The sequence below is a fragment of the Marinicrinis lubricantis genome, assembly GCF_042658665.1.
In the GTDB taxonomy this organism is placed as follows: domain Bacteria; phylum Bacillota; class Bacilli; order Paenibacillales; family KCTC-33676; genus Marinicrinis; species Marinicrinis lubricantis.
This window is the reverse complement of record NZ_JBHSQV010000182.1, coordinates 1-93,364: the sequence shown is the minus strand read 5'-3', so window position 1 is coordinate 93,364 and position 93,364 is coordinate 1. Positions and strand designations below refer to the sequence as shown.

The 93,364-nt window shown below is 48.3% G+C and carries 89 protein-coding genes, 2 pseudogenes and 3 riboswitches; of the genes and pseudogenes, 30 read left to right on the top strand and 61 right to left on the bottom strand.

Annotated elements, in window-relative coordinates; genetic code table 11:
* Positions 1 to 226 precede the first annotated feature (226 nt).
* The 5 genes from ACFPXP_RS19495 to ACFPXP_RS19475 all read right to left on the bottom strand — a co-directional run bounded on the left by ACFPXP_RS19495 (position 227) and on the right by ACFPXP_RS19475 (position 4,556).
* Entirely contained in the window at positions 227 to 1,525 is a 1,299-nt protein-coding gene (locus tag ACFPXP_RS19495; protein WP_379896068.1) for an ABC transporter permease, read from the bottom strand.
* The gene (locus ACFPXP_RS19490; protein ID WP_379896067.1) at positions 1,518 to 2,423 is read right to left on the bottom strand and encodes an ABC transporter ATP-binding protein; all 906 of its coding nucleotides are present in this window, start codon (positions 2,421 to 2,423) and stop codon (positions 1,518 to 1,520) included. The genes ACFPXP_RS19495 and ACFPXP_RS19490 overlap by 8 nt, the downstream gene beginning before the upstream one ends.
* A gap of 21 nt (positions 2,424 to 2,444) precedes the next feature.
* A complete protein-coding gene (locus tag ACFPXP_RS19485) occupies positions 2,445 to 3,344 on the bottom strand; it encodes an ATP-binding cassette domain-containing protein (protein ID WP_379896066.1) in 900 nt (299 codons plus the stop codon).
* Between the two features lie 14 nt (positions 3,345 to 3,358).
* The gene (locus ACFPXP_RS19480) at positions 3,359 to 3,751 is read right to left on the bottom strand and encodes a GntR family transcriptional regulator (RefSeq protein WP_379896065.1); all 393 of its coding nucleotides are present in this window, start codon (positions 3,749 to 3,751) and stop codon (positions 3,359 to 3,361) included.
* A 79-nt stretch (positions 3,752 to 3,830) separates the two neighbouring features.
* Positions 3,831 to 4,556: a hypothetical protein gene (locus ACFPXP_RS19475; protein WP_379896063.1), complete on the bottom strand. Its 726-nt coding sequence runs from the start codon at positions 4,554 to 4,556 to the stop codon at positions 3,831 to 3,833.
* A gap of 284 nt (positions 4,557 to 4,840) precedes the next feature.
* Here ACFPXP_RS19475 and ACFPXP_RS19470 point away from each other — a divergent pair, with 284 nt between their 5' ends.
* Positions 4,841 to 5,569: a ThuA domain-containing protein gene (locus tag ACFPXP_RS19470; RefSeq protein WP_379896062.1), complete on the top strand. Its 729-nt coding sequence runs from the start codon at positions 4,841 to 4,843 to the stop codon at positions 5,567 to 5,569.
* 88 nt (positions 5,570 to 5,657) lie between these two features.
* Here the strand turns inward: ACFPXP_RS19470 and ACFPXP_RS19465 are convergent, their stop codons facing one another.
* On the bottom strand, positions 5,658 to 6,548 hold the full coding sequence (locus tag ACFPXP_RS19465) for a helix-turn-helix transcriptional regulator (protein ID WP_379896061.1): 891 nt from the start codon (positions 6,546 to 6,548) through the stop codon (positions 5,658 to 5,660).
* Positions 6,549 to 6,727: 179 nt separating this feature from the next.
* Here ACFPXP_RS19465 and ACFPXP_RS19460 point away from each other — a divergent pair, with 179 nt between their 5' ends.
* Both ACFPXP_RS19460 and ACFPXP_RS19455 read left to right on the top strand, forming a co-directional pair.
* Positions 6,728 to 7,891 carry a Gfo/Idh/MocA family protein gene (locus ACFPXP_RS19460; protein WP_379896060.1) on the top strand — a complete coding sequence of 388 codons (1,164 nt, stop codon included), beginning with the start codon at positions 6,728 to 6,730 and terminating at the stop codon, positions 7,889 to 7,891.
* Between the two features lie 33 nt (positions 7,892 to 7,924).
* The gene (locus tag ACFPXP_RS19455) at positions 7,925 to 9,001 is read left to right on the top strand and encodes a Gfo/Idh/MocA family protein (protein ID WP_379896075.1); all 1,077 of its coding nucleotides are present in this window, start codon (positions 7,925 to 7,927) and stop codon (positions 8,999 to 9,001) included.
* Positions 9,002 to 9,126: 125 nt separating this feature from the next.
* Here ACFPXP_RS19455 and ACFPXP_RS19450 read toward each other — a convergent pair whose 3' ends face one another.
* The 7 genes from ACFPXP_RS19450 to coxB all read right to left on the bottom strand — a co-directional run bounded on the left by ACFPXP_RS19450 (position 9,127) and on the right by coxB (position 15,602).
* On the bottom strand, positions 9,127 to 9,984 hold the full coding sequence (locus ACFPXP_RS19450; RefSeq protein WP_379896059.1) for a sugar phosphate isomerase/epimerase family protein: 858 nt from the start codon (positions 9,982 to 9,984) through the stop codon (positions 9,127 to 9,129).
* A 102-nt stretch (positions 9,985 to 10,086) separates the two neighbouring features.
* Entirely contained in the window at positions 10,087 to 10,542 is a 456-nt protein-coding gene (locus tag ACFPXP_RS19445) for a DUF420 domain-containing protein (protein ID WP_379896058.1), read from the bottom strand.
* 42 nt (positions 10,543 to 10,584) lie between these two features.
* Complete coding sequence (gene ctaG, locus ACFPXP_RS19440) at positions 10,585 to 11,481, bottom strand: cytochrome c oxidase assembly factor CtaG (protein ID WP_379896057.1); 897 nt, start codon at positions 11,479 to 11,481, stop codon at positions 10,585 to 10,587.
* A gap of 255 nt (positions 11,482 to 11,736) precedes the next feature.
* Positions 11,737 to 12,051 (bottom strand): cytochrome C oxidase subunit IV family protein, encoded by a 315-nt coding sequence (locus ACFPXP_RS19435; RefSeq protein WP_379896056.1) that lies wholly within the window; start codon positions 12,049 to 12,051, stop codon positions 11,737 to 11,739.
* Positions 12,052 to 12,055: 4 nt separating this feature from the next.
* The gene (locus ACFPXP_RS19430) at positions 12,056 to 12,673 is read right to left on the bottom strand and encodes a cytochrome (ubi)quinol oxidase subunit III (protein ID WP_379896055.1); all 618 of its coding nucleotides are present in this window, start codon (positions 12,671 to 12,673) and stop codon (positions 12,056 to 12,058) included.
* Positions 12,670 to 14,550, bottom strand: a complete 1,881-nt coding sequence (gene ctaD, locus ACFPXP_RS19425; protein WP_379896054.1) for a cytochrome c oxidase subunit I — start codon at positions 14,548 to 14,550, stop codon at positions 12,670 to 12,672. Before ctaD ends, ACFPXP_RS19430 begins: the two co-directional genes overlap by 4 nt.
* Before the next feature lie 29 nt (positions 14,551 to 14,579).
* On the bottom strand, positions 14,580 to 15,602 hold the full coding sequence (gene coxB, locus ACFPXP_RS19420; RefSeq protein WP_379896053.1) for a cytochrome c oxidase subunit II: 1,023 nt from the start codon (positions 15,600 to 15,602) through the stop codon (positions 14,580 to 14,582).
* A gap of 563 nt (positions 15,603 to 16,165) precedes the next feature.
* Between coxB and ACFPXP_RS19415 the strand changes: the two genes are divergently transcribed.
* Positions 16,166 to 16,867, top strand: a complete 702-nt coding sequence (locus tag ACFPXP_RS19415; protein WP_379896052.1) for a hypothetical protein — start codon at positions 16,166 to 16,168, stop codon at positions 16,865 to 16,867.
* A gap of 75 nt (positions 16,868 to 16,942) precedes the next feature.
* Here the strand turns inward: ACFPXP_RS19415 and ACFPXP_RS19410 are convergent, their stop codons facing one another.
* The gene (locus ACFPXP_RS19410) at positions 16,943 to 17,899 is read right to left on the bottom strand and encodes a DUF4097 family beta strand repeat-containing protein (protein WP_379896051.1); all 957 of its coding nucleotides are present in this window, start codon (positions 17,897 to 17,899) and stop codon (positions 16,943 to 16,945) included.
* Between the two features lie 160 nt (positions 17,900 to 18,059).
* Here ACFPXP_RS19410 and ACFPXP_RS19405 point away from each other — a divergent pair, with 160 nt between their 5' ends.
* A complete protein-coding gene (locus tag ACFPXP_RS19405; protein WP_379896074.1) occupies positions 18,060 to 18,278 on the top strand; it encodes a PLDc N-terminal domain-containing protein in 219 nt (72 codons plus the stop codon).
* A gap of 94 nt (positions 18,279 to 18,372) precedes the next feature.
* Here the strand turns inward: ACFPXP_RS19405 and ACFPXP_RS19400 are convergent, their stop codons facing one another.
* Positions 18,373 to 18,726: a carboxymuconolactone decarboxylase family protein gene (locus ACFPXP_RS19400; RefSeq protein ID WP_379896050.1), complete on the bottom strand. Its 354-nt coding sequence runs from the start codon at positions 18,724 to 18,726 to the stop codon at positions 18,373 to 18,375.
* A 194-nt stretch (positions 18,727 to 18,920) separates the two neighbouring features.
* On the opposite strand from ACFPXP_RS19400, the gene ACFPXP_RS19395 reads away from it, so the two are divergent.
* Complete coding sequence (locus ACFPXP_RS19395; protein WP_379896049.1) at positions 18,921 to 19,730, top strand: Cof-type HAD-IIB family hydrolase; 810 nt, start codon at positions 18,921 to 18,923, stop codon at positions 19,728 to 19,730.
* On the opposite strand, the gene ACFPXP_RS19390 is transcribed toward ACFPXP_RS19395, so the two are convergent.
* The 6 genes from ACFPXP_RS19390 to ACFPXP_RS19365 form a co-directional block, all read right to left on the bottom strand.
* Complete coding sequence (locus tag ACFPXP_RS19390; protein ID WP_379896048.1) at positions 19,702 to 20,751, bottom strand: serine hydrolase domain-containing protein; 1,050 nt, start codon at positions 20,749 to 20,751, stop codon at positions 19,702 to 19,704. The two genes, ACFPXP_RS19395 and ACFPXP_RS19390, sit on opposite strands and share 29 nt — an antisense overlap.
* Positions 20,752 to 20,938: 187 nt before the next feature.
* Positions 20,939 to 21,574: a sensor domain-containing protein gene (locus tag ACFPXP_RS19385; protein WP_379896047.1), complete on the bottom strand. Its 636-nt coding sequence runs from the start codon at positions 21,572 to 21,574 to the stop codon at positions 20,939 to 20,941.
* A 95-nt stretch (positions 21,575 to 21,669) separates the two neighbouring features.
* Positions 21,670 to 22,968 carry a TrkH family potassium uptake protein gene (locus ACFPXP_RS19380; RefSeq protein ID WP_379896073.1) on the bottom strand — a complete coding sequence of 433 codons (1,299 nt, stop codon included), beginning with the start codon at positions 22,966 to 22,968 and terminating at the stop codon, positions 21,670 to 21,672.
* Positions 22,969 to 23,095: 127 nt separating this feature from the next.
* Entirely contained in the window at positions 23,096 to 23,701 is a 606-nt protein-coding gene (locus tag ACFPXP_RS19375; RefSeq protein WP_379896046.1) for a trimeric intracellular cation channel family protein, read from the bottom strand.
* A 99-nt stretch (positions 23,702 to 23,800) separates the two neighbouring features.
* The gene (locus tag ACFPXP_RS19370) at positions 23,801 to 24,655 is read right to left on the bottom strand and encodes a TrkH family potassium uptake protein (protein ID WP_379896045.1); all 855 of its coding nucleotides are present in this window, start codon (positions 24,653 to 24,655) and stop codon (positions 23,801 to 23,803) included.
* The gene (locus tag ACFPXP_RS19365; protein WP_379896044.1) at positions 24,627 to 25,157 is read right to left on the bottom strand and encodes a potassium transporter TrkG; all 531 of its coding nucleotides are present in this window, start codon (positions 25,155 to 25,157) and stop codon (positions 24,627 to 24,629) included. Before ACFPXP_RS19365 ends, ACFPXP_RS19370 begins: the two co-directional genes overlap by 29 nt.
* Positions 25,158 to 25,349: 192 nt before the next feature.
* Between ACFPXP_RS19365 and ACFPXP_RS19360 the strand changes: the two genes are divergently transcribed.
* Positions 25,350 to 26,186 carry an alpha/beta hydrolase family protein gene (locus ACFPXP_RS19360; protein WP_379896043.1) on the top strand — a complete coding sequence of 279 codons (837 nt, stop codon included), beginning with the start codon at positions 25,350 to 25,352 and terminating at the stop codon, positions 26,184 to 26,186.
* A 91-nt stretch (positions 26,187 to 26,277) separates the two neighbouring features.
* On the opposite strand, the gene sugE is transcribed toward ACFPXP_RS19360, so the two are convergent.
* From sugE to ACFPXP_RS19345, 3 genes are all read right to left on the bottom strand, one after another.
* Complete coding sequence (gene sugE, locus ACFPXP_RS19355) at positions 26,278 to 26,592, bottom strand: quaternary ammonium compound efflux SMR transporter SugE (RefSeq protein WP_379896042.1); 315 nt, start codon at positions 26,590 to 26,592, stop codon at positions 26,278 to 26,280.
* Positions 26,593 to 26,691: 99 nt separating this feature from the next.
* Positions 26,692 to 26,804: riboswitch (guanidine-I (ykkC/yxkD leader) on the bottom strand.
* Complete coding sequence (locus tag ACFPXP_RS19350) at positions 26,803 to 27,510, bottom strand: lytic transglycosylase domain-containing protein (RefSeq protein WP_379896041.1); 708 nt, start codon at positions 27,508 to 27,510, stop codon at positions 26,803 to 26,805. (Overlaps the previous riboswitch by 2 nt.)
* A 127-nt stretch (positions 27,511 to 27,637) precedes the next feature.
* Positions 27,638 to 29,500 (bottom strand): heparinase II/III domain-containing protein, encoded by a 1,863-nt coding sequence (locus ACFPXP_RS19345; RefSeq protein WP_379896040.1) that lies wholly within the window; start codon positions 29,498 to 29,500, stop codon positions 27,638 to 27,640.
* Between the two features lie 261 nt (positions 29,501 to 29,761).
* On the opposite strand from ACFPXP_RS19345, the gene ACFPXP_RS19340 reads away from it, so the two are divergent.
* On the top strand, positions 29,762 to 30,448 hold the full coding sequence (locus ACFPXP_RS19340; RefSeq protein WP_379896039.1) for a stalk domain-containing protein: 687 nt from the start codon (positions 29,762 to 29,764) through the stop codon (positions 30,446 to 30,448).
* A 78-nt stretch (positions 30,449 to 30,526) separates the two neighbouring features.
* Here ACFPXP_RS19340 and ACFPXP_RS19335 read toward each other — a convergent pair whose 3' ends face one another.
* The 4 genes from ACFPXP_RS19335 to ACFPXP_RS19320 form a co-directional block, all read right to left on the bottom strand.
* Entirely contained in the window at positions 30,527 to 30,823 is a 297-nt protein-coding gene (locus ACFPXP_RS19335) for a hypothetical protein (RefSeq protein ID WP_379896038.1), read from the bottom strand.
* Positions 30,824 to 30,942: 119 nt separating this feature from the next.
* Complete coding sequence (gene copZ / locus ACFPXP_RS19330) at positions 30,943 to 31,146, bottom strand: copper chaperone CopZ (RefSeq protein ID WP_379896037.1); 204 nt, start codon at positions 31,144 to 31,146, stop codon at positions 30,943 to 30,945.
* A gap of 24 nt (positions 31,147 to 31,170) precedes the next feature.
* Positions 31,171 to 31,497 (bottom strand): metal-sensitive transcriptional regulator, encoded by a 327-nt coding sequence (locus ACFPXP_RS19325; RefSeq protein ID WP_379896036.1) that lies wholly within the window; start codon positions 31,495 to 31,497, stop codon positions 31,171 to 31,173.
* A gap of 61 nt (positions 31,498 to 31,558) precedes the next feature.
* Positions 31,559 to 33,964 carry a heavy metal translocating P-type ATPase gene (locus ACFPXP_RS19320; RefSeq protein WP_379896035.1) on the bottom strand — a complete coding sequence of 802 codons (2,406 nt, stop codon included), beginning with the start codon at positions 33,962 to 33,964 and terminating at the stop codon, positions 31,559 to 31,561.
* Positions 33,965 to 34,213: 249 nt separating this feature from the next.
* Here ACFPXP_RS19320 and ACFPXP_RS19315 point away from each other — a divergent pair, with 249 nt between their 5' ends.
* From ACFPXP_RS19315 to ACFPXP_RS19300, 4 genes are all read left to right on the top strand, one after another.
* Entirely contained in the window at positions 34,214 to 35,026 is an 813-nt protein-coding gene (locus ACFPXP_RS19315) for a sensor histidine kinase (protein WP_379896034.1), read from the top strand.
* Positions 35,023 to 35,691 carry a response regulator gene (locus ACFPXP_RS19310; protein ID WP_379896033.1) on the top strand — a complete coding sequence of 223 codons (669 nt, stop codon included), beginning with the start codon at positions 35,023 to 35,025 and terminating at the stop codon, positions 35,689 to 35,691. Before ACFPXP_RS19315 ends, ACFPXP_RS19310 begins: the two co-directional genes overlap by 4 nt.
* Positions 35,692 to 35,790: 99 nt before the next feature.
* Positions 35,791 to 37,374 (top strand): copper resistance CopC/CopD family protein, encoded by a 1,584-nt coding sequence (locus ACFPXP_RS19305; protein WP_379896032.1) that lies wholly within the window; start codon positions 35,791 to 35,793, stop codon positions 37,372 to 37,374.
* A 36-nt stretch (positions 37,375 to 37,410) separates the two neighbouring features.
* The gene (locus ACFPXP_RS19300; RefSeq protein WP_379896031.1) at positions 37,411 to 38,034 is read left to right on the top strand and encodes a YcnI family copper-binding membrane protein; all 624 of its coding nucleotides are present in this window, start codon (positions 37,411 to 37,413) and stop codon (positions 38,032 to 38,034) included.
* Between the two features lie 113 nt (positions 38,035 to 38,147).
* On the opposite strand, the gene ACFPXP_RS19295 is transcribed toward ACFPXP_RS19300, so the two are convergent.
* The 7 genes from ACFPXP_RS19295 to ACFPXP_RS19265 all read right to left on the bottom strand — a co-directional run bounded on the left by ACFPXP_RS19295 (position 38,148) and on the right by ACFPXP_RS19265 (position 44,275).
* On the bottom strand, positions 38,148 to 38,912 hold the full coding sequence (locus ACFPXP_RS19295; protein ID WP_379896030.1) for a pirin family protein: 765 nt from the start codon (positions 38,910 to 38,912) through the stop codon (positions 38,148 to 38,150).
* Positions 38,913 to 39,025: 113 nt separating this feature from the next.
* On the bottom strand, positions 39,026 to 39,478 hold the full coding sequence (locus tag ACFPXP_RS19290; protein ID WP_379896029.1) for a MarR family winged helix-turn-helix transcriptional regulator: 453 nt from the start codon (positions 39,476 to 39,478) through the stop codon (positions 39,026 to 39,028).
* A gap of 24 nt (positions 39,479 to 39,502) precedes the next feature.
* Positions 39,503 to 39,790: a hypothetical protein gene (locus ACFPXP_RS19285; RefSeq protein ID WP_379896028.1), complete on the bottom strand. Its 288-nt coding sequence runs from the start codon at positions 39,788 to 39,790 to the stop codon at positions 39,503 to 39,505.
* A gap of 36 nt (positions 39,791 to 39,826) precedes the next feature.
* The gene (locus ACFPXP_RS19280; protein ID WP_379896027.1) at positions 39,827 to 41,281 is read right to left on the bottom strand and encodes a sensor histidine kinase; all 1,455 of its coding nucleotides are present in this window, start codon (positions 41,279 to 41,281) and stop codon (positions 39,827 to 39,829) included.
* 38 nt (positions 41,282 to 41,319) lie between these two features.
* Positions 41,320 to 41,886 carry a hypothetical protein gene (locus ACFPXP_RS19275; protein WP_379896026.1) on the bottom strand — a complete coding sequence of 189 codons (567 nt, stop codon included), beginning with the start codon at positions 41,884 to 41,886 and terminating at the stop codon, positions 41,320 to 41,322.
* 380 nt (positions 41,887 to 42,266) lie between these two features.
* Positions 42,267 to 43,205, bottom strand: a complete 939-nt coding sequence (locus tag ACFPXP_RS19270) for an aldo/keto reductase family protein (RefSeq protein ID WP_379896025.1) — start codon at positions 43,203 to 43,205, stop codon at positions 42,267 to 42,269.
* Between the two features lie 86 nt (positions 43,206 to 43,291).
* Entirely contained in the window at positions 43,292 to 44,275 is a 984-nt protein-coding gene (locus tag ACFPXP_RS19265; RefSeq protein WP_379896024.1) for an aldo/keto reductase, read from the bottom strand.
* 220 nt (positions 44,276 to 44,495) lie between these two features.
* Here ACFPXP_RS19265 and ACFPXP_RS19260 point away from each other — a divergent pair, with 220 nt between their 5' ends.
* The 4 genes from ACFPXP_RS19260 (at position 44,496) to ACFPXP_RS19245 (ending at position 49,109) form a co-directional block, all read left to right on the top strand.
* Positions 44,496 to 44,954, top strand: coding sequence for a MarR family winged helix-turn-helix transcriptional regulator (locus ACFPXP_RS19260; RefSeq protein ID WP_379896023.1), 459 nt, complete (start codon positions 44,496 to 44,498; stop codon positions 44,952 to 44,954).
* A gap of 5 nt (positions 44,955 to 44,959) precedes the next feature.
* A complete protein-coding gene (locus tag ACFPXP_RS19255; RefSeq protein WP_379896022.1) occupies positions 44,960 to 46,696 on the top strand; it encodes an ABC transporter ATP-binding protein in 1,737 nt (578 codons plus the stop codon).
* Positions 46,689 to 48,527: an ABC transporter ATP-binding protein gene (locus ACFPXP_RS19250; RefSeq protein WP_379896021.1), complete on the top strand. Its 1,839-nt coding sequence runs from the start codon at positions 46,689 to 46,691 to the stop codon at positions 48,525 to 48,527. Before ACFPXP_RS19255 ends, ACFPXP_RS19250 begins: the two co-directional genes overlap by 8 nt.
* A gap of 423 nt (positions 48,528 to 48,950) precedes the next feature.
* The gene (locus ACFPXP_RS19245) at positions 48,951 to 49,109 is read left to right on the top strand and encodes a hypothetical protein (RefSeq protein ID WP_379896020.1); all 159 of its coding nucleotides are present in this window, start codon (positions 48,951 to 48,953) and stop codon (positions 49,107 to 49,109) included.
* A 133-nt stretch (positions 49,110 to 49,242) separates the two neighbouring features.
* Here the strand turns inward: ACFPXP_RS19245 and ACFPXP_RS19240 are convergent, their stop codons facing one another.
* Genes ACFPXP_RS19240 through ACFPXP_RS19220 form a run of 5 tightly spaced genes read right to left on the bottom strand, consistent with a single transcriptional unit; the run spans position 49,243 to position 54,231 of the window.
* Complete coding sequence (locus ACFPXP_RS19240; RefSeq protein ID WP_379896019.1) at positions 49,243 to 50,103, bottom strand: EamA family transporter; 861 nt, start codon at positions 50,101 to 50,103, stop codon at positions 49,243 to 49,245.
* 51 nt (positions 50,104 to 50,154) lie between these two features.
* The gene (locus ACFPXP_RS19235; RefSeq protein WP_379896018.1) at positions 50,155 to 50,799 is read right to left on the bottom strand and encodes a ThuA domain-containing protein; all 645 of its coding nucleotides are present in this window, start codon (positions 50,797 to 50,799) and stop codon (positions 50,155 to 50,157) included.
* A gap of 32 nt (positions 50,800 to 50,831) precedes the next feature.
* A complete protein-coding gene (locus tag ACFPXP_RS19230; protein WP_379896017.1) occupies positions 50,832 to 51,551 on the bottom strand; it encodes an SDR family oxidoreductase in 720 nt (239 codons plus the stop codon).
* 32 nt (positions 51,552 to 51,583) lie between these two features.
* Positions 51,584 to 53,416, bottom strand: a complete 1,833-nt coding sequence (locus ACFPXP_RS19225; RefSeq protein ID WP_379896016.1) for an ATP-binding cassette domain-containing protein — start codon at positions 53,414 to 53,416, stop codon at positions 51,584 to 51,586.
* On the bottom strand, positions 53,401 to 54,231 hold the full coding sequence (locus tag ACFPXP_RS19220; RefSeq protein ID WP_379896015.1) for an energy-coupling factor ABC transporter ATP-binding protein: 831 nt from the start codon (positions 54,229 to 54,231) through the stop codon (positions 53,401 to 53,403). Before ACFPXP_RS19220 ends, ACFPXP_RS19225 begins: the two co-directional genes overlap by 16 nt.
* Before the next feature lie 131 nt (positions 54,232 to 54,362).
* Here ACFPXP_RS19220 and ACFPXP_RS19215 point away from each other — a divergent pair, with 131 nt between their 5' ends.
* Both ACFPXP_RS19215 and serS read left to right on the top strand, forming a co-directional pair.
* Positions 54,363 to 54,989, top strand: coding sequence for a biotin transporter BioY (locus ACFPXP_RS19215; protein ID WP_379896014.1), 627 nt, complete (start codon positions 54,363 to 54,365; stop codon positions 54,987 to 54,989).
* Positions 54,990 to 55,373: 384 nt separating this feature from the next.
* Positions 55,374 to 56,662: pseudogene (serS, locus tag ACFPXP_RS19210) on the top strand (serine--tRNA ligase).
* A 205-nt stretch (positions 56,663 to 56,867) separates the two neighbouring features.
* On the opposite strand, the gene ACFPXP_RS19205 reads toward serS, so the two are convergent.
* The 5 genes from ACFPXP_RS19205 to nrdI all read right to left on the bottom strand — a co-directional run bounded on the left by ACFPXP_RS19205 (position 56,868) and on the right by nrdI (position 62,767).
* Complete coding sequence (locus tag ACFPXP_RS19205; RefSeq protein ID WP_379896013.1) at positions 56,868 to 57,362, bottom strand: hypothetical protein; 495 nt, start codon at positions 57,360 to 57,362, stop codon at positions 56,868 to 56,870.
* Positions 57,359 to 58,780: a sensor domain-containing diguanylate cyclase gene (locus ACFPXP_RS19200; RefSeq protein ID WP_379896012.1), complete on the bottom strand. Its 1,422-nt coding sequence runs from the start codon at positions 58,778 to 58,780 to the stop codon at positions 57,359 to 57,361. Before ACFPXP_RS19200 ends, ACFPXP_RS19205 begins: the two co-directional genes overlap by 4 nt.
* Before the next feature lie 554 nt (positions 58,781 to 59,334).
* Positions 59,335 to 60,285, bottom strand: a complete 951-nt coding sequence (nrdF, locus tag ACFPXP_RS19195; protein WP_379896011.1) for a class 1b ribonucleoside-diphosphate reductase subunit beta — start codon at positions 60,283 to 60,285, stop codon at positions 59,335 to 59,337.
* A gap of 51 nt (positions 60,286 to 60,336) precedes the next feature.
* A complete protein-coding gene (gene nrdE / locus ACFPXP_RS19190) occupies positions 60,337 to 62,421 on the bottom strand; it encodes a class 1b ribonucleoside-diphosphate reductase subunit alpha (protein ID WP_379896009.1) in 2,085 nt (694 codons plus the stop codon).
* A complete protein-coding gene (gene nrdI, locus ACFPXP_RS19185; protein ID WP_379896008.1) occupies positions 62,408 to 62,767 on the bottom strand; it encodes a class Ib ribonucleoside-diphosphate reductase assembly flavoprotein NrdI in 360 nt (119 codons plus the stop codon). The genes nrdE and nrdI overlap by 14 nt, the downstream gene beginning before the upstream one ends.
* A 191-nt stretch (positions 62,768 to 62,958) precedes the next feature.
* Positions 62,959 to 63,164, bottom strand: a riboswitch (cobalamin riboswitch).
* A gap of 223 nt (positions 63,165 to 63,387) precedes the next feature.
* On the opposite strand from nrdI, the gene ACFPXP_RS19180 reads away from it, so the two are divergent.
* Entirely contained in the window at positions 63,388 to 64,209 is an 822-nt protein-coding gene (locus ACFPXP_RS19180; protein WP_379896007.1) for a class I SAM-dependent methyltransferase, read from the top strand.
* 243 nt (positions 64,210 to 64,452) lie between these two features.
* On the opposite strand, the gene ACFPXP_RS19175 is transcribed toward ACFPXP_RS19180, so the two are convergent.
* From ACFPXP_RS19175 to ACFPXP_RS19140, 8 genes are all read right to left on the bottom strand, one after another.
* On the bottom strand, positions 64,453 to 64,878 hold the full coding sequence (locus ACFPXP_RS19175; protein WP_379896006.1) for a hypothetical protein: 426 nt from the start codon (positions 64,876 to 64,878) through the stop codon (positions 64,453 to 64,455).
* 277 nt (positions 64,879 to 65,155) lie between these two features.
* Positions 65,156 to 67,699, bottom strand: a complete 2,544-nt coding sequence (locus tag ACFPXP_RS19170; RefSeq protein WP_379896005.1) for a beta-mannosidase — start codon at positions 67,697 to 67,699, stop codon at positions 65,156 to 65,158.
* A gap of 86 nt (positions 67,700 to 67,785) precedes the next feature.
* On the bottom strand, positions 67,786 to 69,528 hold the full coding sequence (locus ACFPXP_RS19165) for a sensor histidine kinase (RefSeq protein WP_379896004.1): 1,743 nt from the start codon (positions 69,526 to 69,528) through the stop codon (positions 67,786 to 67,788).
* A gap of 47 nt (positions 69,529 to 69,575) precedes the next feature.
* Positions 69,576 to 71,147, bottom strand: a complete 1,572-nt coding sequence (locus ACFPXP_RS19160) for a response regulator (RefSeq protein ID WP_379896002.1) — start codon at positions 71,145 to 71,147, stop codon at positions 69,576 to 69,578.
* Between the two features lie 204 nt (positions 71,148 to 71,351).
* Positions 71,352 to 73,043 (bottom strand): extracellular solute-binding protein, encoded by a 1,692-nt coding sequence (locus tag ACFPXP_RS19155; protein ID WP_379896072.1) that lies wholly within the window; start codon positions 73,041 to 73,043, stop codon positions 71,352 to 71,354.
* A gap of 76 nt (positions 73,044 to 73,119) precedes the next feature.
* Positions 73,120 to 73,986, bottom strand: coding sequence for a carbohydrate ABC transporter permease (locus ACFPXP_RS19150; RefSeq protein WP_379896071.1), 867 nt, complete (start codon positions 73,984 to 73,986; stop codon positions 73,120 to 73,122).
* A gap of 85 nt (positions 73,987 to 74,071) precedes the next feature.
* Positions 74,072 to 75,010 (bottom strand): ABC transporter permease, encoded by a 939-nt coding sequence (locus ACFPXP_RS19145; protein ID WP_379896070.1) that lies wholly within the window; start codon positions 75,008 to 75,010, stop codon positions 74,072 to 74,074.
* Positions 75,011 to 75,264: 254 nt separating this feature from the next.
* Complete coding sequence (locus ACFPXP_RS19140) at positions 75,265 to 75,438, bottom strand: hypothetical protein (RefSeq protein ID WP_379896001.1); 174 nt, start codon at positions 75,436 to 75,438, stop codon at positions 75,265 to 75,267.
* A gap of 490 nt (positions 75,439 to 75,928) precedes the next feature.
* Here ACFPXP_RS19140 and ACFPXP_RS19135 point away from each other — a divergent pair, with 490 nt between their 5' ends.
* Both ACFPXP_RS19135 and ACFPXP_RS19130 read left to right on the top strand, forming a co-directional pair.
* The gene (locus tag ACFPXP_RS19135; protein ID WP_379896000.1) at positions 75,929 to 76,348 is read left to right on the top strand and encodes a DUF1641 domain-containing protein; all 420 of its coding nucleotides are present in this window, start codon (positions 75,929 to 75,931) and stop codon (positions 76,346 to 76,348) included.
* 33 nt (positions 76,349 to 76,381) lie between these two features.
* Positions 76,382 to 77,569, top strand: a complete 1,188-nt coding sequence (locus ACFPXP_RS19130) for an NAD(P)/FAD-dependent oxidoreductase (protein WP_379895999.1) — start codon at positions 76,382 to 76,384, stop codon at positions 77,567 to 77,569.
* 137 nt (positions 77,570 to 77,706) lie between these two features.
* A riboswitch (cyclic di-GMP riboswitch) is annotated at positions 77,707 to 77,791 on the top strand.
* Between the two features lie 512 nt (positions 77,792 to 78,303).
* Here ACFPXP_RS19130 and ACFPXP_RS19125 read toward each other — a convergent pair.
* Positions 78,304 to 78,510, bottom strand: a complete 207-nt coding sequence (locus ACFPXP_RS19125; protein ID WP_379895998.1) for a DUF1657 domain-containing protein — start codon at positions 78,508 to 78,510, stop codon at positions 78,304 to 78,306.
* A 234-nt stretch (positions 78,511 to 78,744) separates the two neighbouring features.
* Here ACFPXP_RS19125 and ACFPXP_RS19120 point away from each other — a divergent pair.
* From ACFPXP_RS19120 to ACFPXP_RS19100, 5 genes and pseudogenes are all read left to right on the top strand, one after another.
* Positions 78,745 to 79,603: pseudogene (locus ACFPXP_RS19120) on the top strand (DUF421 domain-containing protein).
* Positions 79,604 to 79,616: 13 nt separating this feature from the next.
* Positions 79,617 to 80,105, top strand: coding sequence for a stage V sporulation protein AC (gene spoVAC, locus ACFPXP_RS19115; protein ID WP_379895997.1), 489 nt, complete (start codon positions 79,617 to 79,619; stop codon positions 80,103 to 80,105).
* 1 nt (position 80,106) lies between these two features.
* Positions 80,107 to 81,126: a stage V sporulation protein AD gene (gene spoVAD, locus ACFPXP_RS19110; RefSeq protein ID WP_379895996.1), complete on the top strand. Its 1,020-nt coding sequence runs from the start codon at positions 80,107 to 80,109 to the stop codon at positions 81,124 to 81,126.
* Positions 81,123 to 81,473, top strand: coding sequence for a stage V sporulation protein AE (spoVAE, locus tag ACFPXP_RS19105; RefSeq protein ID WP_379895995.1), 351 nt, complete (start codon positions 81,123 to 81,125; stop codon positions 81,471 to 81,473). Before spoVAD ends, spoVAE begins: the two co-directional genes overlap by 4 nt.
* A 334-nt stretch (positions 81,474 to 81,807) precedes the next feature.
* Complete coding sequence (locus ACFPXP_RS19100) at positions 81,808 to 82,614, top strand: TerC family protein (protein ID WP_379895994.1); 807 nt, start codon at positions 81,808 to 81,810, stop codon at positions 82,612 to 82,614.
* 234 nt (positions 82,615 to 82,848) lie between these two features.
* On the opposite strand, the gene ACFPXP_RS19095 is transcribed toward ACFPXP_RS19100, so the two are convergent.
* The 3 genes from ACFPXP_RS19095 to ACFPXP_RS19085 all read right to left on the bottom strand — a co-directional run bounded on the left by ACFPXP_RS19095 (position 82,849) and on the right by ACFPXP_RS19085 (position 85,773).
* Positions 82,849 to 84,315 carry an alpha-amylase family glycosyl hydrolase gene (locus ACFPXP_RS19095; protein WP_379896069.1) on the bottom strand — a complete coding sequence of 489 codons (1,467 nt, stop codon included), beginning with the start codon at positions 84,313 to 84,315 and terminating at the stop codon, positions 82,849 to 82,851.
* A gap of 361 nt (positions 84,316 to 84,676) precedes the next feature.
* Positions 84,677 to 85,246, bottom strand: a complete 570-nt coding sequence (locus ACFPXP_RS19090) for a hypothetical protein (protein WP_379895993.1) — start codon at positions 85,244 to 85,246, stop codon at positions 84,677 to 84,679.
* Positions 85,243 to 85,773 (bottom strand): hypothetical protein, encoded by a 531-nt coding sequence (locus ACFPXP_RS19085; RefSeq protein WP_379895992.1) that lies wholly within the window; start codon positions 85,771 to 85,773, stop codon positions 85,243 to 85,245. The genes ACFPXP_RS19090 and ACFPXP_RS19085 overlap by 4 nt, the downstream gene beginning before the upstream one ends.
* Positions 85,774 to 85,993: 220 nt before the next feature.
* Here ACFPXP_RS19085 and ACFPXP_RS19080 point away from each other — a divergent pair, with 220 nt between their 5' ends.
* Positions 85,994 to 87,835: a sensor histidine kinase gene (locus ACFPXP_RS19080; protein WP_379895991.1), complete on the top strand. Its 1,842-nt coding sequence runs from the start codon at positions 85,994 to 85,996 to the stop codon at positions 87,833 to 87,835.
* On the opposite strand, the gene ACFPXP_RS19075 is transcribed toward ACFPXP_RS19080, so the two are convergent.
* Complete coding sequence (locus ACFPXP_RS19075) at positions 87,824 to 88,549, bottom strand: response regulator (protein WP_379895990.1); 726 nt, start codon at positions 88,547 to 88,549, stop codon at positions 87,824 to 87,826. The genes ACFPXP_RS19080 and ACFPXP_RS19075 overlap by 12 nt on opposite strands.
* A 235-nt stretch (positions 88,550 to 88,784) precedes the next feature.
* Here ACFPXP_RS19075 and ACFPXP_RS19070 point away from each other — a divergent pair, with 235 nt between their 5' ends.
* Positions 88,785 to 90,326 carry an MDR family MFS transporter gene (locus tag ACFPXP_RS19070; RefSeq protein WP_379895989.1) on the top strand — a complete coding sequence of 514 codons (1,542 nt, stop codon included), beginning with the start codon at positions 88,785 to 88,787 and terminating at the stop codon, positions 90,324 to 90,326.
* Between the two features lie 89 nt (positions 90,327 to 90,415).
* Here the strand turns inward: ACFPXP_RS19070 and ACFPXP_RS19065 are convergent, their stop codons facing one another.
* Positions 90,416 to 91,357 (bottom strand): helix-turn-helix transcriptional regulator, encoded by a 942-nt coding sequence (locus ACFPXP_RS19065; RefSeq protein WP_379895988.1) that lies wholly within the window; start codon positions 91,355 to 91,357, stop codon positions 90,416 to 90,418.
* A 111-nt stretch (positions 91,358 to 91,468) separates the two neighbouring features.
* Here ACFPXP_RS19065 and ACFPXP_RS19060 point away from each other — a divergent pair, with 111 nt between their 5' ends.
* Positions 91,469 to 92,050: a DUF6434 domain-containing protein gene (locus ACFPXP_RS19060; RefSeq protein ID WP_379895987.1), complete on the top strand. Its 582-nt coding sequence runs from the start codon at positions 91,469 to 91,471 to the stop codon at positions 92,048 to 92,050.
* A gap of 13 nt (positions 92,051 to 92,063) precedes the next feature.
* Here the strand turns inward: ACFPXP_RS19060 and ACFPXP_RS19055 are convergent, their stop codons facing one another.
* Complete coding sequence (locus ACFPXP_RS19055) at positions 92,064 to 92,483, bottom strand: universal stress protein (RefSeq protein ID WP_379895986.1); 420 nt, start codon at positions 92,481 to 92,483, stop codon at positions 92,064 to 92,066.
* A 220-nt stretch (positions 92,484 to 92,703) separates the two neighbouring features.
* Between ACFPXP_RS19055 and ACFPXP_RS19050 the strand changes: the two genes are divergently transcribed.
* The gene (locus ACFPXP_RS19050; RefSeq protein WP_379895985.1) at positions 92,704 to 93,255 is read left to right on the top strand and encodes an MFS transporter; all 552 of its coding nucleotides are present in this window, start codon (positions 92,704 to 92,706) and stop codon (positions 93,253 to 93,255) included.
* Between the two features lies 1 nt (position 93,256).
* On the opposite strand, the gene ACFPXP_RS19045 is transcribed toward ACFPXP_RS19050, so the two are convergent.
* Positions 93,257 to 93,364 (bottom strand): IS3 family transposase (locus ACFPXP_RS19045; RefSeq protein ID WP_379893815.1); only part of this gene is annotated, 108 nt, incomplete at its 5' end.

Sequence of the window (93,364 nt, the reverse complement as noted above, 5' to 3'; positions counted from 1 at the left end):
GGAGTTCACCTCATCTCAATTGGTTGGTTTAGTCGCTTAACCTATTCGAGATTTGGGGAGGTACTCCTTTTTCTATGTCTAAAAAAGTCAGTCATATCAAGGCATGAGATTTATGAAATTGATTCACCTATTAACTTTTTTAAGAGAAGATAAGATTCCTGAGCTGGGTGCCACACCTGCTGACGGAATGGCACCACACTGTTACACCCATTTCTCCCTATAAATTTTAAAACTTGTAAGCCTTCATGGCTTTGCGAATTTCTTTCCAAGACGGACGCTTGCCGTACATCAACACACCTGTTCTATAAATCTTAGCTGACAACCAGCCCATCACATAAGTGGTAACCAGCAAAATCGCAATCGACAGCCATACTTCCCATACGGCAGGATCGGCAACGCCGATTCGCAGGAACATGATGAACGGCGCAAAGAAAGGAATAAACGACGTAACCTCGACTAATGTGCTGTTCGGTGCATTGATACCAAATATTCCGATATAAAAACCTGCCATCGAGATGAACGTAATCGGCATAACCGCCTGTCCCAGATCCTCTGTACGACTGACTATCGAACCTACAGCGGCGAACAAAGTCGCATATAAGAAGAATCCTACTAAATAGAACAACACCGCATAGATATACATGCTCACAGGTACTTGAGTTAAGTCAATATCAAAATCCTTCAGCAGTCCTTGGTTATGAGGCATAGACAAATTAATGATCGTGACGACGATAAATATAGAAATCTGTGAAATGGCAAGTAGGAACATGCCAAGAATTTTTCCGAACATCTGGGATAGCGGTGATACGCTTGTAATGAGAATCTCCATAACCCTTGAGCTTTTTTCCGACGTGATTTCGGTAGCAATCAATTGACCGGAAACCATAATACCCATGAACAGGACGATAATCATGACATAAACTAAGGCATAAGACATCGCTGACTCTGCTTCCGTCTTCCCTTCACCGACCGTACCTGCGCCTTGCTCTGCAGAAATTTGCATCGTGTCTAATTCAATCGGTTCATACAGCTGTGCCAACTGCTCATCACTGAGTCCAAGCTGGCCACCGACGATTTGCGTCTTCACAATTTGCAGTCCGGCTTCAAGCTGACTAGACTTGCCAAAATCCATATTGTCTTCAGACTTGTAGACAAATTTAGGGAATGCTGCAGACTCGCCGGATTCTGCTACGAGATATCCATCGATTTCGCCTTCACTGATTAATTCCTTCAGCATCTCTTCATTCGCTTCTTCGGAGGCCTGCGGCTTATACAGTTTAATTGAAATATCCGGTTCGCTTTGGGACGAATAATACTGCTGCAGCTGCATAGGAATTTGATCGCCATCCGCTTGGATGATTCCAATATTCGTCGGCTCATCCGAGCTGAACTTCGAAATAAAATAAGGGATGTTAATGACAATTGATAAAATAATAGCCATGATCAATGTGGTGACCATGAATGATTTGGTTCTTGCTTTGTTGCGAAACGTAAAGCCAATCACCTTGAATAAATCTTTATTCATGTCCCTCACCTCCTACCGTTTTGATGAAGATTTCGTTGAGTGTCGGTTCCTTTACTTCAAATCGTTGGATGGCAGCCTGCTCCATCGCGGTTCGCAATATTTGGTCTGCTGCCCTCTCCTCTGTGATTTTAACTTCAAGATAATTCTCATTTCGGATCACCTGCTGCACGCCAGGTATGCTTTCCAAGCCTTTAATTTCTTTATCCGCAGCCAAAATGACCTTTTCCTTCGGAAAACGTTTTTTAATTTCTTTTACGTTCCCCTGAAGTACGGTATTGGAACGATGAAGTATCGTAATGTTACGGCACAATTCCTCGACATGCTCCATGCGATGCGTAGAGAACAGAATCGAAGTGCCCTGATCGCGCAGTTCCTTGACGGTGCTCTTGAGCAATTCGACATTGACAGGATCCAATCCGCTGAACGCCTCGTCCATAATGATAATGTCCGGCTTATGGATAATGGCGGCGATGAATTGAATTTTTTGCTGATTTCCTTTGGAAAGCTCTTCTACTTTACGATTGTAATTCTCCGGAACGTCGAACCGATCCAGCCAATATTTCAACTGCCGATCTGCATCGCTCTTAGACATGCCCTTCAGCTGCGCTAGATAAATGACCTGATCCGCAACTTTCACCTTCGGATACAGCCCTCGCTCCTCCGGTAAATAGCCGAAGCGTCTTGTAATTTCCTTCTCGTACGGTTTACCGAAGTAGCTGATTTTGCCCCCATCCGGATAAATTAAGCCGAGCACCATGCGCATCGTAGTCGTTTTCCCTGCACCGTTGGCGCCGAGAAGCCCGTAAATTTCACCTTTTTCAACCTGCAGCGAAATGCCGTTCACCGCTGTTTTCTCCCCATACTGCTTTACAACCTGTTCTAATTTTAAAGGTTCCATCTTCCATTCCTTCCCCTTCCCTTAATAAACTCCATTAGGCATATGCCCTTCAATCCACAGCTCTAAAATTTCATCAAGCTCCAAGCTTCTCATCTTCAGAGGGATCCATCCCGAATCCTTCATAACCTGCTCCATACGCTGCGCATCCGAAGTAATGACCCGGACGGTCGATGGCGTCTCTTGATCCCACTGCAGAACATCCGGAAGCTCTTCAATTACAGAAGAATCTGCATTCAGCCATATTTCCTTCCAGCTGTCGATCAGGCTGTCCTTCTCCACCATGCCCAGCATCTGTCCCCGATGTATGAGCACAACGTAATCCGCCAGCCGTTTAATCTCATCGACTATATGCGTCGCCATGATGATCGTCGTCTGCCCTTCCTTCATTACTTCCCTCAGCTCACCAATCAGCTTCTTCCAAGAAAAAGGGTCGAAACCAGAGGAGGGTTCATCGAGAAGAAGCAGCCTCGGTCTCGCTGCGAGTGAAACCGCAATCTCATACTTTCTGCGTTCCCCTTTGGACATTTTTCGCAGCTTGCTGTCACGGGGAACTTCGAAGCGCTGCATCATTTCCTCATACCTCTCGGCATCCCAATTCGGATACCAATGAGCGCGAAATGCTGCCGCTTCATCCGGTGTTAGAAAGTATTCCTCTGTACTGGGCAATTCTGGAACGTATGCAATCTGCTGTCGTAACGACATTGGAATTTCCTGTTCAAAAGATTGACCGAACCACTCAATCGAGCCTTCATCCGGATAAATCGTCTGAATTAACATGTTCAGCAGCGTGCTTTTTCCCGAACCGTTCTGTCCCACAAGCGCGACAATGTATCCTTCTGGAATGTTCAAGTGAATCGGTCCAACATCCAGCCGTTTTCTATGTTTTTTTACATTACGGAAACGAACTGCCGAAAGTTCCATTATTTTCACCACCCTTACTTCGAATCATATTTCAGTTTCAAACGCGACATAAAAATTTGTCTCATCTCTTCCTCCGTAAACTGCACCGATTTACCAATATCTAAAGCTTCGTCCAATGCCTTCTCCACCGCTTGATGACGGAAGTTGGACTTCTCATGGTCACCCACCTTGGCCACAAATGTACCTGTCCCCTGTCTCGTACGAAGAAGTCCTTCATTCTCCAAATCTTGATACACTCTTCGGACCGTAATCACACTGCAGTTTAAGTCACCGGCTAATTCTCTAATGGATGGCAAAAGGGTCCCTTCTTCCAATTGACCGCTAATAATGAGTGAACGCAGCTGCATTTCGATTTGGCGATAAAGCGGCTCAGCACTATGTTCGTATATTTGAATCGGTATCCTCACCTTTCGCAACCCACCTTCTTTGTCCCTAGGTTTTCAACATCTATCACGTCGGACAAGCCCAAAACCATGCGTTCACATTTTATTGCAGATCACGCTTGCTTAGTTTTCGATAAGTTCCGATATTCATAAGCCACATGCCCAGCGAGCCTGCCGCCAGCATTGCCCACATGAGCGGAGAAGCGAGTCCCCAACGGATGGAGAAATCGATCGACCAATGCAGGAAGCTTCCATCCGAACGAGAAATCACAATTGCAGCAAGGATCATTAAAATAAAAATCCAAAGTGTTTTCCAAAAGTAGACTCTCCCGCTGCTCAGCATTTCAAAATAAATAAAAAAAGCCATAATCAAAATGCTGTAACCGACCCACGTCAAGGCAAATGCGATATAGGACAATCCATCGAAGCTTGCTCTGACGTCTTCCGAAAGCAAATAAATCGTTGCAAAGAAAATCGGCGAGTTAACGATCAAGGAAATACCTACTTGCAGCAGCCGGTAATATTTCAAGACCTTATTGGAAATGGGAAGTATCCTAAAATAGCTCAGCATTTGGGTATAGGAATCTTCCTGCAAATATTTAAATGCTCTTCTAGAGAAGTAAAAGCCAATCATTGGCACAATGAACATCGTCACACCATCGGCTATCATCCACCTTACCCAATGACGCTCTTCTACCAGCATTTCGTTAATAAATGTCGATGTAATCAGTGCCATATATGCAATAAATAAGACATTCCAAATAAAGTAGCGTTTATCCGACTTCATATCCTTGCGAACTATAAACCAAGCGTCTTTAAGCGACTGCATCTCATTCCTCCCTGCTGTATATGTACTGTGTAATCCCTCTTGCGCACAGTGTATACTGTATATATCGTTATACACACTATACACTGTATATACACACCATGTCAATCCCGATTTTGAAGTTTGTTTCCTGCCTATCCAAAATAGCAAAATCTGCAATGAAAAGAACTAAAGCATGCATGTTATTTCCTTATTTGGAGGGGTAAACTGTAATAGATCACTAGGGCAGCTTGGACAAGATCACATACAAATCATTTGGAATCATGCTTACATTGGAGGGATATGCTATGAGCAAAACATTAAATGTAACGATATGGAATGAATTCCGCCACGAGAAACAAAATGACAAGGTCAAGGAAATTTACCCGGAAGGATTGCACCGCGCCATCGGTGAAGGACTTCCAGAAGATTACCATATTACTTACGCTACCTTAGACGATCCTGAACATGGATTAACAGAAGAGGTGCTTGCCAAAACGGACGTGCTGATTTGGTGGGGACATGCATTTCACCATGAAGTAGACGATGCCATTGTCGATCGAGTACACCAGAGGGTGCTGCGGGGAATGGGACTTGTCGTATTGCATTCCGGGCACTTCTCCAAAATCTTCAAAAAACTGATGGGCACCTCTTGCGACTTGAAATGGCGTGAAGCTGGCGAGAAGGAGCGGCTTTGGGTCGTTTCTCCAGGACACCCGATTGCAGAAGGCATCGGAGAATATTTCGAACTGCCGCATGAAGAAATGTACGGTGAGCACTTTGATATTCCGCAGCCGGATGAGCTTGTATTCACGAGTTGGTTTGAGGGCGGGGAAGTGTTCCGCAGCGGCTGCTGCTTCTACCGCGGCAATGGCAAGATCTTCTACTTCCGTCCAGGACATGAGACGTATCCGACTTATTTTGACACGAACGTTCGAAAAGTCATCAGCAACGGCGTGAAGTGGGCCGCTCCAACGGATCGCGGATATCCGACGTACGGCAATGCGAAGCCATTGGAAAATATCAAATCGTCTTAATTTGCAGCTTCGATTCAATCTCGATTTACACAAATATGTTTTACACTTAAACAGGCAGCCGGATAGGCTGCCTGTTCTCCATTTCCCCCTAATTCACCTTACGACTCGGTCTTTGGGCCTGAAGCTGCATTTGCTTTCGGAACTGCTCCGGAGTGCAGCCTACGTGATTTTTGAACACACGGCTGAAGTGGGCCGGATGCTTGAAACCCACTTGATAGCTGATATCCGTAATTTTCATGCGCTCTTCCAAGTAAAGCAGGATTCTTGATTCATTAATGCGCCTTTCATACAGATAAGTGAAAATCGTCACGCCCGTCACTTCCTTGAAGATTTTAGACATATAATGCTTATCCAGGTGTAAAGCGCTTTCTAAATCCTCCAAATGAATATCGTTCATATATTGATCTTCAAGATAAGTGATAATTTTCTGTACATTTTTTATTTTTTCACTGCCTTCCATCTGAGGTCCATCCACCATCTGAAGCTCGAATACTTGATGAATGAACAGCATTAAATCATAAAATGCAATATGAAATCTGGCATCCGCCATCACCGCTTCATTATGACGAAACTTGTCCATACGGCGAAGCAATTCGGCCATCTCTATCTGCTGTTGAGGTGCGAGTGTGAATCGAGCGTTCTTAAGCTGCTGAAACGGCTTCAGTACTTGCGCAGTGCAGGGAAGCTGAAACCACTCCTGAATATAAGACGGGTCAAAATGAATGATCGATCGGACATAGGGCCGCTTTGGATCCGTCTTCGCGCGATGCAGCGTCATCCCATCCATAATGATCAAGTCTCCCGGCTGCAGCTCATATATTTTATCCCCGATCAAATAATTGCAGAATCCTTCATGAAAATAATATATTTCATAATGCGGGTGCGAGTGAAATTCCACATTGATGGCACCGGTGCTGCGATAATTCAGATCTATACCTATACCGCTGCCGAGCAGACGAACAAATCGCATTCTCTCCATCGATTCACACTCCCAGTCATTAGCTCTTACCTCCATCTTAACGCATGTCAAAACAAAATAGAATGACAATGACAGTTAAAACGGTGCGTCATTCCGACAATTCCAGTTCAGTACACTTACACAGCCTTTGTTACAATGACCTTGCATAAAGGACTTATCCTTGACTGGGGGTACTTCATATGGATCAAGTACGCATTGGCATTGTTGGGCTCGGAAGTATGGGCACACAGCATGGAAAATATCTCGCAGGCGGCGAAATTCGAGGAGCTATTATTGCAGCGGTTTGCGACATGCGTGAGGAACGTTTGCAGTGGGCAAAGCAAAGCTGGGGAGAGCATATCCATACCTTTACTACTTTAGAAGCGATGATTGACTCAGGGGAAGTGGACGCGGTTTTCGTTGCTACGCCGCACTATGACCACCCGGATGCAGCGATTCGTTCTCTGCAAAAGGGGATGCACGTTCTCATTGAGAAACCTGCAGGAGTATATACCAAGCAAGTGCGCCTCATGAACGAAGCGGCGAAGAAATCGGGAAAAGTATTCAGCATTATGTATAACCAGCGGACGAATCCGCTCTATCAAAAGCTGAAGGAATTAATCTCATCAGGTGAATTGGGCGAAGTGCGCCGGACCAATTGGATCATTACGAACTGGTATCGTTCCCAAAGCTATTACGATTCCGCCGGTTGGAGAGCCACTTGGGCAGGTGAAGGCGGCGGTGTGCTGATCAATCAAGATCCGCACCAACTGGACCTATGGCAGTGGACGATCGGCATGATGCCTGCAAGAATTCGAGCTTTCTGTTACTTCGGCAAGCACCGCAACATCGAAGTCGAGGATGAAGTAACAGCTTATGTGGAATACCCGAATGGGGCAACCGGCCTGTTCGTCACGACGACAGGTGAAGCTCCGGGAACCAATCGTTTCGAAATTGCAGGAGACCGCGGAAAAATTGTAATTGAAGATGATCAGCTGACATTTTGGAGACTTAGGGTACCGGAGTCGGAATTCAACCGTACATACACCGGGGGATTCGGGTCGCCGGAATGCTGGAAATGTGAAATTCCTATTCATGGAAACCATCCAGGGCACCGGGGAATTACACAAAACTTCGTCGATGCCATCTTGAAGGGCACAGAACTCATTGCTCCTGGCGAAGAAGGCATTCTCGGATTGACCTTGTCGAATGCCATGCTGCTCTCCACATGGACCGACAGCTGGATCGATCTCCCTCTCGATGAGGATTTATTTTATGAGCAGCTGCAGGATCGGATTCGTGGATCCCGATTCACCAAACAAGCAGCACCGGATCAATTGCTGAACACGGAAGGAACACATTAACCTTTTTAGGAAGGAAGCGTGAAGCGGAACATGATACAAAAATCGGACGGAATGAATTATGCACCGCAGGGTAAACCGGCGCCTGTCGTTAAGCCGGGTGAATTCGTCTTCGCGGCTGCTGCGCTGGACCACGGACATATCTACGGCATGTGCAACGGACTGATCGAGGCTGGGGCCACACTGAAGTGGGTTTATGACCCAGATCCGTTAAAAGTCGAGACGTTTCAAAAGCGATTTCCTCAAGTGCAGGCCGCTTCATCTTTGCAGCAAATTCTTCAGGATTCTGAGGTTCAGCTTGTTGCGGCCGCTGCCATACCAAGTGAGCGCGGACCATTGGGCGTGCAGGTGATGGAGCACGGGAAGGATTATTTCACGGACAAAACGCCATTTACCCGTTTGGATCAGCTGGAGCTGGCTCGTCAAGTGCACAGCAAGACGGGAAAGAAATATGCCGTATACTACAGTGAGAGGCTGCATGTGGAGAGCGCGGTATTTGCCGGACAGCTTATTGAGGACGGGGCAATCGGACGCGTGGTTCAGGTGACGGGATTCGGACCTCATCGCTTGAACGCACCGAGCCGACCAGATTGGTTCTTCCAGCTGGACAAATACGGCGGCATATTATGCGATATCGGCAGCCATCAAATCGAGCAGTTTCTATTCTATGCCGGCTGCCGCGATGCTAAAGTGCTGCACAGCAAGGTGGCGAACTATCACAATGCCGACGTCTATCCGGAGCTGCAGGACTACGGTGATGCAACGCTGGTCGGTGATAACGGAGCAACGAACTATTTTCGCGTCGACTGGCTGACACCTGACGGTCTGAGCACGTGGGGCGATGGACGGATGCTTATTCTCGGCACGAAAGGCTATATCGAGCTGCGCAAATACGTGGACATCGCCCGCGACAGGGCAGGCGATCAGCTGTACTTGGTCGATCAGCAGGGAGAGCACCATCTATCCCTTTCGGGTAAAGTCGGCTATCCTTACTTCGGTCAGCTCATTCTTGACTGCCTGAACCGTACGGAGAATGCAATGACGCAGGAACATGCGTTCAAGGCTGCAGAGCTCTGTCTCCTCGCCCAGCAGCAGGCAGTACGAATTGAGTAAAGTACGCAAGTGGCGATGAAGTATACAGAAATACTTCATCGCCATTATTTTTCTCCAGCATCTTCACATGCTTCGTTTTCTGTTTTGACTTAAATTAACTCACCTGATGATCACTTGGTTAATGATTACAGTCCTTCCCAAATCCCCCGAATATATTGGATATTCCTTTGCAACGCTTCCCTCGAATCATAGGCCCTGCTGAAATCCTCAAAGCCGATGGTTCCGTCATACCCCACTGCTTTCAGATCCGACAGTACTTGCTTCCAATCCACAACGCCTTGATGAACAGGCGCCCATTCCACGTTCCATGAGTTCGTGCCGTCTTCTTGTTCTACTCCCGGCACCCACCTTGCGTTTTTCACATGTACATGTGCCAAATAAGGGCCCAGAAGCTCTAATCCCATGCGGTAATTTTCATATCCCTCATGGACCATATTTCCAGGATCAAACAGAACGCCGATATGTTCAGGATCATAGCGGTGGACTAACCGATAAGCCAAAGACGCACTGGGTGCAATCGTCACATGATGTGTCTCAATGAGGCCTTTGATGCCATACTGCTTGCACAGCTGTACCGCTTCCGACAAGTACTGCTCTGCTTGATGATAGAGATCGTTGTAATTTTGCGTTCGATCATAACGGGGAACTCCTAATCGAATCGCTTTTGCTCCTAACTTCCTTGCGATGTGCAGCACTCGTTCCGTCGATGTTAAATCGCCGCACTGCAGGTATGGCGTTACACTTGTCACTTCCATGCCGGCATCCTGCGTCCAGCTCAGCCACTGCTCCAGCTCTTCGTCTGCAGCGTCAGGGGACAACGTGCAATGATGATTTCCCCAAAACGAAGGCTTCTCCTCCTTTCGCTCTTCGGGAATTCTCGTGCATCTCCACTCCACGCCATCATAACCATACTGCTTTAATGCTGTAATCAGTTCCTTCGGTTCCAAATCCGGAGTCATCACCGTAAAGACCGTAAATTTCAATCAAAACACCGCCTCTGCGAACAATTTCTCCTTCATCATAATGAAAAAAAGGTGCTTTAGCTTATATGTTGTTAGCTAAAACACCTTACAATTTAATTGTCATTAACCAAAGATCGCATCGAGCAAATTCGTCGTATGCTCCACTGGATATTGTATGTACAGCAAGTAATAGACGGTTGCACCTGTAATCGCAGTAATAAACCAAATGACGGCTGTCGGCTTGCCGATTCGTTTATGCTTCAAAAATACACCTTTATAAGCCAAGCGAAGTGTAACAAGTCCCATGACTGCAGAAACCGTCGCTAAGACAATGTGGAAAATAAGAAAAATGCGATAATAAACCGCCACATCATCCGGTCCGCCGAACGGCACATTCCCGAAAACGAACGTCTTGGTCAAGTAAATAATGAAAAATAGGACCGCGAAGATCGCCCCCCAAACCATGACAGTCTGGTGGGCCTGCCTTTTGCCTTTTGCAATCAAAATCCAGCCAACGGCTACTAAAATGGCACTCAATACAATAAACGTCGTACTAATAAACGGTAGCAGTTTTGCCAAAGTCGATTCCCCTGCCTATCCTACAGTTTCTTCATCCCAACATTACGACGGATCCATAATCGGATTCAAATCCTCTTCCTCTGGATTCTCTTTTTTATACCACTCTCTAAATACGTACCCCAACAATAAGCCGTACGTAATTTCCTGAAGCAGCTTCATGATGACTCCGCCTAGCTGCTGATCTTCTCGTGAAGAAACCAAGCTAAAAAACTGTGGACCTGCGAACTCATCCAGCACCCAGTTCTGTCCATTCGGTACACAGTACCCCATCGCTCTTGCCCATGTATTCGCATCATTGAAAACGGCGTACATCGCATGATCCGAAAAAATAATGAGCGCACAGGCCGGAGTGATCAGCACACCATTAATAAATATATATCCCATTTTTTTAAGTCCGCTTAAAACCGTATATTCAGGTACCGGACAAATGACATGCCACCACATCATCACAGAAGTGATGAACAGCGCAATATAAAACAAGAGGTGAATGCCGTAATGCACCATCACATAATCATGTACGTCCGGCAGGTGATAAAAAGAAAACAGTGCATTAAAGAATACGACCGTTAACAGCGGATGCATCATAAAACGAAGTGGTCTAAGCCATCTCAGTCGCTGCAGCAGAGGTTTGACCATCCATGCCGGTAGTCCAATCAGCAGCAGCGGCGGTGCAATTATATACGAAACCGCCATCCCCAGCATATGGGCACTAAACATCAAGTGGCTGAGCAAGCTGAGTGGTCCTGCCTGAGCTAAATAAAGTAGAAACAATCCGCTCAAAAAACTAATGATTTTATATACGGGAACACGTTCTGCCTCTTTAAAGCGATGGCTCCATGGACCGGTCAGCAGGAGATACACAATGCCAATGGCGATAAAAATCAACAATACGACAGGACTCCATAATGCCCGAAATCCGAAGTACTCCAAACCGAACAATGGGCTCTCCTCCTCTCAAGTCGGTATTCGTCAACATTATGGTCATTTTCCCAATCGGACAAACCAATGGTTAACCTTTTGTTTTCAATGCAATGTAAAACTCGTACCGCTTCTATTGTAATGAATTTATAGGTCATCTGACAAATGAAAGGTTGCCCAAATGGACGTAAAACAGCAAAAATCCACTATTTTGTCACACAAATGAAACAGGGGGCAGTCTCCCGCCCCCTGAAAATATACATTTATCTCATTTTATTACCACCACATGAGGTAAAGCCCCGCTGCTATGGCGGTTAAAGCGACTACAAATCCCATCGAAATTCCAATAATCGGATAGAAATGGCCTCGATCCTTCATGTGCATCCAATAAGCTAGCTGTACAATAACTTGCACAACCGCCATAACGACCAGCAAGAAAATAATAAAGCTGGTACTTAGCGCATTATTGGCTGCTGCCACGAATGCGATGAACGTAAGCACCATGGAAATGGCATACGTAATGAGGTGATTTCTAGGGCCTTCATGCACGTGCCCTCGTTTTACCTTTGAAACCGAATGCTGCTGTTCCATTTGCTTAACCCACCTTTCCCATTAAGTATACCAGGGAGAAGATAAACACCCATACAACGTCGATAAAGTGCCAGTACAACCCGGCTACATAAAACTTTGGTGCTGTAACGGTTGTAATTCCTTTTCTAAATGCTTGGTATATGAGAATGCTGATCCACATAATACCAAACGCTACGTGGGCTCCGTGGAATCCAACCAATGCATAGAACGAGGAGCCGAAGGCACTGCTCTGGAACGTATGTCCTTCATGGACATAATGATAAAACTCATAAATCTCTAACACGAGGAAGGCCAGACCTAAAAGAACGGTAATGATGAGCCAATTGATCATCGCCTTCTTATCATACCGGTGCATCGCTTGGATTGCGAATACACTGGTCAAGCTGCTTGTCAGCAAGATGAAGGTAGCCAAAGCAACGAGTGGAATTGAGAACAATTCACTTGCTGTTGGTCCATCTAGCGTTTGATTGCGGAGCGCGAGGAATGTCGCAAACAGCGTTCCGAATAATACCGTCTCTCCGCCTAAGAACAGCCAAAAGCCCAATACTTTATTTTTTCCTTCCAGGGTAGCTCTTTCAGGCTCATGAATCTGCTCGTTTTCATTTACATGTGCGTGACTCATGCCTTAACCCCCCCATCCTGCAGTTCATCCACTTCTATATGATATCCATGATCGTCAATAATCGATCTGAGGAACATGCATCCAAATGTAATCACCAAGCCAATAATCGCGACAGCGTAGCTTCCGAAGATCCCAGACATAAAGCTGTTATCAAATTCATAGTCCTGGAACATGAATCCAAAGCCTGCAATAAACAACCCGAGTGACATGAAGAACGGCAAGATCGATGGATTCGGCATATGTATCGGACCAAGCGGTTCCGCTGGCGTCATACTCGTATTTCCAGCCATCTTCTCTTTCCATAATGGATCCAAGCCACGAACAAGCGGCAGCTGTTTAAAGTTGTATTCTGGAGACGGCGAAGGAATTGCCCATTCGAGCGTACGTCCATCCCATGGATCGGCAGGAGCATCCGCCTTTTTGAACGATGTAATGAAGATGTTCAGCAAAGCGGCAATAGTACCTACACCCATCAGTAAAGCACCGATCGTAGATATAAAGTTCAACTCATCCCATCCGGTCTGACCTTCCAGGTAGGTAAATACCCGGCGAGGCATTCCGTCCAAACCTAATAAATGCTGGACAAAGAATGTCAGATGGAATCCGATGAAGAACGTCCAAAACGTCAGCTTGCCCAGCCCTTCATTCAGCATACGGCCGAACATTTTTGGCCACCAATAATGCACACCGGCGAATAATCCGAATACTACACCACCGACGATGACATAGTGGAAGTGAGCAACGACGAAATAAGTGTCGTGATATTGATAATCGGCAGCAGGGATCGAAAGCATTACCCCTGTGACCCCACCCATGACGAAGGTCGGCAAAAATCCAAGCGCGAACATATTGGCTGTCGTAAATCGGATTTGTCCGCCCCACATGGTGAGCAGCCAGTTAAATATCTTAATCCCGGTCGGCACCGCAATCAGCATCGTTGCAACGGAGAACAGTGCGTTGGCGATAGGCCCCATTCCTACAGTAAACATATGGTGAACCCATACCATGAAACCGAGGAAACCAATCAGCATGGTAGCAAACACCATGGAGCTGTAACCGAACAATCTTTTTCTTGAAAACGTACTGATCACTTCAGAAATAATACCGAACGCCGGCAAGATCAAAATATAAACCTCCGGATGTCCAAAGATCCAGAAGATATGCTGCCATAGAATGGAGTTACCTCCTGCGCTAATTTCAAAGAAGTTAGCGTCGAACAGCCGATCAAAGGTAAGTAAGATAATTCCGATCGCAAACGCTGGGAAAGCGAACAGAATCAACAGCGACATGATAAAGGTGCTCCAAGTGAACAGCGGCATACGCATGAAAGACATGCCAGGAGCTCTCATGTTGATAATCGTTGCCAGGAAGTTAATCCCCCCGACAAGCGTACCAATACCCGCAATTTGAAGACCAATCGTGTAGAAATCAATTCCCATTCCGGCGTATGCTTCAGTCGCCAACGGGGTGTAAGAAGTCCAACCTGCATCCGGTGCTCCTCCAACGAACCAGCTGATATTGATCAGCACGCCTCCGAAGAAGAACGTCCAGAATCCAAGCGAGTTCACGAACGGAAACGCTACGTCCCTTGCACCGATTTGGAGCGGTACGATGGCGTTCATGAGTCCGAACAACAGCGGCATGGCCGCAAGGAAAATCATAGTCGTTCCGTGCATGGTAAGCAGCTCGTTATATGTTTGAGCAGAAACCAAGTCATTCTCTGGGTACATCAATTGCAGACGGATTAGAATGGCTTCTAATCCACCAAGCAGAAAGAAGAATCCACCCGCTGCAAGGTATAGAATACCGATCTTCTTATGGTCAACTGTTGTTAGCCAATCCAGCAAACCCCTATATTTCTTAGCAGTGTGAGCCAATTTGTTTGAACCTCCCTTTACAGCGTGCGCTACTCAAGTTTTAAGCTTTGCAGATATTCTGTCAATGCATCCAGCTCATCATCCGTCAAATCGACGTTAGGCATCAGCGTACCCGGTTTGATGGATTGCGGATCATCGATCCATTTGCGAATCCATTCGGCATTGTTCTCTTTAATACCGGCAACCAGCTCGCGGTCTGCGAAGCCTTTCAGGTTCGGATATACACCAGGCTGCGTACCGTCAATCGCGTGACAGCTCATGCATTTTGCCTTAAAGATTTCTTGACCTTGAGCGAGAGCATCCTGCTCATTTACAGCTTGAGAAGGTTCTTTCATCGAAGCAACCCAAGCTTCATATTCTTCCTGTGTTACGACCTGAACTTTGAAGTCCATGAGCGCATGCGATGCTCCGCAAAGCTCAGCACATTTACCTTTATAAGTTCCGACTTCTTCAGCATCGAGGTAAAACTTATTCGTCATACCTGGATTCGTATCCATCTTACCGCCCAAGCCTGGAATCCAGAAAGAGTGAATGACGTCCGCAGAAGTCAGTTCAAAAGCGATTTTCGTGTTTACAGGAATCACTAAATCCTGAGCCGTGTAAATGCCATGCTCTGGATATTGGAACTCCCACCAAAATTGGTGTCCGATGACTTTCACTTGCTCTGCTTCTTCCGATTCGGAATAATCTTTCGCCAAAGCAAACGTCTGTGTCACCATGGGAACTGCTAAAATCAGCAGAAGAACGAGCGGGATAACGGTCCAAACGATCTCCAGCACATGAGATCCTTCCGTTTGCTTCGGAACGCCCGTTTGGTTTTTCCTTTTTCTGAATCGAATGACAACGTAACCGAATAATACAAAAACGATGACGAGTACACCTGTCATAACAAACAACGACAATTTAATAAGGAACAGCTGATCCTCACCCACAGAACCTTTAGGATTTAGCGGACTCGGATCATCGCCTAAGATACTGCTGCAGCCTGACAGGACAAGCGTGAACAGCAAGAACAGAGGCACTAATCGTTTAGCCAGTTTCCATGGTCTCACAATACATCAACCCCGCTTCTTCTTATGTTAATCTTGAGCCTAGACATAGATAAAGCGACCGCGGCATATCCGCGGCAGCTCCATCTTTAAACAGAAAAGTTACACCTTCTATGTATAGAAGTTGAAGCTCTTCTCATTCTTATAGGTTATCCCGCTGCGAATTGTCGTATGAAAATCGTTATGTCGTCAGCAGCGAAATGATGGAATGGAAGAGGAACTAAGAACCTTTTAGAAAGGTATTGCGCTTGCAAATGAGACGTCATCTACTCGGGCATGAATATGTCACTGTCCACCGCTGTCAAACGCCGGTAATAACACGAAATGACGCACCTTGTCAACAAATCCAATCACCATATTAACTATAAATTCGTTACAGTTTTTTGTCAATGAAATCGGGAGAGTTCACAAATTGTTCTCAAAAACGTACCATTTTATTTAAAATTTTCGGGTTGACCTTACGTCTGGCGGCTCCTTCCATGTATAAATCAGTTGCTTTCATCCACCTTAATACTATTGGTCTAAACCACTACGAAGGACACCATGAGAGTCAGGAGGACAACGCGATGTTGAAACTGCCGAATTGGATCAAAGACAGACGCTTATACTTGTTTATTCCCTTTATGGCACTTATTATTACCTCCGCATGCGGCGGTTATAAACAATTTGAAAAAAGTGACTATGATTTAGGCAGCCACCAAGGTCAAGAAGTGCCCAATCAAGAAAGCCGAGCATACGGTTTTATGGTGCAGGGCGAAGATTACAACCATCATAACAATGAGTATATGGCATTCAGTCAGGATGCGGCCAATGCCGTCATGAAAATTCCCGGTATCGCCCATGCTTATGTGGTCACCACGAATGTGAACGCCTATGTAGGCATCGTACTGAACGATACGGCTACCGGCTGGCAGAGCCATGGAGGCCGCGGCAAGAATACGACGAATGTCGGGAACTCTGAAGGCGTATATGATGTGAGGCACGGAGGTTCGTACTTAAGCCCGCGTAAATTGGTAAACGACAGCAACTCGTACTATACCCTGGAGAAGCCGGCAGATATTACACCGGAATTAAAACAAAAGATCGCCGTGGCGGTTCGAAACGAACAGCCTTATGTATGGGAAGTATTTATTTCTGCCAATCGAGACTTTGTAAATCAGCTCAACGTGCTTGCCCAGAAAAAATGGACGAACCAAAGCTTAGACGGAGAGGTTGCTTCATTTAACGCGCTAGTGAAGGAACATTTTAGAGAGACGGAAAATCAATGAGATGCATGATCACAATCGTTTAATGAAGAAAGAGATGGAATCAGCTCGTAACTGGTTCCATCCCTTCTTTATCCTTTAATGTGCCGTGACCTCTACATCACCGGAACTAGTCTTTGCATAAATCTCAATGCTGCCTGTTCCTTTCTGACCTTCGAAGCGGTTTTCCTTCTGATCCTTCTGATCAAGCTCTCCCACTCTCACATCCACATCTCCAGAACTGGTTCGCAGATCGAATCGAATGTCCTGCGGCTCTTCAGGCAGTTCGATTTCTATGTCGCCAGAGCTGCTGTTCGATGTAATATCACCGTAGCCTTCAGTCAGCGTTAGTTCGATATCCCCCGAGCTGCTTTTCAGATCCATTTGTCCTGTTCCTCTTTCAACCGATATATCGCCCGAAGTTGCGCGCAAGCTGCTTTGCTGACTCTGGACGTCCACCCATTCAATATCCCCGCTTGAAGCTTTCACATCGGCATTCACCGTTTTACTGTCGCTTAGTAATATGTCTCCGGAGGAGGTCTGAATGCTAAGCTGATTCGCTTCCGTATGCTTTATTGCGATATCTCCGCTAGAGGCATCAAAATCTCCATGATCGGTTCGAATGTCCCGAACGGCGATATCACCGGAGGAGGCATTCACGTTCATATGGTTCCATACCCGCTCAGGTACGGTGATGGAGAGCTTATGACTTTTTTGTTGTATACCAAACCAGGAGAAAGCCCCTTCCCTTTTGTATGTGATCGTCCCCTCCGAACCATCGAGTTCAGCTTTCAGTTTAAATTTTTTTGCAGTCTTCTCATAACCTATCACCTCGATGATCACTTCACCATCTTGGTCCCCTGCCTTTAATTCAATATCAGCATCCGAAGTTTCAATATTCAACGCCATGAGTTCTCCAGATACAGGATAGGCTTCACTCTCCAATACCTCCTGATCCCCCCAAGCGAAGATGGGTGTACCATTTCTTACAATATTTATAATGAAAAAAATGCCTACAATAATAAGTAAAATCCCAAGCAGATTTTTTAAGCTCATACGACTGATTAACCTCCCATCCTTATCGTCTCTTTCATCATACCCGATTAAAGTCACATCCTGTAGTGCCCTTGGTCATATGAATGTTCATGAAAATGTTGTGACCAAACCCGATTTCTTTCGTTTAAATATTGAAGGTATTTACCGAGGAGGTGTAATGATGGGAGCTCTAGGTATTGTCTCAGGGGTATTATTCCTCTTTGCCATGTTTGGGCTGCTTCTGTTGGTGTTAAATGTTGTGACTAGCATTTGGGCATACCATGACGCGCTTCGCAAAGGGAACAGCAAGGAATATGCCTTGATTGTGCTGGTTGGAACATTAATCTTCCCCGTCGTCGGACTCATTGTATATTTACTCATTCGGAGTGACCGCTACTAATCTTATGTGTACCGTCTATATAATGAAAAAAACCGTTCGGATGCCGTTCAAATGGGAACGATCACACCCGAGCGGTTTTTAGTTGGAATCAAAATCAATGAATCGAACCGGACTGGTCCAGCGCTTGTTGAACACGTGTAACACCCTGCGACATCGCATGCCCTCCGCCCAACGCGGCGGCGACAGCAACCGTCTCCAGCACTTGTTTTGGTGTAGCGCCGCTGGACAGCGCCTCTCTAACATGATTAAAAGTGCAGACCTCATTGTTGGAGGTTAAACTGATCCCTAAGGCGATGAGATGCTTATCTTTAAGACTCAGTTCTCCCTCTTGAAAGCACCTGCCTGTAAAATGGTGGTACGCTTCCACCAAGTCAGGCAATTGGTCTTTCATGTGTCCAACACCGATGCGGTACGCCATTACTTTTTCATCGGCCATGTGTTTATCCATAATTTCGCTCCTTCTGAATTGTTCCTTGGGAACACGATCCCTTTCGTAATGTGCCCAACATCACCGGCAACATTCACAGCAACAAAGCAGAGCCGCTTCTATGTTTACGAAAAATAAAGCCAATTGCACTTCGCCATTTGGCCCAGGTTCGATATAATAGCAGAAGCATGAGATATACAAAGGAGTGGATACGCATGTACAAATTGGTCACGATCGATATTGACGATACACTCATTACGGATGACAAGGTGGTCACGGATGGCACGAAAGAAGCGCTGGTACGGGCTTCCGAGAAAGACGTCATCCTCACGCTCGCCACAGGTCGGATGTTTGCCTCTGCGAAACAGCTCGCTAAGCAGCTCGGTTTAAATGTTCCTATTATTACTTATCAGGGGGCGCTTATCAAAACCTTAATCGACGAAAAACCTCTGTATGAACGTTTCGTGCCAGAACAAGCTGTCCGTAACATATTTGATTATGCGCAGGCCCATCAGCTTCACCTGCAGGCATATGTGAACGATCAATTGTTCGCTGCTGAAGAGAACCAAAAGCTGATCGACTACTGCAGTATTTCCAACGTGCCCTATACGATTGAACCGGACCTTGAAAAGCTGATTGCAAAGCCCATGCCTAAGCTCATCATGATCGACGAGCCTGAACTGCTCGATCGGATCATTCCAGAGATCAAAGCGCTGCTCGGAGATGCCGTTCACGTTACGAAATCGAAGCCGAACTTCCTGGAATTCGTTCATCCCGAAGGCACAAAAGGACACGCTGTGCAATTTTTGGCCGAGCATTTCGGATGTACACTGGACGAAGTCATTGCCATCGGAGACAGCTGGAACGATCGGGAAATGATCGAGATGGCTGGCTTAGGCGTCGCTATGGGCAACGCCATACCTGCACTTAAGGAATTGGCGGATTACGTTACCTTAACGAACAATGAAGAAGGCGTAAAGCATGTCATTGAGAAGTTTATTTTACATCCGGCACAGCAGGGATAATGACCTGCTCCAGCAGTGTGCGCGGATTTTTCCAACGACTGACCTTAGGATCGGAAGTCATAACGACGACCATGTCCTTGTCCGGAACGGCAAATATATACTGTCCTCCGTGTCCAAGCGCATAATGCACCATACTGCCGTTTAATTTCTTATTCCACCACTGAAAGCCGTAGGTTCCGTGAAAGTCGGTGCCTTCGGCTTGTTCTTTCCAACTGTCGTCCACCCATTGCTCAGCAAGCAGCTGTTCTCCGTCCCAGTAACCTTGATTTAGGTACAGCCATCCTAGCTTGGCCATATCCCGACTTCGCATGCTTAATCCAACGTGTCCCTGGCTGTGTCCTTGCGGATCGGAGAGCCATTCGTAATGCCTGATGCCAAGCTTGTGAAATAAATGCGGACCCGCCCATTCTGACGCCGATTTTCCCGTCAATCTGCTGATCAATACGGACAACAAATGAGAGTCTGTACTGCGGTATTGAAACTTCTCTCTCATCCCCGGATCAATCGGCCGCTGCAAAATATACCGAACCCAATGCGGACTGCGGTGCAGATGATGAATCCACTTCTCTCCGAACTTCTTACCCGTCTCCCACGAGAAGCCGGATGTCATCGTCAGTAAATGACGCAAAGTCGTCATTCGTTTCTCCCGCTCCTCTTGTGGATCGGGGTTACGGGCATAAATTTCCTTGAGCTCTGCATCAAGCCACGCTTCTAAAGGAAGCTCTACATCTGTAATGATCCCTCTTTGCTCCAATGTCCCGATGACTGCGGAAGTTACACTCTTCGTCGCCGAACGCATGTCCATCACATCGTCTGACGCCATGCCTCCCCAGTAGGATTCATAAATCAAATGGCCGCGGTGAACGATCAGCAGGGCATACATCTTGGGATATTGTTCGGGAATGCGTCCGTTCAGCTCCGAAGCAATTTCGAGCGGGATTTGGAAATCCGAGGGATCACCCTTGACCCATTCCTTCGTCGGCCAGTGGTCTCTCTTCGGCCGCAATATGACCTTCGCCAAGAATGCCACCTCCTTCTTCTCTATTATGAACGCAAGGGGCTTTTAATAATTGAATCATACTTCAAATCGGACCGTTCTTCACCTACCGGACTTATCCCATTCATATCCTTCATGCAAAAAGCCCCGCAGCTGGAGCCTCGGGGCTTTATGAAACATGGGCGAATCGTTTGAATGGCGAGCTCTTCATCTATTTTCCGGCGAATTGAACCGTCACTCTTGCCAGCGATACGGCTGCAGCTTTCATCACATGGAGCGCGAATACAGAAAAAAAGATACCGATGATGAAGTAGAACACCGAAAGCTGCATCGGCTCGATGGAATCACCCATCAGCAGACTGATAAGATCCGTTCCGAACATTTGAATTCCAATGGTTTTTTCTATTACAAAATATACAAGAGGCGATGAAAGCAAAGCCAAGCTCGTGGCACACATAAAAACACCGATAATAAAGCCAGCGATAGAAATCGGAAACCTGAGCAGCGAATAAAGAATCGATGTTTTCCCCGGACCTCTCAGCTCCTCTGCAATTTTCCCGATGACTCCGTGACTTTGCTGCATTTCTACCCTTGGCAGCTCTCGATCCATAGCTAATAAATTGATGGTGAAGCGAAGATCCATCTCCATCATTTTGCGGCATAAGATCAGCAATGCCAAAAACAGGGGAAGCCCGATGAGAAACAAAGGGATGAGCCCAACCGATAAGCTGATGCCGACGATCGTAATGATGAACATAAGCAGGCCAATAGGAAAGCTGATCAATAAATAGGCTGCGGATGCATAAGCGGTCCGGTCCGTAACAATGCTAAAAAAAGATAGGCGCACAGCAAAGCGGCCCCCTTTCTTGGATTGACTCCAATATAACAAGGGGGCCCGCTTATTGAACAGTTACTGATGTCATATGACTGGTCACATCTCTCTTAACCGATAATGACTCTTTCTTCCGGATAGCGAATCTTCGCTTTTTTCTCCCTTCTAAAGAAGAGAAGCACGGACAATAGTCCGATACGGCCGATGAACATTAATATGATAAGCAATATTTTGCTGTCTGTTCCTAAATTGCTCGTAATTCCCATAGAGAGACCCGTCGTTCCGAATGCCGAGGACACTTCAAAGATGACGGAGTTCAGCGAATGCCTCTGCGCTTCAAATGCATCCAAACAAATGACACTGGATACAACCAGCAGCATTGCACTGGAAAAAACAACGAAGCTCTTCATCACATCATCCTGATGTATTCTCCTGTGAAATGCACGAACCTCCGTATTCCCCTTCGCATAGGCTAGAATCGTCAGCAGTACGATCGCAAACGTGGTCGTCCGAATACCTCCCCCGACGCTGGAAGGACTCGCCCCGATGACCATCATGGTAGACAGTAAAAATTGCGTTGGTGCAGTAAACTGCGCTATATCCATCGTTGAGAAACCACCGTTTCGGGCTGTCACTGAATTAAAAAACGAATACGACAGCTTCTCATGCCATGATTTGTCCGCTAAAAAATTGTTGTTTTCCAACAGGAACACACCGAGTGTACCAATGAGCAGTAAAATGATAAAGGTGGTCGTTGTAATTTTCGTAAATAAGGAAAAGCGGAACTTGCGATCCCGCCGCTTCACATATTCCCAAGTTTCGATGAGCACCGGAAAACCGATGGCACCCAGCACAAGTAAAATAATGATTACCGTTTGAATGAAATAATCGTGCTGAAAGTTGTACAGGGAATTTCCGAAAATATCAAACCCGGCATTCGTAAAAGCAGAGATGGAATGGAATGTCCCATAATAAAATGCATGTTTGAACGAATCAACATATCCGGCGAAATAGAGCCTGAGCGTAAGAAGCACGGCGCCTACCGATTCGATTAATAGCGTACATATAAAAACAAACTGCAGGATGCGTACGAGTCCAGACAGCTGATGTCGGTTTTGATCGATCATCATCAGCCTTCTTGCACTTAAGCCAATATTCCGTCCAATAACAACATAAATAAAGGTCCCGAGTGTCATGAGTCCGATTCCGCCGATTTGGATAATGATCGTTAATACTAACACACCGTACTGATTAAAGGTTTCCGCTGTGTTCACAACCGTCAAGCCGGTTACACTTAAAGCACTCACGGCAGTAAACAACGTGTCAATAAACGAAAGCTTTACACCCGGCTGATGAAAGAACGGCATCGACAATACCAATGAAGACACCATTGCTGTTACGAAATACATGAGAACGATCGCACGGACGGGGGTAATATCAAATCTAAATTTTTTCAAGTGTCATCCCTCTGTTACCAATAGGTTCTCGTGCCATCATACTGGTTATCGTCTGGGAATTCAAGTTCCAAGCTCTGGTTTAAGAGTTCAACTTTCGTTTCGGAAGCTTCCAGCCATACCTCACGGTCAGCATTCTCAGTACTACGATAAGCGAGGCCATGACGTACAGCTTCCATGGCGCGTCTCCCCAGCCAGCTGCAATCATTAATCCGCCAAGCATTGCCCACATGGCGTAAATTTCCTCGCGGAAAATGAGCGGTTTTCGCCCTGCCAATACATCACGAATAATACCGCCGCCGCTCCCTGTTAATACGGCAGCCACGAGTACCGCACTTAGCGGGAGATTCGCCTCTTTCGCATAGAGCGCTCCCTGAATAGCAAATGCAGCTAAGCCCAATGCATCGAAGAAGCTCCAATGCTTCAAAAATTTGAACCATAGGGCAGGAATGCAAAATACAATCGTCATCGTAATCATCGCAACGATAAACAATTCGCCTTGATTCCAAAGATTCGTGATCGGAACACCAATGAGCAAATTTCGGGTTGCCCCTCCGCCAAACGCGGTCACAAATCCTAAAATGTACACCCCTAAAATATCATAGTCCTCTTCCACTGCGACGATCACTCCACTGACGGCGAAAGCGATCGTTCCAATAATGTTTAATATGTCCCACGGTTCCCACATCAAAGCAGCTGATCCCTACCTGTCGAAAAATCCGAATATTTTTGTCCAATAGGTAGTATATCATTCGACTATAGGGTCATGGAACACTAAATTTTTTCCTTAACCGATCATAATTTTTTCTTCCGCGTAGCGCAGGCTTGTTTTGCTTCTTTTTTGAGCCAATGCAAATGCCAACGTCAACGGTCCCAAACGGCCAATAAACATTGTTATAATGATAATCATTTTACCGAGGAATGATAAATCAGCGGTAAGTCCCATGGAAAGCCCGACCGTACCGAAGGCCGACGTCGCTTCAAATAATATTTCCATAAAGTCCTTTTGTAAGGAATGCTCCGTGAGGGTAAGCAGAAATGTCACCAATACGACGACGCCAATCGAAATCATGATGACGGCGAGAGAACGAAGAATCAGCTCGGTGGCGATTCTCCTTTTGAACATATGAACATCCCGCTGTCCACGCACGGTGGAGATCATAGACAACAGCAGGACAGCAAACGTGTTCGTCTTGATTCCTCCCCCTGTCGATCCCGAGGAAGCTCCGATAAACATGAGAAATATGATAAACAACTGCGATGCGGCCATCATATCTCCAATATTGATGGAATTAAATCCTGCGGTACGAGGAACCACCCCTTGAAAGTATCCTGCCCAAAGCTTTTCCGTGAAGCTTAAATCTCCAAAGGTCTTCGGATTAAACCATTCCACCGCCGTGACCACCAAAACCCCTGCCACACATAAAATAGCGCTTCCTGCAAGTACAATTTTGGAATGCAGGCTGAGCCTAGACCAGCTGCGCTTCCTAAATATATCTATGATTACAAAAAAACCAATTCCGCCAATCAGGAATAAGGCTGTGATCACAATATTGACCACTGGATCTCCCACATACCTCATCAAACTATCCGGCCAGAGCGCAAATCCGGCATTATTGAATGATGAAATCGAATGAAACACGCCATAATAAGCTGCGGTCCACCAACCGTAATCGTCTGCCCAGCGGACGGACGGTTAATATAAGCGCGGCGGCACTTTCCACGATCAATGCGATTAGAAAAATCCTCAGCGAAAGCTTGACGACGCCGGACGGATTCATCGCATTCGTAGATTGCTGAATAATCATTCGCTCTTTGAATGAAATTTTCTTTCCTAAAATAATGTAAAGAAGGACGCCGAATGTCATAAACCCTAATCCGCCGAGCTGGATCAGCACCATAATGACCAATTCCCCGAAGACGGAAAACTGAGTCGGTGTATCTACGACAATGAGACCCGTAACACATACCGAAGAGGTTGATGTAAACAATGCATCCAAGAAATTCAAGCTTGTACCGTCAGCAGATGCAACGGGCAAACTGAGCAGTACGGCCCCGAATAGGATAATCAGCGCAAATCCGAATAAAATTACCCGAGCGGCAGATAGCTGTATATCGTTTTTAGAAATTCTTGATAATTTCACGCGAGTGGTCATCTCCCATATTCTTGAACCCTGAATATATTAAACTTGCCTTGATTATTGCCTAAATGGCTTGGAATTACAAGTTAGCGGGTTGAGCCATTCTACTCTTGACAACAAATAACGATATACGTATGATGTTGATTATTCATAGTAAACTTGTCGGAATTAACTTCGTACGGAGGGATCACTTCTATGTCTCAACAAGAACATTCCATTGCCATTTCACACGCTTCGCTGACATTAACCGCCTCACTCCATCTTCCTGAACCAGCACAAGGCAAAGAAGGGAGCGATTCTGGGTTTCCTTTGGTCGTCATTTGCCACGGCTTTATCGGCAGCCGCATCGGCGTGAACCGATTATTCGTCAGAGCAGCCAGGCAGATGGCGGAGAATGGGTATGCGGTACTCAGATTCGACTACGCCGGGTGCGGTGAAAGCACGGGGAGCTACGGTGCGGAGGGGCTTCGTTCGATGGTGCAGCAAACGAAGACGGTGCTTGATTACGCACGAACGATCCCTCAGGTGGACCCGAAGCGCATTTCCTTGCTCGGCCATAGTTTAGGAGGGGCTACGGCTGTACTGACCGCTTCAAAAGACCCTCGAATTCAAGAGCTGATTCTTTGGGCACCGGTCGCTCATCCTTATCAAGACATTGCGGACATCGTCGGCAAGCCGCTCGTCCAGCAAGCTCTGCAGCAGGGGACGGCAGACTATCTATCTTATACACTGCACGACATCTTTTTCACCTCGCTGCAGCAAGAGCAGCCGCTTTTTGCTTGTCAGCAGGTCGATGGCGATGTTCTGATTTTACACGGCTCTGCCGATGAGGTCATTTCCACTGATTATTGCTTTTTATACGATAAAATGATGAAGCAAAGACAGCGGGGAACGGTTGAAAAAGAAGTTATTTTCGGAGCGGATCATACGTTTTCTCAGCTTGCCCACCAAGACTTGCTTATTGAACGGACTAGCCAATGGTTAAAGGATCGGGTAAAGAAAGCAGCAGACTGGAATCATTGGACGATCTAAAGCCGAGTGTAAAGCACAGACTAGGTGTTTCATCAGGGACTGGCTTTTATCATGCATTCTCAGTCATGCCGATTTCTTCTCAAGATATCGATTACGCGGTTGCCTTCAGGCCAATCAACCCGATAATGACCATAGCCAAAAACAGCAGCCTGCCCGCATTAACAGGCTCATTCAGGAACATCATTCCGATGATGACCGTGCCTGCTGCACCGATACCCGTCCATATCGCGTAGGCCGTACCCATCGGCAGCGTTTTGATTGCCATCGATAAGAAATAAAAGCTGAGGATCATCCCTGCCACGGTAATGATCGAAGGAGTTAGCTTCGAAAAACCTTGTGTATATTTCAAACCCATTGCCCATACGATTTCCAATACGCCAGCAATCACCAAATAAATCCATGCCATTTTATCATTTCCCCTTTATATGAAAATCTTGTTCTTGATCATATTCTTCGCAGCCAGTTCCAAATAAAAAAACCCGGGAAGATATCCTTAATCGGATCATCCTCCCGGGTTTTTATCCCTCCGTGTACATGCCGCTTCACGCTGCGCACGCGTTTTCTCTCGGTCCAGTCCAGCGCTGCTGTGCATGCTGCGGAACCCTAGAAAACTTGCTTAAATATATAAATCCTTATATGCCGTAACCTTCCGAACGTAATTTTGCGTCTCGGCCGGCAGTAATCCCAATACGCTCATCAGCTGTTCGTCGTTGCTTACGCCCAGCCGATCCACTCTGCCCGGTCCCGCATTATAAGCGGCCAAAGCCAGTTTCTCATTTCCATTGTATTTACTCAATAAATTCGCTAAATAACGGCTGCCGCCCATAATATTTTCCGCAGGATTGAACGGATTGGCAACCCCCATATCCGAGGCCGTGCCGTCCATGAGCTGCATTAAGCCTTTAGCCCCCGCACTGGATACGGCATCGGTACGGAATCCAGATTCCGCATGGATCACCGCTTTGATCAGCGATTCGTCGATTCCATACCTTGCTGAAGCCTGCTTAATCCAAGCATCATACGAGGAAGAGCTTTCCGCCCGTGAGGCATCCGCCGCCACCGGGAAGCTTCCGCTGCTGCTCACCGCATAATCAGCAAGTGACTGCTGAAAAGCGAACGAACCCGATGCGGACTCAAGCATTTGCAAAGCCACTTCTGCTGGAATCACTCGTCCTGTGGATGCGGAGCTGCCCGAAGAAGCGTCGAGAAATTGCTGCAGCTGTTCCGAGAAGCCGCTCGCTTCTTTCTTATCGGTGGACACTGTGCCTGCCGTCTTATTTTGCAGTTCCTTTACCGTCATAGATTGAACGCCATCTATCGTCATTTCGTAACCCACACTTATCTCTAAGTTTATGTACTGCCTTTTTATTATATAAAAATTGAGGTGCGCTGTGAACCCTTAGCCGTTCACCAGAATTAGGGAGGGCTCTCACTTTGAACAAGCTTGTGTCTCAAATGCTTCGGTGGAATCGTTCATCTCGAACATCGTCCAATGGTTCCGCATGAAATTCCATCGTGATTCTGGCTTCTTTCCGAGGCGAAGATAACCTTAAATGAACAAGATACGCGGTTTGCACAATTCCCGCATGATCGCTGTATGACTCTTCATAGAGTGAATAGCTCAGGTCGACAGGATTGTACTGCATGGTTACGATTCCCCGCGAACCCGTCCATACCACCCTGCCGGCCTCAAATTCCGGTTTACACCTGCTGATCAACGCCTCAGTAACGATTCCCGGGCGGGCCCACTGCACTGTGTCTTCGATTCGCAGCAGCGGCTTCCCGCTGAATGAAGCCACCTTGCTCCACTCGAAGCTGCGAGTGAATGATTGCAGTGATTCATCCGCATAAGCATTAGACAGATCCAGCAGCAACAAAGCGGTTTTCTCGTCCTCATCCAGCCTCATCACGTTCGCGCGAAAGCGGCTCCCTTCCTGCTGCTCCATGCCGTTGATCAGCGGCACCGAATGTCCTCTAGATGCATTGTTCAAAATCTCGTAACGCGCTTCTCCGAAATAAGCCTTCGTATACATTCCCGCCCCAAGATCAGCCAGCACATTTTCGCCATTCACGTGCAGGATGAAATGACCGACATCATTATGGTTATGCGGCTCGCCGTTATGACCGCCTTTGGCGGAGAAGGCCAGTACAGCTCCGCGCTCCTGCTTTTTAGCTGTCAGCCACTGCAAATCCGGCAAATAATAAACCTGATTCTCCTGTTGCCGCTTCGCGCTCTCGTCTGGACCCCCTTGCCTAGGGGAAGACCATAGCAGATTTCGCGTGATATGCGCCCACCTGTAGCAGTGATCCTCATGCAGCGAGGGCGGCCGCAGCAGCGATAACGAGGCACCGCATCTGTCGGTTAGCCTGGACAGCATACCGGAATGCAAAACGACGCTCTCTGCCGCATCGGAATAATTCACATACGTATTTTCGCTAAGATGAATCGTTTGTGGAAAGGATGCAATTCTCCTCACTTTGTCCGAGGTCAGCAGATCCAACCTTCCCTCCGTAAAGTCTGCGAGCATCTCTGCGAAATAAACGTAGTAACCGAAGCCGTAAGTCCAATATGTAATTCCCTCGGCACAGCCTCCGTCCTCGCCATACCCTCGCAGAAAGCATTCCAATGCACTTATAACACGCTCGATCAGCGCAGACAGCGGTTCCGGTTCATGAATCAGCAGCAAGGCCGTCATGCCAGCAGATCCGGCGCATACCGCCGACCAGTTATGATCCGCTGATTCCCAGTGATAACGGGTGCTGCGGGACAGCAGCGGTTCGAGTACTCGGCTGCGGGCTTCTCTGCGCATCTGCCGGACAAGTCCCGGGTGCAGCACATCTTCCAGCCATACGGAGATTTCAGCCATGGCATGCGCAGTCTCTGCGGCGAATAAATCGATTTCTTGACGAGGCTGTGCTCCATCGCCTTCGTAAGCAAGATGGGCAGGCAGACACCAGGAATATTCGTTGCAAATTTCCCACATCACTTCCTGAAGGGTGGAGATCACTTCGGGTCGCGGGTCGTTCAACGCTGCACAAGCGCATACCGCCAATCTCTTGCGTCTGTCAAAGTATGATGTTTCATATGCAAGCCGATCTCCATGGTCCTCAAATTGTACAAAATCCCGAAAGCTCAATTGAGGAATCGCCTCTTGAACGATATTCCCCAATTCCTGATCCATCTCTTGCCACAAGCCTGCAAGCAGCGGATTTTGCCTGCTTCTTCGGATCATATCTCTAATTCTCTCAGCGTTATGCCATGTTGTCTCCTGGCCTGCAAGAACAGCCGTATGTATATCACGAAACGTGTACAATCCCTTCCCCTCCCCATCTTTGCCGTCCTCTTTCCCAGACAGCTAAGAAGTTGAATTCAATCCGTTTCTATGTATCCATTATACCTGTTATGAAGTGAATTTCCTGAACGTAAATTCCGACAATAACAGACACGTTTAGGCCATTTCGTCTGAGTCCTCATACTCTAAAATTTCCAAATTTAGTGAGAAGGCCTTATTGAGCCAGCTTCTGTCTTCTACTAAACTGATCAGTAATGTTTACATATTCGGGGAGGATACGACATGAAGAAAAAAGCAGTGATGTTCATTTCTGCGGCGGCGATGTCCGTAGGCTTAATCGCGGGCGCAACCGCGGCTCCAGTATTAGAGGATATTAAAGCTCAGCTGAACTGGTCGACCCAATTTAAAGTAGATGGTAAAGCATGGACGCCTGAGGATGCTGAGGGTAATAAGCTGGCTCCAATTGTCTATGACCACACGACCTATTTACCGGTTCGTGCGGTTTCAGAAGCATTGGATACTGCCGTAAAATGGGATCCGGAAACACAAACGGTCATTCTTGGGGAAGATACGAAACAAGTTCAGATTATGAACGAAAAATATAAACTAAACAACACGAGCGTCATGGCGACTAAGGATAAGCAGTATACCGTTCAAGACGGAACGGACTACGCATCGGGATTTGTTATTGAAAATATCGATTCTGTTCGAAAATCGGTCACCCTCCAGCCCAGTGGCCAATACCAAAAGGTAAACTTGACGATTTATTCACTGGATCAGCCGGAAAAGGAAGTCGATGTGAAAATCATCGATGATCAAGATGCGGTACTCAAGCATGTGAAGCTGAATTCAAGTGAACCATCCGCCACGTTCGAACTGGAAATCGGGGGAGCTCAAGAAATTACGGTTGAAGCGCATAGCTCGTTAACCGCCGAAGAACGAATTTTTGTGGCGGGATATTATCATTAATTTAGAAAAAGCCGGAAGAGCGGAACGATCCGCTGTCCGGCTTTTTCATCACGAAGCGTGATGGCGAAGCTTCGATCATCACTCCACTCCATCCGTAAAATGCTTGCTGTAGTTCTTATCTCCTTTGTGCTGTAAATCCTCAACCGTATATTCCAACGTTTGGAGCATCTGATTTCGAATATCTTGAATCGTCTGGTAGAACAGCTGCTCTTGCTCCCCTACCGGACTGGATCCGGATAAAGCCAGAGCGGCCGTAAACCGTCGGTGATGATTCTCAAAATCCTCCAGCGCCTTGAATACATGTTTCGCGTACATAATAATATCTTGATTTTTGTCCGGGATTTGTTCCGCCAACTGTTCGAGCCTAGTTTTCATGACTGATTCCTCCTCGTTAAACGAAGCCTGTTCATTCCGGCTCATCGTTCATAGTATACAAAACATCACAGGGCAGGCAGACGGCACATCCCCCGTCCTCAGTGAACCGAGCCATGACGTTATACGATCACGTCGTAGCCCTGCTCCTCAATCGCTTCCTTCAGCTGATCCAAGCTCAGCTTGTTATCATCGAACGAGACGTCGACCGTACCCGCCTCCAAATTCACAGTTCCTTGTGCTCCAATTTCCTTCAAAGCGCCTTCTACAGCCTTTACGCAATGTCCGCAGGACATGCCTTGCACCTTCAATGTTGTTTGTGTCATAGATCATCTCTCCTTATATGTTTATTATTTGAGTAATTTGTTCACGGTAATCAAAAGCTCGTCGATCACTTCGTGGTCACCCTCTTGAATCCGCTCGACAACGCAGGACTTCATATGGCCTTCCAGCAGCAGTCGGCCTACACTGTTCAGTGCGGATTGAATGGCTGCAATTTGATTCAAGACATCATCACAGTACGTATCCTTTTCAATAAGCCCCTTTACGCCTCGGATTTGACCTTCAATTCGATTCAGCCTTGTGATTAAATTGCTCTTCAGCTTATCGGAATGATGGCTTTTCCTCTCCGATTCATGGTGCTCACAATGATCCTCCTGTACTTGTTCTTTTGCCATAGCGGGATCTCCTCCTAACCACTGTACTTAGAATCATCATACTAAACCCCCGGGGGGTAAATCAAACGTTTACCCGCTGCAGCCGCAGCGCATTAATAACAACGGATACGGAGCTTAGTGCCATGGCGGCTCCTGCCAGCCAAGGCGCCAGCATGCCCGCAGCGGCGATAGGAATACCAATCGTATTGTAGGCGAGCGCCCAGAACAGATTTTGCTTAATGTTAGCCATCGTGCGCCGGCTCATCTCCATCGCTTGCGGGATGCTGTTCAAATCCCCGCGCATCAGTGTAACAGCGGCCGTCTCCATCGCCACATCGGTCCCTGTTCCCATGGCCATTCCGATATCGGCTGTAGCAAGTGCAGGCGCATCGTTAATGCCGTCGCCGACCATCGCAACCTTCCGTCCCTGCTGCTGAAGCTTCTTCACTTCTTCTGCTTTGCCTTCCGGCAGCACCTCGGCCAGCACTTCCTCTATTCCGGCCTGATGCGCTATTGCCTTGGCTGTTCTTTCATTATCCCCCGTCATCATAATGACACGCAGCCCCATGCGGCGCAGACGTTCAACGGCTTCCTTCGAGGTATCCTTAATGGTATCGGCCACAGCGACCATCCCGGCATATGAGCCGTCTACCGCCGCCAGCATGACCGTCTTGCCCTGCTCCTCCAGCTTCTCCATCCGGGAAAGAGCCTGCTGCATCTTGATGCTGTGCTTTGAAAGAAGCTTTCGAGTACCAACGAGTATGCGGCGTCCTGCAACCGTGGCCTCGATTCCATAACCGGGGATCGCGGCGAACTGCTCGGGTTCAGAAGGCTCCGCCCCTTCATCCTTAGCACCCTGCACGATAGCTTCCGCCAGCGGATGCTCGGACAGCCTCTCCGCCGAAGCGACGAGCTGCAGCAGCTCGCGCTCCGCCATCGCATCTGAGACGACATTGGTCAGCACCGGCTTGCCGTAGGTTACGGTACCGGTTTTATCCAGCACGATGGTGTCCAGTTTATGGACCGTCTCCAAATATTCTCCGCCCTTAAACAGAATTCCCATCTCTGCGGCACGGCCCGAACCGGCCATGATCGAGGTCGGTGTCGCAAGGCCGAGTGCACAAGGACATGCGATGACAAGGACGGCAATCGCTTTTTCCAAGGAAGCCGCGAAGTCTCCCGGTTCCAGCCATACAAACCAACCGATGAAGGTGATCAGCGCGATCCCGACAACGATCGGTACGAAAATGCCGGAGATGCGGTCCGCTACTCGCTGAATCGGAGCTTTCGAGCCCTGTGCTTCTTCTACAACCCGAATGATTTGGGCTAGGGCGGTATCTTTCCCTACTTTCGACGCTTCCACCTTCAAGGAACCGTTCTTATTTACCGTGGCTCCGATGACGGTGTCGCCTGCCCGCTTCTCCATCGGCATGCTTTCACCGGTTAACATCGATTCATCCACGGAAGAGCTTCCTTCCAGCACGACCCCGTCGACGGGGATTTTTTCGCCTGGTTTTACGATGACGACATCTCCCGTGACCACTTCTTCGACAGGAATGGTCACTTCCTGTCCATCCCTTATAATGACGGCCGTTTTGGCCTGCAGTCCCATGAGCGTCTTGATCGCTTCTGAAGTCCTGCCTTTGGCCAAGGCTTCGAACAGCTTGCCCAGAATGATCAAAGTGATGAGCACCGCACTCGTTTCAAAATACAGCTCCGGCATATGATGCGTATCTTTCATCGCCCATTCCAGCGTTAGAAATACACTGTAAAAGTATGCCGCAGAGGTTCCAAGTGAAACCAGCACATCCATATTGGCACTGCCACTGCGCAGCGCTTTGTAAGCAGCGATATAAAAGTGCCTGCCGATCCAAAACTGTACCGGTGTCGCCAGCAGCCACTGGAACCACGGATTCATGAACAGCTCCGGCACCCAGATAAACGATGTCCAGGAGAAGTGCCCCGCCATTGCCCAGAGCAGCGGAAGCGACAGCGCCGCCGAAATAAAAAACTTCAACCTCTGCTTTCGAATTTCAGCCACCCTATAGTCTTCCTGCTGCTCTTCCGTCTTCGGCCGGCCCTCATATCCCAATGTCTGGATTTTGCGCAGCAGGTCTTCGATCTGAATTTGGGCAGGATCATACTCGACGTGCGCGCTCTCCATCGCGAAGTTTACCGTTGCCCGGCTTACGCCCTCGAGCTTGTTCAAGCCTTTCTCAATTCGATTCGCGCAAGCCGCACAGGTCATTCCTTGAATAGCCAGCTCGGTCTTCTGCTTGACAACACCGTATCCCAAATCGGCTACCTTCTGCTCGAGGTCCTCCGTCCGCACCTTATCCGGATGATAAGTTACGGAAGCCTGTTCCGTCGCAAAATTGACATTCGCACCGGCGACACCATCCATTCGGCTTAAGCCTTTCTCAATTCGGTTCGCACAAGCCGCACAAGTCATCCCGCTGATTTGCAGCTTCAGCTGTTTCTCTTCCATAATATATACACCCCTATATCGAAACATTTCAACACAATTAACAACTGGAATAATCATAATATACTATACCCCCTTAGGGTATGTAAAGGGGTGATTTCATATTTTTATTATTTTATTTAAAAAAAGCACAAAAATCCAAGCTATTGACACCTCTTCCGCCAACGTTTTGATTGATTTTTCATTCTACAAAACATATGATTTGGTCAGTTGTTAGAGAAAGACTATCCATAAAGTATAGAGGTGATTCCGATGTCTATGCGCTGGCTGAAATGGATCTCGATTTTGCTGCCGCCTGTATTAATTGGTACGTTTGAATTCATACGTCACGAATTTTTGCTGGACGTCCTTTCTATGGAGACCGGCAATTACTATATTACCGCACTCAGTTTTATTCTATCCTTCGTCTTTTCCACTTGGATGTTTCGCAGAATCGGAAAAATGCAGCAGGCACTCATAAAGCAGCAGTCCAAGCATGCTGTATATGAAGAACGAGAGAGGCTAGCAAGAGAGCTCCATGACGGCATGGCACAAACCCTATTCTTTCTTAAAGTCAGTCTGAAGCAGGGCAACCTGAAGGATGCTGAAGCCGCCGTTTCGGAGATCGACAACGGACTAAGGCAGTCTATCTTTAATTTGAGAACAGCTACTGACAGCCATACGACGATCCATGAGCGAATATCCAGCTGGCTTAAGGAATGGCGCACTTTTACCGGGATTGAAGTTCACGAACAAATCGACATACCGCCATCGTATTTTCATACGTCTGAAGAGGTCCATCTTTTCGGCATTATCCAGGAAGCGTTCACTAATATTCGAAAGCACTCCCGAGCCGATCAAGCGAGCATTGCTTTTAGGCATCACGATTCAGATTGGCAGCTGATCATTAAGGACAACGGATGCGGCATGAGCGGCACTACAGAAACGGACGCCAGCCATACGAACAACTACGGCCTGACCCTCATGCAAAAACGCGCACACAGCCTTGGTGCTGTCTTAGAAATTCAGCAGCCTACCAGCGGAGGCACGGAAATCATCATATGCGGAGAAAGGAGACTCGCATGAATAAATACCGGGTACTCATTGTCGATGATCATACACTAGCTCGCAGAGCAATTCGCAGCATACTCGAAGCAGACGACACCTTTATCATTGTCGGAGAAGCGACCGGAGGACTTGAAGCTATTGAAATGTGCCATTCGTTAACACCTGATCTGGTATTAATGGATATTCATATGAAGGATATGAGCGGTTTAGAGGCAACCCGACAAATTCGAAACGCTTTCCCCATGATCAAAATCGTCATGCTGACAGTTTCCGATGCTGCCGCGGATTTATTCACCGCACTTCAATTTGGCGCCCAAGGCTACCTGCTCAAAAATATGGATCCCGAAGTGTGGACTTCTTACTTACGCTCCCTCATGAACGAGGAGCCCGATGCCTCCCGTAAAATAGCCGATCGGCTGCTGAATCAGTTTCAATCGATGTCGGAACATCCTCACTTACAGGACCTTCCCCTAACGGATAGAGAAAAACAGATTATCTCCTGCGTCGCAGGCGGAGCAACGAATCGGGAAGTGGCGGCACAGCTTCACATTGCCGAAAATACGGTCAAAAATCATATTAAAAACATTTTAGAAAAATTAAATTTAGACAACCGGGTGCAGCTCACCGCCTTCGCCGTTAAAAACGGCCTGTCACAGTTTGTTCAATCCGAAGAAGACAAATAGCCCGATTGAGTCATTATGAAACTCACAATCTTAGACTATACTTCTAATAGAATGAAAGTTGGCAGCATGGATTGATAAAAAGGAGTGTGGGACAAGCTGATGAACAAATGGTTTGGCTGCGCCTTAGCGGTGCTGCTCATGTTCATGATGACATCACACCAGGCGGCTGCCCACGCATCGCTCATCCAAGCGAAGCCCTCGCAAGGAGAACGGCTCGATCAAGCGCCGACCGAGATCAAGCTCATCTTCAATGAACGGCTTGAAAAGGCGTTGTTCTCCGTCACCGTCTTGGATCCTGAGGGCCGAAAAGTCACAAATCAAGATGCTGAAATGAGTCAGGACCAGCGAGAACTAAGTCTTCAGCTCCCTGAGCTGGAGCATGGCGTCTACACGGTTAGCTACCAGATCATGTCCGCAGACGGTCATCCGGTGCAAGGATCTTATGTGTTTGCCGTAGGAGAAGAGACACCGGCATCAGATCTAGGGAGCAAACTAGGTGCACAGCCCTCTCAAACAGGCAGCACCGACGTACTGCTGTACTTTGCCCGATGGCTTTATTTTGCGTTATTTTTGCTGTTGATCGGCTGGGTCATATGGCGAGGATTGGCTCCTGCGAGCCAGCAATGGTTCGGCAGACCGCCATTTGCTCTGCAAGCCTTATTTCTAGCATCTCTGCTGCTGCTGATCGTGATGCAGCTGATAGATTTGATGAACGGCTGGGATCAGGCGCAAATCAGCGCCATGGCTCAAACATCAGCAGGATGGTCTTGGTTGATCCAACTGCTTCTTTCCCTCATCGGCTTTCTTGTGCTTGGACGATCTAGATGGCTGGATGGATTATGGGCAGCTTCGATGATCATCGCAAAGAGCTTATATGGTCATGCAATGGCCATCGAACCTGTATACTTCACCCTTCCCTTGAATTGGATCCATCTGGCAGGCGCTGCTGTTTGGTCAGGGGGACTGCTGCTGATCGTGATGAATTGGAGACGAGCTAAGGAGGAAATGATCTCTTTTCTCCCCCGCTTTTCGGGCTGGGCACTCACCAGTATGATTGTGCTCACCTTGAGCGGGATCGGCTCTACCCTGCTGTATGTTCAAAGGCTGGAATATTTGCTGAAGACCGATTGGGGCAAATTGCTGCTGCTAAAGATCGGACTCGCAGCCGCCGTGGTCATCGTAGCCGGGATGCTTCGCTTCTTCATGCGGCGGGGTGCTCCTGCGAAATCCATCGGTCCTTTGCTCAAGGTCGATTTCGCTCTGGCTCTTATGATCGCCTGCATCGTCGGTATATTCACCTACCTTAATCCGATACCGCCCAATTCCCCGCTGTACTGGCATGAAATGGGTGAGGTCGTGCATACAACGGTGACCATATCGCCGAGCGAGCCGGGAGACAATCGGTTTGCTCTCCAAGTGTGGCTGACAGATGAAGAGCGATCGGTGAAGAACGCCCAGCTGCGTCTGCGCAGTCTGGAGCAGGAAGACTTCGCGCCGATCGATGTGCCGCTGCAGCTTAGGCCTGACGCTGAATTACCTCCGGATGCAGAGGGGTATCGTTTTTTCCAATATGAGAGCAGCGGTCCTTATTTGCCCTTTGCAGGCAAATGGGAAGTCGAAGTCCGAGTCATGGATTCATTAGACAATGAGCATGTGTATAAAACCGAAATGGAAATTTATTAAACTGCCATATCTTAAAAGAGAAAGGATGTTCACCGAATGATGAAAAAAAGTGTGGTATATACGGCTGTTTTCTTCATCATGATGCTTTTCGCATCGACCGCAAGCGCTCATGTCGTCGTATACCCGAAAGAGACGGTGCAGGGAACCTATGAGAAGTTTACCGTTCGCGTACCTAGTGAAGAAGAGGCCTCCCCTACGATAAAGGTTGAGATTGCCATACCAGCCGAAGTGAATATTACTCGCTTCGAGCCGAAGTCCGGCTGGAGCTATGAGATTACTAGAGATGATACGGATAAAATCACAAGTGTCGTATGGACCGCAGAAGAACAAGGCCTAAGCTATACCGAATTCGCCGACTTTAATATGCAGGGCAAGGTCGATGAAGAAGCGCAGGAAATCGTATGGAAAGCATACCAAACCTACGAGAACGGCACGACTGTTGAATGGATCGGCGCACCGGATGCAGACAAGCCCGCATCGGTCACGGCAGTCACACCAGGATCGCCGGAGTCCGACGGTCACGGTCATGGCCAAACAGCAGCCGATTCGGAGGATGAAAATGGCGAATCATCGAACGATCTGCCGTTATATGTGTCCATCGGCTCGGCTATCGTCAGCGTGGCCGCATTGATCATCGCTTTTACTCGGAAAAAGGCATAAGCGGCCGCAGACAACTTTTAACGCAGGCCCAAGCATACTAAAGGGGAGTGAGTACACAGGTACCCACTCCCCTATTCACGAGAACAACTATCTTTCCCCACTATTTTCGCCTCTCACTTCCGGTAAAGAGGATAGTCTACGGTGATCGGCACTTCAATCAGGACAAGACGAAGGCCTGCATCTTCATGAGCCTGGAAACGAACCTCCGCTTCCTCGTAAGCATTCAGCAGTATAAAATCCTTCACATGAAACTTCGCTTCTTTCCCACCGCTGCTTACGACTCCCCCTCCGCGTACCGCCAGCACCGCAAGAGCGCGATCTTTCGGAATCGTCTGCATATACGGCGTTCCCGCAGCGACCTCTACATCCCACATGCGCGCATCCGCCGTAATTGTAATCGGCGAGCCTTCCCCGAGCACCGTTTTCATCGAAAATCCCTTATTGCTGCGGGTCGGAAAAGACGCCTCCTCGTACGCAGCATACGCAGGATGTAATTTCATCGATTCCTTCAGGTAAGGCTCGAACCAAATTTGGAATCCTTCCATCCGAGGTCCGATCATATTCTCCTCGTGGGATACACCTGAGCCTGTCTGCATGACCTGCGCCCCGCCCGCCCCAACTGTGCTGTGCGTGCCAAGCGTGTCCTTATGCTCTGCCTTCCCATGAATGACATATGTCATAATTTCAAAGCCGGAATGGGGATGCAGCGGAATATGTCCTCGCTCCTCGGCATGAAACCAAGACCAATAAAAAAGGGGGCCTACTCTTTTCACGACACTTCGCTCATGAGGGAAAGCGACTGGTTTTTGTTCTTGAATCGCTCCCCCGTCAAATGCGCCAACCCCCTGCAAATGGGGCGGATAAATAAGCAGCTGCATACAATACTTCCTCCTTTGCGAAGGCCTCATCCCATTCCGTGCCCAAAGCTATACGGACCGAATGAGCGGCCTCTTCCTAAATATCTTAAATTTAAGAGTTGTTCCAAAAAAAATTAGCTGTTTTCTGCGTGCAGGCCCAGCTTTTTAATGAGCTCAATAGCCGTCTTCTTTTCTTCCTCATTCAAGCCCTTCATCACCTGCTGCATCATCTGTGCATGCTGAGGGAAAATACGATCGAGCAGAGCGGTGCCTTCCTCGGTCATTTCCGCAAAGGTCACTCGGCGGTCATTCGGACACGGAACTCGCTTTAAGTAGCCCTTTTCCTCCAGCTTATCGATGTTATATGTGATGCTCCCGCTCGTCACCAATATTTTTCCGCCGATCTGCTGCAGCGGAATGCGTCCCTTATGATACAGCAGCTCCAGTACCGCAAATTCGGTTTGCGACAGGCGATGCTGCTTGATGCTTTTGGCCGAATGGTCCATGATCACCTTATACGCCTTGGACAATACGACGAACAGCTTGAGCGACAATTCCCGATCTTCAGAGCCATGAACCGAATCCATCCCCACACCCCCCAAATTCATTACTTAAAATTTTGATATCTTTAATTTAAAATTAATATATCGTGTCCCTCCATGTTTGTCAACTACAAACCAACAGCTCAGATCATGCCATAATTTAAAATTATCTTGTCCTTTTGCTTCAATATAACGGGCAATCTGCTCCTTCGTAAACGTCTTTTGCGTACCTGTTAACCTGCGAGCCTCTGGATAGTACAGCATACTTGAATACAGATCTGTATCCGCTAAACTCAGCGGACGCAAATAAACACGCGCTCCCTTAAGAAATTGAATCACTTTCACCTGTTCACTCATGATGAAATATCCTCTCCGTTCAAAAGTTAAATGGCCCTACATGTCCTCCCAATAAATCGGCAGCCTGACATAAAAGGTTGAGCCTTTCGATAATGTGCTTTTTACTCCTACCTCCCCGCCGTGCCTAGTGGCAATTTCTTTCACAATAGCTAGGCCGAGACCGCTGCCTCCTACGGAAGTATTTCTTGTCTTGTCGCTTTTATAAAATCGGTCGAAAATTTTAGGCGCATCTTCCGGATCAATCCCCGGACCGTTATCCTCTACCGGAATTAACAGCATCCCTTCGGATCCGAACGGATCGGTAACCATTCGAAAAACGAGCCGGATGACCCCATCCGCTGAATCATTGTACTGTATCCCGTTATGTATCAGATTAGTGAACAGCTGATCCATCTTGTGAAGGTCTACCCTCACATATGCTTTATCTGTAAGTGAATTCGCCAGATCAAGCGGCCTTTGCACTTCGTAGCGCTTGCCGGCTCCTGTAACCTCCAGCTCGTATCGGTCCGAAAAATAGTCGATAAATTGCGATGCTGGCATCGAAATAAAATCAAAGGCGATTTGTCCCGCTTCCAGCTTGCTGAGCTCAAACAAATCTTTGATCAAGCGGTTCAATCCTTGAACCCGCGTCAAAATCACATTCAAATATTTCCGCTGCTGCTGCAGCTCCTCCACCATTCCCGCTGCCAAAGCTTCAACGTAGCCTTGGATTAACGTGATCGGTGTTTTCAAATCATGAGATACATCGCTCAGCAGCTGCCTTCTCGCATGCTCCATTTTGTTTAAATCCGCCGTACGCATCGCGACCTTTTGTTCTAATTCCACATTCAGCTGCTGCAGACGTTCGGTCATGACTTCCACATGGCGAAACGCTTTGGAAAATCTTCTCGCCAATATAAACGATTGACTGAATACACCAATCAGCAGGCCAAAGGAAGCAAAGTCCCCCTTGAATATCCATTCGTTATAATACAAGATGTCAATGATGACGGTAAACCCGTAGCATAATGCGCCGATGGCGATCATTGGCGCATCCTCTCGCTTTCGAACCACTGCCTTGAAGCTCACCGTGAACAAATAAACAGCCGTGATTACGGTAATCCATTGATATAACCAATTCATACGGCTCAGCTCGTAGGTTGGCGTTAGGATGGTCAACATACCAAACAGCAGTCCCAGTCCTTGACTGACACGAAGTGCTTTCTTTGACATGTCTTGCGGAAACAAATGATAAATAAATCCAGCGGCGATCGGCAAAGCCAAATAAAAGGTCTCATATTCCAACTTCAAGGTGAACGTCCAATCCATCTGCGGAAACAGCTGGAGCAAATAGCTCTGGCTGACAATGAGGGTTCTCATCGCCTGCAGCAAGCAAAACAGTCCAAAGTATAGGACCGACTTCTCCTGGCGTCTGTAAGCAAATAGACTCAAATGATAGAGTCCCATAATGAATAAACAGCCGAATAAGAACAAATCGATAGCCAGCCCCATCTTCTCATTCGTTGCAATTTGGCGGTCCGTACCGAGCTCTAAGGGCAGCCAGATGCCTCCTCGGACATGATCAAATTCGATACCTGCACGATGATGTCTATCGTTCCGGAAGTCGTCGTAAAATAGGCGACCTGCGGCAAATAGTGAGGAATCGCTTCGGAGGCATGACTTCCCACAGAACCGCTTGCAGCGAGCAGCTCGCCGTTCATCCAAAGCTTGTAAGCCGTGGCGATACGCGGGATTTTTAATGCGAGAATTTGATCCTGCTCGTCCAGCTTTACAACCAAACGATATGTACCATAGCCTCTTCCCTCGTTTTGGGTTTCCGATACATACGCATTCCATGAATTAGGAACCTCAATCGTGCTATGAATCGGCCAACCACGCTCATCTGCCTCGAATTGATCTGGTCCAATAAGTCGATCCCGATAAAACTCCCATTCACCGTTCAAAGGGAGGATCCCGTCCTTGTCAAACTTCCAGCCGGTCACATCCAGCACTCCGTCTTTGGCTTGCGGATGCTCATCGTTCGGTCTGGTGGTCGACACGAGGACGATGCCGATCGTGATGATTAAGAAAAAAAGGAAAATCCCAATTTTTTTCACAGCTTTTACCCATCCTATTCCTCTGCTCAAAAGTCTGGAGTCCCTTTCCATTATAATCGGATGGGCTGTAAATTACAGGTAAAATCATTCAATTTCGCTGCTCAAAGTAAGAACTCCCCATATATATCGCGATATCGCGTATCTAAAAAATATGTTCGGCTATTCCATATCAAAGTCACAAGCATACAGACCACTTTTCATTTCTAACTTGTAAAAAGAATTTGGAAACCCTTTCACCTAATCCGGTATTTCCCACTTCCCGAGGGTCATCGAATAGGCAGCTTTCATTTTCATCACCATATGAAAAGAGCCTGCCGCGGTCAGCCGCAGCAGGCTCTTTTCCAATCATGAAATATGAGTAAGGCCGTCCCTAGAACGAATCAGCCTAAAATCTGTTCAATACGCTCCAAGACGTCGTCTGACAGCTGAATACCGGATGCCTTCACGTTCTCTGTGACCTGTTCAGGCCGACTCGCACCGACTAATGCACTCGCGACATTAGGCTGACGCAAAATCCAGGCAAGCGCCAACTGACCTACGGTAATGTCTAGTTCCTTCGCGATGCCGACAAGCTGATTAACCTTGTCGATTTTCTCTTCCGTAATACCGTTTCGCATCCATTCCAGCTTCGCCGCACGGCTGTCTTCCGGCAGCTTATCGGCGGATACATACTTGCCTGTCAGCAAGCCTTGCGCCAGCGGAGAAAATACGACCTGGCCAATCCCTTTCTTTTCTCCTAAAGGAATGATTTCCTTCTCAATATAACGCTGGAACATATTGTAGATCGGTTGGTTGACTACAATGCGATCCAGCAAATATTTATCTGCTGTGCCGAGCGCCTCTTCCATCTGAGCCGCAGTCCATTCACTGACGCCGACATAGAGCACTTTGCCTTGACGCACCAGATCATCGAGTGCGCGCAGCGTCTCGTCCACAGGCGTCTCTGGATCATAACGATGGCAGTAAAAAATATCGACATAGTCATGGCCAAGTCTCTTCAAGCTGGCATGCGCCTGCTCCATGACGTGCTTGCGGGACAAACCACGGTCATTCGGCCCTTCGCCCATCGGCCAGAACGCCTTCGTAGCCAGTACGTACGATTCCCTCGGGTACGCCTTCAGCGTTTCCCCGACCAAGATTTCCGCCGCACCCTTTTCATACACATTCGCGGTATCAAAGAAATTCACTCCAGCCTCATAGGCAGTATGTATGGACTTCACCGCGTTTTCCTTCTCCACGTATCCTCCGTAGGTTAACCAGCTGCCCAAGCTAATCTCGCTTACCTTCAGACCGGTACGGCCCAATTTACGGTACTGCATTGATTCATCCTCCTTTGTGGAATACGTTTACAATTCCTATTGTAATGAAATACTGTGCAAAAGAAAAGCACAGTATTATTTCACGTTTACCAAGCGTATGCTTGCGGTGCTTCTCCGCCCGGTCCCGGGAAAATTTCATCGAGCTTCTTGAGCACTTCTTCACTCAGCTCGATTTCCACTGCACGCAGCGAGCCTTCTAATTGGCTGACGGTACGCGGTCCAATAATCGGCGCAGTCATGGCCGGATGCTGCAGCGTCCAAGCTAAAGCCACATTCGCCTCGCTCTCGCCGAGCTCCTGACACAGCTTGCTGAACGCTTCGAGCTGCGCACGGTGAGCATTAATCCATTCCTGCGTGCTTTCGGTGCGAGAGCCTGACACCGGAGGCTTCAGCGCATTGCCGCCAAGCAGGCCGCCGCTGAGCGGACTCCACGCCACAACGCCGATGCCGTGCTCTTCCGCTGCAGGAAGCACTTCCAGCTCAGGCATTCTGCACAGCAAATTGTAGCGGTGCTGTTCAGACACGAGCCCCAGCATGCCGCGGTTCTTCGCTTCATACTGCGCTTTCACTAAATCCCGGGCAGCAAAATTGCTGGAACCCGCGTAGCCGATCTTCCCTTGAATCATGGCAATGCGGTACGCTTCCCACAGCTCATCCCAAGATACATTTCGATCCACATGATGCATCTGGTACAGCTCAATATGATCGGTCTGCAGGCGGCGCAGCGAGCCTTCCAAATGTCTGCGCAGCTTGTATCCAGACAAGCCTTCTTTCGTGTTCGGTCCATCCGTCTGATCGTTCATATCGCCGTAAAACTTCGTAGCCAGCACGACTTTTTCCCTGCGTCCGCCGCCTTGGCTGAACCACTTGCCGATAATCTCCTCGGTTCTGCCGGCATTCTCTCCCCAGCCATATATGTTAGCGGTATCAAAAAAGTTAATTCCCGCATCGAGTGCGGCGTCCATCATACGGAACGCCTCCTGCTCCTCGGTATTCACGCCGAAATTCATCGTACCCAAGCATAGCTTGCTTACCTTCATGCCGCTGCGGCCTAAGCTTGCATATTTCATGGATCGATTCCTCCTTCATTTTTCGAATTCGCTTACATCCTTACTTTTCCATCATAACCCTACCCTTCCGCGAATAAAAGACCAACCTTTGGGTCACATGCCTTTTTTGATATATCTTATAGCGCTAATCCGCTGTATATCGAAAAAAAAATCTTGAACAAACGGAATCATGCGAATACACTATTAATTAGTCGACTAAATATAAAGGAGGGTTTTCCGTATGGACATTCAGTCGCAGCCTCTAACCCGCATGCTGTCGCATATCGTGAAGCTGCACCATTACAGCGTTCATCTCATGATGGAGCACGGCGAAGTCTATCCTGGACAGCCCCCGCTGCTGCTGCGTCTTGCCAGACAGGAAGGGCTGAGCCAGAACGAACTTGCTCAGCAGCTCCGAATTAAGCCAGCCACCTTGACGGTCGCCCTGAAGCGGCTGGAGAAGCACGGTGTTGTCCTGCGCAAGCCGGATGAGAAGGATCAGCGTATTTCCCGGGTTTATTTGACGGACAAAGGAAGGCAGATCAGCCAAGAGGTCCGAGAAGCGCTGCACCAGCTGGAGGAGGTCTGCTTTCAAGATTTTTCGGAGGAGGAGAAGCTGCAGCTCCGTCAATTTCTGAACCGAATTCACGACAATCTGAAAGATAACGAAAAAAAATATTCCGCTCCCGATTCGAGGTGAACCCCATGTGGAAGCTAACGAAATATTTGAAGCCTTACCTAGCCGCGACCTTGGCCGCCCCACTGCTGATGATGATCGAAGTCGCTATGGATCTGCTGCAGCCTAGGCTGATGGCCGACATCATTAATGAAGGCGTCATGAACCGTGACCTTGCTTACATTCAGCACAACGGGATATGGATGGTGATCGTCGCTTTCATCGGTCTGCTTGGCGGCGTCGGCTGTACCATCTACTCCAGCATCGCTTCACAGAAATTCGGAGCTGATCTCCGTGAAGATTTATTCCGCCACATTCAGACCTTTTCCTTTCGCAATCTGGATCAGGTCAAAACCGGCTCTTTGATCACGCGATTAACGAACGACATCGTACAGCTGCAGACGATCGTTCAGATGGCACTGCGCGTATTTGTCCGCTCCCCGCTATTGGTTGTCGGCAGCTTCATTATGGCCCTTACGATCAGCCTGCGTCTGACGATCATTATGGCCATTGTAATTCCTGTCCTGTTCATTACACTGCTCTGGATTATTCGTTTCGCTTTTCCGTACTTTTCCGTCGTACAAAAAAAGCTGGATCAGGTGAATACGGTGCTGCAGGAAAATTTAAGCGGTATTCGGGCGGTAAAGGCGTTCGTTCGTTCCAAGTTCGAAAGCCGCCGTTTTGATCGCGCCAACCACGACTATATGGAAACCGCTATCAAAGCTGGGCGAATCGTCGCCCTGAACCTTCCTGTGCTGTCCCTCATCTTGAACATCGGGATCGTTGCCGTCCTCTGGTATGGAGGCCACCAGGTATGGGAGACTTCGATCGCCGTCGGCGATCTGGTCGCTTTCATCAATTACATGACGCAGGTCTTGTTCTCGCTGATGATGATCGGTATGATGCTGATGTCAATTTCGCGGGCGAAGGTTTCTGCCGACCGTATTCAAGAGGTCATGGAGTTGCAATCGGAAATTCGCAATGCTCCGAACGCCCGTACAGATGTCATTCGCGAGGGTGAAGTCACGTTCCGGAATGTTTCCTTCGGTTATGGAACGAGCGAACAGGATATGGTGCTTAAAGATCTCAGCTTCACCGCCAAGCCTGGGCAGACACTCGCCATCTTGGGTGCGACCGGCGCAGGAAAGTCAAGCCTCGTGAATCTGATTCCGCGCTTGTATGAAGCAGCGGCCGGAACCATTCTCATCGACGGCGTAGAAATTCGAGACATCGATCTGCACCATTTGCGCAGCAAGGTAGGCATGGTGCTGCAGCAGGCGATCCTGTTCAGCGGCTCCATCCGTGACAATATTTGCTTCGGACGCCCTGATGCCAAAATGGAGGAAATCATCGAAGCGGCAAAAGCAGCACAGGCCCATGACTTCATCATGCAGATGCCGGATGGCTACGATACACAGCTCGGCCAGCGCGGGATCAACCTATCCGGCGGTCAGAAGCAGCGAATTTCGATTGCACGCGCCCTTCTGCTCAGGCCTTCCATTCTCATACTGGACGACAGCACAAGTGCTGTAGACTTAGGGACCGAATCCAGAATTCAAAAAGCGCTGAAAGAGATGATGCGGCACTGCACGAACATCATTATCGCGCAGCGAATTTCCTCCGTACTGGAGGCCGATCAAATTATCGTCATGGATGAGGGCCGCATCGTCTCCCGCGGCACACATGACGAGCTGATGCGAGAAAGTGCAGTATACCGCGACATTTATGAATCACAGCTTGGAAAGGAGGATGTCCTCTATGGCTGAAACCGCTCAGCACAAGCCTCAAGAAAGCAGACCGATGAGCCATCCCCCGGGCTTTGGACGAGGTCCGATGCATATGGGGCCGAAAGTGCAGGCCAAGGATACGCTCGGCACGTTGAAACGAATATGGCATTACATGGGGGGCCAAGCGAAAGGGTTAATTGTCGTCTTTGTCCTTACATTGGCCGTCACTGGTCTCACACTGGCCGGTCCTTATTTGTTAGGGCTGGCTATCGACGACTACGTCATTCCCGGGGATTCCAGCGGACTGCTCTGGATGTGCCTACTTCTGCTTGCGGTCTATGTCGGTTCATCTGCTGCACAGTGGATACAAACCTATGTGATGGTCGGGGTCTCCCAACGAACGGTAAAAGTCATGCGTGGGGATCTGTTTAACCAGCTCCAAAAGCTGCCTCTGCGTTTTTTTGACAGCAAGACACATGGCGAGCTAATGAGCCGCACGACGAATGATATGGAGAATGTTTCGAACTCGTTGAATCAGAGCGTCATTCAGCTCATGTCCAGCATTCTTACGCTCGTCGGGGCGCTTGCTCTCATGCTCAGCCTCGACCTGTGGCTTACACTGCTCAGCTTAGTAACCATTCCCATCGTGATCGGGATTACGAAGCAAATCGCGGTTCGCACGAGAAAGCACTTCAGTGGTCAACAGCAAAGCTTAGGCCAGCTGAACGGATACATCGAGGAAATGGTTACCGGACAAAAGGTCGTGCAAGTCTACCGCCGAGAAGAAATGGCCATGACCGAATTTCAAACGATCAATGACAAGCTCAAAGAAACAGGAATCAAATCGCAGATTTTCTCCGGCATGATGGGCCCTGTGATGAACTTCGTCAACAACTTGAGCTTTGCCCTTCTCGCCGCAGTCGGCGGTTGGATGGTCTTCAAGGATTTCACCTCGATCGGCGTTGTCGTCAGCTTCATGAACTATTCGAAGCAGTTCGGCCGGCCGATTAACGAGCTCGCCAACCAGTTCAACATGCTGCAATCGGCCGTTGCCGGTGCGGAACGGGTATTCGAGGTCATCGACACGCCATCGGAATTTGAAGCAGATGCCAGGGAAAGCGAGATTCGGCCAATCCGTGGTGATGTCTTGCTCGATCATGTCACGTTCAGCTACAAGCAGAACGTGCCGGTTCTGAAAAACGTATCGCTGCACGCGAAGCCGGGTGAAACGATCGCCCTCGTCGGTCCAACTGGCGCCGGCAAAACGACGATCGTCAATTTGCTCACCCGCTTTTACGATATCGATCGCGGTACGATTCTGATCGACGGGAAGCCGATCCAGTCTTGGGATAAGGAAGCGCTGCGCGGACAGCTGGGGATCGTGCTGCAGGACGCTTACCTGTTCTCCGCAACCGTCAGGGAGAATATTCGGTACGGTCGTCTTGACGCAACAGACGAGGAAGTAGTGGAAGTGGCACGCCTCGCGAACGCTGATGCCTTCATTCAGAAGCTTCCTCAGGGCTATGACACGATGCTGTCTGCAGAAGGCGGCAACCTAAGCCACGGCCAGCGGCAGCTCATTACGATTGCTCGCGCTATCTTAGCGAATCCGTCGATCCTCATTCTCGATGAAGCAACGAGCAGCATTGACACGAGGACAGAGATGCAAATACAAGAAGCGATGCATACGCTCATGGACGGGCGGACCAGCTTCGTCATTGCGCACCGCTTAAGCACGATTCGTAATGCCGATCAAATCCTCGTCACTCATGGCGGCGAAATTATTGAGCGCGGCAGCCATGATGAGCTTGTACAGCAGCAGGGCTTCTACTATGAGCTGTACACCAGCCAATTCAAACGGGTTGGCTAAGGACAATAACTCCTCATCGGACTCCATAGAATACGAATGAATACGTGAATAAAGGATGCATCACGCAAGGGGCTTTACCTCTTGGTGAGCATCCTTTTTTGTGTGTTCTTCTGGAATTGTGTTATCTTCTTTCGCTTCTATCGTATCCCATTAATGTAGTTTAATTGCTTCAGAGGACACCATTTAGAACAGATTAATCAAGCGTGGCGACAAAGTAGGAGGATGGTCATTCCAATGGACAGCTCCATGTGTTGAAGCTTTCAGAAATGATATTTATCAAGAGCATTTAAATACGGATCACTTAAAGACAAGTGAAATTGTAAACCTTATTTCAAGGAGAATAAACAACAAGGAAAATTAAAAAATATGTCGAATAATTAGAATTTAGTTAAAATAACATCGATACAATAGATACTCAACTCTGTGGCCAAAGACTCGGCAGAGAAGTCACAGAACGTCTTAGCCGCTGCTGAGGAACAGCTTGCCTCCATGGAAGAAATCACGTCCTCCTCCCAAGCATTAGCTGGTTTAGCGGACGATCTCCAGAACATCATTAAACAATTAAAAAATAAAAACAAATAAACCACTAATCCGAATTGAACGGCACCTCCGGCGGTTACACATATCTAACCGCCGGAGGTGCCGTTTTTTTGAGATGAGTGGTTTTAAACAAGCCAAAGCCGTGACAGCTCAAGCTTCGTAAGACACTATATCGCTATATTATGAGCATTACCGTTCCCGCCGTGATCACGATTCCGCCGACAATAGTGTGCCCGCGCGCCTTTTCCTTCAAAAAAATAAAGCTCAATATCATCGTCAGGACCACACTGAATTTATCGATGGGAGCCACGACGGACACCTTGCCGATGGCTATGGCCCCGAAATAGCATAACCAAGACAAGCCTGTCGCGATTCCTGACAGAATCAAATAGAGATAGCTCTTTTTTGTAATTCGCCGCATCTCCTTATGCGTACCTTGAAAAAGTACAATCACCCAAGCAAATATCACAATCACGATCGTTCTTAAAAAGGTAGCCACATTGGAATCAACATCTTCCATTCCGATCTTCGCTAGTATGGACGTTAATGCAGCAAAAAACGCAGCGATCATCGCATAAGCAATATAGATTTGGGAGCCCGAGAATCGCTTCTTCTGTTCATTTTTTCCAATTAAGATGAACGTTCCAACAGCAATGATGGCCCCTCCTGCCAAAACAAGCGGATCTGCCGGTTCATCTAATACGATGATGGAAAAAGCAATCGTCAGCACGATACTGGCTTTATCAATTGGGACGACCTTGGATACATCGCCAATGGCCAGTGCTTTAAAGAAAAACAACCATGAGCATCCCGTGGCGAGACCGGAGAATGCAATATACCACAGCGCGCTCGTTCGAATCTGCGATATCATATCCATCTGCCCAGTCACGACGACGATCATCCATGCCATAAGGAGCACGACGATCGTTCGGATCGCTGTGGCTAAGTTGGAATTCACATGTTCAATTCCGATTTTTGCTAGAATAGCTGTAAGTGAAGCAAATAGAGCGGCAAATAATGCTAATATCATACTCATGATGCGACCTGCTTTTATTCGGATTTTGTAGCGTCGCAGGGAGCCGACCCGTTATCCAACGGATGGGTTTGCAGCGAAACGCGCTCCCTGAACAATGAGCTTACGAAATTCCAGATGCTTGAAGGAGTGTAGATGATGACCCGGCATCAGAAACACGACTCGGCCTAGACCGAATGGATGCACCCAGGCGGCGGGGTGCTTTTTTCCATCCAGTTCATACTCCAGCAGTGTTTCCCGCTTCGTAAACGGATCGAACTCAAACTGATACGGCTCCTCATCCATGTCAAAGGCCGAAATGCCTTTCATGATCTCATGTTCAGCTGCGCTCACCCGAAATGGCAATTCCTGATACGGCGGATGTCCGGTGAATCTCGCGCCAATGAGCTGACTCAGCTCGGGACGCGCTTGCAATGAAATGCCGTTATGGATGACGAGCAGGCCGCCTCCTTGGCTGACATATGTAAGTAGATCCGCGGTTTGCTGTGACGACAGCGCCTCATTCCAGCGGTCCGTATAGGATATCAACAGCTCATAACGCTTTAATGTTTCCAGCGAAAAATACCCATACTCATCGGTCGCGTCCACTTCGAACGCTTCTTCCAGTATACTGAGCATCTCTTGTCTTACAGGCTGCAAAGGATGGTATGGCGCCTGTGCATTGTCTCCAATGAAGAGCGCTTTCGTTTTCGGTTTCATCCCAATATCCCCTCCTCTATTCTCTCGATCAATTACCATGTCATTTTATTTCCAGCATAGTCGATAAACGCCGGATGATCGCCCATCCATTCCTTGTGGCGTTCAATTTGCTGCAGGATCCCTTCCGCTGACTGCTCGGGCGTCAAGTCCGCCGCTTCGTCCAATACGCCGCGCATATAGGTTTTCACCCAGCCGGGATGGAGAATCAGCACTTGACCTCCCTCCTGCTTGATCTGGTTATGAATCAGCACCGACTGCATGTTGAGTGCCGACTTGGACATCGTGTAGGCGAACCAGGAGTTACGCCCATTCACGCCGATTCTCCCTGCTTCCGACGAAATATTGACCATCAGCTTTTGCTCACTGTTTAGCAGAAGAGGCATGAACGCCTCCGCTGTACGCAGCGGACCCAATGTGTTGACATTGAACACCTGCTGAACATCCTCCAAATCCAAGCCGTCCAAAATCGTACGCTCCGTATCGCCTAAAATCGCTGCATTATTAATGACCAGGTCCAGACGATCCGTATGTTCTTCGACCTGCTTTTTGGCCTGATGCACGCTTTCGGTGCTGGATACATCCATCAGCACCGCATGCAGCTGCTCTCCGCGAAGGTGCTGCAGCTCCATCAGTCTTTCCTCCTGCGTATGCATTCCTGCAAAAACGGTCCAACCCTTATCCAGCAGCTGCTTAACCAGTGCGAATCCAACACCCCGGCCAGCGCCTGTCACGAGTGCCATGTTCCCCATCATGATGCATCCTTTCCATTCGCCATTTGGTTATATTATACCAATAAAGATAAGAGCATGAGGAGAATAAAAATGGCACCGCCCGCTGCCATCAGCACATAATCGCCTCGCACCATACGCAGCGTGCGGGATGGTGCTCGCTGCATCCCCGCCGCTTTATAGCCTTTAGCCTCAAGCGCCGTGGAGAGATCGGATGCGATCTGGAAGAGCGACAGGATGAGCGGAATCACCATAACGGGCATATCACGAAGCCGAATTCGCCCAGGTTTGGCGGTCTGCTTACCTCGCGCGCGAACGATGCGTGAGAAACGCTCCGCCTCTCTCATCAAAAGCGGGATAAACCGAAGAATTAGCGATGCCGCAAGCGATAAGATGTCAACGGGTATTTTGATTTTACGAAGCGGAGCCAGCGATTGCTCCAGTCCTTTCTTCATGCTTAGCGCACTTGTGGTCGCCTGAAGAACAAAGCCTAATACCATGATGAGCAGTATTTTCCACAGCTCCATCAAGGTCACGAGCGCCCCCTCCATCTCGAAATAGACAGAACCTAGATGACGAACTCCACTTGGCGCCTCACCGATCCTCACCCCCGACAAACCAACAGAGACGATGATCAGGATTAGAAACGGGCGAATCATCGAGAACAGCTTGCCCGGCGACAAGCCCGACGGTACGATGACCGCTGCCGTTATAAGCGTTGCGGCCCATACTCCGACCCAAGCATCTTGGAGAAGGATCGCAATGGACCAAAGCATATAGACGATCCATTTCCCCCTTGGATCGGCTTTTTCAAGGGCTATACCTTCCGGCTCTATTGAAGCGGATGCGGGCGATCCGTGCACTTTCTCAAGAGAAGCGGATGTTTGCGGAAGATACAGATCAGATGTCTCCGTGATCGTCGCGGCGGACTCTCTGTCTTCTCGCTGACGGTAGGGGCCTGCGCTTTCGGTGGAGGGACGATGCGATGCATGTTGATTGTCGTCCGTAACGTCCGGGGCAGACATTTCTCCGACACGGCCTGCTTGAATGGCGCATTGCACGTGCTTCATAATATGTTCCGCCATATGTCCCGGAGTCAGGACACCCTCCGGCATGTGCATGCCGAGAGCGCTCAAATGCCATGCCACTTCTACGCTGGCTGGGGGCGCCAGCCCTGCCCGTTCCCACACCTCCGGCTGCATTCGCAGCTGAGCAGGCGTCCCCTGCGCTGCCACCTCTCCACCACGCAGCATCACCACATAGTCCGCTACCTCCCAGAATGCGTCCAAGTCATGCGTAGCAATCACGATGCCGCCTCTCATCGCTGCCTTCATGGAGGTAAGCTGCTGAATCAGCCTATCGCTCGAATCGGCATCCAAGCCTGCCGTCGGCTCGTCCAGCAGCAGCCACTCTGGTTCCGTGGCCAAAGTGGTTGCAAGTGCCACTCTACGCTTCTGCCCGCCGCTCAGCTGAAATGGAGAACGCTCCTTCCATGACTGCGGCAGCCCCATGCCGAGCAGCGCTTCTTCCGTCCGCCTGACCCGCTCGGATTTGCTGAGCGGGTATGGACGCAGCGAATAATCAAATTCCCCCTGCACCGTTCGTGCGAACAATTGCTGCTCTGGAAACTGAAACACCTGGCCAACGGCCCGCTGAATGACAAGCTGCGGCTTCTGCTTCACCCATAACGGCCGACCTCCGTACAGGATCGCGCCGCGGTCCATCTGATGCAGCCCCGACATGATATCCAGCAGCGTGGACTTGCCTGCACCCGTCTTGCCCAATAGAAGCGTGATGTGCTTTTCTTGCAGTGTCAATGTGATATTGTTTAGTATTTGGCGTTTTCCTTCCGGATGATCCAGCCCGAGACCGTTTATCTGAATGGACATAAGTCTTCGATCACTCGCTTAAATTGTGGTATCGTTACAGGCCTTTCAGAAAGTGAAAGCCCAGAATGCAGCAGATGCTCCACCGTTTCGACGATGTATGGCTTGCGAAACCCGCCTTGTTCACAGGGACTTAGCTCTGATACGGAGTCATCCCCATAGAAGAAGCGCTCCGGCGTACCGTCATATGCCATGTTGCCCTCATCCAAAACAACGACTCGCTCTCCATAGCCAAGCTCTTCCATCAGCTGCGTCGCCCAAACAATGGTCCGCCCTTCCTTATGAAGTGTCTGAGCAACGGTTAAGATCTGCTCCCGAGATATCGGATCAAGCATCGACGTCGGCTCATCGAGAACAAGAAGCTGCGCATCCGAAGCCAATGCACCCGCTATGCACAGCAGCTGCTTCTGTCCCCCCGAGAGCTTCTCCACGGATTGATGCATGAGATGCTTCATCCGTACCTTCTCCAGGGCTTCTTCTGCGCGCCGTACCCTCTCTTCCGCGGCCATTCCCTGATTTTCCAGACCGAAGCAGACTTCCTCGATCACACTCTCCCCAATCATTTGAGCGTCCGGATTTTGAAAGACGGCCTGGACCTCAGGCCATGAATAGGTTTGTACGCGTCCGCGGGAAATCGGGCACAGCCCGGCCATTACTTTCAGCAGTGTACTTTTGCCGCTGCCGTTTCTGCCCACCACGAAGACGAACTCCCCCTGTTCAATTCGCAGATTCAGTTCACGCAGAACATAAGAAACCTCAGCGGCAGATTGGAAGGCCACGGTCATGCCATCCGCTTCAAACGCTGTCTTATTCCTCATGGCGATTCTCCTCGATTTTTAATTGTTAACCTTATTATTTCACAAAACGGTTGACAATGACAACCGGTTTGCGTTAATTTCGTTAAGGAAACGTTTCTAATGCATATCGAATGAAGAAATGAGGTGTTCGAATGAAAACAAAATCACAGCGCATTACTGTCAGAGGCATCGTGTTTAGTGCACTGTTCGGTGCGCTCATGGTCGTGATGAGCTTTTTACAAATTCAGCTCGGTTTCTCCCCTGTCCCTATAACGATGGAGACGATGGCGATTATGCTCACCGGGGCCTTTCTCGGTGCATCCTACGGCTTCTTCAGCATGTTTACAGTCGTCGTATTGGTCGCATTGGGACTTCCGCTTTTGAATGGACAAGGCGGCTTGGCCAAAATACTTGGTCCCACCGGCGGATTTATTTGGATGTTTCCGCTGAGTGCGCTGCTCATCGGCTATTTTGTCAACCGTGTCAAAGGTGATGGAATCAAAGCATACATACAAATTTTCATCATCATTGGGCTGTTCGGATCACTGCTTTTATATGTCACCGGCGTTCCTTGGCTGGCATATAAAATGAAAGTTTCATTCGCCAAAGCGATGGCCTTGGGCTGCTATCCGTATCTTCTGGGCGATTTCGCGAAGGTCGTCATCGCGACGATCATTGTCGTTCCGATCCGGAAAATGTATCCCTCCTGGCAATTAACAGGTACCGGAGGAGCCAAGGTTGCGATTTTAGAAGATTCCAGCACGAGAAAGCTTTCGTAAGCTGCTTGAAAGGCAGCATGACCTTATTAAATCCATTCTTATTTTGCATGCGTATGCCGCAGCTTCTACTCGCTTCATATTTCGCAATAAGCCGCTTGAAACAGGAACCGCTCCATTATATAATGATGAGCAAATCATTCGAATAACGGATTATGCCGATGAAGAGCATCCAACTCCGAGGCGTTTTCGTCAAGACCGCCGAGTGCACCTGCGCTGGTGGCTCCTAAGTGAACCGGAACCGCCCGTTATCGCGGAACCAAGGGGGCTGAGCCTTGTATCTATCTAGGCCCGGCCAAGTTGGGTGGCACCGCGAGCCTAAAGCGCTCCTCGTCCCAATCGGATGAGGGCGCTTTTTGTATTTTTCAAGGTGAAGGGAGCATCATTATGCTGGATATCGAATGGATTCGAAACCACCCGCAAGTCATTGAACGAACCGCAGAACAAAAAGGAATTAAGCTGTCCGCCCGGGAATTGCTGGACTGTGACGCCCAACGCCGCCGTCTTCTGCAAAAGACGGAACAGCTCCGAGCTCGGCGCAATGCACAGACGAAGGAGATCTCAGATCTGATGCGGCAAGGACGGCACGAGGATGCAAAACAACGCAGGGAGCAGGTCAAGCAACATAACGAGCTGCTTGGCGTATTGGATGCTGAGCTCTCCGAGGTGGAAACGAGGCTACGGCAGCTGATGCTCGGAGTGCCTAATCCGGTATCCCCGGATACACCGATCGGCCGCTCTGATGCCGACAATGTGGAGGTACGCCGTACAGGGTCACCTCCCGCGTTCACATTCCAGCCGAAGGATCATGTCGAGCTCGCAGTGCATCTGGATATGATCGACATCCCCCGCGGCGTCAAGGTGGCGGGCACCCGCAGCTACTATCTGAAAAATACCGGCATGCAGCTTCACCGCGCCGTGCAGCAGCTGGCGCTGGATGTGCTGGCGGGCCAAGGGTTTACGCTTCTGGACGTGCCCGTTATGGTGCGGGGAGAGGCGCTCGAGCATACGGGATTTTTCCCGAGCGGAGAAGACCAAACCTTCAAGATCGCGGATGAGGATAAATGGCTCGTCGGCACCTCGGAGGTCAGCCTCGTGTCGTACTTCAGCGGTGAAATCGTCGATGCAGTACAGCCCGTCAAGCTGGCTGCACTTTCGAATTGTTTCAGGAAGGAAGTTGGCTCAGCCGGACGGGATGTTCGCGGCCTGTACCGTGTTCACCAGTTCTCTAAGGTAGAACAGGTCATTATCTGCAAAAACGATTTGGCATTATCCGAGCAGCTTCTTGGGGAGATCACAGGCCATGCGGAACATATTTTGCAGCTGCTCGAGCTGCCTTATCGGGTCATGGCGGTGTGCACCGGGGACATGTCGCAAAAGACATACAAGCAATACGATATCGAAACAGGATGCCGAGCCGAGGTAATTATGGAGAGACCCATTCATCCTCGAATGTGCTGGACTTCCAAGCGCGCCGCTCACAAATTCGCTGGCGAGATGAAAACGGAAAGCTTCAGTATTGCTACACCTTAAACAATACCGCCATCGCCTCGCCAAGAATCCTGATCCCACTCCTCGAGAATCATCAGCGCGAGGATGGAAGCATCTATATTCCGGAAGCGCTGAGAAAATATATGAACGGGGCGTCCGAGCTTCGGTCTGAAACGAAGGAGTAAACATTTGTAACATAGATGAAATCTAATTTTCATCCTCCTTTAAGATTCGGGGCCTATAATAAGGATCAACCCCCTTTAATTCATATATATACATGTTAAAAGACCCGCAAGCATCAATGCTTGGCGGGTCTCTTTCTGTCTATACAGCGCCGTCCCCTTGGAAAAGGGGCATTGCTCGGTTCTATTGGGCAACCGGTCTGAAGTGTCACAAATAACGCCGGTTATGGATTTCCTCATATACATGCTGCCGAATCTGTTCTTTGGTCTGCTCTTGTATGAGATGAGCCGAAGCGATCCATTCATACTCCCGATCACTGATGCGCCCTTCTTGCGAAAACCGATCCAGCAGCGCAGCCCGATACTCATGTCTATTCAAGTAAGCCGCAGTGATTTCCTTCCCGCTCTTCATTTTCATGGAGACCCTCACACCAAGCACCGATGGATACAACCAAGATTTGAGCTGCACATGCACATGAAGCTCCTCCAGACGGGATGCTAAAATATCCGGATCATGGCTCGGTATGGGCAGATAGTAGATTAAGCCGTGCAGTACGAAATCGAGCTCATCCAGCGAGAGACCGATGCGGCGCAGCGTCTTTGCCGAGACCCGCCGGAGAAAGCTGAAATAAGCGCGTCTGCTCAACATAACAACAATCATCATAAACAAGAGCAGGCTGACAATCGATATATCATTCGTCATCCATCCACACCCCCTGCAGCTTGCGGTATCGCTTTGCGGACGACGACACGATTCTTGCCGTTTCGTTTTGCCTCGTACAAGGCGTCATCCGCTGCTTTCAGCAGCTCGTCCCACGTCCAGCCTCGCGTATATTCCGCTACGCCAATGCTAAGGGTGACCCGGCCGCCCGGCTGCGATTCGCGATAACGAAACGGTTCCTCCTCCACACGGGATCGAATCCGCTCAGCCAATGCAGCCGCATCCTTAGCCTTCACTCCGGGCAGCAGGACGACGAATTCTTCACCGCCAAACCGACAAGGAATCGTAGTCTTCAGATGCGTTTCCCGTAAAATTCGACTTAACTGTATCAATAGCTCATTGCCTTCCAAATGACCATTCGTATCGTTATAATGTTTGAAATTATCCAAATCCATCAATATCGCAGAGAGGGGCCGATCTGCTGCATCTGCTTCCTGGACAAGCAACTCCGCGGTGCGCTGGGCATAGCTTTGATTATATAATCCGGTTAGCCCATCGGTAATGGACATCTTCACCGTCTGATCATACAGCCTGGCGTTTTCAATCGCGACAGAAGCCTGTGCGGCCAGCGGAACAATCGCATCCACCTGTTCGATGGACAACGGATGGTGGTTAATATTGTTATCCACCAAGATCAGACCGATCTGCTTGTTTTGATTAATTAAGGGGACAACGGCAAAGGATTGCATCCGAAATATTTGCCGAAGCCGATGCTGAACCGGGTCATTCAAATCAATGTCATGGATCAAATAGGGCCGTTTATCGTGCAGCGCTTGATGCAGTATCGATTCGGTCTCCGGCGCAATGGTGATCTGACGCAGCAGATCATTCAGCTGTACGTCCTTGATCTCTGCCTCATGCTGCCGCCGAATAAAATCATGCAGGTCCATATTGTTATGGAAGATGTCTTCCCATATCTTATATCCATCCTCTTCGCACATGGAGCCGATCCCGACTTCCCCTTTGATCGTTCCTTCGTCATCTGTAACCAGAAACAGCATCGCACGGTTAAAGCCAAGTCCGTAACCTGCTGTAATCGCTGTCAATATAATATGCAATAAGCTTCGAAGGTCGTTTGTTCGCTGTAGTGCCAGACTAATGTCACTGAGCAGAGAAAGCTGCTTCGCCTGACGGTGCAGCTGCAGCTGTACTGCATGTTGGATTGCCGTCCGGCGTGATGTATATTGAGCGATAAAACCAACAACCAGCGCCAGCAATGCATAGCCAATGTAGATCGGATTAAACGCACTCTCTCCCGTGATCCAGACATACCATGCCGACATCGTGATTGCACCGATCAAGCCTCCTGCCCACCAAAAGGTGTAGGCCCAAATAAGAACTACTGAAGCAGTCCCCCATTGCAAAATCAAACTGCTCTCGGTGCTATAAAGTAAAAGCATGCAAATGGCAGTCACCCAAGTGCAAAGGGCCGCTTTATGTACAGCATCGGGGAGCCTAAAACGGAACCTATTAGACCATAACGCTAACAATATCGCAAATGGAACCCATAAAATATTCATTGGATCACCCGCATCATTCACAAGTCTTTCATGACCATTTCGACATCTATTCGATTATATCCTCCTAGGGGATTAGTTCTATTGGATCACGTTTCAGCTTCGCCCATAAAGAATCCTTGGCCTTCTAATCAAGTAAGAAAAACGCCGGACGGCGTCCTTTGATTCGAGCAAGAAATTATACTAGCTTAGGGTGGCTGTGGGTTATACATCCGGCAATTCCCAATAGAGTCATCCATGGGCAACCTCAAAAACGTTAAACTTTCTAATCTTTATGAGAAAAACTCCTATCGGAGTCCTCGAGGAAGTGCGACCGCATTATAGTGGAAGTTTCAGGTAGAAAAGTTTAGGCCTTTATTACTCTAATGAAGTGAAACTTTACTATGTGGTAAAAAAACCGAGGATCGGTCTCGATCCTCGGTTCAACTCCTACGATATTAAAATACAAAGTCTTCGTCACGCAGCGGCTCGACGTTCAGCGTACGGATGTAGCCGTTCCCCTTCTTCGAGAAAAAGTCGTGCTGCTTCGTCTGCGTCCGAATCCCGTTCATGACGATCGGGTTAATCGGCTCATCTGGAAATTCAGGCTCTAAGCCCAAATTCATAAAGGCTTTGTTCGCATTATAGCGTACATACGCCAGTACCTCATCAGCGAGGCCAATCTTGCTGTAGATTTCCTTCGTATAGTCCTTCTCTACTTCATATAAATCCAACAGCAAGCCTCGAACCGCCTGCAGGCACTCTTCCTGCTCTTCGGACGTCAGCTTTTGGAACACTTCCTGTGCCAAAATGCCGACATACAAGCCGTGAATGCTCTCGTCGCGCAAAATCAAATCAATGATTTCGCCGCTGCTCGTCATTTTCCCTTGACCCGCCAAATATAGCGGATAGAAGAAGCCGCTGTAGAACAAGTAGCTTTCCAGCATGACCGATGCCGACATCGCCAGATATAAGTCCTTCTGGCTGTGTATCTTGTTATAAAATGCGGAGATCGTCTCCGCTTTTCGCTGCATGTGCGGGCTCTGCTCGACCCAGCGGAACAGCTCGTCAATTTCTTCGGTGCGCGCCAGTGTCGTAAAGATGCTGCTGTACGATTTGGCATGAATTTGCTCCATCATGCTCATGAACGACAGCACCGCCTTGCGCTGCAGGCTGTCGACATGCTCCAAAATTTGCGGCATGCCTACGCCGCCCTGCACTGTATCGAGCAGCGTCAGTCCCGCAAGGACCTTCATATACGTATCCTGCTCTTCCGGACTGAGCTGCATCCAGCTCATTTTATCGTCGGAAAGCGGAATTTCTTCGTCCGTCCAAAACTGCATCACATTTTGATTCCAAAACATTAACGAAAAGTCATCGTCAGGTCGATTCCAATTGACTGCTTTCAAAGATGATTCATCCTTCCCGGTTCACATATTCAATCCACGCAAGACCTTCTATTATACGGAGCAGCTCAAGCATTCCTCTACCGAAGCATGTCTTGTACGGGTGTAGTACAGAGATTTCAGACCCTTCTTCGCCGCATAAATATAGTAGCGGGCTAATTCCCGCGTCGTAATGCTGCTGTTGACATGCAGTACGGTCGATATACCTTGATCGATATGTTCCTGAATCTCCGCAATCAGATCGATGACCTTGAATTGATCCATCTGATATGCCGACTTGTAATAGAACATGTTGTCCGGCGCCAGGAATGGCATCGGGTAATATGTCGTCGAATTGGCGTACGTCCGGGTTTCAATCTGATCGACCACCGGCATGACGCTGGACGTTGCATTTTGAATATATGAAATGCTTTGTGTCGGAGCAATCGCCAGTCTATATGCATGATACAATCCGTCACGCTGTACTTTCTCTCTTAATGCAGCCCACTGCTCAGGGCCTGGTATATCCATCCCTTCGAACAGTTGCTTGACTTTGTCCGTCCGAGGGCGGTAATCATTCTCTACGTACTTATCGAAATACGTGCCCTTCGCATAATCCGAATGCTTGAAGCCTTGGAAAGAGCAGCCCTTCTCCTTAGCGATATCCGAGCTCTTCTCAATCGAATAGAAATTCATCATCATGAAGAAGGTGCGCGCAAAATCACGTGCTTCATCACTTTCATAAGCTATTTTATTTTTGGCGAAAAATCCATGCAGATTCATCGCGCCCAGACCGACAGAATGCAGATCGTTATTGGCCTTCCGCACACCGGGAGCGTTCTCGATTTCCGATTTATCCGTCACCGAGGTGAGTGCCTCCATCGCGGCATGTACGGAATCACGCATCTTCTTCTGCTCCATCACATTCACAATATTCATCGATGCGAGGTTGCAGCTAATGTCTTTGCGAATAATGCTTTCTTCTCCGAAGTTGCCGATCGTGGACGTCTCCTGCAGCTGGAAAATTTCCGTGCACAGGTTGGACATTTTGACCGCGCCCAATTCCTTCAGCGCATGCACCCGATTCGCATTGGACTTATTCATAATATATGGATAGCCGGATTCGAGCTGAATAACCGCAATCTTCGTCAGCATTTCACGCGCCGACATCAGCTTCTTCTTGCGGACGTTCGGGTTCGCCAGCAGCTCTTCGTACATGACGTCCATATCCATGTCGTCCATATGCTGGCCGTATGTTTTATAGATCGAGTATGGCGCGAAAATGTAAAGCGGCTCATTCTTTTCAGCCAGCTCATAAAATTTATTCGGAACGATGAGGCCGATCGACAGCGTCTGAATCCGCGTCTTCTCATCGGCGTTAATCTTCTTGCACTCCAGAAACTCATTAACGTCCCAGCCAAAGATATTGTAATACGCAGCCCCGGAGCCTTTGCGCTGACCCATTTGGTCCGCATAGTTAAAGGCGTTCTCCATCAGCTTCATGACCGGCATAATGCCTTTGGCTGCACCTTCCACGCCCTTGATCGGCTCGCCGCGTCCGCGAAGCTTGGACAGATTCACGGCTACACCGCCGCCGATTTTTGACAGCTGCATACACGTGCCCAGCACGTAGTTAATCGAGTTGAGCGTATCGTCCATTTCGAGCAGGAAGCACGATACAAGCTCTCCTCTGCGGCTTCTGCCCGCATTCAGGAATGTCGGCGTCGCGGGCTGTACACGCTGCTCAATCATGGCAGTACAAATCCGCTTCGCTCTCTCGGCATCCCCATCGCCAAGGTGCAGTGCCACACTGACGACACGATCTTCATATTTCTCTAAATACTGGCTTTTATCGTTCGTCTTTAATGCGTAATCCTTATAAAACTTCGAAGCTGCCATATAGGAAGAGAAGGAAAACTTCGCCCCGTGCACGATTTGGTAAAGCTCTTCAATCTGCGCCAAGGTATACTTCTCGAATACATTCTCGTAATAATCGTTATCTATTAAATAATTCAACCGATCCTCGACCGAATCGAAAGAAATATATTTGGACTCTACTTCCTCAAGTAAAACCTGCGCTGCATCCCGGTCCTTCTCCAACCGGTAAAATCCATCCTCGCCGCGCTGCATCAATTCATTGTTCAGCTCAATATGCCGCAATGCTCTGCACTCCTTCCCGGAACCTCGTAATATCTTGCATCGTACCTGACAGCTCAAATTTGGAGATGATTGGCACTCCGTATGTTCTGGAAATCGTATCCGCGCTCTTCGCAAACCCGTCTCCCCAGTTCCGATTACCGCTCGCAGCGATACCCTTCATATATGTATAGTTTTTCTTGAGAAATGCCTGCACCTTCTCTGGCACTTGTCCAAAGCCGGTCGTATACGTAATCAGCACGAACGGCTGATCCAGCTGCATATTCTCATCGATACGGATCGCTTTCATTCCTAATTTGTTGACGAACCGCGATACATTTCCCGTCCGGGAATCATAGGCAATGAGCATGCTGCTATACCTCCTCAACAGTAAAAACATCGGACCCTTGATCAAGGGATTACCCAAAACCGCATTAAAAACGCACCCGTTCTTCAATAGAGAAGTCCGGATGCGCAGGGTTTTGTTCACAAAAGAATAGATCCTATCTTATGTAAAAAAACAAAAGCGCCGTCCGAACACCTCCCTATCTCCCGTAGATCCTCAGTGTTCATGAACAGGCAGGTATCCTGGCTCAAGGATCATCGCTCGCGGCCCCTTCCCAACTTCTACAAGTCAGTGGCTATCGCTGCAAGCTCCTCCATTACAGTGGCGGGACCGCACCGGATTCACACCGGTTTCCCTCTTTTGTTTTGCTAGCTTTATAGACGATATTTCGCAGCAAAACACCTGTTCATATCAATATGTAGTTAACGATTAATACAATACATCAATATATAGTGATGTGTCAATCAATCATGAGACTAGATTTGAATCGTTTTCGCACCCATTTCGTAGATTTATCTCAACCATGCTCGACTTTCAATCCGAATCAATATTTTGACTGCGATTTGAATTATTTTATCAAGATCTGCCATGACCGTTTGATATAATAGATAATCATCACGCCTTATTAGAGAAGGAGGATTCTAATGATACCTGAGCATAACGAGAAGCGCAATATCGAAAGATTTTCCGGCTTTGCCGATGTGTATGATACTTATCGGCCAGAAGCGCCTGCGCAGGTCATTCCGATTTTGACAAGGTATGCGGGAGAACGGCCCTCACATGTCGTAGATGTCGGATGCGGAACAGGATTGTCTACGTTTATTTGGGCCGAGCATGCAGATCGAATTATTGGCGCGGAACCGAATGAGGACATGCGGGCAGTGGCGGAGCAAAAGCTGCAGCAGAGTGGATTGCAGAATATTTCTTTTATTCAGGGGTACTCCAATCAGCTCGAGCTTGAGACAGGCACCGTCGATATCATCACCTGCTCCCAGTCGTTCCATTGGATGGAGCCCGAATCCACGCTGAAGGAAGCCTCTCGTCTGCTCAGAGAAGGAGGCGTATTCGCTGCCTACGATTGCGATTGGCCCCCGACGTTAAGCTGGGAGCTGGAAGTAGAGTATATGAATCTGATCGCTGCAGCGGAGGAGATCCTTGAAGAGAATGTTCCATCGGATCAAAGGGCAAGCAAGCGCAATAAAGAGGAGCATTTGAAAAACCTGCAGCAGAGCGGTGTGTTTCGATATACCAAGGAGGTCGTGTTTCACCATACCGAGCCGTGTGATGCAGAGCGATATGTCGGCATTGCGGTCAGCCAAGGCGGACTGCAGGCGGCACTCAAAGCCGGGCTAGGTGAACAATTCGCGGACGATCTGGCATCGTTTCAACGGAATGCAGATGCTTATTTCCAGGGGAGAACGCTTGAGGTGCTGTTTAGTTATCGAATGCGCCTTGGGGTGAAGTGATAAAGCAGAAAGTCTTATCCTCCTATAAAAAACTGAGGTGCTCCTGCACCTCAGTGATCAATCCAAACGGCCATATATATCAAATTTCTTATAAGAGAATGCTCTATCATAAATAGTTACCCAATCCATTAGGTAGAAATTCACGCTCTTCTGCCTTCTACGCAAATGCCCTTTCGTCTTAACGAATTTGGTTTGATCTCAGAAGACCAAGTGAATGCCCCTCATCTAACTGGTCGCAGAATCCTAGGTTTCTGATGTAACCTTGATGACCTCAGTATCTTGGGTCATCCCATCACTTCCCAGCGCCTGAACATAGATTCGGTCGTGAAAGGTCCGATCCCCGAATTCCCATGTAAAGGACCATCCGTCACTTCCATCGATATCGTAACCCACAAGCTCCCTTTCTCCCCATGTTTCGGTACCGGTAGGGACGATCCAAACCAAAACGGTTTCTGTTTGTTCTGCCTCAGCAAAAATCGTGAATGTCCGTTTATCTGGAGTAACCACATACCAGCCTGCATTTTCGGTTAAATCCGTATAGACCTTAGACAGATGAGCTTTTATATCAGGCAAAGGGGATATCTTTATTGCTGCCTCCTCATTCGAGCAGGCTGACAATAGCAGTAATCCGCATACTAAAATGATTCCAACATAGTGTATTCCTTTCATACTTTCCTCCGATATTTGCGTTTCTGTAAAAGACGATCGATAAGCGATAAGGGTTGCCGTTCTGCAACTATTCATCCTATCATCGTCCCTTCCATTCTCACCATCTTCACATTCTGTAACAGAATTGAAATGCTTTTTTCAGCTTCCTTTAAGGTTGGGGGCCTATACTTTGAAATACCCCCCCCATTAACATAGAAGAATCAAAATACAGACCCGTCTGCATCGAGCAGGCGGGTCTGTTTGTCTTCAACCAACCTATTGTTTATCGCCGATCATTCTACGCCTTCGTTAAATCCGCCAACGAGCGGATCGTCAGCTCACCGGGAACGGCTGCGCTAAAGTGATCCTCACCCGAACGCCGTATCCTGAACTCAACCACCTTCGGTATGCCTGGAATGAGATCGAAGTGATTGTCGCTGAAGATGCCTTCGGTCTCGGCAGACAGTGTAACGTAACGAGCCAATGTGTCCGTTTGCAGCAGCACCCGTGTTCCTCCGCTCGCTTCCACCGACTCGCAAGTAATGGTCGGATTGTGCAGCTCCAGCTGCTTCGCCGTGACGAAATAATACGTCCTGCTATCCAGCAGTTGCCCATCCTGTTCCAGCTCGGCCAACAGCAGCACCTGTTCGGGGCGATAGCCTCGCAGCACTTCTTCCGCTTTCAGCGAATAGACCACCTGCGCCTCATTCGGCCCTGCCGATGCCGCAGGCTTCCACTGCTGCAGCAGCTTGCCGCTGAAGTCGAGCAGCATAATCCGCAGGCTTCCGCCGATTTCCTCCAGCGTATCGTTGATAAGATGAAAGCCGATGCTTTCTCCGGTTCCGTCCATCGAGAGCAGCACATCCTGAAAACTGCTCTTGCTCGTATACTGCAGCGCCTTCCAACGGCCGTAATAATCCATCCCGGCCCAGGAAGCGACCGGCCAGCAGTCGTTCATCTGCCAGTACAGGCTGCCCCTACAGTACGGCTTGCGGCGGCGATGCGCCTCAATCGCCGTCTTCATCGCTTCTGCCTGCTGCAGCTGGCTCATTGTCAAGAACGAGCGGAAATCCTTCGGCTCCGGGAAGTACATCTCCATGTACTGCCTGATGAGCCGATTGCCGCTGCCGTTCTTCTGATGCTGCAGCATCACCTCGGACTCCAGCTCCATGTCGGACTCCTTGGCATAGGTGCGCACCGTCTCCCATTCGGGGAACGACTGGAAGCCGTATTCGCTCATGAACCGTCCGATAACCTTGTTGTAGTTCTCGAACGGCTCGACATTGTGCCATACGCCCCAGTAATGGATGTCGCCGCTGGACGAATCATTGCGTGCATGCTGCGATGCATCGTTCGTCCAGTCTGCCATCGGAGAAGACGGCCAATACTCCGCAATAGGAGCGATTCTCTGAACCGCTTCAGGCAATATCCGGTGGAAGATCGCCTCGTAGTCGGCCCAAATCTTCTCCCGCAGCTCCGGCGAATATTGCTGCTTCCAACCCCAACCAGACTTCTCATCGTAATGAGACCACGCCGTATCGATCTCATTATTGCCGCACCACAGCACGATGGACGGATGATTGCGCAGCCGCTTTACATTCTCCTCAGCCTCAATGCGGACATTATTCAGAAACGCCTCGTCTCCCGGATACATACTGCACGCGAACATAAAGTCCTGCCATACCATGAGTCCGTACGCGTCGCACAAATCATAGAAGTCATCCTGCTCGTAGATGCCTCCGCCCCACACCCGCAGCATATTCATGTTAGACTCCACCGCGCTGACAATCTCATGCTTATACCGCTCGTACGTGACTTCCGATACGAAGCTGTCGTTCGGGATATGGTTCGCTCCCTTCGCAAACACAGGAACCCCGTTCAGCTCTATATAAAATGACGTTCCTGCTTCGTCCTTCTCCCGCACGAGCCGTACGGATCGAAGTCCGGTCTGGACGGACCGCTCCGCTAATGTGCGGCCCTCCTGCACATACTCCGCATAGAACGTGTACAGGTGCGGCTCTCCCAAGCCGCGGCACCACCACAGCTTCGGATTTGGAATCTCCAGCTTCAGCTCTACTGTGTTCACGCCGGCAGCTAACATCACGTCCCGCTCCCACTCTAACCCTGCAGCCGAAATTTTAAGCTTCCCCTGCCAATCTGCTTCGGATTCAATTTCAGCGACAGCCGTAAGCTCGGCGGCATTCGTTGTGACACGGTCTTGGCGAATGAACAGATCGGTGATGCGAACGTTCGACCACGCTTCCAGACGCACCTCTCTCCAGATGCCGCTCGTCACAAATCGGGGTCCCCAATCCCAGCCATAATGATACGGCGCTTTTCTAGCAAATACGCTGATTTTCTGATCTCCCAATCCGCCCGCCTCGGATTGGTCGTTCGATGCAGGTAGTGCGTAGCCAAGCGCCTTCAGCTTAGGAATATCTTCAGCAACCGGCGAACGGAAATACACCCGCAGCACATTGCCCTGCGGCTTCAGCTTGCCCTTCGCATCATCCAGCTTCCAACTGCGGAACATATTGTCCGCGGAAAGTACCTTCTCTCCATTCAAAAACACATCGGCATAGGTATCCAGACCATCAAAGACAAGGCTGACACGCGAATGCTCCATGACATCGTCCGGTACATCGAAATGCGCCTCATATTCCCAATCCGCTTTGTCAATCCACTGCAGCTCGCGTTCATTCGTCCCATAGAACGGGTCCGGAATGATTCCGTGACGCAGCAAATCGGTATGCACACAGCCGGGTACGTGCGCCAAGCGCCACTGATCGTCCTTGCTCTCCTTAAATTTCCAATGTTTCAGTACGAAATGAATTTCACCCATGTCTCCCCTTGCCTCCCATGTTATGAAAATGACGGTCACTTCTACTTCCTCTTCCCAACTCTAATCTATATGAAACATATAACATATTACATTCGAGCAGCCACACGAATCAGCACCGTTGTTCCAATCCCAGGCCTGCTGAAAATCCTCACGCCATATCCTTTGCCGTAATGCAGCTCAATCCGCTGCTTCACGTTGCGAATGCCGTATCCTAAGCTGTCATCGGCTTCCATCAGCTGCCGCATCAGCTCCTCCCGCATGCCGATGCCGTCGTCGATCACTTTAAAGCAAACATCTTGACCTTCCATGTACCCGCAAACCCGAATATGAATTCGGTCACCGCACCATGCATGCTCTAACACATTTTCAATAAACGGCTGTAATATGAGCTTGATCGTTTCATACTGCAATATCTCGGGATCGATATCGTAATGCACCTGCATTCGCTCATCGTATTTTGTCTTCTGAATGGCCAAGTATGCCTTTACCTGCTCCAGCTCATCGCGGATCGGAATCACCGTCCGCCCTTCATTGAGCGTCAGCCGGTAAAACTTCGCCAAGTCCATAACCATGCGCTGCAGCTTATCGGTCTTTCCAAACTTCGCCAGCCGATTGATCGAAGACAGCGTATTATATAGAAAATGCGGGTTGATTTGCGCCTGCAGCGATTCCAGCTCCGCTTCCTTTTTTCGTATATTCGTGATGTACACCTCATTGATGAGCTGTCCGATGTTTTGCGCCATATCGTTAAGCGCAGCCGATATTTGTGTGAACTCGTCACTGCCTTTGACAGGCGCCCGTTTATGAAACGTCCCTTCCTGAAACGAATCGATGACGGCCGTAATTTTGTTGACCCGCTTGGCGAAATATCTTGAAATAAAAATCCCCACGAAAGAAAACAGGATGAAGCTTCCCAGACAGACGAGGAACGCCAAGACGCGTACTTTCTCCGTATTTTTACCCGTCACCGATTTCGGAATTTGCGCGATCAGCTCCCAGCCAAGCCCTGGAAGCGACTCCCGTATGATAAGATGGTTCTCCGCATTCTCTTCGGTCCAAAGCGTCCCTTCCGGAAGCTCTGTTTGACTGGAAGAAGCCATGAGCTTCCCGCGCTCATCCACAATGAACACCTTCGTTCCGTCGCCAAACTTCTGGTAATCGAGACTTTCGAACAAGTCGGACAAATAGACACTCAGGCGCATAAAACCGACCTCACGCAGCTGGAATGGCTCATTCGAATCGATTATTCTGCGCAGCATGGAGATGCGTCCGTGCCGGGCATCGTTCTCAATCTGTTTCCACAGCGTTGTTTTCCCATACTCTTCCTTGGGGAAGTCCTGATACCACCCCTTGTCTTGAATGCGATCGATATGATACAAGTCAAATAACCGACTCTTCACCTTCAGCGGATCGCTGTCTCCGTATTCGTTGTAAATTTCGGGGAGGCTTTTGTTATGGAGATAAATGGACAGCCAAGTATTGCGATCCGTCGCTTCCATCGTACTGACGAACTTGGGGAGCAAATATTTGGTTGTCGCTTCGTAGCTGACCCAGCCTTCCTCATAATGCCGCAGATGACTGGCCAGCGTCTCATCGAAATAAATGAGTTCGGAAAGACGCACCGCGTCGTCCATCTTATACCCGATATTATTCTTCATCTGCTGCAAGATCCCTTGGAAATTGCCGCGGATTTGCTTCGTGATGGAATCCACGAATATCGAATTGGAGGCATAACCGACGAGCAGCACCGGAACGATAATGAGCAGACAATAAGACAGCATTAATTTATAACCGAACGGCAAATATTTTCGTGTCCTTCCGCGCTTCATTCCGTCACGCCTTCCCATTCCAATCTCGTGCCATCCTCAGTAATCGCTTAGGCCCGGCTTCTTCTGTATTCCAATGGGGTCATGCCGAACATTTCCTTGAACTGCCGGCTAAAGTAAGGCAGGTATCTATACCCGACTTTATCGGCGACCTCGTAAATTTTTAAGCTGTGGTCCGCTAGCATCTCACTCGCTTTCCGCATACGCAGTGAAATGACGAAATCGCTGAAATTTTGCCCCGTCTCCTCTTTAAACAACAAACCAAGATAATTGGGGGAAAATGAGAAATGATCGGCCACGTCACGCAGCGTTACATTATCATGCAGCATGCTTTCCACGTATTCCATCATGTCTTGGACCAGCTTCCAGTTCTTCTTCCGCTTCTTCTGTTGAAGCATTTCCGACAGCTCAAATACTCTTCGGCGCAGCCAAGATAAGATATCGTCCACCGTTTCGAAATGAAGCAGAATGTCGAGATTTTTCAACTCAAGCCCCAGCATCCGGAACAAATCCTCGTTCAAAGTATGCAGGTACTCATCCAGCTTCATGATGATATACATCGCAAAGTTGCAAACCGTAAATTTGGTCCTCAGGCTCCACGTAACTCGAAACAGCTGCTCCAGCTCATCATGGATACGGACAAGCTCATACCTAGTCATTGCCTCGAACAATGAGTCCAGCTGAACCTCCAAATTCCTAGCGTCTTCCATGTCCCCGGCGTGCACTTCACCAAACTCAATGACTTTTCCTTTGCCATGAAACATCTTGTAATCGAGCGCCTCTACCGCTTCCCGGTAAGATTCCTGCAGGTCTGTCATTGAGGCCACACAGCCCCCTAAGCCGCAAGTCACCGTAAAAGGTTGCGGCCCTTGGATACGGTTCAGCAAATTACCTAATGGGCTGATATCCATACCGCCTTCCAGCAAAAACGCAATGCGATGATGACCCATACGGCATAGATGCTGAATCCCCTGCTCCTTCAGCAGCACGGCAGCGTAAGTGAAAAACTTCGCCAGCAGCTTCTGCTTCTCCTTCGTCCCATACGAGTTCAGCTTCCAGGTCAAATCGTCTATTTCCAAGACCGAAATCCGAGCAGGCCAAACGATCTCATGCATCCGATATTCACTGAGGAGCAATTCCAGCGTCTCCTGTTCAAACGTACCTTCCAGCAGCTGCAGCATATACTCGTTCTTCACGATCGGCACCATCCGCTTGAATGCCTTTTCCGTCTGTAACCGCTTTCGATCCGCATCGAGCTCATTTCGCACTTTTTTAAGCGATTGAATCAGTTCCTCGTCATCCATCGGCTTCAGAACGTAGCTGCATGCGTTTAGGGACAGCGCTTGCTTCACATAGTTAAAATCCTGATGTCCGCTGACAAAGATGACACGCAGATGCTTCTGCTTCTCCAAAGCGTTCTTGGCCAGCTCAATTCCAGACATGTTCGGCATGCGGACATCGGTAACGAGAATATCAACCCGCTGCTGCTCGATCACACGGCATGCCGCAAACCCATTGTTCACCGCGTCTACCACCTGCATCCCCAGTTCAGACCAAGGAATAAAGGTCTGCATCCCTTCCAAATCAAGCTGCTCATCATCGGCCAAAAGGACTCTATACATGGTCATCCACTCCATTTGCTTGATGAAATCACCCAGCCAGGTGAAGCAAAGCTTCAAATCCTATTTTGTCCCACGAAAATCATTCAACGTTGCCCGTAAGCATCAACTAGCTCGAAAAAGAATTTTGAGACAAACCGAATCCATTGAATAAGGGGTATACCGCTAGCAGCATACCCCTTTTGATCCGCGAAGCGGCCTATGCGTTTATTGTCCGTTTAACTTCTTCAAGTTCTCCTGCCATTTTGCCGTTTTAAACTGCAGCAGACTGTCATATCCCGCTGCTTGGGCATCTTTCTCCGCTTGATCGAGGATTTCCAATACTTCTTCATCACTCTTCGCGTAAAGCGCCTTCGCCCTTGCTTCTAAGAAAATATCTTCTACAGTCTGCTGTATAATCCCTTCTTCACTATCCGGCATCGGATCTAAATTAATGAATTCTGTGGCATCGGCTTGAGTCTTCCACGTAATTTCAGACTGCCAGCGGGTTGCCCAGTTGCGCTGATCCTCCGGAAGCGTCATTTCATATTTTGCTTTCGACGTATCGATATATACCGTATTCCCGTTCCATTGGAAATTTGTCGTGATTCCTTGCAGCTTCGACAGTCCTTCATTATCACTTATATACTTCTCTGTAAAGATCGGCGCTCCGTCTTCATCGACGCTGTCCCAATATTCGCCCTCCGGTCCCCAGAAAATCACACGCTGCCCTTCAGGACCTGTATACCAATCGAGGAAAGCGAAAATTTTCTCTGGATCTTCCGCAGCTTTCGTAATGACACTTACGTTCCAGCCTAATTTATTATACGTGCCGGTAAATATTTTATTTTTGTCCAGCCCTTCCTTATGGATCGGCCAAATCATGAAATACCCTGCATCCGGATCTTGAGCCGTCAGCTGGATATGCCCTTCCATTCCGACCTCCGTGGGACTCGCCGAAGCGATAACTGCCACACGGCCCGTGTTCACCTTCTCCTTAATCTGGTCGAGCGTCTGGGTGAACGCATCCTGACTCATCAGCTTTTCACGAAACAAGCGGCTGGCAAACTGTGTAGATTCACGGAATACCGGGTCCGTGAAAATTGAAGTTAACTGATCTCCATTCGGAACCCCCCGAATGCCGACATAGATGTTCGGATGATTTTCAGCAAATGCCGAATAAAGCACATCCAGCCCTTGCCCTTCTTTCGCTAAGTACGGATCGAACGGAACAACGTCCGGGTAGTTTTCTTTCACCATCGTTAAGTAATTATAGAAGTCTTCTGTGGTCTCAAGCTTCGGGGATCCCAGTTCTTCGTAAATCTTTTTGTTCACGACATAGCCTGCATTCCCGTTCGGCTGATTCGTGTACCAGTTCGGGAACTGATAGACTTTGCCATCGGGAGACCGCAGCATGTTCAGCCCTTCTTCGCCAAGCCATTCCTTCAGGTTCGGATATTTTTCCAAATAATCGTCATAAGGCACCAGCATGCCGGCTGCACGCAGCTTTTCCACATCTGCGCCGCGCTCCATCCAAATGACATCCGGCAGTTCATTCGAAGCAATCATCGTATTCAGCTTTTGTGCAGCGTTCCCTCCAGAGTTAATCGCTTCGATGTTGACCTTCATATTTTCTTTAATCCATGCGGTGGCTTTGTCCCCGCCCCATTCCGGCATCGTGTACCAGTCATAATTACCATAGAAACTAAACTCAACCGGCTCGCTTCCCAACTGAAAAATTCCATTTTCTCCGCTGTCTTCCCCGCTATTATTCTGCTCGCTGATATTGCCTTGTTCGTTGTTTGTATTTTGACCGCCTTCCCCATTGCCGCCTGACTCATTGTTCGAGCAGCCAGCCAGTACTGCCGCCGCGATCAGCAAGATCGCCATCGCATACAGCATGATTCTCCTTATGGCCATCATTCGTACAACCCCTTTTCATCCAATGGTTATATGTTTAAAGCAATAGGCTTTAAACTCCTGCAAACATGCCGACTTACTCTTTTAATGAACCGACCAGCACACCCTTGACGAAATATTTCTGTACGAATGGGTAGACGAGCATAATAGGAATGGTCGCCACCATCATCGTAGCCATGGACAGAGATTTAGTCGTCACGGTCTGCATGCTGGCCATCCGCCCCTGTGAAGCAGAATCGAGCTGCGCCATTTGCTCTGTCATAATATTGGAATTCAAAATTTGCTGCAGCATCGTCTGGATTGGAAGCAGCTTTTCCTCCGTAATATAGATACTGGGCAGGAACCACTCGTTCCAATGGTATACCGCAGTGAACAAGGACAGCGTCGCAATGACTGGACCGGAAAGCGGAAGAACGATTCGCGCGAATGTTCCCCAATTGCCGCAGCCGTCGATTTTGGCCGCCTCTTCCAATCCGGCCGGAAGACCCTTGAAGAACGTTCGAAAGATAATCATGTTCCATACACTGATTAGACCGGGGATAATGAACACCCAGAATGAATTCATCAGTCCCATGCCGCGAATCAGCAGAAACGTGGGAATCAGACCGCCGCTGAAATACATCGTAATGATGCAGAAGACCATATAGAACTTCCGCCCGATCAGCTCTTGCTTGGTCATTCCGTAAGCGAAGATGGCGGTCGCTAAAATCGACAGGAAGGTTCCAATAACCGTTCGCAGGACGGAAATATAAAATCCGTTCAGCAGCCGTTCATCATTAAAAACGACCTTATAATTTTCAAATGTAAATTGTCTGGGCCAAAACGTAATGCCGCCCTTCAGCGTATCCATCCCGTTGTTGAAGGAAATGACCGCGCCATTCCAGAACGGGTAAAACGTCACAAATGCGAGAATGACAAGAAGCAGATGGATCACGATGACCATAATCCGATCGCCGTAAGTCAATTTGATCAACGCGGCATACCTCCCTTCATGCAGTCGCTCATACTTCGTCGACTCGTACTGTACATTACCATAGGCTGTTGCCCGATCTGCGCGCCAAATAGTTGGCGAGCGTGAGCAGTCCGACGCTGATCACCGCCTTGAACAATCCGACGGCTGCAGCATAGGAATAACGAGAATTCTGTATTCCAATACGGTACACATACGTGTCGATGACATCCGCTACATCTCGGAGTACAGGATTGGTGCCCAGCAGCAGGATGTCTTCGAAGCCTGCACTCAGCAAATTGCCTATCGCAAGAATCATGAAAATAATGACGACCGGCATAATCGAAGGCAGTGTGATGAGGAACATTTGCTTGAATTTGCTAGCGCCGTCCATTGAAGCGGCTTCATATAAATGAGGATCAATGCCCGCAATCGCCGCTAAATACACAATGGAGGCAAAGCCAATTTCCTTCCAGACACCGGTAGCGACAATAATGCCCCAGAAATATTCCGGAAGCGCCAAGAAATGAATCGGTTCATCGATCAAGTGGATTCTCTCCAGCATGATGTTAACGCTTCCATTATCTGTTGAAAGCAGCGACATGACAAAACCGGCAACAATGACCCAAGATAAAAAGTGAGGCAGGTAGCTTACTGTCTGAACGACCCGCTTGAACAGCATATGGCGGACTTCGTTCAGCATCAACGCAAGGAGGATCGGCGCAGGAAACCCGATAACAAATTTCAGCAGACTGAGAACAATCGTGTTTCGCATCACTTCCCCGAATTCGGGGGCATTAAAGAACATTCTAAAATGCTTAAAGCCCACCCACGGACTCTCGGACATGCCGCCGAATATGTTGTAATCTTGAAACGCCATAAGTACGCCGTACATGGGTAAGTAAGCAAAAATAAAAATAAGTACAAGTGCAGGCCATACCATCAGCTGAATATCCCATTGCCTCGCAAATCGCAATAGAAGCGAAGGCTTTCGCTTTCGCGGCCCAGTAGATTTCATGTCGGGCTCCAAATCCTTGCCTATGGACTGCACGGACTCTCGGTCTGCGATGGGTTCCATGAAGTACCCCCTTTCGTGTTTATAGCTTTATTGTAAAAAGGATAGAAGCGCATTACTATTTGACGATTCAACTAAAAATGATACTTTTCAATTCAATCTGAATCGGATAAGGAATAGAACAAACAAAAAAGGACGAACCTCGTATTCGCCCTTTATCAATAGATTATTTTGTCTATGTAATAAACGTCTGTTTACTACAGCTGCTCCGCATTTTGTAAAGCATGCTCCCAGCTTGGGAAATAGTATAGAGCATTCTGCATCAATTCAGGATCGCTTTGCTTAACCTTCTTTTTGCTGAGCGGTTCGCCGGATTGCTGCAGCTGCTGAATTTTGGACAGCACTTCCTCAGCACCCATACGGATTTCCATCTGTGATCACCACGCTTTCTTTTATCTCTAGTATTTCTATAACGAGTCCCTAGTATACCCTCCCTTTCAATCTTGAATTCTCTTCTTTTCACTGGAACAGCCGAATCTACTTGGTCAGCCGTTTGGGAGAATGCATTGTCTGTCCAAACCATCCATTTAAAGGAAGCGGAATTTATACTTTGAATATCCTCCTCTTTTGGTTCTCCTCAGAATGAAGTCACTCATACAGGGCACACTATAATTGCTTAATCAATATGGGATGAACATCATCCAAATCGCCTATTTACAAACTTATACGCATTTCTCGACATTTCTTTTCATAAAATGGTTTACAAAGCATGGAGACCGTAATAAACTAATAAAAGTGACAAAATTCACATTACATGTCAAGCTGGTTTGTGTAATATTTCACAAATTAGTTTTTTGGGAAATACCCGTTCAAAATACGAGCCTTTCCTGAACAAAAAATCGCTAAAAGGGGTAATTGCACATGTCTGAGCTTTCTACACAGCAAGCCGCTTCGGCGGCAGGACTGTCCGACCTGCTGGAGCAGCTGGCAAAACCTGAGGTGCAGCAGTCTTTAACGGTTCTGTTAGAGCAGCTGCCGCAAATTACGAAGATGTTAACTGAATTGTCCGGAACGTATGAAACATTGAAGACCATCGCTACAGACGAAGTCTTCGTGAACGACCTGAAGGGCGGTTTCGAGGAAATGGTGAAGCCCATTCAGGAAAAAGCAAAATATATTGCTTCTGCCGCTATCGAAGCAGGCGATCGTTCCCATCACCAATCCGAAGTTATTGGTGTTTTTGGCGTCATGAAATTGCTGAAGGATCCTCAAGCGCAAAAAATGCTGCACTTTATTAAATCCATGCTTGATGTATTGAACGAAAGAGAAGCACGCAGATAAGGTACACCTGATAATACGGAACGGAGGATGAACATGTCTAAACATATCTTAATTTTAGGCGGAGGTTACGGCGGACTGCTTAGCGCAATCACGGCCCGCAAATATATGTCTGCCGAAGAAGCATACATTACCGTTGTAAACCGCTACCCGACTCATCAAATTATTACGGAATTGCATCGTCTGGCTGTCGGCAATGTATCTGAAAAAAATGTAGCTCTTCCATTGAACAAATTGCTGGAAGGCAAGCAAATCGATCTGCAGATTGATTCGGTGGAAAGCATCCATCCGGACGAAAATAAAGTTCGTCTTGCCAGCGGCAAAACACATAGCTATGATTTGCTCGTGATCGCCCTCGGAAGCGAAACCGCATATTTTGGTATCCCAGGCTTGCAGGAACACAGCTTCATCCTGAAATCGGTTGACGATGCGATCCGCATTCAAGAACACATTGAAGCGAAGCTGAATGCTTATGCCAAAACGAAAAATAAAGCTGACGCAACGTTCGTCGTTGGCGGAGGCGGCTTGACCGGTGTAGAATTAGTCGGCGAATTGGCAGACATGCTGCCAGATATGTGCCGCGCTAGAGGTATCGACTATAAAGAAGAGGTTTCTCTCTATTGCGTTGAAGCAGGTCCTTCTATTCTGGCTGGTTTCCCGGCTGACCTCATCGAACGTGCACAAACCAGCTTGGAAAAACGCGGTGTTCAATTCCTTACTGGCGTGCCAATCACCGAAATGAAGGAAACCGAAGTCTTCTTGAAAGACGGCAGCTCGATCCCTACCTCTACCCTTGTATGGTCTGGAGGCGTTCAAGGCAATCAGGTGGTTGCGAACTGCGGTATCGAAGTGAACCGTGGACGCGCCACAGTGAATGAGCACCTTCGCTCTACATCTCATGAGAACATTTTCCTTGCTGGCGACAGCGCAGTTGTATTCGGACCGGATAATAACGGACGTCCTTACCCGCCAACGGCTCAATTAGCATGGCAAATGGGCGAATGTGTCGGATACAATCTGTTCGCTGCCATCAAAGGCGCAAATCTTCAAGAATTCAATCCGGTCTTCTCCGGTACATTAGCGAGCCTCGGACGTAAGGATGCAATCGCTACGATCGGTTCGAGCCAAACGAAGCTGAAAGGTATGCCGGCTTCCTTAATGAAAGAAGCCAGCAACATTCGCTACTTGTCTCACATCCACGGTCTATTCGCAGTAACCTATTAATCATTTATTGTCCTCATAAGGACATTGTCTGCTCCCTGTTTTGCAGGTGCCTTAAGCACTTCCCAAAACAGGGATTTTTTTTTGAAAAAAACTTTACATCGCGTTTCAAAAGATATGTATAATGGACTATATAAATGAATGGAAAAAGGCAAACCTCTCGAAAGATTGGGACGCAAAACCACGGGTCTAAAGCCTTATTGCTATGACGGCCGGGTTGCCCTCAGGTGACAGCACTATGTTCGGTGTCCTTGGTTTGAGGGGTTTTACTAAACATGGGGAGTGAAACATCTTTTATATGGAAGACGGGGAACTAAAGCCGTTGATTCTCAGGCTGACCAAGGAACTTATAGGGAACTGCAAGTATTGTAAGTTGATCATTTCTAATCCAGAAACCACCAATCCCATTTACTGTGCTAAATTCACCGGAGAAATGCGGCCGACTCCATTAAACGTTACAACCTGTTTAGCGTGTGGAGAATATAAGACGAACACATAGTATTCGAAGAAGATTCGGTTTGCGATACCGAATCTTTTTTTCACTTCTATTTTCAGCTTAATTTCAGCTTTATGGTATTCAATAACAGTAGTTAAGCATTTGAAACAGAAAGAGAAGATCTAAGCATGCACGGTGTAGTACAGTATTATTTTGTAATTCAGGCCATAACAACGCGTACTGCCTTCCACAAACTTAAATCGACAAAACCCCACCTATCCGGTGGGGCAATCCTCTATATTTAGAAACCTTTATACTGCGGCTCTTCGTTCTCCAGCTGCTGGATGCGGCCTTCGATTTGCTGAACGATTTGCTGTGTCGACTGAGCAGCACTCTCAAACATCGTTTTAGCTTCTTGATTTTGTGTGCTTAATGCAAACTGCTCCATGCTTGCTTGTGCACTTTTGAGCGAAGCCAATGTTGTTTTCACTTGAGTTGCGACGGTCACTGGTATTTGCCTCCTTTATTTCACTTTATTTGGGACTCCATTAAGTCGTAAAACACGACAAATATAATATGTCTTATCCGTTGCAGATCATACCTGTATCCCCCAACGCCTAATCCTTCCTTTCCACCCTTTCAATTCGGAAATCCCTTTATTTTTACATCATAAAATTCTGACCATTTGCAAAAAATTTTGGTGATCTATTGACTAAGGTTCTCAGAAGGAGGTGTAGAAATCATGCCGGACTGGTTAGAAATTGCATTACGAACCTTATTATCGATTATCGTACTGTTCTTTTTGACAAAGCTGCTGGGTAAACGCCAAATATCCCAGTTGTCCTTTTTCGAATATATAACAGGCATTACCATCGGCAGCTTAGCCGCCTATATCTCTTTAGATTTAGAAGCGAATTGGTATCTAGGTCTTGTCTCTTTAGGCGTTTGGGTGCTTTTCTCGCTAATGATCGAATTCGTGCAGCTTAAGAGCAAGCCGTTTCGTGATTTTGTCGAGGGTAAATCAACGATCTTGATCAAGGATGGCAAAATTCTCGAAGACAATATGAAAAAAGAACGGCTGACTTCTGATGAACTGCTGCAGCAGTTAAGAAGAAAAAATATATTCAAAACCGCAGATGTAGAATTTGCCTTAATCGAACCGAGCGGTGAAATCAATGTACTATTGAAAAAAGATTACCAACCGATATCCCCTTCCAAGTTAGGTATCAAAACAGGTCCAGAACAGGAACCACAGACGGTGATCATGGACGGAAAAATATTAGATGAGCCACTTGCTACGATCGGATTAAGCAGAGAATGGCTTCACACCGAATTAGACAAACTAGGAATGACCTTGGAAAACGTGTATCTCGCAGGTCGATTCATATGGACAGCTGTATGTCGATTTATTTGATGATCAGATCAAGGTTCCTTCTCCTCAGCTTAAAGCAACCTTGCTGGCCACCCTAAAAAAATGTGAGGCGGACATTGAGATGTATGGTCTGTCTACCCAACATCCCGAAGCCAAACAAATGTATGAGACGTGTTCTGAACAGTTGGTTCATATCATTAGCGACCTCAAGCCGATATTGACGCGATAGGAGTTGACCTTTCATGTCCAACAGCAAGAAAAAAAAGCTGACAGCTGTTCAGCAGGAATATCAGCAGCTCGCCAGTCAGCGGGAACCAAAGCGGCGGGTTGTAAAAAACTGCATTGTCGCTTACATCGTTGGGGGAGCCATCTGTTTACTTGGTCAAGCGATTCAAGATATGTTCGTTCGGTGGGGAGGATTCGACAAAACGGAGGCTGCCAGTCCAACGGTAGCCATTCTTATATTAATCTCCGTCATTTTAACGAGCTTGGGAGTATATGACAAAATTGCTCAGTGGGCTGGCGCAGGCACGGCCGTTCCCGTCACCGGGTTTGCCAATTCAATGGCATCCGCTGCCATTGAACATCGAAGCGAAGGGCTGGTCCTGGGCGTTGGAGGCAAAATGTTCAAGCTGGCCGGTCCAGTATTCGTATTTGGCATTGTCGCTGCTTTTATCATCGGGATCCTTCATTTGATATTTAATCCTAATGCAGTTGGAGGCGGATCCTAACATGTTGAAAGGTCACCAAAGCTGGACCTTTGAAAATAAACCGGTGATTGTTTCTTCCGCAACCGTTGTCGGCCCTTTCGAAGGAGACGGACCGCTCGGCGACGATTTTGATATTATCCATGGAGATTCCAGACTCGGGCAGGACAGCTGGGAAAAGGCAGAACGAACCTTAATGGAGGAGGCCTCGAGCCTGGCCATTGAGAATGCCAAGCTTACAAAAGACCAAGTCCAATTTTATGTGGGCGGGGACTTAATGAACCAAATCATTAGCAGCAGCTTTGCCGCACGCACATTAGCGATCCCCTACCTCGGTGTATTCGGTGCCTGCTCGACTTCGATGGAAAGCTTGGCCATTGCGGCGATGCTCGTCAATTCTGGCTCAGCTAAATATGCATTAGCCGGTACTTGCAGTCACAATGCAACAGTCGAAAAACAGTTTCGTTATCCAACGGAGTACGGCTCTCAGAAGCCTCCTACCGCTCAATACACCGTTACCGGCTCAGGAGCTGCCGTTGTAGCGGAGAAAGGCATTGGGCCCGTTATCACTTCGGCGACGATTGGCCGTGTCATCGATATGGGCATTTCCGATCCTTTCAATATGGGTGCGGCGATGGCACCTGCTGCGGTAGATACCATTCAGGCCCATTTTCGTGATTTGGAGATCGAGCCGAGCTACTACGATTTAATTGTGACGGGAGATTTGTCTAAAGTCGGTTACCAAATTGCTCTGGATTTGTTCGAGAAGCATAAATTCCCTATCAAGCAAACCAAATACAATGACTGCGGAATGATGATCTATGACTACGACCGCCAAATGGTTCAAGCTGGCGGGAGCGGATGCGGATGCTCGGCCGTGGTCACGTATGGACATTTGCTCAATCGAATGCGCAAAGGGGAACTCCGCAGAATACTTGTCGTCGCAACAGGTGCTCTGCTATCTCCTCTCTCCTACCAGCAGGGGGAAAGCATTCCTTGTATCGCGCATGCCGTATCGATTGAAGCAGGGGAGGTGTCTGTATGATCTATTTATGGGCCTTCCTCATTGGCGGACTGATCTGTATGATCGGTCAGATCTGCTTTGACGTATTCAAGCTGACTCCCGCACATACGATGTCACTCCTTGTGGTGGTTGGAGCCATTGTGGACGGGGTCGGTCTATACGATCCTTTAGTCAATTTCGCAGGAGCAGGCGCATCCGTGCCGATTACCAGCTTCGGCAACTCGCTAGTACACGGTGCACTGCAGGAGTTAAAAACGAACGGATGGATTGGCATCATCACAGGGATCTTCGAAGTCACGAGCGCCGGGGTCTCCTCCGCCATCATCTTCTCCTTCCTCGCCGCTCTCATAGCCAAACCTAAAGGCTGACGGAACGTTTTAACAAGCATAGAGCAGCCCTGCTCGTCCACCCGGGCTGCTGCCATGCTCCGTCAAAAAACAATTGACAAGGATGATAGGATTCCAGTATTCTATGTACAGAAAGAAAACTACATAGTCCTTGTTAAAGGGGAGTAGCTGTACAACAAAGTCGTCATTACGTAGCATTTTATGCTTCCGGCTTTGTTGGCAATATGACATTGTTAGCGAGACCTTTACCTTTTGGGGTAAAGGTCTTTTTTGATGGGATGAATAGACCTTTACCTTCGGGGAAAGGTCTTTTGTATTTTTCTTTAACCATATGAAATCAAAAGGAGACATGCGTATGGATTTATCATTAATTCTTGAGTATGGCTGGGTACTTTTGATTCTTGTCGCTTTAGAAGGCTTGCTCGCAGCAGACAACGCATTAGTGCTGGCGATCATGGTGAAGCATCTTCCGGATGAAGAACGGAAGAAAGCTCTGTTCTACGGGCTTGCCGGTGCATTCGTCTTTCGATTTGCTTCCTTGTTCGCCATTTCGTTCCTCGTCGATGTTTGGCAGGTGCAGGCGATCGGAGCCGTCTATTTGCTGTTCATCGCCCTCAACCACTTCTTCCGAAAATGGGTCGTTCGCAAACGCGGGGGCGAGCATGAGGAAACAAAGCCTGCCGAAGAAAACAAGAAAGGAAAGAGCTTCTGGAGCACCGTGTTGAAGGTAGAGCTTGCCGACATGGCCTTCGCTGTTGACTCGATCTTGGCCGCCGTCGCGCTTGCGGTGTCCTTGCCCGGGACGCCAATCCCAAAGATCGGCGGACTAGATGGCGGTCAGTTCCTCGTCATCTTCGCCGGTGGACTCATCGGATTGATCATTATGCGTTTCGCCGCGTCCTTCTTCGTCAAGCTGCTGAAGGAAAGACCGGGTCTTGAAGCAGCAGCCTTCGTGATTGTAGGATGGGTCGGTGTCAAACTCATCGTCTATACGCTGTCCCACCCGGCTTTATCGATACTGCCGGAAGGCTTCGCAAAGTCGCCTGTATGGAAAGCGACCTTCTATATCGTATTGGTGTTGGTCGCTCTGGCCGGATGGTTTCTCTCTAAGCCGCAAAAGCAGGACGAACAAAAACAAGAAACCACCGCTCATGGTTCATAAGACATGAGAAAAACTACTATCGAAGTCCTTTGATTCGAGCATGAGTTCATACGAACATAAGGTGGGTGTGGGTAATGCCTCCGGGACGACCCACACCTTTATTTCTAAATCATATGTTTCATATTTGTTTACGAAATCGATGTAATATACCAAACTCCGTCCTTCTGCTGCACTTCAATCTAAAGTGGTTCAATCGCCTCCCAATCAACGGGCTTCTCGATGTCTGTAGACTGGTTATGGGCTGACATAGATTCTATATTCCCAAGGTCCAAGCTTGACAGCATACCTTTCCTCGATTGCCGTCATCTCCCCTTGCGTGAAGGACCGATACGTTCCCGCTATAGATTGTGTCGATACTTCCCCCTCAATCTCAGCAGCAGATAAATTCATGATCACGAGCACAGTATTTTCATTTTTCGTTCTCTCGAAGGCCAGCAGCTTCGGATCAGTGGTTTCCAAGAAATAAATATATCCGCCGGACGATCCGTTCCACAGCGCCTCATTTTCCTTTTTTAACCGAATGAGATCTTGGTAAAAAGACTGCATCGATAAATCATCCCACGAGATATTATCTTTCTCGAAAAATTCGAGCCTTTTGTCCAGTCCCGCTTCTTGTCCTGAATAAATCAGCGGAATGCCGGGAACGGTAAAGTTTAGAACAGCCATTGCCTCTACGGCATCGCCCAATCGTTCGAACTCCGTGCCCGTCCATGAATTCTCATCGTGATTCGTAATGAAGTTCAGGGGATACGTGCCCTCAGGATAGAGACGCTCAACTCTTGTAAAATGGTGCTTTACATGTGAAGCATCTTTCTCGCCCTTAGCAATGTCGTTCGTGATGTGGTACAGTTCCCAGCCGTAATTGGCATTAAACGATTGGTCTAGCAGTTCCAGCACTTTATCGTCCTCCGCCAGCATATAAACCGGCTTGATTTGTTCCAATTGCTTGCGTGCTTCTTCCCAAAATGGGACCGGGACGCCGTTGGCATAATCAGCGCGGAAGCCGTCGATGTCGTACTTGGACACCCAATATTTCATCGCATCGATCATCGCAGCCTTCATCTCTTCATTGTCAAAATTCAAATCGGCGACATCCAGCCAATTCGTCCCAGGGGGATGAACGATCTGGCCTTCGCTGTCTGTCGTGTACCAGCTTGCTTCTTCCGTCCATACATGGTCCCAGCCGGTATGATTGGCGACCCAGTCCAACAATACTTTAAAGCCCATTTCATGCGCCTGATCAACAAGCGCTTTAAAGTCTTCTGCCGTTCCATATTCTGGATTAACCGCTTTATAATCTTGAATGGCATAATACGAACCCAGAGTACCGTTCCGGTTCTTCTCCGAGATCGGATGGATCGGCATAAACCACAGCACATCCACCCCCAATTCCTTTAATCTTGGCAGATGCTCCGCAAAGGCTTGAAAAGTCCCTTCTTCGGTGTACTGTCTTACGTTCACCTCATAAATCACAGCGTTTTTCGACCATTCAGGAATTTGAACCTGGCTCACCTTCATCGCCCTCCGCTCATTGGATTGCGGCACTGCGGGCTGTTCCCCGCCCCGCTCTTCTTGATTTGCAGCCTTGTCCGTGCTTTGCTCCATTTGTTCTTCGACTTCCTTCGGTTTATCCGGCGGAGCATTGTTCGAACACGCACTAACCATAAAAAAACAAATGAATGCAGCGATCAGACATTTCATCGTTTTCACTGGATCGTCTCACCCTTTTATCATAATGGATGAATTATCATCTTTTAAGAAAAATTCAAACTTCGGTTATGAAATGCATTGTGAGGAATGTTCTGGAAAGCGCATTCATAACTGTTTAGGCCGCAGTCTCTTTTTGAACGCGCATTGGATCTTAACGTTATTATATAGGATAAATATAGCTTGAACTAGGCAGGAAGACATATCTTTCCTGCTAGGATGTTACAAACCGATGGGGAAGCTTACTTCCGGCTAGTGCAGAGGTGGACGGAATCGATATAAAAGCGAAGAAGGCGAGGCATGTTTCAGCCTCGCCTTCTTCGCTTTTCATTATCTCCCAATTCTACCATTTTGGTCAAAAGATGGTCTCATCGGTATAAAGCTTCTTTGCGGCTTCGTCATTTACTTCACCTCCTTCCAACAGCAGAGATAGACGTTCAATATATTCCGGACACACGATACAAAGGATACACCCGTGCTCATTTGGATTCTGTTCATTTGATGTAAAGTTCAGCCGCATCAAGTCACCTAAAAGCTCCATCTCTTCCGGTCTCAATATGATCTCGACCTTTCGATACGACGGTTCCTTATGTCGCATCTGATCAACCATCCGCTTCAGCAATGCCCTCGTCGGCGAACGGCTTTCATATGGTGCTGAAATATAAAATAGTTCGATTCTCAATTTTTTCCCATCTGATTCGTAAAGCCCGTTAGGGAGTGTGACATACCCTGCCGCCGCAATCGGCTTTTGATCGATATCGAGCGCTAAGAAAAGTTCGCCTTCATAGAGAAATCCAGTTAATAGACGGCAAAAATCTACGATTTGAAATGAAGAGTTAATTTCTTTACGATTTGCAAGCAAATAGCGCAGCCCTGCCTCCGACAGCTCTTCATCGTCTGCAGCAGCAACAATTGAGTACGTCACGCGGTGCTCCCCCTCTTCTCGTCCTTGATCATTATGCGCTGCACGCGGTCCATAAATTGCCCGAACGGCACCTCATAGATCCGATGCGTATCCAGGGTGTCATCATTGATCCGTGATCCCTCAAATTTCCCGTACAGCGCAAGCAAATAACGATTTTGTTTATATGCATGAAAAGAGACCGTATCCACCTGTTCTCCCGCAAGAATTTGGACAAGATAATGAAGACCCTTAAAAAATGCTCTAGTTCCAAGATACGACTCGCGGACAGCGACTCTTTCGATCCATACGTTCTTTCGTGTGCCTTCTGACGATTCTAAAAAATCGTAGACGAATCCACCAGCGGCAATGACTTCATGCTGATTGTTTTGGACGATAACCGCTTTTCCTTGTGCAAGGGCGCGATATGCGCCAAAGCAAGTGTCCTTGATGGATGAAGGAGGCGTGAATTGATGGCGGCAATCAAGTAGAAAATCGAGATACAATTGAGCCTTGTCGTCACCATCGACAAGCACTGCCCGATAAGCCATAGATGTTCCTCCTAGTTCAATCTCTTGTGCGGCACCACACCTCCGTTTACGCACCCTCCGCACATCTATATCCACTTTAACTCCCGCACTATTCATGCACTAGTTACAGCTGTCATGAAAGGTGTCATTACAATTGTCACTTTCCAGCTGGAGCTGCAGTTATGTATGATAGTACCGAGGTGAACGACGAATGCGTTCTATATTAATAAGAGGGGTCGGAATGACCCTCATACTATATTTTCTCTTCCTATCTGCCGCTCACGCCCAATCTCCCTCTATCCCTAGAGTAGAAATGCTAGTGGATGATGCTGCTGTAAGTGAACTGAGCGACCCGAGTACAGCTTGGAAACAATACCGTCCTCCCGTCGACAGCGGTGAAGAAACGATGTGGCTACGACTTACGCTGGAACCAGAGGCGGAAGGCAGCCACCTGTTTCTATACCCCGTCCCGCGATATTATGAAATCTATCAAGACGGCATGCAAATCTATCGATCTTCGGAACAATCGCCGGAGGATCCTCGGACTTCGCGTCTTTTGTTCTGGAATATCGTCCAGCTGGATGAAACTGAAGAACATGGCCAACTATACATTCGACTGGAGGGACGTGCTCCATTCATGATGTTCGCGGACAGTGAGACCGATCTCTTCTGGCAGATGCTGAAGCTGGACGGCGCTAATCTCATCCTGGTCATTGCCTTTACGGTCATCAGCGCGTTCACCTTGCTGCTTTATTTTGTGAATCGCAGAATGCGTCTTTTGCTGTATTACACCCTTTTCCTATTTCTTCATTTCGTCGTGCTGTTATCCGGAACGCAGCTCTTGTCCAAGCAGCTGCTCTTTGAACTGCCACCGGTCGCTTACTTCTACTGGTATCTCATTGGCAATTTTCTAGACTTCACCCTGCTGCTGCTGTTATTCCGCCAGCTTCTGCCGGAGCGCGATGGAAGGCGGGTCTATCAATTAGCCGCGGTTTATGCCGGAATCGGTATATTTTCCGTCGCGTTGGTCTCCATCTATCCTCCGTCCTATCACGCCATTTTGAACGTAACCGGTATGATCAGTTTGATTGGAGTGCGTTTGTTCGTGCTCGTATTATCAGCTATTTCGTTGAGACGACACCGCGATTCGGAATTGCTCATCTTCACCATAGGCTTCGCCGTATTCGTGGCGCTGGATTTGCTCCTAAGCATCGCCATGCAGTTTGTGAATGTAACGTGGGTGTACGTCCTAAAAATGATTCAACCGCTTGCCATCGTAGTGCCAGGGGCGATGATTATTATTCGTCATTATCGAATAGCGGAGCGTAAGGCGAAGGATTATTCCGATGCGCTGCAGCGGCTGACAGAGCAGCTGCAGGAGGACAATGTAAGGCTCGAGGAAAGCGTCTCGGAAAGAACGACCGAGCTGGAAGACGTTCATCAGCTGCTCTTGGGACACGTGCAGGAGAAGGCAGCCGCAGAGTTGGAGATGGCCGCTCTCACCGAGCGAAACCGAATTGCGGGGGAGATTCATGACATTGTCGGCCATACGTTAACAACAACGATTGTGCAGCTAGAAGCCGGGAAGATGCTGGTGGATAAATCTCCAGATCAAACACGTGAAAGATTGGAAATTGCTCAGGAATTGGTGCGCAAAGGATTGGAGGAAATCCGAGGTTCTGTAAGGCTGCTGCGAGAGGCAGAATGGAGCTATGATCTGACCGGCGCATTGGAGAAGCTATTGAAGGAAACGGAGGAAACGGCAAAAGTGGAAATTCGCCATACGATCTCCGATCTGCCGGAGCTGACCTTAGAGCAAAAAAACACCCTCTACCTTGCGGCAAGGGAAGGGCTGACGAATGGCATGAAACACGGCGACAGCCGTGTGTTTGAAATGCAGCTGTTTTTTGAAGAACCGCTAGTGATCTTTCAATTAAAAAATGACGGCAGTCCCATTGAGGGGGCGAAGCAGGGCTTCGGGCTGAAGGCGATGCAGCAGCGTGTAGAACAAGCCGGAGGATGGCTCAAAATCACCGCAGATGGGGAGTGGAATGTCATTCTGGACATTCGTCTACCGGTCTGACGACAGCTGACCACGCAGCACGTTGATCGCTTTCACCCGATCATTCGTTCCCAGCTTCGAATAAATCAAACTGATTACATTACGTATCGTTCCATCCGACATATACAGCTTCGCTGCAATCTCCTTATTCGTGTACCCCTGCACCATCAATTCGGCAATATCCCGCTCCCGGTCGGTCAGCGGAGCAAGCACGCCATAAGCGGGCTTGCTTTCCATGGGCCGGGGGGGCTGCTGACGGGATAACTGCTGCAGCCGAACAGCCAGCTTGGCAGCAATCGGCGCAGGCAGCATAATCTGCCCTTTGACCGCTTGTCGAATATAAGAGGCAAGCTCCTCCGCACGTGAATCCTTAAGCAAATAGCCGCCTGCCCCATTCGCTAGTCCCTCCACGATATAATCGTCCTGCGCAAAGGTAGACAAAATGAGCACAGGTATATTCGGATACCGTTCTTTGATCCTGCGGGTACTCTCTACCCCGTTCATCACCGGCATTTCCACGTCCATTAAAACAAGGTCCGGATGTAGCTGCTCGACTAGAAATAAGGCTTCCTGGCCGTTATCCGCTGTGCCGACGACCTCGATATCTTCTATTAGATTCAATACGGTCTGCATTCCTTCACGAAATAATGTTTGATCATCAACAATTACAATCCGTATGCAGTCCGCCTTATCGACACCCATCTCTTCTGTCTTCCCCTTCACATCAATCGCCATCTTTCTCTTGATCCCTAACCGAGCTATTACAGTTATGAACCATCTATTCCTACCGTTACCTTATCAAACAATAGACCTGCAGAAAAGACCTTATCATCCATTATTTTGCAAACCATCTAGTCCTTTCGTCCTTTGACCATTCAAAAAAATATCGTTCCATCATCACTGACATATAGCTGTCACATTTCCTCGTTTAAGATGAAGTTAAATCAGAAACGAAAGGATGCTGTGATCAATGAGTTTGAACAAAAGCAAGACTGGATATATTGTGGCGGGGCTTCTGCTGTCCATTCTCATGGCCTCTATGGACAATACGATTGTGTCTACCGCCATGGGAACGATTGTAGGGGAACTGGGAGGACTCGACAAATTTGTTTGGGTGGTGTCCGCGTACATGGTTGCGGAGATGGCCGGTATGCCAATATTCGGAAAGTTGTCGGATATGTATGGACGCAAACGATTCTTCGTCTTTGGGCTGATCGTATTTATCATCGGTCCCATGCTTTGTGGAACGGCGAGCTCTATCACCCAGCTTAGTATTTATCGAGCGATTCAGGGGATTGGCGGAGGAGCGCTCATTCCCATCTGTTTCACCATTATACTCGATGCGGTATCTCCAGAAAATCGAGGCAAGCTGATGGGACTGTTCGGGGCCGTTTTCGGGATGTCCAGCATTTTCGGTCCTCTGCTTGGCGCTTACATTACCGATTATGTCAGCTGGCAATGGATCTTCTACATTAACCTTCCGTTAGGTCTTCTGTCATTGCTGCTGATCTTAATATGCTATAAAGAATCGCCTGTTCATGCGAAGCAGCGAATCGACTGGCTTGGCGCAATTACGCTGGTCGGGGCCATTGTATGCATCATGTTCGCGCTTGAACTGGGAGGAAAAATATACGCATGGGATTCCGTACAAATTATTGGATTATTTATCGGATTCGCGGTGCTTGCAGCTGCCTTTCTCTTCGCAGAGCTGCGAGCGGCTGAACCGATTATCGCTTTCGGCATGTTCAAAAACCGACTCTATAGTTCGAGCTCGATCATAGCCCTGTTCAGCGGAGCTGCATTCATCGCTGCTTCGGTGTACATTCCGATTTTCATCCAAGGCGTCATGGGAGGCACAGCGACAAATTCCGGCTTTGTGCTGCTGCCGATGATGCTGGGTACGGTCGTCACCGCTACGGGCAGCGGCATGCTCATGAATCGAATATCCTACCGTGCCCTATTGTTGTCCACTTTGGCGATACTGGTCACCGGATTATTACTGCTGGCCACCATTACACCAGATACATCCAGGCTGATGATCACACTGTATATGATCTTAACTGGGCTTGGCATCGGTGAATCCTTCTCTATCCTGGTCAATGCCGCAACGCATTCGATCCCGGTGAACCAGCGAGGTTCCGCCAATGCGACGCTGAACTTCCTGCGCTCGCTCGGCATGGCACTCGGCATCACGATCTACGGCATCCTGCAAAGCCATACGATGACAAGGCAATTGTCCGATGCATTCGAAGCGAACGGACTGGACGTTCCTGCTGGCGTCGATTTCAAGGATCCATACGCCCTCATGTCCTCCTCTACCCGCTCGCTCATTCCTGAGCAGGCTCTAGGTGTCATTACCAATGGGCTCTCCTCTTCCATTTCCATAATTTTCGCATGGGGACTGATCCCGGCGATGGTTGCCTTCATCGCAGCTTGGATGATGGGACGTGAAAAACACGATCCTAAAGCGGAAATGGAAGCATATGCCGCAGGGGCGCATTCACACGGCTGACGCTACTCTCTGTTTGGTCACAGCTCTTAAGCTGATAGCTGCCCTCCCTCTCCCTTTGCTGTCAACATTGGAGAGAGAGGGATTCAGCTTCATGAGCTCTCCTCATAGGGTGCCGTGTGAGGATCAGAATGATGGCGCAGCATCTTTTCAATCGTACTGCGCAGCTGACGCTTGAGCTCAGGCGGCTCCACTACATCGACGTGGCTACCAAAGCTGAGCAGAATAGGCTGCAGCCACTCTGATCGGGCAGAACCAAACTTCAAACGTACGGTCATAGAACCGTCAACGCCGAACTGCTTGTCAGCATCATGAAAGAAATCGAGTGCCTTCGCCAGCGCTTGGGTTGAGAAACGAAGGACAACCTGAAACGAAAGGTCTGTCCTCGCGCTGTATTCCTTTCGTTCCTGGACGGGGAGCGCATGATCGCTATGGTATGTCATATCCTGTACGGCAAGCTCCGTCATGCGATTCAAACGAAATTCGCGATAATCGCGGCGGAGCCTGCAGTAGCCGTATAAGTACCAATTCTGATTTTTATACATCAGACATACCGGTTCCACATCGCGGTGCACTCTTTCATTTTTCATGCTGATATATTCGAAAGATACCAATCGTTTGGTTTTGATCGCTGTTCGGAGCATACGCAGCGAGTCGGTGGATGCGCGGCGGCTCCCAATATCCAGTGTCAAGCTCGGACCGGAAGTGTCCCTTTGGATCGTTTGCAGCTTTCGAATCGTTTCCGAGGCCTGTTCATCCGTAAATACGGTCCCTAAGCTGTTCAATATCGTAACGAGCGTATCGACATCATAGCTTCCAAGCAGGCTTCTGTCCATCTTGTAAGACTCCATAATACCGTATCCGCCATTCGCGCCTTGATACGATACGACAGGGATTCCTGCTGCACAAATCGTATCAATATCGCGATAGATGGTCCGCTGCGAAACCTGATATTTGTCCGCCAATGCAGATGTGGAAATCACTTCATTATTCAACAGCATGTAAATCATGGAGATCAGTCGCTCCAGCTTCATAAGCTTTCCTCCGGTTCTTCGGATAATGGAAAATGTTCGTGGTTAGAAACCGTCATTAACGCAATCAAATTTTATCATACCATTCAAGGTCATTCACTGGAGGTACTGTTCATGAGACCGAAACTTACGAAAGAAATAACGACTCAAGCTTTTCAAGATTATTATTGGTTGAAGGAGGAATTACAAGGATTTTGCAGGGAATGTGGGATCAGCGCTTCAGGCTCCAAAATGGAGATTGCTAAACGGATCGAAACCTTCTTATTAACGGGGGAAATCGTGAAGCCGGCAAAAACAGCAGCAGCCTCTTCAGGCGCCAAGAGCTCTGCTCCACTGTCATTAGATACGGTCATTACAGAAAACCACCGATGCAGCCAAGAAGTTCGAGCATTCTTTAAAACCGTCATCGCTAAATTTCATTTTTCAACCTACATCCAAAATTATTTTAAAAACAACGTAGGCAAAACATATCGCGACGCGGTCCAAGCTTGGCATGATGAAGAAGAACGCAAGAAACACCCTTCATATAAGAAAAGCATTGCTCCCCAATTTGAATATAATCAATTTATCCGCGATTATTTTGCGGACCCATATAATAAAGGAAAAAGCCGGGAGCAGGCGATTCAGGTCTGGAACCAGATCAAGCAGCTTCCCGGCAGCCATACATATGTTCCGATGACAGACAAAGGCCGTTGATGTCTTGACCTGACTATTTCACGATCAATACGGGACAGTTTACCCTTTTCGCGACCTTGTGGCTCACGCTTCCCAGCACAAACTGCTGAAGCCCGTTTAACCCCCGGCTTCCGATCACAACAAGGTCGTAGCCATCCTCATTCGCCAGCTTGACAATCGTAGGGCCCGGGTCTCCATGCAATATTTTGATTTCATATTTAGCACCTGAGGTCTTCACAATTTCTTCGATAGCAGCTAACTTTTCCCGTCTTTTCTCATCGATATCGAGTCCGTTCCAATAATTCAGCACATCATGCTTTATCGCTTCCATATCCACAGCATATACAATATGAATGACAGCTTCATTACTTGTCCGTGCCAAATATGCGGCCTGTTCTGCTGCTCTTGCAGAATGTACGGACCCATCCGCAGCCAGCAAAATTTGTCGATACATCAAGAACCCCTCCTTTTTGAGAGCGCATTCAATTTTGTGGATCAACATAAATTTTCGCTGTTCAAACACGCATGAGGAAAAAAACCGTATAGAATGATCTATATGTACATTATATAATAAGTTGCAGTTGGAGCAGTGAGAAAATTTACAGTATGGGCTTGCTTCATTATGTAGGTGGAACATTCGGAGGCTAAGAACCTACTCAGACAGGAGCGTCAACATGGGGAACATAACCAAAGAGGTTGCAGCGGCAACCAGGCATCGACTGCCATTTTCGACACCTTTTTATTATGGATGGCTGATGGTCGCGATTGGAGCTCTCGGCGTATTCTTTTCGGGACCCGGGCAGACCTATTCGAACTCCGTATTTATCGAATCTTACATTTCCGATTTTGATATGAGCAGAACGACGGTATCTAGTATTTATTCTGCCGCTACGCTGCTGGCTGGATTTTTGCTGTTCGGCATCGGAAAGCTGACCGACCGCTATGGCAGGCGCATCATGCTGACGATCGTTTCGGGTTTACTCGCTGCGGCGTGTTTCTGGAACAGCTTCGCTGCTGGCGCTATCACTTTATTTATCGGCTTTTTCTGCATTCGTTTGTTCGGACAAGGATCGATGACGATGATATCGAACACACTGGTCTCGCAGTGGTTTATTAAGCAGCGAGGCCGTGCGCTAAGCTTCGCCAGCCTTGGCGGACTGCTTGGAGCGGCCTTCTTCCCTCCATTCATCAATTTGTTAATTGATGCCTTGGATTGTCAACAGTAAATCAGACAACTTTTTTAAGGGCTTGTTTGCGATACTGAACAGGCGTCAAATATCCCAGCGTTCCGTGAATTCGATGCTTGTTAAACCAGTTAACGTAATCGTATAATTC

What these genes read in the sequence shown, in the direction of transcription:
- ACFPXP_RS19340 (WP_379896039.1), top strand. Translation starts at nt 29,762, where the DNA reads ATGAAGAAAAAAGCAGTGATGTTCATTTCTGCGGCGGCGATGTCCGTA.
- ACFPXP_RS19240 (WP_379896019.1), bottom strand. Translation starts at nt 50,103, where the DNA reads ATGAGTATGATATTAGCATTATTTGCCGCTCTATTTGCTTCACTTACA.
- ACFPXP_RS19160 (WP_379896002.1), bottom strand. Translation starts at nt 71,147, where the DNA reads ATGTATAGAGTCCTTTTGGCCGATGATGAGCAGCTTGATTTGGAAGGG.
- ACFPXP_RS19170 (WP_379896005.1), bottom strand. Translation starts at nt 67,699, where the DNA reads ATGGGTGAAATTCATTTCGTACTGAAACATTGGAAATTTAAGGAGAGC.
- ACFPXP_RS19200 (WP_379896012.1), bottom strand. Translation starts at nt 58,780, where the DNA reads ATGCTTTTACTTTATAGCACCGAGAGCAGTTTGATTTTGCAATGGGGG.
- spoVAE (WP_379895995.1), top strand. Translation starts at nt 81,123, where the DNA reads ATGATCTATTTATGGGCCTTCCTCATTGGCGGACTGATCTGTATGATC.
- ACFPXP_RS19135 (WP_379896000.1), top strand. Translation starts at nt 75,929, where the DNA reads ATGTCTGAGCTTTCTACACAGCAAGCCGCTTCGGCGGCAGGACTGTCC.
- spoVAC (WP_379895997.1), top strand. Translation starts at nt 79,617, where the DNA reads ATGTCCAACAGCAAGAAAAAAAAGCTGACAGCTGTTCAGCAGGAATAT.
- ACFPXP_RS19335 (WP_379896038.1), bottom strand. Translation starts at nt 30,823, where the DNA reads ATGAAAACTAGGCTCGAACAGTTGGCGGAACAAATCCCGGACAAAAAT.
- ACFPXP_RS19270 (WP_379896025.1), bottom strand. Translation starts at nt 43,205, where the DNA reads ATGCAGTACCGTAAATTGGGCCGTACCGGTCTGAAGGTAAGCGAGATT.
- ACFPXP_RS19165 (WP_379896004.1), bottom strand. Translation starts at nt 69,528, where the DNA reads ATGAAGCGCGGAAGGACACGAAAATATTTGCCGTTCGGTTATAAATTA.
- ACFPXP_RS19395 (WP_379896049.1), top strand. Translation starts at nt 18,921, where the DNA reads ATGTACAAATTGGTCACGATCGATATTGACGATACACTCATTACGGAT.
- ACFPXP_RS19145 (WP_379896070.1), bottom strand. Translation starts at nt 75,010, where the DNA reads ATGAAATCTACTGGGCCGCGAAAGCGAAAGCCTTCGCTTCTATTGCGA.
- ACFPXP_RS19280 (WP_379896027.1), bottom strand. Translation starts at nt 41,281, where the DNA reads ATGGGGCTGGCTATCGATTTGTTCTTATTCGGCTGTTTATTCATTATG.
- ACFPXP_RS19460 (WP_379896060.1), top strand. Translation starts at nt 6,728, where the DNA reads ATGGATCAAGTACGCATTGGCATTGTTGGGCTCGGAAGTATGGGCACA.
- ACFPXP_RS19180 (WP_379896007.1), top strand. Translation starts at nt 63,388, where the DNA reads ATGATACCTGAGCATAACGAGAAGCGCAATATCGAAAGATTTTCCGGC.
- ACFPXP_RS19400 (WP_379896050.1), bottom strand. Translation starts at nt 18,726, where the DNA reads ATGGATAAACACATGGCCGATGAAAAAGTAATGGCGTACCGCATCGGT.
- ACFPXP_RS19375 (WP_379896046.1), bottom strand. Translation starts at nt 23,701, where the DNA reads ATGTGGGAACCGTGGGACATATTAAACATTATTGGAACGATCGCTTTC.
- ACFPXP_RS19095 (WP_379896069.1), bottom strand. Translation starts at nt 84,315, where the DNA reads ATGAAATGTCTGATCGCTGCATTCATTTGTTTTTTTATGGTTAGTGCG.
- ACFPXP_RS19415 (WP_379896052.1), top strand. Translation starts at nt 16,166, where the DNA reads ATGTTGAAACTGCCGAATTGGATCAAAGACAGACGCTTATACTTGTTT.
- ACFPXP_RS19050 (WP_379895985.1), top strand. Translation starts at nt 92,704, where the DNA reads ATGGGGAACATAACCAAAGAGGTTGCAGCGGCAACCAGGCATCGACTG.
- ACFPXP_RS19490 (WP_379896067.1), bottom strand. Translation starts at nt 2,423, where the DNA reads ATGGAACCTTTAAAATTAGAACAGGTTGTAAAGCAGTATGGGGAGAAA.
- ACFPXP_RS19405 (WP_379896074.1), top strand. Translation starts at nt 18,060, where the DNA reads ATGGGAGCTCTAGGTATTGTCTCAGGGGTATTATTCCTCTTTGCCATG.
- ACFPXP_RS19070 (WP_379895989.1), top strand. Translation starts at nt 88,785, where the DNA reads ATGAGTTTGAACAAAAGCAAGACTGGATATATTGTGGCGGGGCTTCTG.
- ACFPXP_RS19155 (WP_379896072.1), bottom strand. Translation starts at nt 73,043, where the DNA reads ATGGCCATAAGGAGAATCATGCTGTATGCGATGGCGATCTTGCTGATC.
- ACFPXP_RS19215 (WP_379896014.1), top strand. Translation starts at nt 54,363, where the DNA reads ATGAAAACAAAATCACAGCGCATTACTGTCAGAGGCATCGTGTTTAGT.
- ACFPXP_RS19235 (WP_379896018.1), bottom strand. Translation starts at nt 50,799, where the DNA reads ATGAAACCGAAAACGAAAGCGCTCTTCATTGGAGACAATGCACAGGCG.
- ACFPXP_RS19220 (WP_379896015.1), bottom strand. Translation starts at nt 54,231, where the DNA reads ATGAGGAATAAGACAGCGTTTGAAGCGGATGGCATGACCGTGGCCTTC.
- ACFPXP_RS19320 (WP_379896035.1), bottom strand. Translation starts at nt 33,964, where the DNA reads ATGGAAGAGAAACAGCTGAAGCTGCAAATCAGCGGGATGACTTGTGCG.
- ACFPXP_RS19360 (WP_379896043.1), top strand. Translation starts at nt 25,350, where the DNA reads ATGTCTCAACAAGAACATTCCATTGCCATTTCACACGCTTCGCTGACA.
- ACFPXP_RS19250 (WP_379896021.1), top strand. Translation starts at nt 46,689, where the DNA reads ATGGCTGAAACCGCTCAGCACAAGCCTCAAGAAAGCAGACCGATGAGC.
- ACFPXP_RS19495 (WP_379896068.1), bottom strand. Translation starts at nt 1,525, where the DNA reads ATGAATAAAGATTTATTCAAGGTGATTGGCTTTACGTTTCGCAACAAA.
- ACFPXP_RS19350 (WP_379896041.1), bottom strand. Translation starts at nt 27,510, where the DNA reads ATGACGATAGATGGCGTTCAATCTATGACGGTAAAGGAACTGCAAAAT.
- ACFPXP_RS19100 (WP_379895994.1), top strand. Translation starts at nt 81,808, where the DNA reads ATGGATTTATCATTAATTCTTGAGTATGGCTGGGTACTTTTGATTCTT.
- ACFPXP_RS19485 (WP_379896066.1), bottom strand. Translation starts at nt 3,344, where the DNA reads ATGGAACTTTCGGCAGTTCGTTTCCGTAATGTAAAAAAACATAGAAAA.
- ACFPXP_RS19290 (WP_379896029.1), bottom strand. Translation starts at nt 39,478, where the DNA reads ATGGATTCGGTTCATGGCTCTGAAGATCGGGAATTGTCGCTCAAGCTG.
- ACFPXP_RS19475 (WP_379896063.1), bottom strand. Translation starts at nt 4,556, where the DNA reads ATGCAGTCGCTTAAAGACGCTTGGTTTATAGTTCGCAAGGATATGAAG.
- ACFPXP_RS19060 (WP_379895987.1), top strand. Translation starts at nt 91,469, where the DNA reads ATGAGACCGAAACTTACGAAAGAAATAACGACTCAAGCTTTTCAAGAT.
- ACFPXP_RS19225 (WP_379896016.1), bottom strand. Translation starts at nt 53,416, where the DNA reads ATGTCCATTCAGATAAACGGTCTCGGGCTGGATCATCCGGAAGGAAAA.
- copZ (WP_379896037.1), bottom strand. Translation starts at nt 31,146, where the DNA reads ATGACACAAACAACATTGAAGGTGCAAGGCATGTCCTGCGGACATTGC.
- ACFPXP_RS19265 (WP_379896024.1), bottom strand. Translation starts at nt 44,275, where the DNA reads ATGAAATATGCAAGCTTAGGCCGCAGCGGCATGAAGGTAAGCAAGCTA.
- ACFPXP_RS19230 (WP_379896017.1), bottom strand. Translation starts at nt 51,551, where the DNA reads ATGATGGGGAACATGGCACTCGTGACAGGCGCTGGCCGGGGTGTTGGA.
- ACFPXP_RS19055 (WP_379895986.1), bottom strand. Translation starts at nt 92,483, where the DNA reads ATGTATCGACAAATTTTGCTGGCTGCGGATGGGTCCGTACATTCTGCA.
- ACFPXP_RS19430 (WP_379896055.1), bottom strand. Translation starts at nt 12,673, where the DNA reads ATGAGTCACGCACATGTAAATGAAAACGAGCAGATTCATGAGCCTGAA.
- ACFPXP_RS19380 (WP_379896073.1), bottom strand. Translation starts at nt 22,968, where the DNA reads ATGTATTTCGTAACAGCAATGGTGTCTTCATTGGTATTGTCGATGCCG.
- ACFPXP_RS19205 (WP_379896013.1), bottom strand. Translation starts at nt 57,362, where the DNA reads ATGACGAATGATATATCGATTGTCAGCCTGCTCTTGTTTATGATGATT.
- ACFPXP_RS19435 (WP_379896056.1), bottom strand. Translation starts at nt 12,051, where the DNA reads ATGGAACAGCAGCATTCGGTTTCAAAGGTAAAACGAGGGCACGTGCAT.
- ACFPXP_RS19085 (WP_379895992.1), bottom strand. Translation starts at nt 85,773, where the DNA reads ATGGCTTATCGGGCAGTGCTTGTCGATGGTGACGACAAGGCTCAATTG.
- ACFPXP_RS19175 (WP_379896006.1), bottom strand. Translation starts at nt 64,878, where the DNA reads ATGAAAGGAATACACTATGTTGGAATCATTTTAGTATGCGGATTACTG.
- sugE (WP_379896042.1), bottom strand. Translation starts at nt 26,592, where the DNA reads ATGGCATGGATTTATTTGGTGATTGCTGGCGTATTGGAAATCGTATGG.
- ACFPXP_RS19465 (WP_379896061.1), bottom strand. Translation starts at nt 6,548, where the DNA reads ATGGAGAGAATGCGATTTGTTCGTCTGCTCGGCAGCGGTATAGGTATA.
- ACFPXP_RS19065 (WP_379895988.1), bottom strand. Translation starts at nt 91,357, where the DNA reads ATGAAGCTGGAGCGACTGATCTCCATGATTTACATGCTGTTGAATAAT.
- ACFPXP_RS19140 (WP_379896001.1), bottom strand. Translation starts at nt 75,438, where the DNA reads ATGGAAATCCGTATGGGTGCTGAGGAAGTGCTGTCCAAAATTCAGCAG.
- ACFPXP_RS19150 (WP_379896071.1), bottom strand. Translation starts at nt 73,986, where the DNA reads ATGGTCATCGTGATCCATCTGCTTCTTGTCATTCTCGCATTTGTGACG.
- ACFPXP_RS19410 (WP_379896051.1), bottom strand. Translation starts at nt 17,899, where the DNA reads ATGAGCTTAAAAAATCTGCTTGGGATTTTACTTATTATTGTAGGCATT.
- ACFPXP_RS19310 (WP_379896033.1), top strand. Translation starts at nt 35,023, where the DNA reads ATGAATAAATACCGGGTACTCATTGTCGATGATCATACACTAGCTCGC.
- ACFPXP_RS19470 (WP_379896062.1), top strand. Translation starts at nt 4,841, where the DNA reads ATGAGCAAAACATTAAATGTAACGATATGGAATGAATTCCGCCACGAG.
- ACFPXP_RS19295 (WP_379896030.1), bottom strand. Translation starts at nt 38,912, where the DNA reads ATGCAGCTGCTTATTTATCCGCCCCATTTGCAGGGGGTTGGCGCATTT.
- ACFPXP_RS19305 (WP_379896032.1), top strand. Translation starts at nt 35,791, where the DNA reads ATGAACAAATGGTTTGGCTGCGCCTTAGCGGTGCTGCTCATGTTCATG.
- ACFPXP_RS19285 (WP_379896028.1), bottom strand. Translation starts at nt 39,790, where the DNA reads ATGAGTGAACAGGTGAAAGTGATTCAATTTCTTAAGGGAGCGCGTGTT.
- ACFPXP_RS19260 (WP_379896023.1), top strand. Translation starts at nt 44,496, where the DNA reads ATGGACATTCAGTCGCAGCCTCTAACCCGCATGCTGTCGCATATCGTG.
- ACFPXP_RS19255 (WP_379896022.1), top strand. Translation starts at nt 44,960, where the DNA reads ATGTGGAAGCTAACGAAATATTTGAAGCCTTACCTAGCCGCGACCTTG.
- ACFPXP_RS19300 (WP_379896031.1), top strand. Translation starts at nt 37,411, where the DNA reads ATGATGAAAAAAAGTGTGGTATATACGGCTGTTTTCTTCATCATGATG.
- ACFPXP_RS19130 (WP_379895999.1), top strand. Translation starts at nt 76,382, where the DNA reads ATGTCTAAACATATCTTAATTTTAGGCGGAGGTTACGGCGGACTGCTT.
- nrdI (WP_379896008.1), bottom strand. Translation starts at nt 62,767, where the DNA reads ATGCTCATTGCCTATGATTCCCGGACGGGAAATGTATCGCGGTTCGTC.
- ACFPXP_RS19325 (WP_379896036.1), bottom strand. Translation starts at nt 31,497, where the DNA reads ATGGCAAAAGAACAAGTACAGGAGGATCATTGTGAGCACCATGAATCG.
- spoVAD (WP_379895996.1), top strand. Translation starts at nt 80,107, where the DNA reads ATGTTGAAAGGTCACCAAAGCTGGACCTTTGAAAATAAACCGGTGATT.
- ACFPXP_RS19315 (WP_379896034.1), top strand. Translation starts at nt 34,214, where the DNA reads ATGTCTATGCGCTGGCTGAAATGGATCTCGATTTTGCTGCCGCCTGTA.
- ACFPXP_RS19080 (WP_379895991.1), top strand. Translation starts at nt 85,994, where the DNA reads ATGACCCTCATACTATATTTTCTCTTCCTATCTGCCGCTCACGCCCAA.
- ACFPXP_RS19075 (WP_379895990.1), bottom strand. Translation starts at nt 88,549, where the DNA reads ATGGCGATTGATGTGAAGGGGAAGACAGAAGAGATGGGTGTCGATAAG.